Here is a 115343-nt window from a genome sequence, read left to right as displayed (position 1 = left end):
CTGGTGCTGATCCACCCAGACCTTGTTGATCTGGGTCGCATCCGTATTGGCGTAGACCTTGGAAGTATCGTAACCGCTGTAGGATTTCTGGCTTCCGTTCGACTCGGCGTCTCCGCCATGGGCCTTCGAAAACCACGAGGCCTTCGCGTTGGCCCCGCCGGCATCCCAATCGGCCTTCTGCTTGACGTGATCGCCGGTGCTCACGTGCACGTCGGCACCTTCCGCCTTGTTGGTTGGATCGAAGTTGAGCGTCGGCTTGCTGATGATCGCTCCCTTGAAGGTGCCGTCGCCACCATTTCCGACACTTTGACCACCGGTGCTGATCGATTTGAATTCGATCGAGTCCGAGATGCTGATCGCTTTGGGCAACATTTGAGCCTCCCTCTTTGTGTTGGCTTTCGCGCATCATCCATCCCGATCGGGCGGACGCGCGCAGCAAATCTGATCCGCCCACGCGCGATGGCGATAGATGCCAAATCGGACACCATCCGGTTTGGTCGACCTACGTACGAAAGTACGACATTCGTCGTGCAACATCGGAGCTCGAAACATCCGGGAGAGCCCGCAGGGCGAGCTTGCATGCGCAGAGTGTCGACGCTAGCTCGCGATCGGGCTTGTGCGAGCGGCGCGATGTTTCGCTATCCCAGCAGGTGAAGATCCGACAGAAGGTGGGCGGAAAGATCGCCACCCAGCGCGAGATTGCCGTGGCCGCCGTCCCCGCCAAGTCCGGCGATCTGGATCGCACTCTGGTCGATGTGCACGTTGTTGACCTGATCGGCTACGGCCGTCGAATGGGGACCCGCGATTGCGATATTGATGGGTGCATAGATCGCGACGCTGACATCGATCAGGCTGCCGGCAAAATAGCCGTTGCCGCCATTGCCTGCGCCATTCGAACCGGTCGCGATCGTGTCGGAGCCGCCCCACAAGCCGTGGGAGAGAAGGCTTGCATGGCCGCCCGCCGCGGCGTTGCCGTTGCCGCCGTACCCGCCAGTGCCGGCGATCTGAATGATGGATTGATCCACGTAGGCGTCATTTGTCTGAACCGCGTAAACGTTGGAACCATAGCCCGCGACTGCGACGTTGATCGGGTTGTACAGGACGAGGGAAGTATGGACGAGCCCGCCGTAGAACGCGCCATCGCCGCCATTGCCAGCCTCGCTTCCGCCCGTTCGAACGTCGAAGACGCCCGCTCCGTTGCTTGATCCCCAACTGGGGTCGAGCGTGATGACGCTGCCGCCGGCGGCCACGTTTGCATTTCCGCCGCTTCCGCCGACGCCCGCGATCTGAGTGGCCGATTGATCGATGTCGACCGTGTTCGATTGACTTGCGAGCGCAGTGCCGCCCGAGCCCGCCACGGCAATATTGATCGGATGATAGATCACCACGGGAGCGTCCACGATCGCACCCGCGAAATAGCCGCTGCCGCCGTTTCCGGCACTGTTGTTGTCGCCACTGACGATCACGCCGGCGCCCAAGGACGTACTGACGCTCCCCCCCGATACAATGTTGTCATTGCCGCCATGGCCGCCGACGCCGGCCATCTGAAAAGCGGATTGATCGACATTCAAATTGTTGGACTGGTTGGCCAGGGCGACCGAGCCGTATCCCATGCTCACCGAGATGTTGATCGGTTGATAGATCAGCAGGGACGCGTGAATGATCCCTCCGTAAAAGTAGCCATCCCCGCCGTTCCCCGCCGTGTTCGCCCCACTCTCGACCGAAGCAATGCCCGTCCCTGGATGCGATGCGCCGGCAGCAGGCTTCGTGGTCGAAACGTCCAGGCCCGCCGCGGCGTGCTTGCCGGCGTGGCCGCCGGTGTCGACCCCCGATGTGGGATGTTTGGATTGAAGCGGGTCGGACTCATGATGCCGGATGTTCGCGCTCGCGTGGTGGGCTCCAGGACCAGCAAATTGACCCGCAAAAGGGCCTGGACCATGGACCAGGGCGCCACCGCCGACCACGTCAGCTACGAACGAAGCACTCGGCCCAGGGCCCGGTCCGCACTCGGCATCGTACCCATCGTGGTGACGAGAGGCGTGATGCAGCCGGATTCCATCCGACATCCGCGAGAAATCCATCGTAGCCTCCCTCATCGCGATCGCTCCGTGCGATCGGACGGGTTCTGCAATCCGGACACAATGTCATCCCGGGAAGGTCGAATGCCCAGTCGTCAGTTCGGATATGGCGCTTCGTCCGGCACCCGTAACAACGGCTACATCCGTTCGGGTGGGCTACGTCTGTGCAACCTTGCGCGGGCCGATGCTTGAAAGTGCGACCTTGAGGGGATGGCGAAAATGGACGATCGGGCTGATGGAGAGGTTGTCGTAGGGGCCAGTCGCGGTCAATCCGTTCAAAACTGGGAACAAGCTTGGATGGGCGTCCCACCTTCTGCGTCGGCCGCCGCAGAATTGGTGCGGACCTCGTGCCCGCATCTTGCCTGCGGCCAAGATGAATCCACCGCATTGCCGGATTTAAGTCGCATTGCGACCTAGGTCACGGCCAAAGCTCGTGTCCGGGCAGGGGCGCAACACCGGGGGTTCCATGTCCGGTCATTTGCGATTTTGTTTCACCGCTTTTGTACTTGTTGCAGGTCTCTCGACGTCATCAGCGTCTTCGAACCCATTTTCCGGATTCTTCAATGCCGGTCCCGCGACAGCCTCTGTGCCCGCTTCCGCGGAAGTCGCGGAAGTGAAGTGCTTGTCGCGGCCCGGCAGGTCGACCGCCGACGGCCTGCGCTGGGTCTATCGGGTGGAGGGCCGGCGCAGATGCTGGTTCGAGGTCGCCGAAGGGACGGAGACGGTGAAGAAGCTGCTTCGGCAGCGCGCCGCCAGATATCGTGTCGCTACGGCCGAAGAGAGAAAGTCCGCCGTGTCCAAGCGGAAGACGGTGGTGGATGCGCGCGCGGAGCTGCAGCGCTCCGCACCCGAGGATATGTCTCGGCCCAGCCCGTCTGCGCCCGTGCAGGTGGCTGATGCCGGTCCCGTCGTTGCGACCGGGATCGCGACCCGCATGTCGCCGGCCTTCCTTTCCAGGCGCGCCGACCGGCTCACGCCTGACGAAATCGCGTCGCGCCAAGTCGACGTGGATGCACTTTTGGCGGTCGCGCCGGCCACCAGTGACGTGGTTGCCGCTTCGCTCGCCTTTTCCACCGCCGAGGCGGGAGATGGCGGGCAGGGCTGGACCTGGCTTGGCATGCTGCTGATGGCCTTGGGGCTCGTCTCCGTCTTGAGCGCAAGTCGAACCATTCGGTGGGCCATGCTGCAGCATCAGCTGGGGCCATGGTTCGCTCGCCAGAGGCTGCTGCTGGTCAAAGCACGACCGCGCGGGCAGGTACGGCAAAGCGGCCGTTGGGCCTGAACCGCACGACCGACCGGGGAGCGCCCGCCCATGAGTAAGATTTGTTTGCCGTCGTTTGCGCCCTCGATCTGGCTGTGGCGACGCCCGCCTCTGCCGAGACGTCGCGCACAAAAGTCGTGACGATCGCCGATGTTCGCCAGGCCGCCTCTCCGGTGGCCGGCTGCAGGACTATCTGCAGGCAGGACTAGCGCTTCAGGGGCAGACTATCTCGCCTTGGATGGATCGCCAGCGGTCCGCATCAGGCGATCGGCCTTGACCAGCACGCGATCGTCGGCGGCCTGCGGCCGCAATGAGAAGCTGACGGCGACAAAAGCGACGCAGAGCGCTATGCCCACCGCCATGGCGCGCTGAAAGGTCGGTCTGTCAGCATTCTGAAATGAAGGCAGGCTGCTCCTCCTTGCCAGCTGTTCAAATCCAGCCCGGGAAAGCTTTTGCAATTGTTCGACTTCGCGATGCTCGATGGAAAGCGCGCGGCAGTGAGCGGCCATCTCGCGATAGTGTTCTCGTGCTGAACGATCGGTCGCCGTCGCAGCGCGTTCTTCAAACGCTCGGGCTCGGTCGGCAAGCTCTTTTGCCTTTGACATCGGGCACCTCATTCGAAGGTGGACCGCCGGACACCAATTCATTGGTCGGCCGGCGCGTCAATTCGGTTCAACGCTCGCATATGACGTTGGAGGCTGCCGGATGAGCCCGGCCTGCATGGTTCGAGACGCCGCGCTTTGGCGGGCTCCTCACCATGAGGATCCGATACTTCGCCGCAAAAACCGACCTCATCCTGAGGGCCCGCCGCAGGCGGGCGTCTCGAAGGGTGGCCGCGGGCGAGCTATTCGCCAGTTTTTTCGCCGTATGCGATGGCGGTGCCGGCAAGGGGGAGGGAACGCAAATACCGCTGCTGTCGTCGTCCCGACAGCGCCGGGCGTCTGTCTCGCGCTCACCTTGCCCGCCGCCGAAGGGGTTGGGACAGGGACTATGCCCCATCGTGCCGCAATAATTTCACAGTTTGAGGAACCAATACCCGTGCCCGCTGGGGGATCAGCGCATGGGGGAGCCATGACTGACAGCGAGTGGAAGGAGCGCTGGCACGATGTCGAGCGCTTTCGTTTGATGGCGCTCGAAACGACAGACCCGGTGGCGGCGGCTCTGCTTCGCGATATCGTGTTGGACTTGGAAGCGGAGCTGAATGAGTTGGTCGACGTAGAGGCGCAAGGGCTGCCATCGCTTGGAGCAGTGGCGTGAGTGCAGGTCTCGTCGATCGATCCGGCTAGAGCATGATCTGGGCACGAAGGGGTGCGCTAGCGCAAAGTGCGCAGCGGTTTTCCCTCGCGACAAACGCGGAACGCGTTTGCGCGGAGATCATGCTCAAATGACTACGCTAAAGCGCGATGACGATTCATCGTGATCTCATGGAGACGCGCCTGCATCGTTCGCGGAAGTGCCGGGCGCGCAGGCATCTCGTTCGCGACGGCGCATGTTACTTATCGGAAGCTATGAATTTAGCAGACCGTCACAGTACACTCGGTCCGTGCGAAGCGGCAATGCGCCCACAAATCTCGTGCATTAATGGCAATGTCGAAGGGAGAGAGTTCCGCCTTTGGGAGTCCTCTCCGCTGCATCGCTTTGCAGCCTATACGCACAATAGGCCTGAGCCGCGGGGACGAGAGCGTCATCTTTCAACCTCCTCGCGGCGGTCCCAACTCCACGGATTGAACGTAGCCAGACGATTTTCCATCTTAAGAAGCGCTTCGGTAAAACCAGCGATGTCGATCTTCGCCGTACCTGCCAATCGCGAGGCAGTTTCGTTTAAATGATACTCAAACTGAGCAATGACAGCGTCCGTAAGGCGAGCGTTCTGCCCGAGAACGTCAAGACAGGACAAGAGCGAGACGAGGGCGCCAGAGGCATACAAAGACCTAAAATAATCTGCCAATGGCGTACCGGGTAGCATTAGATGGGTACCCATCGCACGCGCGCTAAAGTAACCCTCTAAACCGTGTAAGGGTAGCTCAGCCAAGGCTATTCGGGAGATTGAGCTGCCGCGACCGAGTACGTACTGGCGCCTCTCCTCATTGCGTCGCTTGGCCAGATGCAGTTGTTCGCGAAGTTCGATGGAGAGCTTTTGCTCTATGTCCGCGATGTTTATCCACCGTGGCGCGTCCCCGTTAATGGGTGACCATTTTGCGTCGATTCTACGATCAGCAATCGACGCTCGAAGTTCGCAGATCTCGAACTCTCCTTCTAACAGCCGCTTTGGCATTACAGAAAGGTAGGAGTTTGTAATAAGAGGTTCGTTCGGCAGCTCAGCGCCTTTGAATTGCGCAAACTCCGCGACTTGCTTACATGTCACTGTCTTTGTTGTATCTTTGAGCAGCTGAATCAACGAGGCCATTGAAGCTGATTCCACGGTCCAAAAGCCGCCTAGATCGTGGAGATCCGATACCGATGCTGCCGAGCGTCCGTTGTTGTCCTCCAGCATATACATCGGAAAATGACGAAAAGCTTCGGTCACCTTATCAGTGTGCGAGTACAGAGGGCCCGCAATAAAAGGGAACTGCTCTATGGAATACGCGAGTGTAAACCCCTCCTCTTCTTGCAATCGCTTCACTTCATTTCGCACTTGATCAAGATAGAGTTCGAAAGCGGCCGACGCGATGTTGGATTGATCCGCTTCGCTTTCTAGAGCCGATCGAGCAACGTTTGTCTTCGGTGCATCATTTCCATGGCAGTCTGCAATGGCGAGCAGCCCAGTTCTGCCGGGAAATCCAGGTGACTGAAATTCAACTCTTATGCCCTCCACACAGACGCCAACCGGCGGGGTCGGCTTACCGCGCTGATGATAACTTTCATTATTCTGAAGGAAATTTCTGTCCCGGAAATGTGAGCTATAGAACGTCGCGAATGCGAGTGTAATGCCTCTGATGCGCTTTTCATGAACTTCGATTTGCTCGGGTTTGAATCCGTGCTGCGCCGTCGAAAGATACTTCTCAAGAGCGCTCCTTGGCGAGCGGTATCCAACTAATTGAGGAGGACTACCATCGATTGTTAGTTGAACGTGGCATCTAGGAAAAACGATCCATCTTTGCAAAGTATCCATTACATTGACGCGCTTTGCACTAGCCCGCATTTTCAGGACGATCTTAGTGCCGTGACGCCCAATTTCTCTGGCTTCAGAACAATGTCTATCGAGTAGCCGGATCAAGTATTTCCCATGAACAGATCTCAAGGAGATCTGGCGTCCCTCCGTTTGCTCGTCATGAAACGTTGCAATCTGGACATTGTCCGCGACCATGAACGCAGATAGAACGCCGATGCCAAAGCGGCTTATCGGTGAGAACGTCGGATTCTGCTCTTTAAATTTGGCATCTTGATAGCGTGACGAGCCGACACTCAACAGATGACGCTCGATTATATCCTGCGTCATTCCGGTACCATTATCGGTGATCGTGAGTGTGAGTTCTGCTGAATTCCAATGGATGGATATTCTGCCGTGCGAGAACGAATCAACTTTTTGCAAGTCGCACTGCAAGCGGACAGCGTCGATAGAATTTTGGACTAACTCTCTAATTGCGACCGAACTATCATTGTAGAGAGTATGGCCTGTAAGCAAATCTAGTATTTTGGCTTGATCAATTTGGAATTCGAATGGCCTGGGTATGAACCCCACGGCTTCAACCTGCGAGTCGTCGATCCCTTTCCAAGGGAAATCAAGCCAGTTGGCAGTTTGTGCCTTGGACTTCTGCACGCATCCAAAGGCGTACTTCAACTGCTTGTCTGCATATGCCAAGTAAGATGTTAAACCAAAAAAACCATTCTCATTGTCGTACTTAGCGTAAACCGAGATTGTGTCCGACTGAATGGAAGAGTTTACCTGTCCGCTCTTGTCACTGGCCGGTTTGGGAATAACAGCTTTGACCGCGTTCTGTTTGGCCCATTCGACCTGACTTATAGGATCAGTAGCATTTATCATTCGGAACATCACCGACGGTGCGCGCTGCCTGGTGATTTGAAGAAGGTCTGTCGTTCGAAGTATCACCGCCGCATAGAGAATATTGGCGCTTTCCTCTGACCTTTGACCGTAGGGTTTGAAGATCTTGTATTTCCCCAAATCATCAAGGTCATCAAGATTGTGACTCTCGCAAACTATTGCGAGATCTCTTCGAAAATCAGGGTCGATGTGTGCGAAGAGTCGAGCCAACTCTTCGCGTTGTGCCTTAGCATATCCAAGCGCGTCGCTGGGTGTTCCTTCGATCCAAGCTCTTACCCGTTTCGCATGATTGTATCGAACGAACTCTTGGTAAAAGAATCTCTCGGCCTTGTCCTGACCCAGTGTTTCGACCTTGATTTGATAGTCTTTGCCGTCAGTGCTTGCAAAGAGAACGTTATTGCAAAATTCCTGAAATGCAGCCTTGTCGCGATTGGAGAATTCATCTTCGGTAACAATTAGACCCAGGTCGTGAAAATAGATCGAAAGAACGATAAGAAGCCAATCTGCAGGGGTCATCCTGCTTTTACTTTCCGCCGGGATTATCCACTCAAGATCATCCAGCATCTTCTCGACGTGCGAAAAGTCGTGGACCGTGTACTCGGCGAAGATGTTGCTCCGCCCAAAAAGGTCTAATATCGACTTGACCGTCCTGCGAATCTCATAAAGCTGGATAGGAAATGCTTCGAGCTCGGTCGCTGCCAAAGCCCGCTCCTCAGCGTTCTTTAACTTTTCCAAATGTCCCCCCTTTGGTGATCTAAATTGTGTCTAGCTTTTATACAACCGTGACTGATGTCGGCAACGTTTATCAAAACTAGCGCTCAAGATATTCGATCTCGATCATCGTCTGACGACCTCACAGCACGCGGCCACGGCTTCGCAAGCCGGCACTTCGAGGCAAGCGGCATCAAAGCTAATGCGAGACCAACGGTGCTTTGGTCATTCTCGGGGCTAAAGGCGGGGCGAGATCAGAACACGCAAACCCTCATATTTCATTGGTGGGCCCGGCAGGACTCGAACCTGCAACCAGACCGTTATGAGCGGCCGGCTCTAACCATTGAGCTACAGGCCCCGCCGCGAGGCGGCCGCTTTGGCAGCGGCCGGCAACGGTGCGCGGTTCGTTTACAGGGATGGCGGCGGGGGTGCAATGCCGGTTCCGGCCGACCGAGACGCCGGCGCTGCACCGCCGATCATTTTCGAATTACCGAAATTGCCGATAATGCTCTTATGCCCCTGTTTTGCCCGACGAGTCAAATGTTCCCGCCGGGCTCATTTTGCCCCCTCTAACCCGCTGTGATTGCTGGCGTCTTCTACTGTGCATGGGGTTGTTTTCGCACTTTTTGTTTTGAGGGGGCGTCTCGGCCCCCTCAAACGCCTTGCCGGTGAGTGACAGGCCCCGCAAGCCGCCGCCTAGTCCACCGAAACCCCGGCGAACTCCACCACCTTGCGCCACTTCTCGGTCTCGTCGGTGACCAGCTTGCCGAACTCGGCCGGCGTCATCGGCTTGGGGAGGCCGCCGACCTCGGTGAGGCGGGCGACCAGCTTCGGGTCCTTCAGCGCTTCGCCGACGGCCTTGTTGAGGGTCTCGATCACCTCGGGCGGGGTGCCCTTCGGCGCGGAGATGCCGTAGAAGCCGACCGATTCGAAGCCCGGCACGGTCTCGGCGATCGCGGGCACGTCGGGCACGCTCGGCCAGCGCTGCGGCGAGGTCACGCCCAGCGCGCGGACATTGCCGCCTTTCACCTGCTCCAGCGCGGACGGCAGATTGTCGAAGATCAGCTGCACCTTGTTGGAGATGATGTCGGGGAAGGCGATCGCCGAGCCGCGATAGGGCACGTGCACCATGTCGCACTTGGTCATCACCTTGAACAGCTCGGCCGACATGTGCACCGAGGTGCCGTTGCCGGACGAGGCGAAGGAGATCTTGCCGGGATTGGCCTTGCAATAGTCGACGAACTCCTGGACCGTCTTGGCGGGAAACGCGTTGGAGACGACCAGCATGTTGGTGAGCTGCATGATGCTCGCGACCGGCACGGTGTCGCGCAGGAAGTCGAACGGCAGCTTCTTGTAGAGCGAGGTCGAGATCGCGTTGTTGGGTGCGACGAACAGCAGGGTGTAGCCGTCGGCGGGCGCGTTGATCGCAGCCGCGGCCGCGATGTTGCCGCCGGAGCCGGTGCGGTTCTCGACGATGAATTGCTGGCCGAGATGGTCCGACAGCCACTGCGCCATGATCCGCGCCACGATGTCGACCGGGCCGCCGGCGGAAAAGCCGATCAGCCAGTGCACGGGGCGGTTGGGGTAGTCGGCGGCGGAGGCGCGAGGCGTGAAGGCGAAAAGCGTTGAAAGAACGATGATCCCGAAAACAGAGTTACGCAAAATTCGCAACATGACACCTCCCATTGTTCTATTGTCGTTGGGCACCATGCTTTCACAAAATTCGGCCGCTGCCTACATCATCGCAAGTCGATGTTGACGCGGGCCGATCGGGAACGACCATGAGATTCGCTTTTCCCATCCTCGTCAGTGCGGCGCTGCTCGCATGCCCCGCCGCTGCCCAAACCGGAGGCAAGACCATTCCGATCACGACGATCAGTTTGGGCACCGCGACGCCCGGCGGCGGTTTCCCGCTCTATGGCAATGCCTTCGCGGAGGTGATGAACGCGGCCGATCCGGAAATGTCCATCGCTCCGCGCAACACCAAGGGCAGCAACGAGAACATTCCGCTGCTGGAGAAGGGCGAGCTCGATCTGGCGCTGGTTGCGGGCGAGCCGGCCTATGAAGCCTTTGCCGGCGTCGGCCGCGCGCCGGCGCGGCTCAAGATCCTCACCGCGATCTATTCCAATCCCGGCATGTTCGTGGTGCGGGCGGACAGTCCCTACAAAACCATCCGCGATCTCGTCGGCCAGCCGGTCGCGTTCGGTGCCAGGGGCTCCGGCCTGCCGATCCTGGCGCGCTACGTGCTGGATGGCCTCGGCCTCAAGCAGGACGAGGATTTCAAGGCGATCTATCTCGACCGCGCCGGCGACGGTCCCGCGATGGTCGAGGACGGTCGCGTCGCCGCGCTGTGGGGCGCCGGCATCGGCTGGCCCGGCTTTGCGGCGGTGGCCTCGAGCGCGTCAGGCGCGCGCTTCATCGCCCCGAGTGCGGAAGAGATCGCGCGCATCCGCACCAAGCATGCGTTCCTGAAGCCGCTGACCGTGCCGGCCGGCTCCTACCCGAAGCAGTCCGAGCCGATCGCCTCGCTCGGCTCATGGAGCTTTATCCTCACGCGCGAGGACCTGCCCGACGACGTCGCCTATCGGCTGGCGAAGACGCTGCACGGTGTCGAAGCGACGTTCTGCAAGACGCTCGCGCAGGCCTGCGAGACCACGGCCGCGAACACGGTCGCGGCCGCGCCGAAGGTTGAGCTGATCCATCCGGGGGTGATGAAATATTTCCGCGAGATCGGCGTGGTGAAATGACCGTCGCTCAAGGCGACGGTCATTCCGGGGCGCGCAAAGCGCGAACCCGGAATCTCGAGATTCCGGGCTCGGTGCTTTGCACCGCCCCGGAATGACGATCGCTTTAAGCGATCGTCACTTCTTCACCAGCGCACATGCCGGGTCCGGCGGCCCGAACGCCTTGTCGCCGGAGATCGTCGTGAGGATCTTGTAATAGTCCCACGGATACTTGCTTTCCTCCGGCGTCTTCACCTGCACCAGCCAGAGATCGTGCACCATCAGATTGTCCTCGCGCAAGCGGCCGTTGCGCGCAAAGAAATCCTCGATCGGCTTCTCCCGCATCTTCGCGGCGACCTTGAGCGGATCGTCGGTGCCGGTCTCCTTGATGGCGTTGAGATAGTGCATCACGCTCGAATAGACGCCGGCCTGCCACATCGACGGCATCTTGTTCATCTTGGCGAAATAGCGCTTCGACCATTCGCGCGTCTTGTCGTCCATGTCCCAGTAGAACGACGTCGTCAGCAGAAGGCCTTGCGCGGCCTGCAGACCGAGGCCGTGGATGTCGGTGATCAGCGCCAGCAGCGCCGCCATCTGCTGGCCGCCCTTGAACACGCCGAACTCCGAGCCGGTCTTGATCTCGTTCATGTTGTTGGGGGGACCTGCGGCAATGCCGATGATCTTGGCCTTGGAGGCCTGCGCCTGCAGCACGAAGGAGGACAGGTCGGGCGTTGCCAGCGGCGGCCGCACCGAGCCCAGCACCTTGCCGCCATTGGCGGTGACGACGGCGGAGGCGTCGCGCTCCAGCGAATGGCCGAAGGCGTAGTCGTCGGTGATGAAGAACCAGCTGTCGCCGCCGCGCTTGACCACCGCATCCGCGGTGCCGACCGCGAGCGCGCGGGTGTCGAACACCCACTGGATCGCGTAGGGCGAGCAGAACTTGCCGTGGAAATCCGCGGTGCCGGTGGAATGGGTGATGAACAGCCGCTTCTTCTCGTTGGCGACGTTCTGCACCGCGAGCCCGACCGCGGAGACCGGCACGTCGACGATCAGGTCGACCTGGTCGACGTCGTACCAGCGCCGCGCGATCGTGCCGCCGATGTCGGCCTTGAGCTGGTGGTCGCCGATCACGATGCTGATCGGCTTGCCGAGCACGGTGCCGCCGAAATCGTCGATCGCCATCTGCGCCGCCGTCACCGAGCCCTGGCCGGTCGGCGCGGAGGCGGGGCCGTTCATGTCGGTCAGCACGCCGATCTTGACGACGTTGTCGGAAACCTGCGCCGATGCCGTGCCTGGCAGCAGCGCCGCCGCCAAGAACGTCACGACGAAGGCGGCAGCGACCGGCAGTCCAAATCTGATTGGATTCACGCTTGTCCTCCTCCCCTGATCCGGCTCGTTGGCCGGTGTTGCTTTGTCCCGGGTACGGCCCGGCTGAATTGGTTTCTTTTGCAACTATTCAGGGGCAGGCGTCAATGTCAGGCCGCGAAGCGGATCTGCCCTGCCGGCGAGGGATCGTAGCCGGTCAGCTCCTCGGCGCGCTGCCGCAGCCGCCTTTCGCTCAGGAACCGGATCAAGGCCTGCATGGCGGGGCGGAAATAGCTGCGCTGCCGCATCGCGAGGTCGAAGTTCTCCCAGACCAGCGGCACGAAATCGAGCCCGGCCGAGCGCGCCGCGGCGCGCGTCGCGATGCCGCAATCGGCTTGCCCCGCGCGGACGACCTCGGCGAGATCCGGCCCGGTGAGGGCAGGCGGCTCCATCCGTCGCAAGTCCCGCGTCGAGGCGCCGGCGCCCTTCAGCAGGCCGTCCAGCAGCATCTGCGCCCCTGTGCCCTGTTGCCGCATCGCCATCCTGGCGCCGAGCGCGAGCACGTCGGACAGGCCGCGCAGCCGCTTGGGATTGCCTTGCGGCACCACGAGGCCCTGCTCGCGGCGCACGAACGCGATCAGCACCGCATCGTGCAGGTCCGGGGCGGCCCGCAACGCTTCGACGCTGGCATCGCGAGCGAGATTGCCTTCGGCATCCAGGCTGTGGAAGTGCACTGCTGCGGCCATCACCTCGTCACGTTGCAAGCGCTCGAGCCCGCGTGCGCTGCCCTCGCTCATCGATCCGAGGCCGGAGCCGGACTCGCGCAGGCTCCAATCCAGGAGTTCGTCCTGGCTGCCACCCACGACCGGCGGCGGCTCCGCGGTCCGCATGCCGGCCGGGCGCGCCAGTCCCGACAGCACCCAGAGGTCGAGTTCGTGCCGGGGAAAGAGCCACTTCCCGGTCACCTTGGTGCAGGGGATCGCACCGGTGGTGACGAGTTCGTACAGCTTGCGTTCGCCGAGCCGGAGATAGTCGGCGGCTTCGCTGGTCGTCAGGAATTCCATCCTGCATTCCTATGCAAATTCTTGCTTCTTTTTGACGTTCGACGCAGGTGGAATTCTGCATTTCAATTCGTGTTCGCTGGGAACCATGCCCGATGATCTCGTTGCTTTGCAACACATCAGAGTTCGCGATTTTTGCTTTGGTGAACGATCTGCGGCGCTCGTCTGGTGTGAGCCCCAGCGGTCACCGCGCGATTGCAATCGGCATTCCGTCCGCGCGTTGCCGAGATTTCCCGAGTGCGCCGTTCGCAGCACGATCGCAGTTGCGAGGTGAAGTCGGCCGCCGGTAGTGGCGCGACGTGCGCTCTATCTCCTGTTGTCCGCTCAGGTGCCGCGAGCTGCAAACGCGTCACGAGTGCGGCGCAATCGATCATCATCATGATCGCGCCTTAGCCAATGGGAACCCGATCATGGCCGTCCGCCGCCTGTCCGTTGCATTCGCGCTTTTCTGCGGCCTTGCCGTGGGCGTTGCGGCGTCGTCCGCGGAGGACCGCGGCATAGTCCTCGCCACGACGACGGCGACACAGGAGTCCGGCCTGCTCGATTATCTGCTGCCGATCTTCCGCGAGAAGACCGGCATCGACGTGACGGTGATCGCGCGGCGCGCCGACGAAGTGCTCGACGGGGCGCGAAGGGGCGAGGTCGACGTCGTGCTGATGCATGCGCGACCGCAGGAGGAGAAATTCGTCTCCAATGGTTTCGGCGTGAAGCGCCTCGACGTGATGTACAACGACTATGTGCTGATCGGGCCGAAGAGCGATCCCGCCGCCGTGAAGGGCAAGGACATCGCGACCGCGCTGAAGGCGATCGAGGCCAAGGGCGCGCCGTTCGTGACGCGCGGCGATCGCTCGGGCACTCACGCCGCGGAGCTCGCGCTCTGGATCGTCGCCGGCATCGACATCGCGAGCGCCAAGGGCGCCTGGTATCGCGAGGCCGGGCCCGGCATGACCAAGGCCCTCGATGCCGCACGCGCCGCGAACGCTTATGTGCTGTCGGACCGTGGCAGCTGGATCTCGTTCAGGGATCGCGGCGATCTCGACGTCGTCGTCGAAGGCGACAGGCGGCTGCTCAATCAGTACGGCGTGATGCTGGTGAACCCCGGGATGTTTCCGAACGTGAAGAAGGATCTCGCGCAGACCTTCATCGACTGGCTGACCTCGCCTGAGGGGCAGACGGCGATCGCCGGCTACAAGGTCGACGGTCAGCAGCTGTTCTTCCCCAATTCGGACAGGTCGGGCGGCTGAGACCCGCAGCACCGGCGGTTGCCAAACCGGGCGATGCATGGTCCATCTTGGCGCATGACCCAGCGCCTGCCGTCCCCGCTCACGCCGCTCGACACTGCGCTCGCCGCGTTGCTGCAAGGCATTGAACCTGTCGCGCCGGTGGAGCTGCTGCTGGCGGAAGCGGCCGGCTGCATTGCCGCGGGCCTTCCGCTGCTGGCGGCCTGTCCCTCCCACGACATCGCCGCCGCAGACGGCTGGGCGCTATCCGCCAATGATCTCGTCGGTGCGTCCGCCTATTCGCCGCTGCCTCTGACCAGGGCACCGGCGTGGGTCGATGCGGGTGACGCGATGCCGGAGGGATGCGACTGCGTGCTCGATGCGGATGCAGTCGAGCTGTCGGGCCCGCTGTCTCAGGTGTTGGCAGAGGGGGTCCCGGGGCAGGGCGTCAGGCGCGCCGGCAGCGACGTCGCCGAGCACACGCCCGCCGGCGCCGAGGGACGTCCTGTCGGTGCGGCCGATCTGCTGATCGCGCGCGTCGCGGGGCTGGAAAAACTCAGCGTGCGGCGGCCCCGGCTGCGCATCGTCAATGTGCCGGGCGCGACGGCAACGGCGCAGATGATCGCGGAGATCGCGCGCGCAGTGGGTCTGAATGTGAAGACGCTTGAAGCCGGCGCGCGCGATGAAGCATCGATTGCCGATGGGCTCGATGCATCCGATTGCGATGTGCTGTTAACGGTCGGCGGCAGCGGCGTCGGCCGCCGGGATGCCGTTGTCACCGCGCTGGCCCTGCGCGGCGACGTCATCGCGCGTGGTCTAGCGCTCCAGCCCGGCCGCACCGCTGCGGTCGGCCGATTGGGAAAGGTTCCGGTCGTGGCTTTGCCCGGCTCGCCGGACCATGCGCTCGCGGCCTGGTTCGCGCTCATGCTGCCGCTGATCGACCGGTTATCTGCGCGCCGGCCGCGCCGACAGGTGACCCTGCCGCTGGCGCGCAAGGTCGCATCCAGTGTCGGCATCGCCGAGATCGCTCTGCTGGCGGAGGAACATCGTGCATGGATGCCGCTTGCCGTGGGCGAATGGCCGCTCCAGGCGATTGCCCGTGCCGATGCATGGCTGCTCGTTCCCGCCAGCCACGAGGGATTTGCGGCAGGCACGCCGGTCGATGCCTATCTGATGCGGCAATGACATGGGTTCCGGCATGACGATGAATCCACGATCGCAGGACCGCAGCGCGCTCGAACAGGAGCAATTCCTCAAGATCCTGTCGCGGGAGGATGCGCTGGCACGCTTCGAGGCGGCGCTGTTCCCGCGCACGATCCCGAGCGAAGCGCGCAAGCTCGCCGATGCACTCGGTGCGGCGCTCGCCGAAGACGTCACGGCACCGATCGATGTTCCGCCGTTCGACCGCTCCAATGTCGATGGCTTTGCCGTGCGCTCGGCGGATGTCGTCGCGGCGGGCGAAGGCGCGCCTGTTCGTCTGGCGCTGAACGGCGAGACCATCCATTGCGGCACAGCCCCGACCTTGCAAGTGGCGGCCGGATCAGCAACGGCGATCGCCACCGGCGGTCCGCTGCCGCGCGGTGCCGATGCCGTCGTCATGGTCGAGCACACCCAGCCGGCGGGATCGGACGCGATCGAGGTCCGTCGCGCCACCTCTCCCGGGCAATTCGTGTCCTATGCGGGATCCGACATCGCGCGCGGCGAGGCGCTGCTGCGCGTCGGCACGATCATCGGCTCGCGCGAGATCGGCATGCTGGCGGCCTGCGGCATTGCCGAGGTGAACGTCGCGCGCAAGCCACGCGTTGCCGTGATCTCCACCGGCGACGAACTGGTTCAGCCCGGCCGTCCGCTCACGCCCGCCGCGATCTACGACACCAATGGTGCGATCGTCGCGGCTGCGATCGACGAGAATGGCGGCGAGGCGATCTTTCTTGGCGCCATCCCCGACGATGAAGCCAAGCTCGAAGCCGCCATGCGCAACGCGCTGGCGGATGCCGACATGCTGGTGCTGTCGGGCGGCACCTCGAAAGGCACGGGCGATTTGTCCCATCGCATCATCGGCCGGCTCGGCCAGCCCGGCATCATCGCGCATGGCGTTGCGCTCAAGCCCGGCAAGCCGCTGTGCCTTGCCGTGTGCGACGGCAAGCCGGTGGTGATCCTGCCGGGCTTTCCGACCTCGGCGATGTTCACCTTCCACGACACGATCGTGCCGGTGCTGCGCAGGATGGCCGGACTGCCACCGCGCTCCGATGCCAAGGTGAACGCGACCGTGCCGGTGCGCATTGCCTCCGAGCTCGGCCGCACCGAGTTCGTGATGGTCTCGCTGGTCGAGGGCAGGGGCAGGGACGGCTTGATCGCCTATCCCTCCGGCAAGGGGTCTGGTGCGATCACATCCTTCGCGCAGGCCGACGGCTTCCTGCGCATCGACGCGCTCGCCGACCAGATGCCGGCCGGGACCGAGGCCGAGGTGACGCTGTTCACGCCGCATGTCCGCGTGCCCGATCTCGTCATCGTCGGCAGCCATTGCACGGGCCTCGATCTCGTCACCGCGCAACTCGCGCATGCCGGCCTGACCGTGCGCTCGATCGCAGTCGGCAGCCTCGGCGGGCTTGCCGCCGCGCGGCGCGGCGAATGCGATCTCGCGCCGATCCATCTGTTCGACGACAGAAGCGAGGCCTACAACACGCCTTATCTGGTCGAGGGGCTCGAGCTCGTACCGGGCTGGCGGCGGATGCAGGGCATCGTGTTTCGGAAGGGCGACAAGCGCTTCGAGGGGCTCGGCGCAAAGGACGCCGTTGCGGCGGCACTGGCCGATCGAGCCTGCATCATGGTCAACCGCAATCAGGGCGCCGGCACCCGTATCCTGATCGATCGGCTGCTCGGCGGCGCGCGGCCGGAAGGCTACTGGAACCAGCCGCGTTCGCACAACGCAGTTGCCGCGGCCGTCGCGCAGCACCGTGCCGATTGGGGCATGACCATTGCGCCGGTCGCCCATGCGGTCGGCCTCGGTTTCATTCCGCTCGCGGAAGAGCATTATGACTTCGCGCTGGTGACGGCGCGCAAGGACCGGCCGGCGGTGCGGGCCTTTCTCGATGCACTCGCCTCGAATGAGGCGCGCGCCGCGCTGGAGCGGGCTGGATTTCGGCCCGCGTAGATCGACGACGCGGCGTTCAAGCCGCGCGACAGGGGGACGCGATGGCGCGCCAACGTCTGGCTGAAGGAACGGACTGATACGGGCTGGGTCTATGGCTACGACGCCTGGACTACGCCGCTGGCGGCGTGAGCCTTGATCAGGCCGCGTCATCCAGCGCCGCGAGCCGCTCCGCCTCTGCGATGTCTTCGACCGTATTGGCATTGAAGAAGGGATCGAGCGGCTCAGTCGGCCACGTCACCGTCGCCAGCGGATAGCGCGCGGTCCAGCGGTCGATCTTGCGCAGGTCCTCGACGACCAGGGCGTGGCGCAGTTCCTTGCGCAAGGCGACGCGCCACAAGCCGATCACCGGATGCGACTGGTCGCCGGATGCTGCGACCGCAAGCTGCGCACTCTCTCGCTCTCGCGCCTCATGCAGGCGCGCGACGAGATCGCGCGGCAGGAACGGGCAGTCGCCGGCGGCGCTGAGCACCCATTCGATCTCCGGCTGGTTCGCCGCAGTCCAGTCGAGCGCGGCCAAGATGCCGGCGAGCGGGCCGGGAAAGCCGGGCACGTCGTCGGCGACGACCGTCAAGCCGAACGCGGCGAAGCGTGTGGGATCGCCGTTGGCGTTGAGGATCAGTCCGCTGCACTGGGGCGAAAGCCGTGCGATCACGCGCTCCAGGATGGTGCGCCCACCGATGCTGCGCATCGGCTTGTCGCCGCCGCCCATGCGGCGTGCGAGGCCGCCGGCGAGCAGCACGCCAAGAGTTGGCGGAACACTCGTGGTCGGAACGTTAGTCGTCACCGCCTTCACCCTTGCGCTTGTGCTTGGCCGACTCTTCCTCGACGTAAGCAAGGTTCTGGTCGTAGACGATGCGTTCCTCGCCCGCGAGCGCGATGAAGCGCTTGCCGCGGGTGCGGCCGATCAGCGTCAGCCCGACCTGCCTTGCGAGATCGACGCCCCAGGCGGTGAAGCCGGAGCGCGACACCAGGATCGGGATTCCCATCCGCACGGTCTTGATCACCATCTCCGAGGTGAGGCGTCCCGTGGTGTAGAGGATCTTGTCGGACGCATCGACGCCGTGGCGGTACATCCAGCCCGCGATCTTGTCGACGGCGTTGTGGCGGCCGACATCCTCGGTGTAGCAGAGCGGGGTGCCTTCCTTGCACAGCACGCAGCCGTGGATCGCGCCGGCCTCGAGATAGAGCGAGGGCATGGTGTTGATGGTCTGCGTCATCTGGTAGAGCCAGGAGGTGCGCAGCTCGGCCTTTGGCAGCGCGACGCTCTCGACCGCCTCCAGCAGATCGCCGAAGGCGGTGCCCTGCGCGCAGCCCGAGGTCTGCGTGCGCTTCTTCAGCTTGGTCTCGAAATTGGTGTGGTGCTCGGTGCGCACGACGACGACCTGGAGGTCGTCGTCGTATTCGACCTCGGTCACCGCGTCACTATATTTCAGCATGTTCTGGTTGAGCAGGTAGCCCAGCGCCAGATATTCGGGATAGTCGCCGATCGTCATCATGGTGACGATCTCCTGGGAATTCAGGTAGAGCGTCAGCGGCCGTTCCATCGGCACCTTGATTTCGACCTTGGCGCCGGTCTGGTCGGTCCCGGTCACGCTCTGCGTCAGGCGCGGGTCGTCCGTATCAGGGACGATCAGGGGCACCGGGGCTTTGTCGATCTTCATCATGGTTGCGACGTTAGCATGACATTCGGCTCAAGCCGATATAAGCATGGCGGGGACCAGGTGAAATGCCTCCGTTCGTCATTGCGAGCGGCGCGAAGCAATCCAGAGTGCCGCCGCGGAAGATTCCGGATTGCTTCGCTGCGCTCGCAATGACAGGGAGGGGACGCCGGACGGCGGTTCCACCAAAGACCAGGTCGCGCGGAGACGGAGCTGGAATGAAAGTCATCGGCCTTGCAGGCTGGAGTGGGGCGGGCAAGACCACGCTGTTGACGCGGCTGATCCCGCATTTCAACGCGCAGGGCCTGCGTGTTTCCGTGATCAAGCATGCGCATCACCAGTTCGACGTCGACGTGCCCGGCAAGGATTCCTGGCGCCATCGCGAGGCCGGCGCGGCCGAGGTGCTGGTCTCGTCGGCGAACCGCTGGGCCTTGATGCACGAGCTGCGCGGCGCCGCGGAGCCGCGGCTGCCGGAGCTGCTCGACAAGCTGAGCGCGGTCGATCTGGTCGTGGTCGAGGGCTTCAAGCGCGAGCCGCACCGCAAGATCGAGGTGCATCGCGGCGCCAACGGCAAGCCGCTGCTGTTTCCCGACGATCCCGGAATTGCCGGCATTGTGGCCGACGTGGCCGTTGAAACCCGGCTGCCGACTGTCCATCTCGATGATATCGAGGCTGCCGCGGCGTTGCTGCTGCGCATGGCGATGCCGGTCGAGGAAGCGGTCGCGAAAAGCGCTGCAATGCGCTGACGAGGCACCATGGCGCAACTGTCGGACGATTGTTTTGCTTTCGGCGGACCGATGATGTCGGTCGACGAGGCCGTCGGCCTGATCACGACGCGTGTCAACGCGATTGCCGATCTCGAAACTGCTGCGCTCGTCGATGCGGACGGGCGTGTGCTGGCGCGGGACGTTGCGGCGCCCCTGCCGCTGCCGCCGTTCACCAATTCGGCGGTCGACGGTTATGCCGTGCGCAACGCCGACCTGCCGCAGGGCGAGGCGCGGGCGTTTCCGCTCGACGGCCGCATCCAGGCCGGCGGCCTCGCACAGGTGCCGGTCAAGCCCGGCCACACCGCGCGCATCTTCACGGGCGCGCCGATGCCGCCGGATGCCGAAACCGTCTTCATGCAGGAAGATGTCCGCATCGATGAGGCTGGCAAGATCGTGCTGCCGCCGGGACTGAAACCGGGGGCCAATGTCCGCCCTGCGGGCGAGGACATCCCGCAAGGGTCTATCGCGTTGCGCGCCGGCCAGCGCTTGCTGCCGCAGCACGTTGCGCTCGCTGCTGCGTTCGGCCTGACCAGCCTCGACGTCGTCAGGCGCATCCGCGTCGCGGTGTTCTCGACCGGCGACGAGCTGGCGTCGCCCGGCGCGCCGCGCGCTGCGTCGCAACTGTTCGACTCCAACCGCTTCATGCTGATGGCGATGCTGCGCCGGCTTGGCTGCGAGGTCAGCGACCTCGGTATCCTGCGCGATGAGCAGACCTCGCTCGCCAACGGCTTGAAGCGAGTTGCAGGCGCGCACGACCTGATCCTCACCACCGGCGGCGTCTCGACCGGCGAGGAGGATCACGTCAAGGCGGCGGTCGAGAGCATCGGCTCGCTGGTGCTGTGGCGGATGGCGATCAAGCCGGGCCGGCCGGTGGCGATGGGCATCATCGAGGGCACGCCGCTGATCGGATTGCCCGGCAATCCCGTCGCGAGTTTTGTCACCTTCGTCCATGTGGTGCGGCCGACAGTGCTGGCGCTCGCCGGCAGCCTGCCGGAGCCGCTGACGCCGATCCCGCTGCGCGCAGCCTTCACCTACAAGAAGAAGGCAGGCCGCCGCGAATATGTTCGCGTCTCCCTGCGACGCGGCGAGGATGGTGCGCTGGAGGCGGTCAAGTTCCCGCGCGAGGGGGCCGGGCTGTTGTCCTCGCTGGTCGAGACCGATGGCCTCGTTGAACTCGGGGAGGGCATCACGGGCGTGGAGCCGGGGCAGAGCGTCGGCTTCCTGTCCTATGCCAGCCTGATCTGATGTCTCCGTGCGTTGACGCAGCCGCTCCGCCCCGCCATGGTGCGGCGATGACCAGGACGACACTCGATCTTACCGGGCTGAAATGCCCGCTACCGGCGCTCAAGACGCGCAAGGCGCTTAAACCGCTCAAGGCGGGGGACCAGCTCGAAGTTCACTGCACCGATCCCCTCTCGGTGATCGATATCCCCAATCTGATTCGCGAGACCGGCGACAAGGTCGAGATCACCGAGCGCAACGCGGCGCGCATCGTGTTCCTGGTCGAAAAGAGCGACGCCCCGTAGAAAGGCGAATATTCACGGCAGCGGCGTTTGACTATGCTGCGCCCGTGGGGAATGGCGGAGTTTCGCTGCAATGCGAAAGGCGCCGATTATTGCGGTGGATGATCTCAAACCTAAGACATCGGGAATGACTTTCTCAACATCGAGGGCAGGTGCAGCCGCAAGTCCCGCGGTGGGGCGCGAGCCTGCCGTCAAGCTCGGCAAGACCACGGCGGGGCCGGAGTTCAGCGCGCTGGCGCAGGCCTCCATCTTGATCGTCGACGACGAGCCGGGCATGCGCAATTTTCTGGTGCGCACGCTTGCGCCGCGCTGCAAGCTGGTGGACGAGGCGGCCGATACCGACCAGGCCTCGCGCAAGCTCGATTCCAACCGCTACGACGTCGTCATTCTCGACAACATCATGCCAGGCAAGAATGGCGTCGATTGGCTCGCCGAGCAGCGCGCCGTCGGCTTTTTCGCCGACGCCATCCTGATCACCGCCTATGCCGACCTCGACACCGCGATCCAGGCCCTGCGCGCCGGTGCGGCCGACTTCGTGCTCAAGCCGTTCCGCTCCAACCAGATCCTCAACGCCGTGGCACGCTGCCTCGACCGTGTCCGCCTCCAGCGCGAGAATTACGTCCTGCGCTATGCTTTGCGTGCCTCGTCCGACCGCACCTTCCTGCGCGACAATCTGATCGGGCAGTCGGCAGCGACGCTGCGCGTGCGTGAGACCATCGCACGCGTCGCGGGTCTGCCGACCTCGGTTCTCCTCACCGGCGAATCCGGCACCGGCAAGGAAGTGGCCGCGCGCTCGATCCACTCGCTGTCCGACCGCGCCGACAAGCCCTTCGTGCCCGTGAATTGTGCGGCGATCCCGCCAGAGATGATCGAGGCCGAGCTGTTCGGGCACATCAAGGGTGCCTTCACCGGCGCCGATTCGGGGCGCGAGGGCTTGTTCCTCTATGCGCATGGCGGCACGCTGTTCCTCGACGAGATCGGAGAGCTGCCGCCGCCGATGCAGAGCAAGCTGCTCCGCGTGCTCGAAGACCGACGCGTCCGTCCTGTCGGCTCCGAGCGTGAGGTTCCGGTCGACCTGCGCTTCATCTTCGCAACCAATGCCGAGCTTCAAAAGGAGGTCGAGAAGGGCCGTTTCCGAGCCGATCTGTTCTACCGGCTCAACGTCATGCAGATCCGCCTGCCGCTCCTGAAGGATCGCGGCGATGACGTGCAGGAGCTTGCCACCATCTTCATGAGCAAACTGTCGATACAGCTCGGCATGCCGCCGGTGCCGATCGACGCCTCGGTGCGGGCGGCGCTTGCGAGCTACGAGTGGCCGGGCAACGTGCGCGAGCTGCGCAACTTGATCGAGCGCACGCTGATCCTCGGCGCCTTCCCGGACGATTTCGCCGGTCCCCGCAACGACGGTCAGTCGGCGCCTGCCGACAGTCTCGCGGAGCTCGAGCGCCGTCACATTCTCGGCGTGCTGAAGGAAGTCAATGGCAATCGCGAGGAGGCGGCTCGGCGCCTCGGTATCTCGCGCAAGACCATCGACCGCAAATGCGCGTTGTGGGATGTCTGATGCTGCCGGCCGCAGCGACGAGCTCATGCGGGGACGCTCCGTCCGCTTCCGGCTGCTCGCCATCGCGCTGCTGCCGATGCTGGTCATCCTGCCGCTCCTGCTCGGCGTTGCGATCTATCGCTGGAACGCGAAATTCGATGCGACCCTGATCTCCAAGGTGAACGGCGACCTCACCATCGCCCACCAATATCTCGCCCGCATCCTGGAGAAGACCGGCGTCCAGCTCCGGGCGCTCAGCCTATCGGCCCGCTTCCACGAGGTGCTGGCGTCGGATGCGCGCGGCTCCCTACGAGATCTGCTCGACGAGACCCGCAAGGAAATCGGACTCGATTTCCTGTATCTGACCAACGGTCGCGGCGACGTTCTGGCCTCGTCGCCGCCGCTGCAGCATCAACCGAGAAGTGACTGGCCGATCATCACCTCGGCGCTGTCGGGCCAGGTCCCTGCGACGGGCGTCGACATTTTCGGCAATGACGAGCTCGCCGCAATTTCGCCGGCCCTGGCTGAGCGCGCGCGATTGGATCTCGTGCCGACCCCGAACACGGTGCCGACCGACCGCAGCACGGAGACGCGCGGCATGGTCGTGCATGCGGCGAGTCGGGCGATGCTACCTGATGGCGGCGCAGCCGCGCTGGTCGGCGGCACACTGCTCAACCAGAATCTCGAATTCATCGACACGATCAATGATCTCGTCTATCGCGCGGCGAGCCTGCCGGAGGGCAGCCAGGGCACCGCGACGCTGTTCCTTGACGACGTGCGGATATCGACCAACGTCCGTCTGTTCGAGGGACGGCGCGCGCTCGGCACGCGCGTGTCGGCGGCGGTGCGCTCGGCCGTGCTTGGCGAGGGGCGCACCTGGCTCGACAGCGCTTTCGTGGTCAATGACTGGTACATCTCCGCCTACGAGCCGCTGGTCGACAGTTATGGCAAGCGGGTCGGCATGCTCTATGTCGGCTTTCTGGAGAAGCCGTTCAGCGAAGCCAAATACCAGACATTGGTGATCATCATCGGAGCGTTCATCGCGATCACCGCCGCGACCGTACCGATCTTCCTGCGCTGGGCGAGCTCCATCTTCATGCCGCTGGAGCGCGTCACGGCGACGATCAGCGAGGTAGAGCGCGGGAACCTGTCCGCCCGCACCAAGATGCCGGTGCTGGGTGACGAGATCGGCCGCGTCGCGGTCCATCTCGACAGCCTGCTCGACCAGATTCAGGAGCGCGACCGGCAGCTTCGGGAATGGAATGAGGATCTGAACGTCCGCGTGCGGGAGCGCACCCGGGACCTCGAGCACGCCAATCTCAAGCTCGAGGCAACGACCAAGCAGCTCATCATGTCGGAGAAGCTGGCTGCGATTGGCGAGATCACCGCCGGCGTTGCGCACGAGATCAACAATCCGATCGCGGTGATGCAGGGCAATCTCGACGTCATCCGCAGCGTGTTCGGGGCCGATGCCGACAAGGCGAAGGTCGAGTTTCGCCTGCTCGACGAGCAGATTCACCGCATCAGCCAGATCGTGACCAAGCTGCTGCAGTTCGCGAGGCCGGAGGAATACGCCGGCTATGTCGAGCGCCATGCGCCGGCCAGCGTCATCTCCGACTGTCTGCCTCTGGTGCAGCATCTTCTGAACAAGACCGAGATCGCCGTGGTCAGGGACGACCGCGCCAGCCGGTTCGTGCTGATGAACCGCAGCGAGCTGCAGCAGGTGCTGGTCAATCTCGTCGTCAACGCGATCCATGCCATGCCGGACGGCGGAACCCTGACGCTCCGCTCTTTCGATGTCGAGCGCGACGGCCATCAAGGCGTCGCCATCGAGGTCGCCGACACCGGCATCGGCATGAGCACCGACGTGATCGAAAAGATATTCGACGCCTTCTACACCACGAAACGGCGGCAGGGCACCGGGCTGGGCCTCTCCATCAGCCAGACGCTGATCAAGCGCCAGGGCGGACAGATCTCGGCCGAAAGCCGCGTCGGTTCCGGAAGTATATTCACGGTGTGGCTCCCGGAAGCGACCTGATTGGACATTTTGTCCCAGGATTCAGGACATTCTGTCCGGCGCGGCACATTGCGCTGCGGGAAGTCATTGAATCGTCACGACGCGACTTCTGGCACGCGCGTTGCTCATATCAAGACAGGGTGTTGAGGGGGATGAGGGCGCAATAGCCGTCACGGCAACGCTGCTTGCGGGCGAAGGGACATCATCCGCGATCAGCTGCTTGCTCGGCGCACATGACGCGATGCGCGCCAGACAATTCCACTTCGGCATGAAGTCCGACCTGTCACGCGCGGCCGCCAGGCACGCGCGTGACCGGTCTCAAACCGATGTGCCGGCTAGGCCACGCTTTGGAGGTGATACATATGACGACTGCCGATACCGTTCTTGCACCGGCTGGTGCTTCCGGCTTCCTCGATCGTGAACGCACGATCGCGACCGCCGGCTTCAATCGCTGGCTGGTGCCGCCGGCAGCGCTGTGCATCCATCTCTGCATCGGCATGGCCTACGGCTTCTCGGTGTTCTGGCTGCCGCTGTCGCGCGCCATCGGTATCGGCCAGAGCAAGGCCTGTCCGGACATTTCGTTGTGGCAGGAACTGTTCACCACGACTTGCGACTGGAAGGTCGCGAGCCTCGGGTGGATGTACACGCTGTTCTTCGTTCTGCTCGGCGTCTCCGCCGCGATCTGGGGCGGCTGGCTCGAGCGCGCCGGTCCGCGCAAGGCAGGCGTCGTCGCCGCCTGCTGCTGGGGCGGCGGTCTTCTGATCGGTGCTTTCGGCGTCTACGTCCACCAGCTCTGGATCATGTGGCTCGGCGCCGGCGTGATCGGTGGCGTCGGCCTCGGCCTCGGCTACATCTCGCCGGTGTCGACCTTGATCAAATGGTTTCCGGATCGCCGCGGCATGGCGACCGGCATGGCCATCATGGGATTTGGCGGCGGTGCCATGATCGGCGCGCCTCTGGCCAATCTCCTGATCAACTACTTCAAGACGCCCAATTCCGTCGGCGTCTGGGAGACCTTCGTCACGATGGGCGTGATCTACTTCGTCTTCATGATGATCGGCGCCTTCGCCTATCGCGTGACTCCGGCCGGCTGGCAGCCCGAAGGCTGGACCCCGCCGAGCCAGAAGAAGTCGATGATCACCGAGCACCATGTGCACCTCAACAACGCGCACAAGACGCCGCAGTTCTGGCTGATCTGGTGGGTGCTCTGCTTGAACGTCTCGGCAGGTATCGGCGTGATCGGCATGGCCTCGCCCATGCTCCAGGAGATCTTCGCGGGCAAGCTGATCGGGCATCCGGAGCTGACCTTCAGCCAGCTTTCGGTTGAGCAGAAGGCCGCGATCGCTGCGATCGCTGCGGGCTTCGCCGGTCTGCTGTCATTGTTCAACATCGGCGGCCGGTTCTTCTGGGCATCGATGTCGGACCTCATGGGTCGCAAGAACACCTACTACACGTTCTTCATCCTCGGCATCGTGCTCTATGCGTTGGCGCCGACCTTTGCGGCTATGGGCTCGAAGCTGCTGTTCGTGCTCGGCTTCGGCATCATCCTGTCGATGTATGGCGGGGGTTTCGCGACCGTGCCGGCCTATCTCGCCGACATGTTCGGCACGCAGTTCGTCGGCGCCATTCACGGCCGGCTGCTGACGGCGTGGTCGACCGCAGGCATCATCGGCCCGGTCGTGGTGAACTACATCCGCGAGTTCCAGCTCGCGGCCGGCGTACCGCGTGACCAGCTCTACAACACCACCATGTACATCCTGTGTGCCATGCTGATCGCGGGCCTGGTCTGCAACTACCTGATCAAGCCGGTCGATCCGAAGTGGAACATGAGCGCGGAAGAGGTTGCCAAGCTTCAGGCTGCAAGTGCCAAGACCGCAGCCGGCATCCAGTATGGCTCCTTCGGCATCGGCAAGGGCGGCCTGGATGCGAGGGCCGCGCTGTTCTGGGCCTTCGTCGGTGTTCCGCTGGCATGGGGTGTGTACAAGACGCTCGAAAGCGCGGTGAAGATCTTCTGATCGCAAACCCACATCGTCGCGGGATGCTGCTTGCTCTGCATCCCGCGATGCTCGCCTTTCAAATCAAGAATGGGATCTAGGGGATTCTTATGCTTCGCACCCGTATCTGCCTCGCCGCCATGCTGCTGGCCGCGGGCCTCCACACGGCATCGGCACAGACTGCGACCGCGCCCGCTGCCGCCACGACGACCGAGGCCAAGCCGGGCAAGGTCAAGCTCACCATGCAGAAGCCGAAGGACATGAAGGCCAAGTGGGCGGCCAACAAACCGAAGCTGAAAGCCTGTCGCGCCGACGTGAAGTCGAAGGGACTAACGGGCGACGATCGCTGGTTCTACATCGAAGAGTGCATGAACAAGACTTGAGGCGCCGCCTCATTCGATTCGCGCAAGGGGGGTATGGAGCTCGGTCGGCTCCATGCCCCTTAAATGCTTATCGGAACGTACGAATTTTCTTGGCATCTGGTATGCCAAAGGTTAGACTTGGACGAGTTCTAAAGAAAGGCTACGAGACGCAGTGATGAGCCACGACGTGCAACAGGTCCGCCCGTTCGAACATCCGGGCGAGGGGCGGAAGCGAGCCAAAGCCACGCCCAAGGGTCGGCAGGTCGACCCCACGGCCGCGCACGAGATCGAGCAGCTGCTCGGCGACAGGCCGCGGCGGCGCGATCTTCTGATCGAATATCTGCACCTGATCCAGGACAGATATCACCAGATCTCGGCCGCGCATCTCGCCGCGCTCGCCGACGAGATGAAGCTCGCCTTCGCGGAGGTGTTCGAGACCGCAACGTTCTACGCGCATTTCGACGTGGTGAAGGAGGGCGAGCCCGATATCGCGCCGCTGACGATCCGCGTCTGTGATTCGCTGACCTGCGCGATGCTGGGCGGCGAGAAGCTGCTCGAAGATTTGCAGAGCGCGTCAGGCCCCGGCATCCGCGTCGTGCGCGCGCCCTGTGTCGGCCGTTGCGATACCGCGCCGGCGGCGGAAGTCGGTCACAACTTCGTCGACCACGCCACGGTCGCCAATGTCATGGCAGCCGCGAAGGCCGGCGACACCCACGCGCATCTGCCCAACTATGTCGACTACGACGCCTATGTCGCCGGCGGCGGCTACAAGCTGCTCAATCGGGTGCGCTCCGGCGACCTCTCGAAGGATGATCTGCTGAAGGCGCTCGACGACGCTTCGCTCCGTGGCCTCGGCGGCGCCGGCTTCCCGACGGGACGCAAATGGCGCGCGGTGCTGGGCGAACCCGGACCGCGGCTGATGGCGATCAACGGCGACGAGGGCGAGCCCGGCACGTTCAAGGATCGCGTCTATCTCGAAAGCGATCCGCATCGCTTCATCGAGGGCATGCTGATCGGTGCGCATGTGGTGCAGGCCTCTGACGTCTACATCTACCTGCGCGACGAGTATCCGGCCTCGCGCGAAATTCTCGAACGTGAGATCGCAAAGCTTCCCGCGGGCGGTCCGACGCTGCACATGCGCCGCGGCGCCGGCGCCTATATCTGCGGCGAGGAATCCTCGCTGCTCGAAAGCATCGAGGGCAAGCGCGGCCTGCCCCGGCACAAGCCGCCTTATCCGTTCCAGGTCGGCCTGTTCGGCCTGCCGACGCTGATCAACAACATCGAGACGCTGTGGTGGGTGCGCGACATCGTCGAGAAGGGTGCCGACTGGTGGAAGGGCAATGGCCGCCATGAGCGCCACGGCCTGCGCAGCTTCTCGGTGTCGGGACGTGTGAAGAATCCCGGCATGAAGCTCGCGCCGGCGGGCATCACTGTGCGCGAGCTGATCGACGAATATTGCGGCGGCATGGCCGACGGCCATCAGTTCTATGCGTATCTTCCGGGCGGCGCGTCCGGCGGCATCCTGCCGGCATCGATGGACGACATCCCGCTCGATTTCGGCACGCTGGAGAAATACGGCTGCTTCATCGGCTCGGCTGCGATCGTGATCCTGTCGCAGAAGGACAGCGTGCGCGCGGCGGCACTCAACCTGATGAAGTTCTTCGAGGACGAGAGCTGCGGCCAATGCACGCCGTGCCGCGTCGGAACCCAGAAGGCGGCACTGCTGATGCAGAAGCCGGTCTGGAACCGTGCTTTGCTGGAAGAATTGAGCCAGGCGATGCGCGATGCCTCGATCTGCGGGCTCGGACAGGCGGCGTCGAATCCGCTGACCTCCGTGATCAAATATTTCCCTGATGAGTTCCAGGAAGCGGCCGAATGACGAAGATTACGTTCGAGCTCGACGGCAAGCAGGTCGAGGCCAAGCCCGGCGAAACGATCTGGCAGGTGGCGCAGCGCCAGGGCCGCGAGATCCCGCACCTGTGCTATTCGCCCGCGCCCGACTATCGCCCCGACGGCAATTGCCGCGCCTGCATGGTCGAGATCGAGGGCGAGCGCGTGCTCGCCGCATCCTGCAAGCGCACGCCATCGGTCGGCATGAAGGTGAAGACCGAGAGTGCCCGCGCCGTCGCCGCGCAGAAGATGGTGATGGAGCTGCTGGTCGCAGATCAGCCGGCGCGCGAGACCTCGCACGATCCGGATTCGAAGTTCTGGCACTGGGCCGAAACTACCGGCGTCACCGAGAGCCGCTTCCCCGCCGCCGAGCGCTCGGCGACCGACGCCAGCCATCCGGCGATGCGCGTCAACCTCGACGCCTGCATCCAGTGCGGCCTGTGCGTGCGCGCCTGCCGCGAGGTTCAGGTCAACGACGTCATCGGCATGGCCTACCGCAATCACGGCGCCAAGATCGTGTTCGACTTCGACGATCCCATGGGCGAGTCCACCTGCGTCGCCTGCGGCGAATGCGTGCAGGCCTGCCCGACCGGCGCGTTGATGCCGGCCGTGATGCTCGACGACAAGCAGACCCGCGTCACCTATGCCGACAGAAAGGTGGATTCGCTCTGCCCGTTCTGCGGCGTCGGCTGCCAGGTGACCTACGAGGTCAAGGACGAGAAGGTGATCTATGCCGAGGGCCGCGACGGCCCCGCCAATCACAATCGCCTCTGCGTCAAGGGCCGCTTCGGCTTCGACTACATCCACCATCCGCACCGCCTGACCAAGCCGCTGGTGCGGCTGCCGAATGCGAAGAAGGATGCCAACGACCAGGTCGATCCGGCCAATCCCTTCACGCATTTCCGTGAAGCGAGCTGGGACGAAGCGCTCGATATCGCGGCCAAGGGCCTCGTCAAGATCCGCGAGGAGAAGGGCGTGAAGGCGCTCGCGGGCTTCGGCTCGGCGAAGGGATCGAACGAAGAGGCCTACCTGTTCCAGAAGCTGGTGCGCACCGGCTTCGGCTCCAACAATGTCGACCATTGCACCCGGCTGTGCCACGCCTCCTCGGTGGCGGCGCTGTTCGAAGGCCTGAGCTCGGGCGCGGTGTCGGCGCCGTTCTCAGCGGCGATGGATGCCGAAGTCATCGTCGTGATCGGCGCCAACCCGACCGTGAACCATCCGGTCGCCGCGACCTTCATCAAGAACGCGGTCAAGCAGAATGGCGCAAAGCTGTTCGTCATGGACCCGCGCCGCCAGTCGCTGTCGCGCCATGCGACCAAGCATCTTCAGTTCAAGCCCGGCTCCGACGTCGCCATGCTGAACGCGATGATCAACACGATCATCACCGAAGGGCTGACCGACGACCAGTATATCGCCGGCTACACCGAAGGCTTCGAGGACCTCAAGGAGAAGATCAAGGAGTTCACGCCGGAGAAGATGGAGCCGATCTGCGGCGTCCCGGCGCAGACGCTCCGCGAAGTTGCGCGGACCTATGCCCGCGCGAAATCGTCGATCATCTTCTGGGGCATGGGCATCAGCCAGCACGTCCACGGCACCGACAATGCGCGCTGCCTGATCGCGCTGGCGCTGATCACCGGCCAAGTCGGCCGTCCCGGCACCGGCCTGCATCCGCTGCGCGGCCAGAACAACGTGCAGGGTGCCTCCGACGCCGGCCTGATCCCGATGTTCCTGCCGGACTATCAGCCGGTCGGACGCGACGACATGCGTGGCGCTTTCGAGAAGCTCTGGCAGCAGGATCTCGATCCCGTCCGCGGCCTGACCGTGGTCGAGATCATGAACGCGATCCATGCCGGCGAGATCAAGGGCATGTATATCGAGGGCGAGAACCCCGCGATGTCCGATCCCGATCTCCAGCATGCGCGCCACGCGCTGGCGATGCTCGATCATCTCGTGGTGCAGGATCTCTTCGTCACCGAGACCGCCTTCCACGCCGACGTCATCCTGCCGGCCTCGGCCTTCGCGGAGAAGGAAGGCTCCTTCACCAACACCGATCGCCGCGTGCAGCTCGCGCGCCAGGTGATCAAGCCGCCGGGTGATGCGCGGCAGGATCTCTGGATCATCCAGGAGATCGGCAAGCGCATGGGCCTGCCCTGGAACTATGCCGGTCCCGGCGACGTCTTCACCGAGATGGCGCAGCTGATGCCGTCGCTGAAGAACATCACCTGGGAGCGGCTCGTGCGCGAAGGTGCGGTCACCTATCCCGTGGACGATCCGGACAAGCCCGGCAACGAGATCATCTTCACCACGGGCTTCCCGACCGCGAGCGGCCGCGGCAAGATCGTGCCGGCCAAGGTCATCCCGCCGGATGAATTGCCGGACGCCGAATATCCGATGGTGCTGTCGACCGGCCGCGTGCTCGAGCATTGGCACACCGGGTCGATGACCCGCCGCGCCCAGGTGCTCGATCAGATCGAGCCGGAGGCGGTCGCCTTCATGTCGCCGAAGGACATGCGCAGGAAGAAGCTCGCGCCCGGCGACTTCATTCGCCTGGAGACCCGCCGCGGCGCCGTCGAGGTCAAGGTCCGCTCCGACCGCGACGTGCCGGAGAACATGGTATTCATGCCGTTCTGCTACGCGGAAGCGGCGGCGAACCTGTTGACCAATCCGGCGCTCGATCCGTTCGGCAAGATCCCGGAGTTCAAGTTCTGCGCGGCGAGAGCCGAGCGCGTCGAGATGCGCGACGCGGCGGAGTAGGGTGCTGCCGTCGTTTGACGGCATTGTGTCGCCAACCCACAGCTGTCGTCCCGGCGAACGCCGGGACCCATGCCGCGTGATCTCGCTGTCTTGGACAGTCTAGGTACCGAACAACCGGTCTCCGCCAAACTCCTCCCTGTGGTTATGGGTCCGGCGTTCGCCGGGACGACACTGAGGACATGGCGCGCATACGGGCCCGCGTCCTCATTGCGAGCCAACGGGTCCGCGCGGAGCGCGGCCCGATGACAGGCTCCGCGAAGCAATCCAGACTGTTTCCGCGGCGGGGTTCTGGATTGCTTCGTCGCTTCGCTCCTCGCAATGACGGTGCTACACATCGCGCATGTCCAAAGTCACTCCCGCCACGCGCGCGCTCGCGAGCGCCGGTGTAGCCTTTACAGTTCATACCTACGACTACGATCCCGACGCCGAGAGCATCGGCCTCCAGGCCGCCGCCGCGCTCGGCGAGGATCCGGGGCGCGTCTTGAAGACGCTGATGGCGCTGGTCGATGGCAGACCGGTCTGCGTGGTCGTTCCGTCCGACCAGGAAGTCTCGATGAAGAAGCTCGCCGCTGCGGCGGGCGGCAAGTCGGCGCAGATGATGAAGCCGCCTGAGGCTGAACGCGTCACCGGCTACAAGGTTGGCGGCATCAGTCCGTTCGGGCAGCGCAAGCCGGTGCGCACCGTGATCGAGCAGAGCGCGTTCGCGCATGATCAGGTCTATGTCAACGGCGGCCAGCGCGGATTGCAGGTGCGGCTTAGGCCGGCCGACGTGCGGGATGTGTTGAAGGCGGTCGCCGCCGACGTGGTCGCCTGAGCGCAGCGCCTACTGCTTCTGCAACAGCTTCAGCCGGCAGCGCAGCGCCTCGCGGATATGCGCCCGCGCAAGCTGCTCGGCCTTGTCGCCGTCGCGCGCGGCGATCGCATCGATGATGGACCGGTGCTCGCCGTGGCTGGTCGAGGGGCGGCCGGATACGGTGAAAGTGGTCGGGCCGAGCAGGGCGATCCAGTCCTGCAATTCGCGGGAGGCGTTGTCGAGATAGCGGTTGCGCGCGGCCCGGCAGATGGCCTCGTGGAAACTGCGATTGAGCCTTGCCATCTCGGCTGCGTCGGCCGCGGGTGTTTCGACAAAGGCCTGCTCGATATCCCTCAGCGCATCGATCTCGGGCGTCGAGGCGTGCTCGGCGGCGAGGCGCGCGGCGGCGCCTTCCATGATCTCGCGCATGGCGTAGAGCTCGAGCACCTCGGAGATGTCGAGGTTGCGCACGATCAGCCCGCGGCCGCCGGCGGGCTCGACGAAGCCGCGTGCCGCGAGCCGGCCCAGGGCTTCGCGGACCGGGGTGCGGCTGACCCTCAGCCGCCGCGCGACCTCCTCCTCGCGCAGCCGGTCGCCGGCGCGGTAGCTGCCGGCCTGGAGCGCCTCGCAGAGCGAGCGGAACACGGCTTCGCCCAGCGCGACGCCGGCACTGCGCGCGATCGATCCGCCTGCCTTTGCCGGGCGTCTGGCCATGCGTCCTCGGGGCGCAAAGCGCATCCTGCCCATGCAGAGATGCCGCTTGCGACAGCTCTGTATATCTTTGTATACAAAAGTACGCAATGGCGGCCCGGTTCTGTTGTGGCCGCTGGCGGGCAGAATTTCTCTAACCTCGTCGCATCGGGCAGACGGCATGGGCAGCAAATACGACGTGCTGGTGATCGGCGGCGGCAATGCGGCGCTGTGCGCGGCGATCGCGGCGCGGCGCGGTGGCGCCTCGGTCCTGGTGCTCGAAGGCGCGCCAAAATTCTATCGCGGCGGCAATACCCGCCATACCCGCAACATGCGTTGCGCCCATGACGCCGCCACCGAAATCCTGACCGGCCCCTACACCGAAGACGAGTTCTGGGAGGACCTGCTGCGCGTCACCGGCGGGCAGACCGACGAGGTGCTCGCCCGTCACATGATCCGGGAGTCCAAGGACATCTTGAACTGGATCGTGGAGCAGGGCGTGCGCTGGCAGCCCTCGCTCGGCGGCACGCTGAGCCTCGGTCGCACCAACTCGTTCTTCCTCGGCGGTGGCCGCGCAATGCTCAACGCGCTCTATCTCACTGCCGAGACGCTCGGCGTCGAGGTCGAATACGACGCCGAGGTCACCGACCTCGTGATCGAGGACGGCATGTTCCTCGCCGCGCGCCTCAAGCGGCCGATCAAGGGCGAGACCGAGATCCGCGCCACCACGCTGGTCGCCGCTGCGGGCGGGTTCGAGGCCAACATCGAATGGCTGAAGCAATATTGGGGTGAGGCCGCCGACAATTTCCTGATCCGCGGTACGCCCTATAATCGCGGCTCGATCCTGAAGATGCTGCTCGACAAAGGCGTGCAGGAGGTCGGCGATCCCACCCAGTGCCATGCGGTTGCGATCGACGCCCGCGCGCCGAAATTCGACGGCGGCATCATCACGCGCCACGACTCCGTCGTGTTCGGCATCGTCGTCAACAAGCATGCGCAGCGCTTCTATGACGAGGGCGAGGACATCTGGCCGAAGCGTTACGCGATCTGGGGTCGGCTGGTCGCGGCGCAGCCCGACCAGATCGCCTACATCATCTTCGACTCGACCGTCGTCACGAGCTTCATGCCGACGCTGTTTCCGCCGATCGCCGGGCAAACGGTGGCGGAGCTTGCGGGCAAGCTGGAGCTCGATCCGGCGGCGCTGGAAAAGACCATCACAGAGTTCAACGCAGCTGTGCGGCCCGGAACCTTCGACCACACCATCCTCGATGACTGCCGAACCGAAGGCATCACGCCGCCGAAGACCCATTGGGCGCGGCGGATCGAGACGCCTCCTTATCTCGCCTATCCGGTGCGGCCCGGCATCACCTTCACCTATCTCGGCACACGCGTAACCAAGGAGGCGCGGATGCTGATGGCGGACGGCAAGCCGTCGGCCAACATGTTCGCGGCCGGCGAGATCATGGCCGGCAATGTGCTCGGCAAGGGCTATGCGGCCGGCATGGGCATGACCATCGGCAGCGTGTTCGGACGGATCGCAGGACGGGAAGCGGCGAAACATGCACGGAACTAGGATTCTGGACGAAGCCGACCGTCTGATGACGGTCTGCAATTCCTGCCGTTACTGCGAGGGTCTGTGCGCGGTATTCCCGGCTATGGAGATGCGCCGCGCCTTCTCCGACGGCGACCTCAATTATCTCGCTAACCTCTGCCATGCCTGCGGCGCCTGCTATGTCGATTGCCAGTTCTCGCCGCCGCATGAATTCAACGTCAATGTTCCCAAGACGCTCGCGGTCGCGCGCGCGGAGTCCTATGCAGCCTATGCCTGGCCGGGCGCGCTGTCCGGCGCCTTCGCACGTAATGGTCTCGTCATCAGCATCGTTGCTGCGCTGAGCATGGCGGCCTTCATCCTCGGCTTCGCCGTCTTGAACGACCGCAGCGTGCTGTTCGGCGTACACACCGGACCCGGCGCGTTCTACCGGCTGATGCCGCATAATGCGATGGCCGCGCTGTTCAGCGCCGCATTCCTTTATGCGGTCCTTGCGCTCGTCATGAGCGTGCGCGCCTTCTGGCGCGACATCGGTCCGCCGATCGGCAGCCGCGCCGACGGCGGATCGATCTTTCAGGCGATCCGCGATGCCGGCGAACTGCGCTATCTCCATGGCGGCGGCGTCGGCTGCTACAACGAGGACGACAAGCCGACCGACCGGCGCAAGCTCTATCACCACCTGACCTTCTACGGCTTCCTGCTGTGCTTTGCCGCGACCTCGGTCGCAACGCTGTATCACTATCTGCTCGGCCGCGAGGCGCCGTATCCGTGGTGGGACCTGCCTGTCGTGCTCGGAACGCTCGGCGGCATCGGCCTGATCATCGGGCCGGTCGGGCTGTTCATGGCCAAGCTGCGGCGCGATCCGGCGCTGCTCGATGAGATCAGCTACGGCATGGATGTCGGCTTCATCGCCATGCTGTTCCTGACCGGCCTCACCGGCATGGCGCTTCTGGTCCTGCGCGAGACCGCCGCGATGGGGCCGCTGCTGGCGCTGCATCTCGGCGCGGTGTTCGCGCTGTTCATTACCATGCCCTACGGCAAGTTCGTCCACGGCATCTATCGTTTCGCGGCGCTGGTGCGTTACGCGCAGGAGCGGCGCAGCGAAGCCGGGTCTTGAGGGGCGTGCGGCGCTGACGTATCTCTTGGCCGTTCGCGCAGTGCGCGAATCGCCCGGGGAGCCCGCGCTCATGTACATGTTTCTGCCTTTTCTGCTGGCGCTTGCAGGCTGCGCCGCTGTCTGGCGTTCGCGCGCGGGACTGAGCTATGCGCTCTGGAGTGCAACGATCGTCGTCACGATCGCATGGTTCTTCCACCACGCGACCGATCCGCTGAAACTGTCGTTCTGACGGTGTCGAAATGGGCACTACCGCGATGAGCGAGCAACGAGCCGTCAGCGCGATCCTGAATACGCTTGGGCTGCTCGGGATCTCGGCAATCCTGGTGGTCGCGTTCACCTATCAGCTTGCGCTCGGCGAATTGCCCTGTCCGCTTTGCTTGCTGCAACGGGCGGGGTTCATTGCGACCGGCATGGGCTTCCTGTTCAACATGCGCTTTGGTGAGAGGCCGTCGCACTACGCGATGATCCTCGTGGCAAGCCTCGTCACCGGATTCATCTCGATCCGGCAGGTGTCGCTGCATCTCGCGCCCGGCGATCCCGGATACGGCTCGACGCTGTTCGGGCTGCACTTCTATACCTGGGCGCTCCTCGCGGCGGTCGGCATCGTCGGCTATGTTGCGCTTGTCTTCATGCTGAAGGATGTGGCCGGCAAGCGAGACGGCGACGCTCCCCTCAAGGGGCCCGCATCGAACGCGGCTTTCGCGATCTTCGCCTTGCTGGTTGCCGCAAATCTGTTGTCCACCGTGCTGGAGTGCGGGGCGGGTCAATGCGACGACAACCCGGTCCGCTATCTCCTGCTCAAGTGAGGTCGGGCCACGCCGTCGCACCGCGCATCCGCCGGTGCGACGGAAGTGGCCTGGACCTCACGCAACCTCGCGCTCCGGCGCGGACGCCTGCTCGCGGGCCATCGTCGTTGCGGTGACATAGTCGGTCTTGCCGGTGCCGAGCAGCGGCACCTTGTCGACCACCATGATCGCCGCGGGCACGGTCAGCTCCGAGGCGCCGATCGCCTTGGCCTGGCCCTGCATCGCGCTGCGCTCGGCATTCTTCTCCGTCGTCAGCAGCACGATGCGCTCGCCCTTGCGCTGGTCCGGGATCGACACGGCGACCGAAGCGGCCTGCGGCCACAGTGCCGTCGCGATGCTCTCGACCGCCGACAGCGAGACCATTTCGCCTGCGATCTTGGCAAAGCGCTTGGCGCGGCCCTTGATGGTGATGAAGCCGGCTGCGTCGATTGCGACGATGTCGCCGGTGTCGTGCCAACCTTCGGCGAGCGGCTCGAGTACGCCGGGATTTTCGGCCCGCAGATATCCGAGCATCACGTTCGGACCGCGCACCGACAGGCGTCCGCCTTCCTCGATGCCGGGGACCGGATCGAGCCTGCTTTCCATCAGCGGCGACAGGCGACCGACGGTGCCGGGGCGGTTGGCCATCGGCGTGTTCATCGCCAGCACCGGCGCCGTCTCGGTGACGCCATAACCTTCGAGGATGCGGATGCCGTAGCGCTCCATGAACACCTGGCGGGTGCGATCCTTGACCGCCTCGGCGCCGGCGATCACCAGACGCAGGGTACGGAAGTCGTAGGCATGCGCCGAGCGCGCATAGCCGGTGAGGAACGTGTCGGTGCCGAACAGGATGGTGGCGCCGGTCTGGTAGATCAGCTCGGGCACGATCCGGTAGTGCAGCGGCGAGGGGTACATGTAGATCGGAATGCCCGCGAGCATCGGCATCATCATTCCGCCGGTCAGCCCGAAGGAGTGGAACACCGGCAGCACGTTGAACACCTTGTCATTGGCGTTGGCGTCGACCCGCGCCAGCGCCTGCGCCGCGTTGGCGAGGATGTTGCGGTGGGACAGCACCACGCCCTTGGGCGTGCCTTCCGAGCCCGATGTGAACAGCACCACGGCCGGATCGTTGGCCTGGCGGACGACGCGCGGCGCGGTGCCGGCGAGCAGGCCCTTGATCTTGTCGCCCACCCCGATCGAGGCGCGGACGTCTTCGAGATAGACGACACGGGCTTCTGCGGAGATCGCCGCCATCAGCTTGTCGAGCTTGCCCTTCTCGATGAAGGCCTTCGACGTCAGCACGGTCTTGACCTGCGCGGCCTTCATCGCGGCGAGGACGTTGACCGGGCCCGCCGAGAAGTTGAGCATCGCCGGCACACGGCCGATGCTTTGCAGCGCCATGAAGACGACGGCGACGCCGGCCGAGTTGGGCAGCAGCACGCCGACATTCTCGCCGGCGATCGTGCCGGCCTCGAGCTTGCGGCTCAAGACCTGCGCGCCGAGGATCAGCTTGCGATAGGTCAGCTTGGTGCCGAGCGCGTCCTCGATGATGACCTTGCCGGTGTCGCGGTCGCGGTAGGCGTGTCCGAGCGCTTCGAACAGGGTGTGATCGAGCATGGCGTTCTTCACCAAGGCGTCGATCATCACGTCCTGAAGCGCGCTGCCGGCGGCATTGCGGCGTGCCTTGCCCTTCAGCGACGGATCGACCGGCAGCTTGACCGGCGGCAGGATGGTGACCGTCACCCGCGGAAACCACGAGCGCTTGATCTGGCTGCTGTTGAGATAGCTGAGATGCGAGCGCTGCGCGCCTTCGATGCGGACCGGCACGACCACGGCGTCGGCCTTGTCTGCGATCATCGCGGTGCCGTCATAGACCTTCATCAGCGAGCCGGAGACGGTGATGCGTCCTTCCGGGAAGATCACGACCGGTTCGCCGGCGGCAACCAGCCTGATCAGGTCGCGTGCGGCCAGCGGCTTGGTCGGGTCCATGGTGTAATGCTTGACCACGCGCAGGAACGGCTTGGCCCACCAGGCCTTGGAGATGCCGGTATCCACCGCGAAGCTCGCGTCGATCGGCAGCACCGCGTGCAGCAGCGGGCCGTCGATCAGGCTGACATGGTTGGGCGCGATCAGCATGCGGGTGCCGGCAGGCGGCAGGTTCTCGAGGCCGCGCACCTCGGTGCGGAACAGGGCGCGGAACAGCAGTCCGCCGAAATCACGCACGCCTTCCTTGCCCCACTTCGTCAGCACGAACCAGACCGCGCCGAAGCTGGCGACGCCGAGGCCGAAGAAGATCCAGCCGACATGCAATCCGCCGGCCTGAAGCAGCGCGACGAACAGCGAGCCGACCACCATGAAGGCGGCCTGGAGCACATTGCCCGCGGCGATGATGCGGGCGCGCTCGGACGGCGCCGACCAGGCCTGGACCGCGGCAAAAGACGGCACGACGAACAATCCGCCGCCGAATGCGAACGCGACGAAGTCGACCAGCATGCGCAGGCCAGCGAATGAGGTCGCGAAATCGACCGCGGTGATGTCCTGCCCCTTGGTGGTCACGCCGATCGCCCATGCGAGATCGAGGCCAGCAAACCCCATGATGATGGCGCCGATCGGCACCAGCGCGAGGTTCGGGCGAACGTGGCTGAGGCTGGCGGCGAACAGCGAGCCGATGGCAATGCCGATCGCGAAGATCGCAAGACACAGCGTTACCACGCCCTCGGTGCCACCCACGACGTCCTTGATCAGTGCCGGCAGCAGCGACAGCACGATGGCGCCGACCAGCCAGAACCAGGACACGATCACGGTGCCGTCCCACAGCCGATGGTCGGCGTGCAAGGTCTTGAGCAGGCTGAGCGTCGAGGTCCAGGGGTTGGCGTTGACGGCCAGATCAGGCGCGGACGGCGTGGTCGCCGGAATCCGGGCGGCGAAGGCCCAGGACAACAGGGCCAGCACGACGACGGCCGATGCGACCCAGCCCATATGCGCGGAGCCGGCCACGAACTGGCCGCCGGCGACGGTGCCGAGCAGGATGGCCATGAAGGTCGCGCCTTCGACCAGCGCGTTGCCCGTGGCAAGCTCGCCGAGCTCGAGCTGGTCGGGCAGCATGGCGTATTTCACCGGGCCGAACAGGGCGGCGATGATGCCGAACAGCGCGAGCGCTGCGAATAGCAGCGGCACCGAATGCAGGAAGAACCCGGCGGCGGCAAAGCAAGCGGCGAAGATCTCCGCGAATTTGAGCCGCCTTGCGACGACCGATTTGATGTATTTGTCGGCGAGCTGGCCGCCGAGACCGGACAGGATGAAATAGGGGAAGATGAAGACGGCGCCTGCCACCGTCACCAGGGCATCGCCGTGGCCGGTCGCGGCACTGTAAAGCAGGATGATGACGAGTGCGTTCTTGAGCACGTTGTCATTGAGCGCCGAGAAGAATTGCGCCCAGAACAGCGGCGCAAAGCGGCGTGACGACATCAATTCCCTGATCATGACCAGTCCTGTTTTGAAAAAGGCAGCCTGAGATTGTTACGTTGTCTGTGAAGCGTCACGACCGGAAGGGTAGGGGACGAACGATGGCAGAGTGACGACGGTTGCCGGTCTGCACTGGTCCCTCGATCCCTCCGATCCTGTTGGTCTCAAAGTGGTCTCGTTAGGTTCGCAAATATCCGGTTGCGGCAAGGTCCGGGCGGAAAAGCCGCCCCTGTCGGGATATCGCGCCCGGCGGTAAGGAAAAGCTGAACCGCATTGCCGAGGGCCCGATGTCGGCTGCGAATGCCGGGACATGGTGAGCCCTTTGTTGCAACCGTCTCTTGCATTCGAGCCGATCCGAACGTGACGGCTGTCCGCCTCACGTGAGATGGGACAGGCGGCGAAAGGGCGAGAGGCGACCGAGCAGGCTGAACCGGCGGCCCTCGTGACGGGCCCGGGCGCGGTTCGCCCGCCACATCCGGAACGTGGCGCGGCGCTCGGTGAGCACGCCGGCAATGTCGCAGGCATTCGCGATGCGATCGACCGGGGCCATGACGAACCGCAGCAGGGCGCGGCCAAATCCGCTCACAAGGGCTGCGGCGTCATCGACGAAGGTGGAGGCGATATCAACAGCGAGGGTTTGCATTTTGCAGGTCTCCGGGTTAATTTGAACAATGTTCACATGAGTAGCTTGAAAATGAACAATGTTCAAGAAGAATCGTTGCGAGACCAGAAAAAAAGTCGGAGGCGGCTCCAGATCCTGGAGATCGCCCGCCGCATCATCGCGACTAAGGGTTTGAGATCATTGAAGGTTCGTGACGTTGCGGAGGCCGCCGGCTGTTCGGTCGGCAGCGTCTATAACGAGTTCGGCGACTTCGACGGGGTGATCCTGACCGTCAATCGGGAGACCGTTCAGGCGCTCACGGTGCGGCTTCGCGGAGTTCCGGCACAGGATCCCGTCCGCCAGCTCTACGGGCTTGCCGCGACCTATCTCGAATTCTTCGCCGAGCACGCCAATTTGCTGCGCTCGCTGTTCGAGCATCGGATGGAGGACGACCGGCCCTATCCGGACGACATCCTTCAGATGGTGATGGACGCCTTCGCGCTGATGCATCCGCCGCTGGTGCGGCTGCTCCCGGATGCGGATGACGTGAAGATCGCGCTGCTGTCGCGCACGCTGTTTTCCGCCGTGCACGGGATCATCTCGCTGGGCCTCGAAGAGCGCATGGTCGCCGTGCCGCCGCAGATGCTGCGCCAGCAGGTCGACCAGTTCGTCGACGTGCATCTCACAGGGCTCGGGATCGCGCCGGTCGGTGCACGGTCATCTTGATGAACGGTCTCCGCCGGCGCCGTTGCGCTGCCGCTACCAGGCGTATCGCAGGCTCGCGGTGCCGGCATAAGTGGTGCTGCGGGCCGCGAACTCGCCGTCGAACTTGGTCGACAGGGTAACGCCGTTCGAGAACTTCAGCTCGGCCCCGGCAGATGCGAGCGCGGCGTCCTTCGCCGGCGTCGCGCCATTGACGATGAAGCTCGCGCCGGGCAGCGCCTGGAACGCGGCGACAAGCGTCGGATCGCTCACCCAATCATGCGCCCAGGCCGCGCGACCGCGCAAGGTGAGGACCGAATTCGGCGAGACCAGCATCGCACGATCGAAGCGCGCGCCGAGTTCGCCGCGCGTGTCGGAGGCGGTGCGTCCCTGATAGGTCAGGCCGAAACCGCTGCCGGCCGGATCAGTCTCGGTATAAGTCGGCGTGCGAAACGCCTGCGCCTGCACCGCCGCGTATGGCGTGACGCCGCCGACTGGGGTCGCGAAGCGGTAGCCGCCCTCGATGCGGCCGCCGACGGTTTGTGCGTCGAACTTCGCGGTGAGCTGGTTGCCGAACGGTGCGAGGCGATCCGTCGACATCCAATGATTGGCCACAGCAAGCGAGGCGGCGAAATAGACCGGGCCCGAACGCACCGCGGTGTAGACGCCGACCTGTAACGCATCGCTCTTGCCGCCGCCGATCGCCTGCGCGAGGTCCCATCTGGTGCCGCCGCCCGAGAGCGCGAAGCCGACGAGCGCATCGCGGCTGAAATGATAGTCGGCACCGGCCGCGACGCCGCCTGTGCGCGCGCTCAGATCATGGCTGCCGATCACGACGGGATCGCCGCTGGTGCGGTTGGTGCCGCCGAACGCCGTGCCCCAGGCCGTCCAGCGCTCGGCAAAGGCCGCTGCTTTCGCAGGCGGCGCACCCAGAACCTTGTTGTAGGCGAGGGCGATATCCGCAGGCAGCGCGGCACGTTCGGGGCTGAAGCCGAGCGCCGTGTCGCCCGCGCCTGTACCCGGGCCGCCGCGTCCGCTCACGAACGGATCGAGCATGAGGCCGAGGAACTGGCCGGTGAATTGGAAGGCGCCCTGCTGCGCGCCGGTCGCAGCTTCGCCCGAGAGCTGGTCCAGATTGTAACGGAGCTGTGCATCGCTCTGGCCCGCGAACGAGGACATGAAAGGCAAATTGGGGCCGAATGCGCTCAGCGCGCCGGCCACGGCCTTCTGGTTCTGCGTCTGGGCGACGGTAGAGAAGGCGGCCGTGTTGTAGTTGAGTGTCAGGAAGACGGAGAACCCGTCATAGCTGAGGGCGGAGGAGAAGAACTGCGGATTATATCCGCTGATCGTCACGCCGGTGAACGTCCCGGTCAGGCCGTTCACCGCGCTGAGGATGGTATATTGCGTCGAGGGGGCGTAGGCGCCCGCAAGCGTGGTGACAGCGACGGTGCCGCCGTTCAGCGTCGCGGTCACGGCGGCAATCTTGTCGGATTGTCCGGCCGCGTTGACGGAGACTGCGTAGGTCGAGCCGGCGTTGAACGTGGTATTGCCGTAGCTCGCGAGCACGCCGAAATTACCGGGTGCGACCCTGCCGCCCGACAACACGGTGAGATCACCGATGGCGCCGTTGCCGCCGAGGGTGCCGCCGCTGACCGTGATCGCAACGTTTGCCATCGCGCCGTCGAGGATGAGGTTGCCGGCCTGGACATTCATGGTCGCCGTGTCCGACGTCGAGCCTGTCAGCGTCCAGGTGGAGCTGCCGGTCTTCTCCAGGACCTCGAATTCCCGAAACTGGTTGCCCGCGCCGAACGTATCGAGGTTGAACACGCCGTTGGCCGTGCCGCCGAATCGCAGCGTATCCGTTCCGTTGCCGCCCAGGACCCACCCCGTGATGCTCGATCCGGAGCGCAGCTCGAAGACATCGTTGCCGTCCTTGAGATCCACGGCCGTGCTGCCGCTGGTCTGGATCGTGCCTGTGTTGATAACGATGTCCTGACTGGCCGAACCGATGATTGCCGTGCCCGAAGCGCTCGAGATCGTGCCGGCGTTGTTGATGATGTTGCCGTCGGCCGCGCCGCTGAGATCGACGGCCGCGACATTGCCGGCATGGACAAAGCCGCCCGACAGGATGTTCACCTGATTGTTCGCCGCGCCGGCACCGATGCTGATGCCGATGGCAATGGGAGCGGCGCTTCCGACTGTACCGGCGATCTCGACGATGTTGTTGTTCGAATTGGCGAGACCAAGTCCCGCCCCTCCGATGGCCGATGATCCAACCGCGGCACCTGCGTCCACCGTTATGGTATTGTTGCCGCCGCCCGTCACCGTGATGCCGTCGCTGTTGACGGACATGATCGACGCGTTGTCGAAGACCCTGATCGCGCTATTGGATGCCGCTTCGAACACAACGCCCGCAAAGGTGGGGTCGTTCAGAGAGGTCAAGGTGCCGTCGCCGATGTTGACGGTGACACCGCTGACCACGGGCGCCGTCTTGACGAGGGTATTGGCCGCGCCGGTGCATGTGATCGAATCGCCTGACTGGAGCGCCGTCTGCGTACCGCTTCCCGTGATCACGCACGCCGCCTCTGCGGGCGCGGCGAACCATGGCAGGGTGCTACCCACGCCAAAAGCGCCGATCGCGGTGCTCAAGAGAAATGCGTGTCGCCGATACGCCTTCGCGCGACGGATCTCCGGCGGCGCAAGCAAACCATTCCAAAGCACCTGCAAACTCCTCTTGCGGCACGGTCCGAGCAGATTCGGGCCGCAACCTTGGCTGGGTGCTATGCTTAGCGGGGGAGGTCCCGGCCATCGTGGACCGGCGCGCAAGGTTGTATGGCGAAATGCGAAAGGCGCAGCCTTTTTGGCGCAATGTGGCTGCGGCGTCACAGAACTGCGCCGTCTCGCCCGCCGCTAACGGATGTCCGCAATTGGATGCCGCGGGTCGAGATGGCGCGGGCGGCTGTCAGCCGCGCGCCACGACGGCTTCGCGCGGCCGGGCTGGAACGACGACGACGTCCGGTCTGCCGCCCTCGGCCTGAACCCGGTTGCGACCCTTTTCCTTGGCGCGATAGCAGGCGGCGTCCGCGCGCCGCATCGCGTCCTCGAGCGTGATGTCGCGGTCGGCGATGCAGGTGACGCCGATGCTGGCGGTCACCGTAAAGCACCGCTCGTCCCAGGCGAAGCTGAACAGTTCGAGCGACCTGCGCAGCCGTTCCGCGATGTCGGCGGCCTTCGAGAGCGGACACTGCGGCAGGATCAGGCCGAATTCGTCGCCGCCGAGCCGCGCCACAAGATCATGTGGCCGCCGGTCCTGCTGCAGCAGGCGCGAGACCTGGCAGAGCAGGCGGTCGCCCGCGAGATGACCAGAGGTGTCGTTGACGCTCTTGAACTGGTCGAGATCGAGCAGGATCAGGCCCAGCGGGCCCGCCGCAACATCCTCCAGCTCGCGTTCCAGGCGCGCCTCGAACGCGCGGCGGTTGGACAGGCCGGTCAGCCAGTCATGCGACGCCTGCCACGCCAGGCGCTCCTTCTCGGCATGCAAGGCATCCTCGAAGGCCTGTCGCTGCAGCACCAATCGTCGCGTGTGCCAGATCAGGAGCAAGATCAGCGTCGCGGCGGTGACGATGTTGATGCAAGTCAGCGTCACCTTGATGGCGCGGGAGCCTTCGCTGAGGACGGTGGAGAACCGTTTGGCATGCACCGTGAACTGAGCGTTGAGCTCCGAGAGCCGCGAGGACAGGAATTGCAGGCGATCGCGGTCCTGAACAGGGCCCTTCTCCAGCTCGGACCGGATCACCTCGCCGAAGACGCTCAACTCCAGCAGCATGGGGTCTGTCGCAGCCCACTCGCGGATCGCTTCCTGAAGAAAGCTGACGCGATTGAAGTGGCGAAACAGCCAGATCAATCCCGGAACGTCGTCGGGATGGTTGCCGCCTTGCAGAAAGCCGATGCGCGCGCTCTCGATGTCGACCGGATCTCGCTCGAGCGCCCACCTCGCGAACTCGTCGCCAATCGGAACGGCGAGGGATGTCTGGTATTGCGCGAACTGGCTCGATTCGCCCGAGTGCAGATAGCGATTGAGGAAATAGACGGCGTTCTTCTGCGATCGCGACCACATCGCTTCGCCCGCGACATAGGCGCGGACGGATGACATCACCTCGAGGCTGAATCCTGCGATCGTCGCCTGAAGCAGGACGACCGTCACGAAAGGCGAGACGAGCTTGATGACATGAAGGAAACTGCGTCCCTTCACTGCACGCGCGGCTCTACGAAACACCCGGAGTTCCCCAATGCGTCAACGACCCAAGCGGAGCGGTCCGCCTGCAACGCAAAGTAGAGGCGAAGGTTGCTTAACTCGACCTGAAAAGCACAGGGCTTGCATCTCAGGGTGAAAGCGCCATGAAGCGGATGAATACTGTTCGTCGCAAATGCCGTGTTGTTGGAGGTGAAAGCCTCATCCACGCGCCGGTATCTCGCATTCGTCCTGCGCGGTTTACCTGATCGAGAGAAATCGGCTGATGGCGCGGCTAGACCAGCACGGGCTTGCGCACGCGGCCGGCGTCGCCGAACACGCGCAGGTATCGTTCGATCTCAGAGGGCAGGCCGGTCGCCTTCTCCGGGTTGTCCGAGAGCTTGACGGCCGGCTGTCCATCGACCGAGGACACCTTGCAGACCAGCGAGATCGGATCGAGATTGAACGAGCCGTCCGGCGTACAGCCGACGAAGTCATTGGTGAGATTGGTGCCCCAGCCGAAGGAGAGCCGCACCCGGCCGGCAAAGTGGTGATAGGTCTCTTCGATCGAGCCGACGTCCATCGCATCGGAAAAGACGAGCAGCTTGTCCCTGGGGTTGCGGCCCTTCTTCTCCCACCAGGCGATGATCTCCTCGCCGGCCTGGATCGGCGGCGCGCTGTCGGGGCGGAAGCCGGTCCAGTCGGCGACCCATTCCGGGGCATCGCGCAGGAAGGCTTTCGTGCCGAAGGCATCGGGCAGTGCGATCAGGAGGTTGCCGCCATAGGTCTGGCGCCATTGGTCGAGGATGCGGTAGGGCGCCCAGCGCAATTCTTCGTCGTCCCTGGCAAGCGCGGCGGCGACCATCGGCAGCTCATGCGCGTTGGTGCCGATGGCCTCGAGATCGTTGTCCATCGCGAGCAGCACGTTGGAGGTGCCGATGAAGGACGATCCCAAGCCTTCCTTCACCGCCTCCACGCACCAGCGCTGCCAGAGAAAGCCGTGGCGGCGGCGGGTGCCGAAGTCGGAGAGCCGCAAACTCTCCAGCTTGCGCAGCCGCTCCACCTTGGTCCACAGCTTGGCCTTGGCGCGGGCGTAGAGCACGTCGAGCTCGAAGCGGCCGCGCCCCTTCATCGCCGCTCGCGAGCGCAGCTCGTTGAGGATGGCGAGCGCCGGAATTTCCCACATCGTGGTGTGGGTCCACGGCCCGTGGAAATGCAGCTCGTACTGGCCGTCGACCTTGCGCAGCTCGTACTCGGGCAGGCGGAATTCGGCGAGCCACCGGATGAAGTCCGCCGAGAACATGTGGGTCTTGCCGTAGAACGTGTTACCGGCCAGCCAGATCAGCTCTTTCTTGGAGAAGCGGATGGTGCGGGCGTGATCAAGCTGGGCGCGCAACTCGCCCTCGTCGATGATCTCGGCAAGCCGCACATGGCGCGAGCGGTTGATGACCGAGAAGGTCACCTGCTGATCCGGGTAGTCCTCCCGAATCATCTGCAACATCAATAGCTTGTAGAAGTCGGTATCCAGCAGGCTGCGGATGATGGGATCCAGCCGCCAGCTGTGATTGTAGGTCCGGCTCGCAATGTCGGTCACTGTCATGAGCCAATTCTAGCGTGGCTCACCCTGCGCAACCAGTGGGTCTGGCGAAGGGCAGGGCATCACCTTGCCCCGGGGGAGTTTACCCTGAATCCTCGTTCAACCGCCCGCGGCCGTCGCAGCGATAGTCTCGAGCTGGCTCCTGATCCAGCGATGGGCCGGGTCCTTCTGGTAGCGCTGGTGCCAGACCATGAACATCGGCAGCTCGGCCAGCGTTCGCGTGCGGGACGCCAGCGGAATCCGCGTTTGCGCAAAGCCGCGCATCACGCCGGCCGCCAGCAGGCTCGGCATGCTCGCCAGCATCTGCGAGCCATGCAGGAACGATGGCACGCCGGAGAAGCTCGGCACGGAGATGGCAATGTCGCGGTGGAAGCCGTTGGCCGCCAGCCGGCGGTCGAAGTCGAGCCGCTCGTTGTCGGTGTAGACGACCGTGATGTGGCGCGCCGCCAGATACGCGCCGCGGCCCGCCGGAGCCGTGCGCGCCCGGGAATCGTAGTAGCAGACGTAATGGTCCCTCAGCAGGCGCTTCTGCACGATGTCGATGCCGGACGGCGGCAACGGCGTGATCAGGACGTCGCAGCGGTTCTCGCGCAGCATCGCGGGCGATGGCGATTGCGAGGGGATCACGCGCAGGCTCAGGCTCTTCACCTGCACGGCGACGTGGTCGAAGAAGCGCGGCAGCAGCAGATCACGCTGGAAATCATTGGCGGCAATCGTCAGCGAAAGCTGTGCGCGCGCCGGCTCGAAGCTGATGCCGCCGGCAAAGCTGCGCATCTCGTCGATCAGTGCGCGCGCTTTCGCGGCCAGCGCCTGGGCATGCGCGGTGGCGACGATGCCGCGGCCGGATTTCGCGAACAGCGGGTCGCCCGCGATCCGCCGCAGCTTGTTGAGCCCATGGCTGACCGCCGATTGCGTCAGGCCGAGCCGCGTCGCGGCTGCCGTCACCGAGCCTTCCTCGAGGACGGCGAGGAACAGTTCGAGGGCGTGGCCGTCGAGGGCCAAATGATCGATTTCCTTCATGGAATTCATTATAATCAATCTATTTATCTTGAGAATAGACCGGCCCATGATCTCCCGATAAGCCGCGCGTCCCCGAGCGGACGCCAGAAGGGAGAGACAACGCCGATGAATGCCCAGGCTCGAATTCCAGCCTTGCAGGATCCTCGCCTCAACCGCCCCGAGCCGTTCTCGCCGCCGCTCGGCGACGGCGGCTTCTTCCAGCGCGACCGTTCCATGCATCCGCCGGCGCATGCGCCCGGCTACAAGTCATCGGTGCTGCGCTCGCCGCGCCAGGCGTTGCTGTCGCTGGAGAACTCGATCTCGGAGATCACGGGACCGGTGTTCGGCCACAACGATCTCGGGCCGCTCGACAACGACCTGATCCGCAACTACGCCAAGGACGGCGATCCGGTCGGCGAGCGCATCATCGTCCACGGCCGCGTGCTCGATGAAACCGGCCGCGGCGTGCCGAACACGCTGGTCGAGTTCTGGCAGGCCAATGCCGGCGGCCGCTACCGGCACAAGAAGGACACGTATCTGGCGCCGATCGATCCGAATTTCGGCGGCTGCGGCCGGGCGCTGACCGACGATACCGGCTACTACTATTTCCGCACGGTGAAGCCGGGGCCCTATCCGTGGCGCAACTACGTCAACAGCTGGCGGCCCGCCCACATCCATTTCTCGGTGTTCGGCTCTGGCTTTGCGCAACGGCTGATCACGCAGATGTACTTCGAGGGCGATCCGCTGATCCCGGTCTGTCCGATCCTGACGACGATCCCGGACAAGGACGCGCTCGACCGCCTCGTGGCGCCGCTCGACCTCAATGCCTCCACGCCGTTCGACTCGCTCGCCTACCGCTTCGACATCGTCCTGCGCGGCCAGCGCTCGACCTATTTCGAAAACCGCCCCGAAGGCAACTGAGGCCAGGAAACCAGTCATGCCGCAGCCGCTCAACTACCTCAAGGAAACCGCTTCGCAGACCGCCGGGCCTTACGTTCATATCGGCCTGATCCCGGCCATGGCGGGCTTCGACATTTTCGAGAAGAACTTCTCCAACGTGCTGGTGACGCCGAACACCAGCGGCGAACGCATCACGCTGGAAGGCAAGGTGCTCGACGGCACCGGCTCACCGTTGCGCGACGTGTTGCTGGAGATATGGCAGGCCAATGCGAGCGGCCGCTACAATCATCCGGCCGATCGCTCGGCTGCGGCTCTGGAAGAGGATTTCCGCGGCTGGGGCCGCGCGGGCTCGGACTTCGACAGCGGCCTCGTCACCTTCGAGACCATCAAGCCGGGCGCCATTACCGACAAAGCGGGGCGCAAATGCGCGCCGCACGTCAATGTCTGGATCGTTGCGCGCGGCATCAACATCGGTCTCAACACGCGCCTCTACTTCTCGGATGAGGAGGCCGCCAACGCCGCCGATCCGGTGCTCAACCTGGTCGAGCCGCCGGTGCGCCGCAAGACGCTGGTCGCCACCCGCAGCGCGCGCGACGGCAAGGTCGTGTATTCCTTCACGATCAATCTTCAGGGGCTGGAGGAGACGGTGTTCTTCGACGTGTGACGATTGGCGATCGTCTCGCCAAATCATTGCACCTGGTCGCCTCGATCGATCGTGCCGCGAACGCCGAATTGTTGCGGCTGCTGACGCATCTCTCGCGATCCCGGCCGCTCGGCCGGCTCGCGCCCGATTCTCGGCTTCAGGTCCGCCAGATCAATGAAGACATCGGCTTGCCGGCGCAGTTCGTCGGCGACCATGGGCGGCTGGCTGGCAAGCGAGGAGATGACCGTCACGCGAACGCCGCGACGTTGCACGGCTTCCACCAGGGAACGAAAACCCCCGTCTCCCGAGAACAACACGATCTGATCGACGTGCTCGGCAAGTTCCATCGCTTTTACTGCGAGGTCGACATCCATGCTGCCCTTCACCTTGCGACGGCCGGTGGTGGCGTCCACGAACTCCCTGGTGAGCTTGGTGACGACGGTATACCCGTTATAGTCGAGCCAGTCGATCAACGGGCGGATTGACGAATATTCCTGATCCTCGATGATGGTCGTGTAGTAGAAGGCCCGCAGCAGCGCACCTCGGCTCCGGAATTCACCGAGCAGGCGCCTGTAATCGACATCGAAACCGAGTGCCTTGGCGGTGGCATAGAAATTGGCGCCATCGATAAAGAGTGCGATCGTCTCGATCGAAGACATTATGCACGAATCCCCAGTTCCGCACGAAGGCCGGCCGGTGCAGCCGCCAGGGTGCGGTATATCGGCCGGAAAACACTGAAGGCGGCGATGGCCTGCTGAAAAAGCGGCGCAGACGACCGGACAGGGATGGCCGTCTTGCGCCAAGGTTAGGGAGGATCCATGCCACCAGCGCCAGGGCGCCGAATGCAGCCACGCTAAGGCGTGCGCATTTCTCGAACAATTGTACGGAGGTAAGGGGACTCTATCCAAAGGGTAGGACCCCATATACGAAGGTAAGTGGCGACGAGCGCCGTCGCGGTTCGCAGCGTAGGCCTCAACCACAGGCGCCCTTGGTCCTTCGTCTGATGCGTCAACCTTCGTCGCCGTGGAGCTGCGTGCGAAAGGCGCGCGGCGACAGCCCGGTGGCTGCGGCATAGACCCGGCTGAAATAAGCGGGGTCCTCGAAGCCGAGAGCATAGGCGATCGTCGAGACCGGCAGGTTGGTGTAGACGAGATTGCGCCGCGCCTCGCGGATCAGCCGGTTGAGGATCAGATGCGAGGCAGTGTCGCCGGTCGCAACCCGCGTGATCCGGTTGAGGTGTGTCGGCGTGATCGACAGGGCCTTGGCGTAGTCCGCGACGCTCCAGCGCTCCAGATGATGCTGCTCCAGCAGCGCTTCGAAGCGGCGAAACAGTCCACTCTCCGCCGTGCCGTTGCCGCCGCTCTCGCTGGTGAGCGCGCGGGCCACCAGCCCGATCATGGCCGCGGACAATGCGCGCAGCACATGCGCGCGGCCGAAATCGCGCGCGGCATGCTCGACGAAGATCTGCTTCATGATGGCGCGGATCTGCGGCGTGCCGCGCACCACGGCCGAGCGCGACAGCGCGCCGCGCAGGCCTTCGGCGACGAGCAGCGCTTCGTCGAGGATTTCCGCGGCAATCGTCAGCACCCAGCCTTGCGTGCCGGGCACGAAGCGGAAGCCGTGGACGTGGCCGACCGGCACGTTGACGATCTGCATCGGCTTCAAGGGCACCACGCGTCCGTCCAGCGTCGCCTCGCCGCCGCCGCGCTCGATCAGCAGCACCTGGTGCAGCCGTGCATGCCGGTGCACGGCCAGCGTCCAGTCGTGCAGCACCGAGCGGGACGCGATGGTCTCGCAATGCACGACATCCGGCAGATCGCCGGACTCGCCGAAGAGATTGTAGACCCGGATTGCCGGGGCAGGGGCTGCGGTTCTCATGTTCGAATAGTACAAGACAAAGACAAAACCCTCCATCGGCTTGCGCGGCGGAACCTGCAAAAAAGTGCCGACGGGAGGACGCGAATGAAGGTTCAGGTCTGCATCATCGGCGGCGGCCCATCCGGCCTGCTGTTGTCCCAGCTTCTGCATCTCAAGGGCATCGACACGGTCGTGCTCGAGAAGTACAGCCGCGACCACGTGCTGGCCCGGATCCGCGCCGGCGTACTCGAGCACGGCTTCGCCAGGCTGATGCGCGAGGCGCAATGCGGCGAGCGGATGGATCGCGAGGGCGAGATCCACAACGGTTTCGAGATCGCCCATGACGGCGTTCTCTCCCACATCGACCTGCACCGGCATTCCGGCGGCAATTCGGTGCTGGTCTACGGCCAGACCGAGCTGACGCGCGATCTCTACGAGGCGCGCGACCGTCTCGGCGGCAAGGTCGTGCACAACGCCGAGGACGTGACGCCGCACGATCTCACCTCGGACAGGCCGTTTGTGACGTATCGTTTGAACGGGGAGATTATCCGGGTCGATTGTGACTACATCGTCGGCGCCGACGGCTTTCACGGCGTCAGCCGCAAGTCGATCCCGAAGGACGTGCTGCGCGAATACGAGAAGGTCTACCCGTTCGGCTGGCTCGGCGTTCTGTCGCGCACGAAGCCGGTGTCGCCCGAGCTGATCTATGCCAAGCACGAGCGCGGCTTTGCGCTCTGCTCGCTGCGCTCACAAGTGTTGAGCCGCTACTATATCCAGGTGCCGCTGACCGAGAAGGTGGAGGACTGGAGCGACGATGCGTTCTGGGCCGAGCTGAAGCGCCGCCTGCCGGACGAGGTCGCCGGCCGCCTGATCACCGGCCCCTCGATCGAGAAGAGCATCGCCCCCCTGCGCAGCTTCGTCGCAGAGCCGATGAGCTACGGCCGCCTGTTCCTCGCCGGCGATGCCGCCCACATCGTGCCGCCGACCGGTGCACGCGGGCTCAACAGCGCCGCATCGGACATCTATTATCTCTACCATGCGATGCTTGGGCATTATCAGCATGGGGACGATTCCGGCCTTGCCGGCTATTCGGCCAAGGCGCTCGCCCGCATCTGGAAGGCGCAGCGCTTCTCCTGGTGGATGACGATGCTGCTGCACCGGTTTCCCGACCGGCTCGAATACGAGGACCGGCTGCAGCAGACGGAGCTGGAATATTTGCTCTCGTCGGAGACGGCGCAGCGCCTGCTTGCGGAGAACTATGTGGGGCTGCCGTTCTAGAGGCGCGCGCTCTTACCCTCCCCTCTAGGGGAGGGTAAGAACCACTACTTTCCCTCCAACGTATTGACCGGCGTCCAGTCCGGCGGCGGTGGATTTGCGCTGAGCGATTTGGCGCGCTTGGCAAACAACGCCGACGCTGGGTCGGTTTTCGCCATCATCTCGAACGCATCGGCCGCCTTCGCAAATTCCCGCGCCCGCCAGCAGGCGAGTCCTTCGGCATAGGCCGCCGCGACCTTCGTCTGCTCGGTGCTCTCCGCGCCGCTCTCGGCCAGCGGCTCGAACACCCTGATCGCCTCGCCGCGCCCCTGCACCCTGATCGCATCGAGCTCGCGCCAGGCGAAAGTGTCACCGGTCTGAGCCATCGTCGTTTCCGACGCCATGATCGCGGTGCCGTAATATTTGTTGGCGCCCTCCAGCCGCGAGGCGACGTTCACGGTGTCGCTCATCACGGTGTAGTTGAAGCGGCGGCGGGAGCCGATATTGCCGACCACGGCTTCGCCGCTGTTGAGCCCGATGCGGTGCGACAGGCCGTGGCCGGCGAAGACGGGATTGCTTGCATTGAGTTCCGCCAGCTTCTCATGGCACTTCAGCGCGGCGCGAACCGCATTGCGCGCGTGTGCCGGATCGTCGGCGGGAGCGCCGAACATGGCGACGATGGAATCGCCGACATATTTGTCGACGTAGCCGCCATGGCCTTCGATGATGTCGGTCATGGCCGACAGATATTCGTTCATCAGCGTCACCAGCTCGCCCGGCGTCATGGTTTCAGCGACGGAGGAGAAGCCGCTGAGGTCGGAGAAGAACATGGTGACGTTGCGCATCTCGCCGCCGAGCGCCGGCATCTTGCCGGACGCGACCATGGTGTCGATCACTTCGGGAGCGAGATAGAAGGCAAAGCTCCTGCGCAGGAAACGCTCGTCGCGGTCGGCCAGCACGAAGCGGTAGCCGATCATCATCGCGAGCGCGGCCAGGCCCGCGAGCACGGGCTCGGTCAAGGGCAGCGCCAGTGCATGCACGAACGCGCCGACGGCAGCGGCCGCGTAAGCCGCGCTGAGGGCGAGCCAGGCGATCACGGCGCCGCTCGGTGCGAGCACGCCGGCCGCGCAGGCGACGATCGCTGCAAACGCGATCGTGAGAATGGTCCGCAGTGGAAAGCCGAGCTCGGTCACCGCGTCGCGCTCGATCAGGTTTCGGACGGCGGCGGCGTGCACGAATACGCCGGCGACATCGCTGCGAGCCTTTGCCGGACTTGCCGGCGCGGGCAGGGCGCACCGCGCCGCCGGCGTCCCGTCATGTCCGCCGGACAGGCGCATCGAGGTGAGCTTGCGGTCCTCGAAATTCAGCACCGTGCCGAGCAGCACGACCTTGCCGTCGAAGGCGCGGCGGAAGAAGTCGCGGTCGCCCTTTTCGACACAGGCACGCAGGTCGGCGAAGGAGAAGGTCGGGACGTCGCGCCCCAGTCCTCGAAAGTTGAGCGTCAGCGTGTTCGGCACCGAGCCTGGGATCGTGTAGCCGGACAACTCCGTTGCGCCCGATGATGCGATCTCAGGCCTTGTACCGAGTGCGCGCGCAGCGAGCTCGACCGCCATCGCGGGGACGGGTTTGCCCGCCACGGAGAAACTCAGTGGCATTCGCCGGATCACGTCGTCGGCATCGGTATGGACGTTGAGGGCGCGGATATTGTTTCGGACCGCCAGTTGCTGTGCGCGGTAGGGCACGTCCGGATGGTCGTTGCTGAGGATTTCGCCGAGCACGAGCTTGCCGGCGTCGGAGATCTGCCGCAGGGCAATCAGATAGTCCCGGTCGAATCCCTTCATGCGGGTGCCGAGCGGCGCCTCGCCAAAAGGAATTTCGGACTGCTCGATCGAACTCGGGAAGATGACGTCGAAGCCGATCACCTTGGCGCCGCCCTCGGTGATGCTTCCTAGCACCCGGCCGATCTCGCGCGTCCAGGTCAGCGTCGGCGAGCCCTTGAAGGGTGGTGTGTCGTAGGTCTCCCCATCGATTGCCACGACGACGACCGGCGAGGTCGCGGGATCGCGGTGGTCGCCGATGAGCTTGCCGCGCATGGCGGTGAGGATGTCGAGCGACAGGCCCTGCAGGGCATACAGCGGCGGGGATGTGAAGATCGCGCCCGCGAGGAGCGCAATCACCATCGCCGCACCGATGTCCCGCCCCCCGATCCGCCGCATCGCGCCGTCGCGGGTCGCCTATTCGAGCCGCAGCAGGCGGCCGACGAGCGGCGTCGGCGACGAGGTGGCGCCGGCGTCGACCTGGAAGGCGTAGCGCTTGGCGCCGAGGATGGCGAGATAGCTGCCGCCTGGGGTCAGCGACTTCCCGGCCTTGGCAAAATCATAGAACCTGCCGTGGACCATGGTGTCGCTCTTGAGCGGCACGCTGATCGTGGGCTCCTTGCCGTCGGTGCGCTCGATCACCAGCGTGCTGCCGCTCTTGGCCTGGACCAGCGGCGCGACGCCATAGATGGTGGGCAGCTTTGCCGGCGCGCCCTTGGCGTCCGACCGCACCGTGCGGAAGGTGGTCGCGGCACTCTGGTTCGCCTCGCGCTCCGATAGTCTTGCTGCGTTGGTGTCGCAGGGCACCTTTTCCCGCTTCACCTCGCCAAGCTGCACGGTGCTCTGCTCGGCGCCGACCAGGACAACGCCTTCGCTGATCGTCTCGCGCTGGCAGGATTTGAGGTAGCTGAGCGTGATGCTGGCCTTGGGCCCGAGCTTGATGATCTTGCCCGGCGCCACATAGTCCATGAACGCAATGCCGTCGACCTTGCCCTGGACGTCTTCGACGATTGCGGCAGGAGTCTGCGCCAAAGCGGGGGCCGCAACACAGAACGCGCCGACAAAGGCGCCGATCAGGCTTTTCATGGGAATTCTCATCCAATTCGACGATGCTCTACCGGTGCCCGTCCTGGTTCGATGCTTAGCAGCGGGGCGCCCAGGCAAGTGTGACCAGAATCACTCTTGGTTATTGGTGCACTTTATCCCGGATAGGTTCAATGTGAACGGGATCTGCGCCCAGGCGGGACTGCCGGCCTGGCGGCGGCTAATGGGGCAGGCCCGCGAGCTGGCGCGGCGCGACCCCGAGCGTCTGTGAGGGGTATTCGCCGAACATGGCCTGGTAGTAGTGGGCGAAGCGGCCAAGCTCGAAGAAGCCCTGCTGCATGGCGACGCTCGCGACTGTCGTCGTGCCGGGTGCGCTCTCGCGCAGAATCGAGTGGGTCACGCACAGGCGCTTGTGCCGCAGGAACGTGACCGGCCCAATGCCGAACACCTCCCGAAATGCGCGATGCAGCGTTCGCCGCGAGACACCAAGCGCGTCGCAAATCTCCGAGATGTGCACCGGGCGCGTGCCGGTTTCCGCCAGATGGTCCTCGACCTTGTGGATCACCCGCCTTGCCGAGGGCAACCATCCGCCATCGTCGGGCGGCAGCGACGAAATGATGTTGGCCGCCATGCACTCCACGATGGATCGCTTCCAGAAGTCGGCGGTCGACGGTGTAAGACCGTCCTTGCTGTGCAGATGCGACATGATCCGGACCAGACGCCGCGAGGCGATCGCGCCACTCGCAGGATCCGCTCGGAAATGTCCGCGGCTGCGCCAGGTGTCGGGGTCGCTCAACCTCGCTTCGCCGCCGAACAGGGACGTCACGTCGTTGAGTTCGAGGCGCATGGCCGCGTAAGCGGATGCGCCGTGGAAGACGCCGTCATGCTCGACCAGCGGCGGAATCACAAGCACGTCGTTGAGCTGCATGTCGAACGACCAGTGGGCGACGCGCTCTTCGGCCGCGAGCAGCATCCCGATGATCAGCTTGTCGTCGCTGGAGATGCGCTGCGTGCGCATGCCGACGTTGAAAGTGCCGATGCTGAGCGAGAAATCGCCGATGCCAATGTGCGACAATGTTCCGCGCAATCGCCCGCGTCCGAGCTGCATGACATCGACATGCGAGCCGTGAACGGCCTGATGAAGGCCTTCGAAGCTGTCGAGCTGACGCGAATCAACCAGCAGGAATTGCCCCATGACCGAACTCTGTTCCTGAAGCGCGACTATTCTGCGGCGGCCGGCAACGAAGCACCACCGGAACGAGAGGTGCGTGCGACGAAACTGACTTCGCGTTTTGAGACAAAGCATCGTAAACTTGACGCGAGAGAGTCGCTGCACAACGCTGCGGATCGAGGAATTTGCGGCATGGGTCGTTAAGCCTGACCGGCCAGTCCGGCGTAGTGGCACAAACTGCACATCACAGCCGCCCAATCTTCGGATACCGTTTACAACCTTGGCGATACTGGCCGGAGGCGCTCCGCGGATTCGGAGCGCAGGCGGCAGCGGTTTGCCGCTTGGTCGAAAAAGTGCGCGCGAAAGGGGAAGAGACGTTGACGCAGTGCGGCGTCCTCGTCTCCAGCCTCGAGCGCCGGGAAGCTTGGCGGCTTCAGGGGACAGTCCGTCGGCATCGGTCCGCAGATCGGATTCATGATCCCGATGTCGGACGGCTACCAGGGGTATCTCAATGTCAGGGGATACAAGGACCTGGAGGTCGAAAACCGTCCGAAAAGCTGGTCGACGTGGGTTACCTTCTCGGTCTCGCAGGCCGCGCCCGCGGCGGCCCCGTCGAAACCGATCGTTCGAAAATACTAGGGGAGGCGTCACGGAGCTCCGATGACCGGAGACCGGACCAGCAAGCGCAGGCTTCGCATCGGCTTTCAGACATCGATCATCACGGTGTTCGTGGCCGTCGTGCTGCTCGTGGGTTTGACGTTGGTCTATCTTAGCTTCGAACGCGTGACAGTGATCACGCGGGCCGCAGCCAGCGGCTTCATCGAGAAGGTGGCCCAGCTCGGCGCCGATCATGTCGATGAGCAGTTCAAGTACGTCCGCGACAATCTCGAGATCCTGTCCGGCCTGCCATCGATACAGGAGGCCGAGATTGCCGACAATCCGCGGCTGTACGGTCTGATGGCCGCGATGTTGCGGAACAACCCGCAGCTCTTCAATCTCTATGTCGGTTACGAGGACGGCTCCTTCATCGAGATGGACGTCATCGACCGTGCCGATTCGACCTTCAGGGCGGGCCTGAACGTCGATGAGCATGCGTTTTTCCGGCTGGTCGTGATCTCGCGCACGGCTGGGGCCAAACCTGTCACGCAGTTTCTGTCGGAGAACCTCATCCAGGTTGCAGAGGTCGCGGGCCCCGCAGCTTACGACCCGCGGCAACGGCCCTGGTATGTCGAGGCCTTCAAGAACGACAAGACGCTGCTGACCGGTCCCTATGTCTTCTATGCCACGGGCGAGCCCGGCTACACGCTGCGATCGCCGTTGAGGGAAGGGCGCCGCGGCGTCGTCGCCGGCGACGTGCTTCTGAACCGGTTCGAGGAGATGCTGGCGCAGCAGAAGCTCGGGCAATCCGGCCTGGCTTTCCTGTTCAACGAATCCGGTCGCATCGTCGCTCACCCCGACATGAGCCGCTTGATGGCGGAGATACCGGAACGGCAGGATGATCTGCCGCAGATCAGCGCGCTCAGGCTGCCCGCGATTGCGCCGATCATCACCTCCTGGCGGCAGGGTGGGCCGGCGCAACAGTTCTTTGAGGATGCGTCGGGTCGAACCTATGTCGCCGCAGTGCATCGGCTTGCGACCACCGGGTCCGCCAATGTCTCCATTGCGATGGTCGCGCCGCTCGACGAATTCTACTCGCGGATCGTCGGTGAACGCCGCACGCTGTTTGCCCTTGCGCTTGCGTTCGTGGGTGCGACGCTGCCATTCGCGTTCTGGCTGGGATCGCTGATGGCGCGGCCGCTGCAGAAGCTCGTCGCTCAGACCGACGAGATCCAGCGCTTTCAGATCGCCGAGCGGCCGCGAATTCATTCTGTCATTGCCGAGATCGAAGAGCTCGGCCGCTCGGTGTTCACCATGCGCAACGTGGTGCGGAGTTTCGCGAGCTTCATTCCTCGCCAGGTCGTGCGGCAGTTGATCGAAACCGGTTCCTCGCTCGGCCTCGGCGGAGCCAGGCGCGAGGTCACGGTACTGTTCACCGATGTCGCCGACTTCACCGCCAAGACCGAGAGAGCCGACCCTTCAAACATGATGGTCTACACATCGCGCTACTTCGCAGCGCTGTCGGACGAGATCATGCGGCATCAGGGCACGGTCGACAAATATATCGGCGATGCCGTGATGGCGTTCTGGAACGCGCCGGCGGATGATCCCAACCATACCGTCAATGCGTGTCGCGCCATCCTGGCATGCCTTGCGGCGAACGAGGCGCTCAACAAGGAATTTCGGCGCGAGGGCTGGCCACCTTACGACACCCGCTTCGGCTTGCATGTCGGCGATGCCGTCGTCGGCAATATCGGGTCGAGCGACCGGATGAACTACACGGCGCTCGGCGCGACCATCAACCTGGCGTCACGGCTGGAGGGCTTGAACAAGAACTACGGTACGCGCGTTCTGGTCAGCGCCGCTGTCCGTGCACGTGCCGGTCATGCGTTCCTGTTTCGAAGTGTCGACAGCATCAGGCCCAAGGGGTTTGCCGATGCGATCGAGGTGAGCGAGCTGCGTGGTGAGCTTGCGCAGGCGGGCGAGGCCGACATCGCGATGTGCCGGCGCTGGGACGAGGTTTTCGCGTCGATCGCACGGGAGGGCGCGGCCGAGACGACCCTGGTTCAGCTCTCCAGCTTCATGCTCGATTATCCCAGAGATGGCATCGCGCAACATCATGCGCAGCAGTTTCGCAACGCGGCCCAGAACAAAGGGCAGGCGGCATGAACGCTCGTCGCGTCAGCCGGCGGCAATTGCTGCGCCGGGCGGCGATGCTGGCTGTAGCCCCGACGCTGGCCGCGCCGGCGCTGGCCCAAGCCCGCGCAAAGGTCCGGCTCGGCTACCTCCACGTTGTCGCCGTGGATGGCCACATCTGGACCGGGCTTGATCGGGGTTCGTTCGACAAGCAGGGGATCGACTTCGAATTGCTGGAGTTCAACACCGGGCCGGAAGTGTTCGAGGCGATGGCGAAAGGCCAGATCGACATGCTATCGGCGGGCGGGGTCATCTCGAGCTATCTGGCGCGCGGCGCCGGGCGCGGCTTTCTCATCAACGACATCGAGATCGCCACCGCTCAGCTCTGGGTCAGGCCGGCTCTCGGGGTGGACGGCTTCGCCGCACTCAGGGGCAAGCGCATCGCAACGACCAGGCAGACGACGGCGCACATCTTCCTGGATCGCGCGTTGCGTGCCAATTCCATCAATCCGTCGGAGGTCGAGATCGTCAACAGCAGCATGTCGGCTGCGGTCAAGGCGTTCATCGCCGGCGACGTCCCGGCTGTGGCACTCTGGGTGCCGTTCAACATCACCGTGCGCAACGCCGTGCCCGACGCGGTCAAGCTAGTGGATGCGTCGGCATTCTATCCGCAATCCGCCGTCCTCGGCGGCTGGGCGGCCCGCGCCGGCTATGCTGCGGAGAACAGGAATATCCTCGGGCGGGTCATTCGTGCCTGGACGGACGCCAACGACCACATGGTGCGCAGCCCTGCGGCCGCCGCTGAGGCTCTCCAGAAGAAGCACTACAGCCAGGCCGCGGTCGCGGACATTGTCGAGGCGTTCAAGGCGCAGAAGCTGTTTTCGTCGCGGGAATGGAAGCGACTATACATCGACGGGACCGTGCTGAAGTGGCTCCAGCAGGTCAGCGATTTCTTCATGGCTGACGCGGGCATCACCGATGCCGTGCGCGCGCCTGATTACTTCGACACCCAGCTCTATCTGGAGATCGTGCAGTAGCCCGCTTCGTTCACGCCCTCGTCTGGCAAAAATGCGGTGCATCGGACGAATGCCGGGAAGGGCGCGGCAATCGGCTCGGGTCACGCGGCCGGGCAGGCCGTTTCCTGGCGGCCCTCGGCTGCCTCTCTCATGGGGGCCGCGGACGCCACGGTTCTCTGAAGCAGGGCCGCACCTTGCCCGGCGGCGATCTCCACGACTTCGTCCCAGCGCGACAGAAAAGCCTCGACGCAGGCCGGGTCGAACTGCCGGCCCTGGTTCTCGATCAGATAGTTGCGCGCCACCTCGAGCGGCATCGGCTCTTTATATGGACGCCGCGTCGTCAGGGCGTCGAAGACGTCGGCAACTGCGACGACCCGCGCGGGGACCGGGATCTCGTCCGCCTTGAGCCCGTTCGGATAGCCCGCGCCGTCCCAGCGCTCGTGATGACCTGCGGCAATCTGTGCGCCGAGCTGGATCAGCTCGCAATTGGAGTCGGCCAAGATCCGCTCGCCGATCGTGGCATGCGTCCGGATCACCGCCATTTCCCCGTCGGTCAGCTTGCCGGGCTTGAGCAGGATGTCGTCGGGAATGGCGACCTTGCCGACGTCGTGCAGGGGCGCGGCGAGATAGATGTCGCGGCAGAGCCGGGGCGGCAGGCCGAGCTGCTCGGCGATGATGCGGCTGTACCTGGCGACCCGCAGCGTGTGCTCGCCGGTATCATTGTCGCGGTATTCGACCGCGAGCGCGAGCCGCAGGATGATCTCCTCCTCGCGCTCGCCGAGCTTTCGTGTTGCTGCTGCGACTTCGCTTGCCAGGTGTGCAGCGCGGTCGTTGAGCTTGCGCACGGCTGCACCAAGATGAATCAAATTCCGGAGGCGCACCGTCATCTCGACGCTTTGTGGCTGCTTCGGCAAGAAATCGGTTGCACCAGCCTGCAGCGCTTCCATCTTGACGTCATCGGTCTGTCGCGAGGTGATCATGGCGATCGGGATGTCGGCGCAGCCGGGGAAGCTGCGGAAGACGCGGATGAAGCTGATGCCGTCCATGTGTGGCATCTCGTAGTCGACCAGCACGAGGTCGAAGACGCGCTGCCGGGCGCAGGCCAACGCCTCCACGGGGTCGAGGAAGGTGGTGGCCTCGACCAGACCTTCGGCCTCGATGTGACGTTTGAGGAAGTTGAGGACGGAGCGGCTGTCGTCAACCAGGAGCGCTTGGGTCAGCATCGGCGGCCGGGGCTCTCTTCGCTGGCAGAGGCATGAAGCCAGGGGATAACCCGGGCAAATTTAACGCGAAGCAAATGCGCGGTACCAGGCGATGCGCGCTGCGGATATGCGCGCCTCGCATGAGATTTCATCAGGCTATGCACGTTTGGTGCAGTCACGCGAAGTCCTGGGGAATGTGACCCGTAGTTGTACGGAGAACTACGTTAGGGGTTTGCTCATCCGATTCACGTCAAACGTGTATCGGAATTTTGCAAAGGCGGGGCAGCGATGGCGCTCAATCCCACGGAGCCGAAGTGGTCGTTGCGGTTGCCCGCCGATTGTAGCATCGCGGCCATTCGTAGCGTCTATGATCTCATTCGCGAGGCGTTCGGACGCCAAGAGCGGCTCGAGATCGACTGTTCGAGCGTCGACAAGGCCGATGTGACCTCGATCCAGCTGCTGCTGTCGACCGCCAGGACGGGCGAGGCCCAGGGCCGCCCGGTGGTCCTGACCTCCTTCTCTCAATCTCTGCGCAACACCCTTCGCCGCGCCGGCTTCGCCAGCGAGGCGATGATCGATCAGCACTTCCCGCAAAAGAAAGATGGCACCTGATGGCCACGATTCTCACGGTCGACGATTCCCCCAGCATCCGGCAAATGATCAAGGTCGTGCTCGAGCCGGCCGGTCACAGCGTGATCGAGGCCGGTGACGGCGCCCAGGGGCTCGCCAAGGCGCAGGCCGGCAAGCTCGATCTCGTCATCACCGACCTCAACATGCCCGTCATGAATGGACTCGAGCTGATCCGGGCGCTGCGCAAGCTGCCCAGCGCGGTCGGCATGCCCATCGTGTTCCTGACCACCGAATCCAACGACGCGGTGAAGCAGGAAGCCAAATCCGCCGGCGCCACCGGCTGGATCACCAAACCGTTCAAGCCCGAGCAGTTGCTCGCCGTCGTCGGCAAGCTGGTGCGCGCATGAGCGCGACGGACCCGACCGAGGTCTTTCGCCAGGAAGCCAGCGAGCTGTTCGAGGTCCTGGAAGGGGCTCTGCTCGATCTCGGCCTGCGTCCCGACGACCGCGAGCTGGTCGATTCCGCCTTTCGCGCCCTGCACACGATCAAGGGCTCGGGCGCCATGTTCGGCTTCGACAAGGTCGCCTCCTTCACCCACGAATTCGAGACCGCGTTCGACCGTGTCCGCAAGGGCGAGATCAAGCCGACCCAGGAGCTGATCTCGGTCGCGCTCGCCGCCAAGGACTATATCCGCGCGCTGATCGAGGATCCGCAGTCGACCGACGACATCATCGGCGAAGCCATCCTCGACGACCTCAAGCGCTTCGTCTCGTCCGACCAGCCCGTTGTGCCGGTCGCCGAGATCGCCGAGGCGCCGCCGGTGGCCCCAGCCGAGAGCAAACAGGCCGGCTGGCATCTCTATCTGGAATTCGAATCCCACATCCTGCGCAACGGCTCGAACCCGCTCGACCTGCTTGAGGATCTCTGCAAGCTCGGCCCCTGCTTCGTCGTGCCGATCACCGACGGCATTCCGTTCCTGGACGAGATGGAGCCGGAAGACTGCTATCTGAAGTGGGACGTCAAGCTGCACGCGGCCTGCGACAAGGACGCGATCGACGACGTCTTCATGTTCGTCCAGGACGAGATGAAGCTGACGCTCTCGCCTTTGCAGGAAGTCGAAGCGCCCGCCCCGGTGCCGCTGTTCCAGCTCCACGACGAGGAGCCGGCCCCGGTGGCCGAAATGCCTGCGCCGGTGGCAGCGGCTGCCGCCGCGCCGGTCGTCGCGCAGCCCATCGCAAGCGCCGAGGCCAAATCCGAGCCCAAGTCTGACCCGAAGTCTGACCCGAAGCCCGACGCGGCGCCTGTCCGCCGCGAGGAGGCCAAGCAGGACCGCGGCATCGCCACCGTCCGCGTCCAGGCCGAGCGCCTCGACGAGCTGATGGACCGGGTCGGCGAGCTCGTCATTGCGCAGGCGCGGCTGACGCAGCTCGCCTCCGCCGGCTCCGATCTCTCGATCAAGATGATCGCCGAGGAAATCGAGCGGCTCGCCTCGTCCTTGCGCGACACCACGATGGGCGCGCGCATGGTGCCGATCGGCTCGCTGTTCGGCCGCTTCCGCCGCCTGGTGCACGATCTGTCGCGGGATCTGTCGAAGCCGGTCGAATTCGTCACCTCGGGCGAGGACACCGAGCTCGACAAGACCATGATCGAGTGCCTCGCCGATCCCCTGGTGCACCTGATCCGCAACGCCATCGACCACGGCATCGAGGACACCGCAGCCCGCGCCGCCAACGGCAAGACCGAGCAGGGCCGGATCGAGCTCGCCGCCGTCCATTCCGGCGCGCAGGTGCTCGTCACCGTCAAGGACAATGGCGGCGGTCTCAACACCGCGCGCATCCGCGCGAAGGCGGAAGAGCAGGGGCTGATTGCGGCCGGCGCCGTGCTCACCGATCACGAGATCCATCAGTTCCTGTTCCACCCGGGCTTCTCGACCGCGCAGACCATCTCGGCGCTGTCGGGCCGCGGCGTCGGCATGGACGTGGTCAAGCGCACCATCGAGAACATGCGCGGCTCGATCGACCTGTCGACGAGGCCGGGTCAGGGCACCACCGTGACGCTGCGCCTGCCGCTGACGCTCGCGATCATCGAGGGCCTGCTGATCCGCGTCGGCGAGGGCCGCTACATCATTCCGCTGTCGGCGGTGGAGGAATGCGTCGAGCTGACGGCCGAGGACGAGCGATCGCGCGGCCGCAACTTCCTCAACGTGCGCGGCAACCTCGTGCCGTTCCTGCGACTGCGCGAGATCATGTCCTCGTCGGGCTCGCCCGACCGGCACCAGAAGACGATCATCATCTCGACCGGCGAGACCCGCGTCGGCCTCGTCGCCGACCAGATCATCGGCAACCACCAGACCGTGATCAAGTCGCTCTCCAAGCTGCACTCGGACGTCACGATCTTTTCCGGCGCGACGATCCTCGGCGACGGCACGGCGGCGCTGATCCTCGACGTTGCCCAGCTCGTCACGCTGGCACAGTCGAAGGTCGAGAAGCAGCATATCAGCGAGGCGGCGTGATGAACGACGTGCAGACCGGCGAACGGCAGGCCGACGCGATGCAGGTCGTGATGATCGGCCTCGGCGAGGAGAAGTTCGCGCTCGATGCGGGCCTCGTGCGCGAGATCATCGATCCCGTGCCCGTGACCAGGGTGGCGGGCGCGCGGGCCTTCGTTCCCAGCGTGATCAACGTGCGCGGCAACGTCATTCCGCTTGCGGACCTGCGCATTCGCTTCGGCATGCCGCAGCTCGACAACTCGGCCGACACGCGCATCGTCGTGATCGAGCTCGAGCTCGACGGCGAGCCGGTTCTGGTCGGCGTCACCGCGGACAAGGTCTACGAGGTCACGGAGATATCGCAGACCGACGTGCAGCAGACGCCGCGCGTCGGCATGCACTGGAAGCCGGAGTTCATTCGCTTCATCGCGAAATGGCGCGAAGAGTTCGTCATCGTTCCCAACATGGAACGCATCCTGAATTGAAATGAAGTCTCGGGCGAGACTGGGGTAGGGGCTGGAAATGAGATTCACCGTTAAGGCAAAGCTTGCCAGTGCGTTCGGTGTGGTCCTGTTGCTCTCGATGGCGGCGGGCGGCCTCGCTTATGTGAAGCTGAGCGAGATGATCGTCACTGCGGACAGCCTGGTGTCGCGCGCCGGCCGGATGGAGCGTGCCGCCGAGATCGAGAAGGGCATTCTCCTCCAGGTTCGCGCCGAGAAGAACCTCATCGTGGCTCCCGAGAGCGAATCGGAGCGCTTCCTCGCCGAGATCGCCAAGCAGCGCGAAACGCTCCTGAAGCTGAAGGAGGAAATCCACGCGGCGGCCTCGCCCGAAGGCAAGAAGCTGCTCGAGACTTTCGGCGCCGCCTATGCGCGCATGAATGCGGTTCAGGACGAAGCCCTCAAGACCGCGCGGACCGACAAGGCGAAAGCCGCCGAGCGCTCCATGACCGACGTTCGCAAAGCGGTTGGCGAGGCGATGGAGACCGCCAACGCCTACATCTCCAACGTCAAGAAGAACATGGCCGATCAGGCGGCCCGGGCCCACGAGGACGGCAACCGCGCCCAGTTCCTGCTGATATCGGCGGTGCTGGCTTCGCTCGTCATCGGCCTGATCGCCGCGATCTGGATTTCCTTGAGCATCGCCCGCGGTCTCGGCCGTGCCGTCGGCCTTGCCGGCGCGGTCGCCGACGGCGATCTCAGCCAGTCGATCAAGGTCACAAGCAATGACGAGATCGGCGATCTCGTCACCTCGCTGAATGCGATGGTCGAGAAGCTCAAGCAGATCGTCGCCGAGGCGCTCACGGCCGCGCAGAACGTTTCCGCCGGCAGCCAGGAGCTCTCGGCCAGCGCCGAGCAGCTCTCGCAGGGCGCGACAGAGCAGGCCTCGTCCGCCGAGGAAGCCTCCTCCTCGATGGAAGAGATGGCATCGAACGTCAAGCAGAACGCCGACAACGCCAATCAGACCGAGAAGATCGCCGCGCAATCGGCCAAGGATGCGGAGGCCAGCGGCGTCGCCGTGGGCCGCGCCGTCGAGGCGATGCGTACCATCGCCGAGAAGATCACGATCGTGCAGGAGATCGCCCGCCAGACCGACCTGCTCGCGCTCAATGCCGCGGTCGAAGCCGCCCGCGCCGGCGAGCACGGCAAGGGCTTTGCGGTGGTCGCCTCCGAAGTCCGCAAGCTTGCCGAGCGCAGCCAGGCGGCCGCGGCGGACATCGGGACGCTGTCGACGGAGAGCGTGAAGGTCGCCCAGGAAGCCGGCCAGATGCTGTCCAAGCTCGTGCCCGACATCAAGAAAACCGCCGAACTGGTCCAGGAGATCACCGCGGCCTGCCGCGAGCAGGACGTCGGCTCGGCCCAGATCAACCAGGCGATCCAGCAGCTCGACAAGGTCGGCCAGCAGAACGCCAGTGCCTCCGAGCAGGTGTCTTCTACTTCGGAAGAGCTCGCTTCGCAGGCCGAACAGCTCCAGTCCACCATCTCTTTCTTCCGCATCGAGCATGCCGGGCGTGGCGAGAGCGCCGGGCCCGCACCGATCGATCGTGCCGTGACCCAGCTCCGCGCCAAGGCCGCGCACATGGCGGCGGCGGACCGGGGCGCGAAGAAGCCCGCGCCCGCCCGCAAGCCGGCGCGCGCGATGAAAGTCGCCGGTGGCGGCGGCTTCGCCTTCGATATGCATGACGGCGAAGACGACCGCGACGCCGAATTTCAACGCTGATCGAGCGGTCCGGCCCTCGCGCCGGACCGTACTCATTTCCAAACTTTCGGGACCCCTGGATTGCATCATGGCCGCAACCTCGCAATATCTGACGCTCGGGCTCGCCGGCGAGACGTTCGGCATCAGCATCCGCAACGTCCGCGAAATTCTCGATATGCGGCCGATCTCGCGGCTTCCGCATGCGCCGAACTTCCTGCTCGGCATGATCGACGTACGCGGCAGCGGCTATCCGATCGTCGACCTCAGGACCAAGCTGGGCCTGCCGAGCGTGGTGGCCACCGAAGCGACCCGCATCATCATCCTCGACGTGCCGATGAAGGACCGTCTGGTCGGCGTCGGCTTCGTCGCCGATTGCGTGTTCGAGGTCACTGACATCGACGAGCAGGCGATCGAGCCGATTCCCGAGGTCGGCGGAAAATGGCAGTCCGACTATGCCGCCGGCATCGGCCGGAAAGGCGAGAAATTCGTCGTCATCTTCGATCTCGCCAAGCTGATGGCGCACGACGAGATTCCGGAGGGACGCAACGCGGCCGCGGATTCATCCCGCGCCGCCTGAGTCCTGCAAGAGTGAAGCGTGGTCAAGCGCAAGCACCCCAATTGGAAATTCGAACCAACGAGACTGACATGAGATTCACCGTCAAAGCCAAGCTTGCCAGCGCGTTCGGCGTCGTCATTCTTCTGTTCATCGTAGCGGGCGCTGTAAGCTACATGAAGTTGGCCGACATGGCCGCGACCGCGGAGTCCATGGTGCTTCGCGCCAAGCGGATGGAAAAAGCAGCCGAGGTCGAAAAGATCATCTGGCAGCAGGTCAGGGCGGAAAAGAACGCAATTCTGGGGACGCCAAACGAAGCCGATGAATTCGCGGCGAACGCGGCCAAGCTCCGCGAGGAAGCCACGAGGATCAGGGACGAAGTCTATGCACTCGCCAGCGAAGGCGGCAAGAAGCTGCTCGACAACTTCGCGAGTGCCTATGCCAGGATGAACGCCTATCAGGAAGAGACGATCAGGCTGGCAAAGACGGACAAGACCAAGGCAACGGAGCGCTCGATGGGTGACGGGCGCAAGGTGGTCGCAGACGCGACGGAGGCGATGGGAGCCTATGTCGCGAATTCCAAGCGGCAAATGGCCGAGCAGGCCGCTCAGTCCAGCGAGGAGAGCCGCCGCGCGCAGTTGATTCTCATCGTGCTGGTCGTCGTCTCGCTCATCGTTGCCGCGATTGGCGCAGTCTGGATCTCGATCAATATCAGCCGGTCCCTCGCCAAGGCCGTCGGGCTGGCGGATGCGGTCGCGATCGGTGATCTCAGCCACAAGATCGATGCGTCCAGCAACGACGAGATCGGCGATCTCGTCAAATCCCTGAACGCGATGACCGTCAACCTCAATCAGACCGCGGCCATCGCCAATGAGATCTCGCAGGGCAATCTGATGGTCGAAGCCAAGCCGCTGTCGGACAAGGACACGCTCGGCCTTGCGCTCGAACGCATGGTGGAGAAGCTCCGGCAGGTCGTGTCGGAGGCCCTGACCGCGGCGCAGAACGTTTCCGCCGGCAGCCAGGAGCTCTCGGCCAGCGCCGAGCAGCTCTCGCAGGGCGCGACCGAGCAGGCCTCGTCCGCCGAGGAAGCCTCCTCCTCGATGGAGGAGATGGCCTCGAACGTGAAGCAGAACGCCGACAACGCCAACCAGACCGAGAAGATCGCCGCGCAGTCGGCCAAGGACGCCGAGGCCAGCGGCGCCGCGGTTGGCCGCGCCGTCAACGCGATGCAGACAATCGCCGAGAAGATCACCATCGTGCAGGAGATCGCGCGGCAGACCGACCTGCTGGCGCTCAACGCCGCGGTCGAGGCCGCCCGCGCCGGCGAGCACGGCAAGGGGTTTGCGGTGGTCGCATCCGAAGTCCGCAAACTTGCCGAACGCAGCCAGGCCGCCGCGGCGGAGATCGGCACGCTCTCTGCGGAGACCGTGAAGGTGGCGCAGGAGGCCGGCTCCATGCTCGCCAAGCTTGTTCCGGACATCAAGAAGACCGCCGAACTCGTCGAGGAGATCACGGCCGCCTGTCGCGAGCAGGACGTCGGCTCGGCCCAGATCAACCAGGCGATCCAGCAGCTCGACAAGGTCGGCCAGCAGAACGCCAGCGCCTCCGAGCAGGTGTCCTCGACCTCGGAAGAGCTCGCCTCGCAGGCCGAGCAACTTCAGTCGACGATCGCCTATTTCCGCATCGAACAGGCGAAGAGAAGCCCTGCGGCCGCGCCGATCGACCGTGCGGTCAACCAGTTGCGCGCCAAGGCCGCCACCATGGCGGCCGTCGAGCGCCCGGCCAGGAAGCCTCAAGACAAGCCGGCGCGCGGCGTGAAGGTTGCCGGTGGTGGCGGCTTTGCCTTCGACATGAACGATGGCGGGGACGATCGGGACGCCGATTTCCAGCGCTAGGATTTGCGGGGATCGGCCCGTCCGTCACGGGTGGGCCGATCCGTTTTTCAGTGCCTGTGCGAGAGCGTGGATTCAAGATGGTCCGTATGGCCCGATATGCGATGCAGGCGGCCGTCCCGGGCCCGGGCAGGCAGCCATGATGCCTGCCGTGCAGGATACGGCCGTGCATCTGTCGGACCGTCACTTCCGCACCATCGCCGAATTGATCGAAGGCCAGGTCGGCATCAAGCTGCCGCCCGGCAAGCGGCTGATGCTGGAGGGGCGGCTGCACAAGCGCGTGCGCGCGCTGAACTATTCGGATCTGAACGAGTATGTCGAGAACCTGTTCGAGGCGGATCATTTCGATACCGAGCTGACCCATCTCATCGATGTCGTGACCACCAACAAGACCGACTTCTTCCGCGAGCCGCAGCACTTCACCTTCATGCGGGACATCGCGATTCCCGCTCTGCTCAAGTCGCACGGGCGCAGGAACGCGAACCTGAAGATCTGGAGCTCGGCGAGCTCCACCGGCATGGAAGCGTACACCACGGCGATGGTGCTGGACGACATGACGCGGAACGGCTCGCGGTTCGAGTACCGCATCCTCGGGACCGACATCTCGACCGCGGTGCTGCGCCTTGCCAAGGCCGCGATCTACACCCGCGACGTGCTCGCGCCCGTGCCGGAAAACTTCGTGAAGCGATATTTCCTGTCGTCACGGGACAGGTCGCGCGGCGAGGTGCGGGTGGTGCCGGAGTTGCGGCGCATGACGCATTTCATGCGGATGAACCTGATGGATTCGTCCTATCCGGTCGACCGGGACGTCGACATCATCTTCTGCCGCAACGTCCTGATCTATTTCGAGCGCGAGACCCAGCGCAAGGTGATCGAGCAATTGTGCAGCCACCTGCGTCCGGGCGGCTATCTGCTGGTCGGGCATTCGGAATCGATGATTCACAGTGCCGTGCCGGGTTTGAAGCAAGTCCAGCCAACCATTTTCAAGGTCTAGCCGGAGCGCAACCAGAATGCCGAGGGGGAAAGTTCGCGTACTGATCGTGGACGATTCGGCGTCGGTTCGCCAAATCCTTCAGACGATCCTGAACGACGATCCGGACATCGAGGTGATGGGAACAGCCTCGGACCCGTTCGCGGCGGCGCGTCGGCTCCAGAACGAGATTCCCGACGTCATCATCCTCGACATCGAGATGCCGCGGATGGACGGCATGACCTTCCTGCGCAAGATCATGGCGCAACACCCGATCCCGGTGATCATCTGCTCCTCGCTGACCGAGGAAGGCTCGAACGTGATGTTCGAGGCGTTCGAGGCCGGCGCCGTCGACATCGTGCCCAAGCCGAGGATCGATACGAGACAGGCGCTGCTCGAATGCTCGACGCGGCTGCGCGAGGCGGTCAAGTCGGCGGCGCGCGCTCGGGTGCGGCCGCGCGCGGAGCGGCGCGCGATCGAGAAGAAGTTGACGGCCGACGCCATCATCCCGCCGCCGGTGCAGGGCAGGGTCCGGCCGACGACGGAACGCATCGTGTGCATCGGTGCTTCGACCGGCGGCACCGAAGCGCTCAACGACGTCCTCGAGATGCTGCCGCCGCACTGTCCCCCGCTTCTCATCGTCCAGCACATGCCGGCGGGTTTCACCGCGGCCTTCGCCAGGCGTCTCGACGGCGTCTGCCAGATCCGGGTCAAGGAAGCCGAGGACGGCGAGCCGGTGCTGCCGGGCTGTGCGTATATCGCCCCGGGTGCCCGTCACATGCTGCTCCATCGCATCGGCCTGCGCTACCAGATCGCAATCAAGGACGGGCCGCCGGTGTCGCGGCATCGTCCGTCGGCCGACGTGCTGTTCCGCTCGGCGGCCCAGCACGCGGGTGCCAACGCGCTCGGCGTGATCATGACCGGCATGGGCGATGACGGCGCGCGCGGAATGCTGGAGATGCGCAAGCTCGGCGCCTCGACGCGGGCGCAGGACGAGGAGAGCTGCGTGGTGTTCGGCATGCCCAAGGAAGCCATTGCCCATGGCGGTGTCGAGAAGGTCGTCTCGCTGCACCATATCCCGCGCGAGATCATGCTCTGGTATCAGGCCGGGCACGCGGCGGTGGCAGGTTGATCGCCATGTCCGCCATTCCGGCCAACTCGATTACCGAGACGATTGCTGCGGTCGAGGACGTCTCGTCGCGCATCGAGGACGTCTTCTCGCGCGTCGGTCGCGAGCTCGGGCGTGGCCACATCATCTTCAAGGAGCTGAGCCAGGGTCTTGCGACGCTCTCGGAGGAACTGTCCGGCGCCGAGATCGAGGGCGCCGCGACCGCCTTGCAGGAGATCGCCGCCCGGCTCGGCGAGCTCGCGCAGGCATTGCCGGCGGAGAGCGCCCTGCTGGAGATTATCGGCAAGAGCACCGCGGAGGCCTCTTCGCTGCTCAAGCCGCTGTTCAAGCACATCCAGATGATCACCATCATCGCGCGCAGCGCGCGGATCGAGGCGGCTTCGCTCGATGGCGACCGCGAGGGCTTTCTGGCCTTCACGCAGGAGGCCTATGATCTCGGCAAGGCCGTGCAACGCTCGATCGAGAGCTGCGCGCGGGATCAGCAGCGCCTGTCCGAAGCGGTCGCTACCGCCTCCGGCCGGCAGAAGGAGTTCGAGAGCCGCTATCGGGCCCAATTGGTAACGGAGAGCGCCGAACTCGGCGCCGCCTATTCCGGATTGCGCGACCAGCGCAGCAAGAGCAGCGATCTCGCCGACTTTGCGAGCTCCAGCACAGGGAAGATCGCCGAGGCGGTCGGCGGCGCGATCATATCGTTGCAGGCCGGCGACAGCACGCGCCAGCGCCTCGAGCACGTCTGTCACGGCCTCGGCCTTGCGTCAGGCTCCACCCCAAGCCTCGTTCCGGATCCAGTGGCGAGCGACGATGGCGCGCGCGCGATCTGCCGGTTGCAGGCGGCCCAGCTCAGGGATGCCCAGCGCGAGTTCGGCGGCGACATCGGCCAGATCGTTCGCGCGCTGACTGCCATCCTGCACGATGCGGGCAGCGTCGTCGGCCACGGCCGCGCGCTGTTCGGCGGAGAGGATGGCGGTTCGTCGTCGTTCCTCGCGCACATCAAGCAGACACTGGCGCAGGCCTCGACCCTGATCACGACCTGCGAGGGCGCCGGCCGCTCGGTCGACGAGGCGCTCGCGCTCGTCGAGGACACGCTGACGAAGTTTCGCCAGGCGATCGCGGGGCTTGCCGAGGCGACCGTCGACATCACCCTGATCGGGATGAATGCCGGCCTCAAGGCAAGCCATCTCGGCAGCCGCGGCAGCGCCTTCGTCGTGATCGCCAACGAACTCAAGACGACCGCCGACCAGGTCTCGGTCGGCGCAGGGCGCCTGAAGCCCGTGCTCGACGGCATCGAGCGCTCGGCCGGGGAGCTGAAGGAGCTGCGCGTGCAGGGCGATCCGGCGCATCTCGCCAGGCTCGAGCCGCAGATCCTCCAGGCTCTGCGCGAGGTCGAGGCGGGCAATGAACGGCTTGGCAAGCTGATGAGCCGGCTCGTCGACGAAGGTGCGGAATTCGAGGGCCTAATGAATTCGGCTCAAGGCCTGATGGGCGAGCTCGGCGCAGGCTCCGCGGCATTACCCGCGGTCGCCGCGCGGCTCGAGACGGCGAGTGCCGGCGCGCAGCGACCGCAACCGCGCGCGCAGGACGAGGCGATGCTCGACGAGCTGTTCGCACGTTACACGATGGAGCGCGAGCGGGACGTGCACCGGGAATTCCTGCAGACGCTCGGGCTCGCGTCGATCGCAGCCACGCGCCGCGTCGAGGCGGTCGAGACCGCAGAGGACGGCATAGAATTGTTCTGACGCCGCCGCCGGGCTCGCCGCGCGCGCCGGCGGCAATTTGACAGGTTGGCTTTGTAGGACGTTAACCGTGGCGGAATGCTCACGGCATCGGTCATTGTCGCGCCCCAGAGTTGGCTGCAAATACGGGTGAACTTTTGCGACGGATGGTTCTCATGCTGAGAGACGGCAAATATGCTGCCTGGTTCAGGACCCCGCATGGCCAGGGCACCGGCGTCGTGCACCTGGCCGAGGGGCGGATCTCGGGCAGCGACAGCTTCTTCACGTATGGCGGTTCCTACCAGGTCGATCAGCAGCGTTTCACTGCGGTCCTGACCACGAAACGATATGCCGAAGGCCCACCGACCGTGTTCGGTCCCGACGAGGTCGAGGTCGAGCTTTCGGGCGTTTGCAGCGGGGCGATGGCGACCTGCTCGGGAAAGGCCAGGCAAGCGCCGGACGTGACGTTCGAGGCGACGCTGATCTACAGCCGGGAAGACACGCCGGCCGCCGACGCCCGATGCGCGGTCGTGAAGCTCAACGCCGACAAGTTGCCCAGGGGCGGGGATAGCCGCGCGCGGCCGAGACCCCCGTTCGTGCCGAGGACTCCCGCCTCTTAGCGATGCATTGACGCTGCTGCCGCGAAAACATGGCGCGACCGCGCCGCGGCAACCGTGCCTTTAGGGGTGAAAGCTAGGTTGAGGCTCATAACAAGGGACGGACAGGGACATGCCTCAAATCTGGATGACATATGACGAACTCGCGACACTCTGCGGCTGCAGCGCCGCCGAGGCCAGGATGCAGGCGCTGCATCTGTCGCTCGATCGCCGCAAGAGCCGCGATGGAAACACCCGCGTCAAGCTGAACCTTGCCTTGATGGCCCGGTTCTTCGAGACCATTCGCGAGGCCGAATTCGACCTCGATGATGCGATCAAGGCGCTGCGCGGTGCGCATCAGCAGATGTCGGGGGTTCTCGCGGCCGATCGGTCGAGTGTGCGGCGCGGAGTGGCGTAAGCCCGTCGCGTCGACGGGCTCCTCGAAACAGGTCATCCCGGCGGTGAGCTGCGCGGGCAGATGGCGACGTAAGCCATCAGCCCTGGGACGGAGGTCTGGGCAGGAACGCCAGGATCGTCTGGGCGAGCAGGACGCCGACGGTGCCGCCGGCCGCCTTTTGCAGCACATCGATGAGCCGCGGATCGCGATCCGGCGTCACCGCCTGCAAGACTTCGAGCCCGATCGCAACGGCGACCACGAGGGCGCAGGCCAGCTTGAGACGCCCCGGCAGCAGGAAGGACAGAAGAAAGCCCAGCAGCCCGTAGGCGCTGAAGCGCTCGATGACGACGACCCAATAGGCCTCCGCATGGCCCATGAGCGCCGGCCTGCCCGCGAGCTTGGCCAGCGTGGCATAGACGATGAGCGCGAGGCAGATGCCCGCGGCTGCAATGAAGTGATTGCGGCGCATGGGCGCGAGCATAGCGGGTCGGCCAGCCGGCCGCTTTCGAAAGCGGAGAACATCGTTAAGGTCCTCACACTCCGGAACTGCGATTTCGTTCGGGAGGCTCGCGGCGGCGAAGTCGGACCGGCGCAACTCCACCTCGGTCAATTCGTAGAGATGTCGCTGCCCAAATTTCTTGTCATCGAGCCGGACGCGACGCTGCGCACCCGGCTGTTCGCAGGGATCGGCGCTCAACGCCGGTTGTAGGACCAGCCCTTGTCGATGTCGGTCGGGTAGCGAGCCGCGAAATAGGGATTCTTGAGGCAGTTTCGCGCGGGATCATAGATCCAGTCGGCGCATTCCCGGAAATTCAGGAATCTGCAATCGAACCCAAAGGCGCACCACGGCGCGCCGTTCGGAAATCCGAACCGCACGGGGACCTGCGCCGACGCCACTGAAGGCAGCGCCAGGAGCAAAGCTACGGCGAGTGCGCGGGACAGCATGGTGCATTCCTCCAACAAACCATCGGGCGGACGTCAAAGACGGTCGAGCAACCGTTCTCCACCGGAAAGGGACGACATTCAATCTTCGTCGCGGGCTAGCTTAACATCCAGGCGCGGAGAGATCGAGAGCGTTGAAGGCGTCGAGCCGCGTCGATTGGCGGCATCCATTCATCGACTGGTGAGGAGGTCGCGCACGGACACGAATTGTCGCGCACGGCCGGCGCACCGGACGCTAGTTTTTCTTGGTGCCCTTGGATTTCAGCGACAGGCCGAGGCGCAAGGCCATGCGCTTGATCGCATCGGGCGAGCGCCCAAGAAGCTTCGCCGCCTGTTCCAGCGAAGTCGAAGACTTGGCCAACTCCATCAATCGGCGGTCTTCCTTGAAAGACCAGGGCCTGCGCGCCATGACCGAAACCATCCTCTCGTCCATAACGACAAAACCGCCAAGCGGACCCATGTTCGCTCGACGGCTTTGCTTGGGTGGGGCCGGACTTGGGGAGTCCGGTGCGAGAGATGGATATGCGATCCGTCGGCATTCGCAACAAACAACGCGGATTAAGCTAACTGCTCAACCTTACCTGGACAAAATCGCTCGCATCGCTCCGTAGAACCACGGAGTTTCGCTAACCAAAACCGATCGCACGCTCTGATCGCCGGTGACCGAGGGATGTTCTGCCACCATGCCGGTTGTCGCGGAGCTGGCGAATGGATGTCGGAAAGTCCGCCCTTGAAAATCCTCGCGGGGCCGCTAGCCGAGTTCACGTTGGTCGTTGCCGCCGCGGCGCGCGACGGTGCCGGGTGAGATCTCGTCGAGCAGATCGCAGCTGCGCTTCACCACAATGGTCTGGATGAACTCAGCCTGGCCTGCGATCGAACGATCAACGTAGCTCTTCATCGCGACGCCGGGACGGTCCTTCTCGAACAGCGCACGAAGGCCCGCGGTCTCGCCGATGCATTGCTGCGCGAAGAGATGGCGGGATCGCGGGTCGGACTGGCCACGTCAGCTTGACGAAGTCGGCGTCGCTCGCACTCGGTCTCTGTTTCGGAGAGCCGCACGCCTGGCCGAGCGCGGCGGCTTCGAATGAGAAGAGATCCAGTGGCGCCGCATGCAGGCGGCAGCGATCTGGACGGGGCAGCATTGCGCGGCTCTCAAACAAGTCGTCACGAGATCGTCGAATTCGTTCGGCTATGGTGGCACACGGGCCCACGAAAAAAATCAGAACAAATCAGAAGACCGAGATGCTTCAGAAAGCGCGAGCGGCACTCCCCCTCACGAAAATCAGAGAACGCGCATTCGAAGGCGCATTTTTCAGCGTTGCGCTGATCGCGATGGCGGGCTGGGTATACTTCATCACGCTGTTGCTGGTGCGATTGTTCCTTTGGTTCTTCAGTTGAAAGGCGCGGGCAGATCACTTCGCGTGCACGGTGCTGCCCAAAATTTCTCTGACGTGACATGAAAATCGGCGGCGCTCATCATGATCTGGACACAACTCGAAGATGAGAATGCCGCATCACGAAAACGAGACGCACGGTAACTGGGAAGAATTCCGAATGATGCTAGTCGTGATCCTGGTCTCGGTCCTCGCAGGCTTTGCGGCCGGCTATGCCATGCGTGCGCGGCGCTCCGACGGGCGCGCGGAGCGTCATGCGTTCCGACGTCCTTACAGTCCCGCCTCGTCCCGGCAGAACAATTCACTGGCAAGGGCGCGACGTGCATTCTGAGGGTTTACAACCGATGCGACAGGGGCGAATATCGCGGCAGAGGAGCGGGTCATGACGGGGGCACGGGTGGACGCCATGGCTGGCCCGACGAACAATGCGCCGCGTCGGTATTTCGTCGATGCGGGAGGCCGGCGCGTCCTGATCGGCCTGACGCCCGAGGAGACCTTCGAGTTCGAGCGGCTTGACGGCCAGCAGGGGCTCGGCCGGGTGCAGACCGCGTCCGGCGGTTCCGATTTGTGGGCAGATGCCGGCGAGCAACGCCGGCTCGAGCTCTACGAGAAGCATGAGGGCGCCTGGAAGGCCTGGATGGCTCAAAGCCGGGCGGAGCGGCGCGAAGGATTCAAGCTTTATTAACCATCCCGGACCCATTTTCTGGTCTGGCGCTTCGAACCGGAAAATGCACGCATGTTTCAGCTCTTCCTGCGAGCCCGCACCCACAACTTCCTGAAGGACCGTTTCGGGGGCGAGCAGACGTTCCGCGCGCGCTCGCCCGAGCGCGACGCCGAAACCGATCGCGCGCGGATCGAAGCCATCATGATCGCGATCGACGACGCCCTGCACGCGGCGGAGCGGGAACAGTCAGGTCTGAATCGCCGGGTTGAAGACGTGCTGGCGCGCGCGGCCGTGACCTTCGGCAACGGCGACGACGAATATCTCGAGCGCGAGGCGCTCGACAACCATCACCAGGATCTGTTCGACAAGGAGATCCTCAACGGCCAGCGGCGGCTCAAGGAGCTCGGCGCCTCGATCGCTCATTTCAAATTCCTGAAGGCGGCGATGCTGAGTCGCTTCCCGGAATATCGGCCTCCGGCAAGCTCCGCTAACTGACGGCGCACCGCGACGTGGCGGCTAGATCGCGAGCATGCTGTTGCCCTGAATGGACAGCAGCGTCAGATTTCCGGTGGCATATGCACCGGTATCGATGTTGGCGCGATTTTCCAGCAACTCGGCCTGACGCACCGGCGTGTGACCGTGCACGACATATTTGCCGAAGCGCCGCTTGCTCTGGAGGAATTCGTCCCTGATCCACAACAGGTCGGACTCGCGTTGTTCGGACAGCGGAATTCCCGGACGCACGCCTGCGTGGACAAAGAAGAAGTCGCCGCATGTGAAGGTCGGCCGCAATTGGCGCAGGAACGCGATGTGCTCCGGCGGCATCGCGGACGTGAGCTCGCGCACGAGATCGAGCTGCTCGTCTCTGCCAAGGCCAGGCGTGGCCGACACGCCGTACGACATCACAGTCTGGAGTCCGCCGAACTTGAACCATTCGGTGGCGCGGGCGGGATCCTCCAGCACCGAGGTGAAATAGGCTTCGTGATTGCCCTTGAGGAAGACCGTGTTGCGGCGGCGGCTGCGCCCGATCAGGAGATCGAGGGTGCGGCGCGAATCCGGACCGCGATCGATGTAGTCGCCGAGGAAGACCTCGATTGCGCGGTATGGCCGGCTGTTCGCCATGTCCGCATCGATGACGGCGAACATCTGCTCGAGCAGATGTGCACAGCCGTGAATGTCGCTGATCGCATAGATGCGCACACCGTTCGGTAGCTTCGGCCGGGGCGAATTTCGGGGCGCAGTCGTGGACATGGGGTCCAACTCTTTCAGAGAGCTTCGCCCGAGATGTCAATATGCTATCGACGAAATCCGGGCGCCACGAGCCGCTTTTTTCTTCACCCTGATGGTGAGGGCTCGTTTGCGCGCCTTGCCGATCGCCCGCCCATTCCGCGGATCGTCGATCCCTGCGCGCCCGGCCGGGCTAGCCGAAGCTTCCTCTGTCGAATGATGGTGCGGCCTTGCCGCGATAGGCCTGCGTTCGCACGCGAAGCAGAAACGCGCCGCAGAAATAGCCAAGCTGGAGCACGCCAGCGAAGACGAGAATCGTCACGACAGTGTGAGCCGAATCATGTCCCTGCCAGGCCGAGCCGGCGCCGATGATGGCCGCACCGAGAATGATGGCAGGAGGCAGGATGAAGATTCGGAATCGGCCTCCCAGCAACGATCCGATCAGCAGACTGAAGACAACAACGGTACTCACGACACAACTCCCTGAATTGGCCACGAGTGTTAATGAGCGCGAGCTAACAACGGATTAAGCGGCATGGTTGAACAGCCGTTCAAATGCGCGCGTGATGCTATACCAAAATGATGCGATTTGACGGAAAACGCGGCGTGTTGCCCGCATAATTGTCACGTGTGTGACAGGAGTTTGAGCATACTCTTATTGATGCGCTGCGTTGCGCAAAAATCGGTTTGATTTTTTCGGTGCACTGCCGCAATGTCGCTTTGTTTAGTTAAGATATACTTCGGCGCACGTCGAAAATTTGGATGGTTGGTTCGCAGTCACCGATTGCGAATGTGGGGCGAGGCAGCGAGGTTCGGATGGCTGTAGCAACTTATGGTTCGGAAAACTATTATTCGGCTATATCGAACCGCCGCGGTGCCCTCCAAAGACCCCTCCAGATTGCGCTGATCGCGGGCGACTTCGTCGCCGTACTGTTCAGCTATTTCGCGGCCAGCGGTCTCTATCGCCTCCTTGTGTCCGAGCAGGACTCGTCCGTCGGCGCCGGTCTCGTCGTCAGTGCCGTGTTCGTGACGATTGCATATTTCCAGGGCGTCTACGATCACCATCGTCTGCTCCATACGGTCTGGCAGCTCCGCAAGGCACTCGCGGTCTGGTTGATCTCGCTGACCATTCTCGCGGTCGAAGCGTTCCTGCTCAAATCGTCTGCCGAATTGTCGCGCGGAACCACGCTGCTGTTCGCCGCGACCGGCGGCGTCGCCCTGGGCGGGCTCCGCGTATTGTGGCGCGTGGCCTTGAACTCGAGCTATGCCAAGGGCCGCCTGGTCGACCGCAAGGTGGTGCTGCTCAGCCTCAAGCCGCTCGATTTCACCTCGACCCGCTTCAAGGATCTGCGCAAGCACGGCTTCAATGTCGTGCGGCATTTCGTGCTCGAGCCCTCCGAGGAGGAAGCGGGCTGGGATCGCGAGATTCGCGACATCATTCGCCAGGCCCGCACGGCGGATGTGGAAGAATATCTTCTGGTCATCGACTGGGACGAGATGCCGCTTCTCCAGAAGCTGAGCCAGCATCTGCGCGTGGTGCCTCAGCCGATCCGCCTTCTGCCCGATTTCCCGATCGCCGATCTGGTCTCGCGCCCGTTCCAGCCGGTTAGCGGCACGGTTGCGATCGAGATCCAGCGCGCGCCGCTCAGCGTGTTCGAGCAGGCGCAGAAGCGCTGCCTCGACATCGGTCTTGCCTCGTTCGCGCTGCTGTTGCTGGCGCCGCTCCTGGTGACCGCCGCGATCATGATCAAGCTCGATTCCAAGGGGAGCGTGATCTTCAAGCAGTCTCGTCGCGGCTTCAACGGCAAGCCGTTCGACATCTGGAAGTTCCGTTCCATGACGGTGGCGGAGAACGGTCACACCGTGACGCAGGCGAAACGGACTGACGCACGGGTCACGCGCGTCGGCCGCGTGCTGCGGCGGACCAGCATCGACGAATTGCCGCAGCTCTGGAACGTTCTGCGCGGGGAGATGTCGCTGGTCGGGCCGCGCCCGCACGCACTGGCACACGACAATTATTACGACCAGCTGATCAGCAATTACGTGTACCGGCACCACATGAAGCCCGGCCTGACCGGTTGGGCCCAGGTCAACGGCTTCCGCGGCGAGACGCCGACCATCGACCTGATGGAAAAGCGCGTCGAGTACGACGTCTGGTACGTCAGCAACTGGAGCATCTGGCTCGACATCCGGATCATCCTGAAGACCGCGCTGGCGCTGGTCCATCAGGAAGCCTACTGAGCCGGGCTGCATCGGGCGCGCGTTTGTCGTGCGTCGGATATGCTTGACGTGCGGCCTGCATCTTGCAGCACACAACGCGTTGCTGCCCATCCGGCCATCTGGTCCACCGAAACGCCGAGGTTTGCAGATTGAGCCATCGCCTCGCCAAGTTCGTCGTCTTGCCGTTGCTGCTCGCCTGCGCGATCGGCTTGTCCTGCTCTGATGCGATCGCGTTGGAATGGGGGGTCGGCGGTCCGCCGCAAAAGCGCATGAATCTGGAGCCCGTCTTTCAGCTGATGAAGGAGCGAGGGCTTACGCAATACAGGACTGGCCTCAATCTCACGCAGGACACCGAATCGGTCGAAGCGCCGATGTTCCGGCAAACCATCGCGCTGGCCAGAAAATATTCAATCACGCTTCATCCTCTCATCAACTTTCCCTTCCGGTACGGCGACCGCACCGACAAGGGGCGGTACCCCAAGGGAGACCGGGACGCCCTCTACAGGCAGGGCTACGATCGCACTTATGCGTTCGTCCGGCAGTTCGCAGAAGATGTCCGCGATTGGGAGTTGGAGAACGAGCTCAACCTGCTTGCTCTCGATTCCGACGGGAAGAAGCTTTTCGGGCGCGGGATGACTGCGGCAGACTTCGAAATGCCGATCATGGAAGACTGGGCCCAGGTGCTGCACGGCGCCTCCGACGCGATCGATCAGATCAATCGCGAAACCGGAAGCCATTTGCGCAAGGTGCTGAACACGACGTCGACAATGCTGGGATTTCTGGACTTCATGGAGTCCCGCGGCGTCAAGTACGACGTGATATCCTACCACTATTACGAGGTGGCGGGGCAGAATCCGCATCGACACTGGAACGGGCGAAACCCGCCCTTCGATCTCTTCAAGAAGCTGGCGTCCTATCACCGCCCGGTGACGTTCAACGAAGTCAACTGCGCCGAGATCTACAAGCCGGCCTATGGAAATCAGCCCGGCGATCCGCTGACGGAGCAATGCCTCCGATCGCTGCGCGATACCTTCCAGTATCTCAAGAACCAGAAAGACGTCGAGATCGAAAGCGTCATGGTCTACGAGCTGTTCGACGAGCCGCAGAAGAAGCCTCCGGAGAACAGGTTCGGGCTCCTGTACGAGATCGACAGGCCCAAGGTTGCGCTCTTCCTTCTTTCGGAATTTGCCGGCGGCCGTCTGTCAGCCGAGGAATTGACGGAGTTGAGAACCAGGGGGCTATAGCTTCAGGTCTCCGTATGAAAAAGAAGAACCAGCAATGTCTCTACTTGGATCTGACCGCGTCAAGGCCGAGAAATCAGCCAGCATTTTGGGTTTCAATGGACTGCGTGGTCTTTCGGTCATCCTGGTCTATCTCAATCACAAATGCGGACTGCAGTTCTACTCTGGCAGCGTTGGCGTCTGGATATTCTTCATCCTGAGCGGCTTTCTGATCATCGGGGAGCTGAATAGGCAGCGAGGCAAGGTCGAGACGGCTGCGTCCCGCTCCGCTGCGGAAATCGTCACCTTCTGGGTCAAGCGGGCGACGCGCATCTTTCCCGCCTATTATGCGCTTCTCGCCATCCTGTTCCTGACCCGGTCGTATTTTCAGCACGCGGGACCCGACCTCGGCTTCCGATATCACTTCGTGTACTTGTCAAATTACTGGATCGGCAGCGTCATCGGCGGGACCGCGGGCCCCTTCGGCGTGCTCTGGACGCTCTCGGTCGAGCAGCAGTTTTACGTGATCGCGCCGTTCCTCTTCATCCTGCTTCCTCTGGAACGCCATTTCGTAACCTGCATGTGCGTCGTCGCCCTCGGGTTGGTCGGCCATTTCCTCATGTATTCGTCGGGCTTCAATCACACGGCCATCCACACCCTGTCGCCCTGGAACTTCAGCCTCATCGCGTTCGGTGGCGCGATCACGATCCTGCACCTCCAGAGGCGGGAATGGGCACCGTATGGCAACGCGACGTTCGCTTCTCTCCTCATTGTCGGGTTCGCGCTGTGCTCGAACGGCGTGATTTACGATGCACCCTCGCATTTCGCCCCTGCAATCGACATTGCGATCGGGCTTTGCCTGGTCGCTCTGATCTGGTGGGTTCGCGCCAACCAGGAAAGCGTCTTTGTTCAGGCGCTGGAGTGGAAGCCACTCGAGCATCTCGGCAAGATCAGCTACGGCTTCTATCTCGTTCATAACTTCATCCCGAACCCGCTCGGCAGGGCGCTCACGCTCTATGGAGGGATGTCGGTGCCCAACGGCGTGAAGATCACCGCGGGCGCTGCCATCGGCTTCGCGATCTCCTACGCTGTGGCGCATCTGTCCTGGAAGTACTTCGAATCGCCGATCCTTCGCAGCCGTCGAGGGCTGACCAAGCTCTTCGTGCAATACCTGCCCGAAAATCCCTCGCAGGGCGTGCCGCGAACCGAGCTGAAATAGGCGGCGCGTCTGCGCCGCGCCGATTTGTCCCGGACATCGGCATCTCCACCGATGTCCATTGCCGGGCTCAGTGGCTCAGTGGATCGCCGTCGGCGTCGGCTGGATAGCAGCGATGGCGTATCCGCAGGCCTTTCTCCGCGACGAAATGCGCGAACAGGTCCCGATCGGCATCCGGCGCGCTGCAGGTGCGTTCGAGCAGCGCGACGCGCGCTTCCGTGCCCGCCGCCTGATAGAGCGTGGCCGCACTGGGGAACAGGCGGGCCTGGAAGATGTCGGCAAAGTCCTGGACAGCGTGATCCCTGAGCTCGGGCGAGGCCGCGTTGAAGACGCGAAGAGCCAGCGGCGCGCGGATGAGCTGAAGCCAGGCCTCGTGCGGCGCGAAGCGATAGGAGAGAGCCAGCAACTCGGCCGTTCGCGGCCCAAAGCCGGCTTGGCGGATTTCGGCCCAGTAACTGCCGAACCAGCCCAGTCCTTCGGTCGGTGCGCATGCCAGCAAGGCGCGGCTCGTGGACGCGACGGCGTCTGCGTCGGCGTCGATCTGCTTCAGGTCGCCCGCACGGGTCGATTCATCGGCGATTGCGAGCTGGAGCAGCAGCAGCTCGCGCAGCGTCCTGGCAAGGCACAATCGCCGCGCGGATGACAAATTGTCCGCAACGATCCATCTCAGCCGGTCCGGATCGTAGCGCTCGCCGCGCGCAACACGGCTCGCGATCTGCGGAACCGAGGGATTGGTCACATCGGGGCCAACGGTTGCGATCCAGGTCAGCGCGACCGCGGCAAGCGCAACGGTCGAGCCGCGCAGAATCCAGCGAAGCGCCGAGTTCTCTGCCTGCGTCGCTGGCGCGGTGGCGCTAGGCTCCCTCGACATAATAGCTGTTGTAGTGCGAGCCCTTATACGCCTCGATCCGCTTGAGCATCTTCGGATTGGCGCGATTGAGCACGGCGCCCAGAAGCTTCTTCTGAATGCCCTCGGAGCTCGCCATCGACTCCTGGAGCGCGTTGCGGCTCGTGCGGCCCCACTCGATGACGTAAACCATCGCATCGACGAGATGGCTGACGGCCTTGGCGTCCGCCACCGGCATCACGGGTGCCAGGTCGATGATCACGTATTCGTAGTCCTCGCGCACCACCGCGAGCAGGTCGGCCATCGACTTCGAGGCAATCACGTCCGCCGAGTTCACCATGCGCGATGCGACCACGGAGGGCAGGAAGTCGAGTCCGCTCTCCTTGCTGCGCTGGATGTGATAGCCGAACGCGCGCGGATCCTTGAGTGCCTCCACGAGGCCGGTCTTGGAATGGGGAGCCAGCGCCCGCGTCAGCGAGCGGGTGTGCAGGTCGCCGTCGATCAGCAGCGTACGGTGGCCGGTCAGCGCGGTGAGATGACCGAAATTGGCGGCGACCGTGGTTTTTCCTTCCTTCGGCAAGGACGACAGGATGCCGATCACCTTGACCTCGCGCGAGAGGCGCGCGACGTCGATCGACACCTTGATGTTCCGCAGCGTCTCCGCAAACCGCGAGAACGGGTGCTCGACGACGTAGCTGGATATGTTCGGTTCCGGATTCTCTGCCGTAGCCCTGGCCGGCCGAATGTCGGGGAGGACTCCAAGGCATTTCACCCCGAGTTGATCCTCGACGTCGGTTGGAGATCGCAGCACGTCGCTCAGCAGCTCCTTCGTGAAGGCGGCACCGAAGCCGAAACAGAGACCGCCGAGCAGGCCGCCTGCCAGCGCCAGCAGCGTCTTGGGCGAACTCTTCTTGTCGGGTTTGACCGCCGTGCCGATGATGCGCGCTTCGCTGATCGGGAAGCTCTGGTTCTGCGTCGCGTTCTGCAGCTTCTCGAGGAAGTTGTTGTAGAGATTGCGATAGGTGTCCGCCGCGCTCTCGAGATCGCGCAGCTTGACCTGCGCCTGACTGGTGCTGCTGGCCTGCGAGACGAGGTTCTTGAGGTTTTCCTCGAGCGAGGTCTCACGGCTCTTGGCGATCTCGTACTCGCTGCGATAGGCGTCAGCGATACGGCGTACTTCGTCAGCGATCGCCTTGCGCAGCTCGTCCATGCGGTTGGACAGGTTGATGGCCGCCTGGTGGGTCTTGCCGTAGCGGGTCGACCAATCGGCATATTGGGCCGCGAGATCGAGATATTGGGCGCGCAGGCGAGTGATGACCGTGTTGTTGAGGGCGTCCGTCACCGTCGGCTGGACCAGATCCTTGTCGAGCAGCGCCTCGATGCGGTCGAGACGGGCCTTGGCCTCCGCCGTTGCAGCGCGCGCGGTGACGAGCTGCGAGTTGGCGTCGGCAAGCTGTTGCTCGCTCATCAGACCCCGGCTGGTACCGACGATGTTGTTCTCGGCCTTGAACGTCTGCACGGCGCGATCGCTCGCCGTCGCCTGCTCGCGCAGCTCGGCGCTGCGCTGCTGGAGCCACTCGCCGGCGCGCTTGGTCGACTGATACTTCGCCTCCAGGGCGCCCACGATGTAGGCGTCCGCGATTGCGTTCGCGATCTGCGCGGCCTTGTTGGGATCGATCGAGCGGAAGTTCATCGAGAGGACATAGGTGGTCAGCACGCGCTCGACCTTGAGATTCTTCTGGAGCAGCTCGACCGCGCCCCGCTCGACCCGCTCCTTGCTGGGAGGACCATCCGATCCGAACAGCGATATGATCTTGCCGATCACCAGCCGAAGCAATCCGGGATCGGAGCCGTTGAATTCCGCATCTTCGGTCAGCTTCAGGCGCCGGACGATCGACAGGAGCAGGTCGTCGGACTGGAGAATCTCGACCTGGCTGTCGACAAATCCCGGGTCGATCAGCGCATTGGACGTTCCGCTGTCCTTGTCGAGCACCTGGGTCTGGCGGGTGTCCATCAGGATGCGCGCATTTGCCGTGTACATCGGCGTCGCAAGGATCAGGTAGACGAGAACGAGCGCGAGCGTCCCGGCCACGATGGCCGCGATCAGAGGCCATTGGCGACGCACGATGTCCAGGGCACGCTCGGCGCTGAGCGTCGTGCCACCGACCTCGATGGCATATCTCGGACGTTGCGGAAACTGATCTCGTGGCTGAAACATTTCTGGGAATCTTGAAGTTGTCACTCGGGGAGGGGAACGGGCTTGAACGGGTCGGCGAGCTCGGTCTTCCATTCACCCGACATCAGCCCGGCGCTCGCGCTCGAGCCTGCCGGCAGGTTGGTGGTCGTCGGCGGAGCCGCGTTCCCCGGAACGGGCGCCATCGCGGCGTCCTGATCCTGGAAATATCCTTTGAGCACGGATCCGTCGTGGAGCTTTGTAACGAATTCGCTGATCCTGCGTGCCACGTCGGGCTTGGTCGCGACGCAACGCTCTTCCGCCCGATGAAGCCCGGTGCCGATGGCGACGCGATCGGCCTGGCTGGCCTCGCGCAACATGTCCTTGACCGGGTCGAGCGCGGCGATGTCGGTCACCAGCAATCCGGTCAGTCGGCCCGAAAGCTTGTCCCTGTCGTTCTTCGACTGTCGCAGCAGAACCGACGGGTCCGAGACGAAAGCATTGACCGCCGCCTGCGGGGCGCGTTCGCCGCGATCGACGCATTGCGCCTGCGCCGGCGTGTCGAGCGTTGCAGATAGCACGACGACGATGGCAGCGGCGATCCATGAGGCCACGGCACCACCGCGCAACAAGCTATCGAGTTTGAGGAGTATCGCGCTCATATCTCGTTGCGAATGATTGGTGGCGTATCGATTTAGGCCGTAGGTCCTTGATGACCCAAAACTATGTCAAATTCTTGTGCGGCGCAAAATATAAACCAATACGGATCGAATTGCCATCCTCACGGGCTCCGCATCGCCATTCAGCACAAGCGAAGTTCCTGCTGCGATCAGGCGCAGATTCGGCGAATGATTGCACATGTTCGCATGCCTGAAGCACAACGATTAGGCAAGCGCCACGCCAAGACACATAAAGACAAAAGGCGCGAGGACGGTCCAGCGGACCATCTCCTCGCGCCTGTCGCAACCCGCGATAGGGGAAACGGGTAGAGTGAACTTGCACCCGGCCTATTCGGCGGTCCGCAGCATCGCAAGACGCGTGGCGCGAAGGCGCTCGCCATGCTCGCCGATCGCAACCCAGAAGCGAGGATTGCCGCCGGACTGCATCGAGATCCATTCGTACTCGGCCGCGTTCCAGGGGCGCACCGAAGCGGACAGATTGTCGAGAACGAAATCGCCGTCGGCGAGCCGTGCGACCAGCACGAGATGGCCCTGGCCGCCGTTGGTCAGAACAACTGCAAGTCGCAGCGACGATTTGGGCCAGCCCATCTCGATCAGCTGGTGACGCTTGGTGACTGCGTAGTCGTTGCAGTCGCCGGCGGCCGGCGCAACCGTCCAGCGTGCCACCATCGGGTGAGTCGATTTCTGCGTCGGCGTGATGGACGCGTTGACCGAACTGTTCACCTCGCGCAGCATGCTCATCGCGCGCTCGCCCGAGGGCAGGCTCCGCTCGGCGGTGTCGGCCGCACATTCAGTGTCATAGTTCATGCAGAACTTGACGAATTGCAGTGGCGCGAGCGCATTGTCGTACTCGCGGATGAACGCGCTCTTCGCCTGATTGTGCGAACCCTCGTTCAACGTATCGGCCTTGGCCGCCGCACCGGTCGACGCGATCCCGATCGCGACCAGCGATTTGATAATCCAGCTCATGACATCCCCGTCTCAAGTTTTTTTCTTGATGCAAAGGGTATCTCACAAACGATTTAGGCTTTGGTTCCGCGGACATTTACAATTGTAACGAAACCGGTCGGTCTTTGGACCGGCCGGAGAAGGTTGGTTAATGCGCCGCCAACGCAGCGGATCCGACCGTCAACGCGACGGGCTTACGGAGGTCAGAACCGAGGTGGAGGTGGCCGCAAAAAGCGTCTGCGCCGCTGCGCCGGGGCCGCTTTGATTCAAGACAGTGGGATTGGTCGAGGTTGCCGCGCCACCGCGCGCCTCCGCGGCGGTCGAACCTGCTCCACCGCCCGCCGTCGTCTCACCGGTCGGATCGGCACCGTTCGTCGCTTCGGTCGGAATATCGCCCGTGATGCTGGTGAACGATTGAATCAGGTCAGGATTCTCTGTCTTGAGAACCGCCTCCTGGATCAGCTGGGCAACGCCTGGTTGCGAAAGGACGCAGACCGAGGCGGCGGTGCCGAGGCCGGCGCCGATGGCGCGGCTTTGATCCGCGCTGCTGGCCTTCGCCAGTGAGACAACGCCCTCGACGGTCTCGGGACGTGCGGTCATGAGGTCGCGGACCGCCGAGGCGAGACCGCCCTGGCCATCCTTGAACTGATCGAGCAGGGCTCCAGGGTTGGCCAGAAAGTCGGTGGCGCGCTCCGCCGAGACGATCCCGGTGTTGGCAACGCAGCCCGTGCTGACGCCCGTTGCGCCGAATGCCGACGGCGTTCCAGCCAACAACGCCAGTCCTGCGACGATCAGAGTGAAGTGCCCAGCCAATTTCAAATTCATTGCCAGCCCATTTCCTTAACTTATAATTTAATGTAGCTCGATTTGCGCAGATTTGCCACGCTCTTTTCGCATCTGTGACGGTAGCGATTGCGCGAGGCCGCATCCGACGATGGCGGCGAAAAACACGCCGTAGCCGGGAATCTGCAGCGAAAAATCGATAAAGCTGTGTGACACTCCCAAGATGGCGACGCTCGCGCCGACGACGGGTATGTAGCGATCGCGTTTTCGCCGCAAGCTTCCGGTAAACAAATGGTAAAAATACCAGATGCAGACGAGCGCGATCACCACAAAGGCCGGAATGCCCAATTCGACGGCAATTTCCAATGGCGTGCTGTGAGCGCGATCCCAGATGCCGAGACTGCCGAGCTCTGCCGGTCTGATGGCGGGAAAAACCGCCTCGAAATTGCCTAGCCCGACACCGAGCAACTGATGATCGGGGATCATCCCCGACGAGGCCCGATACGCCGCAAGCCGCTGCGCATCGATCAGTCCGTGTTCGACGATTCGTCCGGCGACGATGCCGCCGACGAGCTGCAAGAGCACGAGCCCCGCTGCCGCCGAGCCGCCAAGAACCAGCCATTTCCGCGATCTGCCGAGTTCGAGCGGTAAGAGGTAAAGAACGATGGCCAGCACGAACGCCCCTACGGACAGCAGAAGACCCGCTCGCGATCCGGTCATGGCGAGCGCGATCGTGCAGATCGCGAAGCCAGCTCCAAGTGCGACCGGCGTGGCGAAGATTTGCTCCAGCCGCTGTTGCCAATTCGGTTGTGCCGGCGGCCCGCCTTCGTGACGGCGGTGCATGGTGCGCAGAAGCGGCACCAGAAACAGCAGTGCGCAAGTGCCCCAGAACGTTGCCGCCGTATTTCGGTTGACGAAGGTGCCTGTGGCAAAGCCCAGATAGGCCTCTTTCTGTCTGAACAGGACCATGTCAGGTGCGATCAGCTCCGCCAGAATTCCGTAGAGTGCATACAGGCAGCCCGCCAGCGCCAGTATTCGGAGTAGTGAACGCGCGGCTCGCGCATCGCTTGCAAGAATCACGGCGCGGACGAATGCAAGCGACAGCAGCAGGACCGATCCGAACGCCAGCCAGGGACCGCGCGCGGTGACCGAGAGGCGCTCAGGCAGCGCAAGACCGAAAAATCGCCGTGGCAATTCCCAGATGGCTGCGGATTGTGCAGAAGGGCCGCTCCCCATTTGTAACATGACGATGACGCCCACCATTGCGACGGCCGCTGCCGTCGGAATGAGCAGCATGGCGTTGCGACGGCTCACGGCCGAAAGATCGGCGCTCAGCAGGCTGCAAACGAGCAGAAAATTCCAGAAGCAAATCCACGCGAGGTCGAGCGATCCGAGCGGAAGTGGCGCCAGCACAAACACGGCTGCGGCGAAAAATCGCGATATCGCGCCCAAAGGCCCCTCTGTCTCAGCTCAGCAGCGACGGAACTATCAGAACTGCGCGCGCGATCAAGTGAACGCGCGCCGACGTGTTGGCCGTCATTCGCATTGATCGCAGGGAACGCCATGGATGGTCGCCCGCGCAGCCCTGATCTGTTCCAGACGCAATGCCTGTTGCCTCACGAAAGCTGAAGTTTATGCGCACGTCGCGGATCCGAGGCAAAGTTGCGGGCCGGCTTCTTGCTGCCGCATCTGTCGTGCAGTGTTACGCACCGGAGATGGGCGACCCGCGGCTCTTTTCGGTTGAACAAATCACCGGCTGGAGGCAGTATATTGCACCGCAGCATTTCGTCTTGGTCGAATCGTAGAGCGTCTTTCAAGTGCTAGCTCATCAAACTAAGGCGCACTACGTTCCACTGGACAGCGTGCGGGGCCTCGCCGCCGTCTGCGTAGTCGTCCATCACTTCGTCGGATCGGACCCGCTTGGCGCTACGCTTCCCCATCGCGCCTGGATCGACGTCGCGTTTTTTCACAATTCCTGGCTCTGCGTCGATTTGTTTTTCGTGCTGAGCGGCATCGTGATTTCGATGAGCTATGTTCAGTCGGAATTCAGCGAGTTCGACTTCCGAACGTTCACCTTGCGTCGTATCGCGCGCATCTATCCGCTGCACATCGTGATGCTGTTCGCGTTCCTGGCGTTTCGCCTGATGCGGCTGTCGCTGACCGAAGTCGGCCTGCTGCATTTCTCGACCAACGAAACGGCGGATCTCCAGGTCAACAACGTGTATTCGTTCGGCGTGAATGTGTTCTTGCTCCATGCCATGGGCTTGCTCGACTATCTGAGCTGGAACGGCCCGAGCTGGAGCATCAGCGCCGAGTTCTACACCTATATCGTGTTTGCGGGCGTCGTCGTCGTGGCGCAGCGCCTTGGCTACGTCAAGCTGGTCTATGTTCTCAGCGCTCTGCTGGCGGTCGTCGGGGCGGCCGTCATCGTCTTCGTGCTCAAGAATGAGACGCTCGATTTCCAGATCAACGGCTTCACCAGGTGCTTTCTGGGCTTCTTCGTCGGCGTGCTCACGCTCCGCCTCGTCTCCGGGAAAGGCCGTTCGGTGAGCCCCTTCGTTCAGTCGGCGTGCCAGATCGGCGCCGCCGTCGTCTCAATCGTGCTGGTCTGCATCGTCAATCTCGACGAGCGGCTCAGCTTTTGCGCGCCGGTCGTTTTCGGCGCGCTGCTGGGCTCGCTGATGGCGTTCCCCGAGCGGCTCCTGCCAAAGCTGCTGTCGGCCCGCCCCCTGGTCTGGCTCGGCAAGCGCTCCTATTCGATCTACATGACCCATGCGCTGGTACTCGTGCTCATCCAGTACTTCGCACGCGGCGTGGGGACGGGGCGCCTGCAGATGGTGGATAACGTGCTTCCGGGGTTGGTGGCGTCGCTGCTGCTCGCCTTGTTCGTGGTGGGCGTGCTCGTTCTTTCCAACGTCACTTACCACTGGGTCGAAATGCCGGGATCGCGGTTCGTCCTTCGGCTGTTCAGCCGCCCGGCCGTTCCCTCTGTTGCCGCGGCGGAGTGAGGCGCGATGTCCAGCAATTCTTCGGCTCTCCCGAGCTCGGACTGGCGCATCGTCGATCCGGTGCGGATGCCCCTGCATCATCAGCAGGAGGGCAGCGCGTTCTTCAGTCTCGAGGCGATTGCGCTCCTCCTTTATTTTTATCGCGACGCGCTCGCAGGCGCGCTGCGCTATTATCTGGCGGTCCTCAAGATCAGCCCGCTGTGGTTCCTGCCCGACATTTTTGCGCTGGTCTGCATTTTCGCGTTCGTGCAGCGCTACATCCTGATGGGACGAAGCCTCGTCGCGATTCTCACGTTGTTCTACATCTGCTTTGCGCTTTACCTCGGATACGTGTTCCTGGGCTATTTCAGCGGCATGATGTCGTCGTTCAAGATGATCGCGCCGGTGTTCGTCGGCTTCTGCTTCTGCGGGCGCAATTTCGGCGATTATGATCGACTGCTGCGCTGGCTTCACCCGATCTTCTATCTCACGATCGTCGGGATCATATTATCCTCGCGCATGCAGATGCCGTGGGTGGGATACGCCTACGAGAGTTTCGGAACGACGCGGCAGGCGACGCGGCTGTGGTGGTCGGCTTCGGAGACGCGTCTGGCGGGACTGGCCGCCGACAGCACGATGGCCGCATTCTTCGTGTTCATTTCATTCGTGGTCAGCTCGGTGCGCCGGAGCTTGCTGTGGTGCCTGTTCTGGACGCCGATCGGCCTCTACGCCATCAAGCTGACCACCAACAAGACGTCGCTCGGCGTGATGGTGATCTATGTCGTCTGCCTCATCATCGTTCGCCTCGTTCCGGAGCGCGAGAAATTTCCCATGCTGCGGCGAATGGCGCTGCTTTCGTTCCTGTCGATCCTCGTGCCGGCGGTGCTGATCGCCCTGTTCTCCGGCAACGGGCTGATCAGCATGTCGCGCGGCTTGTTCAGCCTGCAGGACCGCGTCAACAACAGCTGGCAATTGCCGTTCGTCTACATGGCCGATCTCATGCCGGTCGGCTTCTTCGTCGGCTGCGGCCTCGGTTGTTTCAACTATCCGCAGCTGCTGTTCTCGAACAAGCTCAGCTATTACGTCCCGGTGGATAATTTCTACCTCGGCACCTATCTGATGTTCGGGCCGATCTTCGTGGTCTTCATGGCCCTGGTCATCCTCGCGGTCGCAAGGACCAGGGACATCTACAAGCTGTCCTTTACCGTCGCGATGAATCTCTTCACCATCACGGTCCTGGCCTATGGTCCGGCCAGCGGCTTGATCATGCTGGGTGTGGCCTTCAGCGAAGTCTTCGCGCGAGAGAAGGGTGACAGCAAAGCTGCCTCGAATGCAGCGCCGCTGGTGCCGGACGTCGACGATCTCGTCTCGCGGCCGGCGTGATTGCCATGCTGCTGCATGCAATGAGCTGCGGAGCGCGGCGCGGGCCTTGGTCCGGCACTTTCTTCCATCTTGATATCGGATCATGGCAGTGAGCGGAGACGGCAGGAACTTCATAGAGGCGATTCAGGGGCTGCGCGGCATCGCGGCGCTCAGCGTGCTGATCGTGCATCTCCAGGACATGCCGCTTCTGGCGGGTTTCCTACCTCCAATCTGGCCGTGGCTTGAAGCGACGGTCAACTTGGGTGGGCACGGGGTCGAACTGTTCTTCATGATCAGCGGCTTCCTGATTCCGGCGAGCCTGATGCGTCACCGCAGTGTCGGGAAGTTCTTTCTCGATCGCGCTCTGCGGATCCTCCCCGTATTCGTGATCCTGCACCTGATCCTGTTCACGGCGGGCCCCCTGGTTGGCTACAAGTTCTTCAAGGGGATCGATCTGCCGACATATCTGAAGCTGTTCTTCGTCAATCTCACGTTCCTGCCGGATGCACTGGGATTGCCGATCGGCCAGCAGAACGCCTGGACCCTGTCTTACGAATGGGCGTTCTACATCCTGTTCGCCGTGATCTTCGTGATGGTGGTGCAGCGGAGGAACTGGCTCCTGGCGGCGCCGTTCATCCTGCTCGGTCTTGCCGGAATCGCGTTTCGGCCGATCGCTGCTTTCTTTTTGGTCGGACTGCTGTTCAGTCTCGTCGATCTGCGGATTCGTGTCGTCGGCTGGCCCGGATTGCTGGCGGGCGTCCTTTGCGGAATTGCGATGTATGTGTCGATCGAATATGTGCATCCGCTGGTCGCGCTGCTTCCAGGTGCGCTGCTGTTTGGAATGGTCCTTGCGCCGGACTCCGGCATTGCCGTCGCCTTGAGCGGCAAATTCCTGCAGTTCCTCGGAAAGATCAGCTACAGCCTCTATTTGGTCCATCCTTTTGCGCTATTCCCGTTGCAGGTCATCGGCGTGAAGCTGGCTGCATATGGCGTCAGTCTCTGGCTCCTCTGGGCCGGGTTTGCAGGTGTTGGCCTGATTGCTGCACTGATAGCAGGTACGGTCAGCTACGAACTGATCGAGGTGAGGTTCCGCCGTTTGCTCGATCCGGCGCTGCGGGGCTTGTTCTTCGGAGTGCGCCGGGAGGCCCGCTATGTCGCCTGAGCGTGTCCCTTCGCGATCGTTTCAGCCGGATCACGTACGGGTGACATCATGATCATCAAGAATCTGCTCTCGATGTCGAGCGTGAACATCGTGAAGTCGGCTGTTCAGTTCCTCATCACGCTGCTGATTACGTATTTCGTGACGCCCACGGAATTCGGGCTCGTCGCTTTCTCGCTGCCGTTCATCGCATTCATCTCCATGCTGACCGATCTGGGGCTGTCGAGCGCGATGATCCAGAGAACGTCGCTCACGAAGGAGGAAGCCGGTGCGGCGACGACCCTGATGGTGGCGATCGGGATCGGCTGCGCGCTGGTGCTGGCCGCGGCGTCGAAGCCCCTGGGAGCCGCCGTCGACATGCAGGGGCTTCCGGCTGTGCTGGCCGCTCTCTCGGGCTCGGTCGTCTTGTCCATCTCGGCGATGGGCCCGCGCGCGGTTCTGGAGCGGTCCTTGCGATACCAGACGATCGCCATGATCGAGGCTGGGGCGGCGCTGGTTGCCGCGGTCGTCGGCGTGGTGGGCGCCCTGTTGGGGTGGGGGATCTGGGCGCTGATCGCGTATTACGTCCTGATGCAGGCGGTGCGTGCTGTCGCGTTCTATGTGAACACCAGACGCCACATTCACCTGTCCTTCAAATGGCGCGGCGTCGCCCTGATGCTGTCATTCGGCGGCTGGGTGCTGGCTTCGAACGTCCTCAACTTTGCCGCGAGAAATGTCGGGAATCTCATGATCGGCGCCAAGCTGGGCGCGGCGGCGGTCGGCCTGTTCGGTCTCGCTTTCCAGTTCATGACGCTACCGCTGATGATCCTGTCATGGCCTGGTGGCGGAGTGCTCATGGCGACCTTGAGCCGCATGAACGGGGAGCGCGAGCGGGAACGGCGCAAGGCGGCGATTTGCGCGGTGCTCGGCATGACGGCGATGATCACGTTCCCGACGATGATCTACCTGACATTCGGGCTCAAATATCCCGTTGCGACGTTCCTCTCGCCGCATTGGCAGGAGGTGTTGCCGTTGATCGCCATCCTCGCGCCCGCCGGCGCGGCACAGTCGATTGCGGCCTATGCCGGGCCGATTCTGCTGGCCCACGACAAGGCCCGGCTCCAGTTCTGGGTGAGCACCGCCAACAGCGCCAGCATGATTCTGGCGTTTCTCGTCGCGTTGCCGTTCGGGCTCACGGCCGTCGCCGTCGTGTATCTGGTCGTATCGGTTCTTGTTTGCGCCCTCATGCTGATGATTGGAGCCCGCAATTGCTCGGTCTCCTATGCTTCGTTGTTCGGTGCGCTCATGCCCGCTACGGTCGCCACGTCGCTCGGCGCATTGTGCGCGCTCGTTGCGACCAAGGGTGATGTCGCAACCCTGTCGCATTGGCTGATCGCGACAGCCGTCTATGCGCTGATCGTGCTTGGCAGCTATGTGGTATTCAGGCGCCGAATCTGGAGCAGCGTGCAGTCGTTGCTGGGTGGGTCGGCTCAGCCGATTCAGGCGAACCTGCCCACGGCAAGTTGATAGAGATTGGTGGATGTCTTCAGAAGCGGGAACAGGTGCCAGACCCCAGGCGGGGATTCCGTGGCGCGAGGACTTGATGGCGAATACCGGCAAGTCCGGTGTTGGTGCGGCCCTCATCGCCTTGCTCACGAGTCCCGGCTTCGCCGTGATCACGACCTGGCGCATTGCCAAGATGCTGCGCTTCCAGACTCGGTGGGGCCATCAGATCACCTGGCTGCTCGTGCGCGCGCTGATGCGTCGCGGCTGCTACATCTCGGTTCTCGCGGAAATCGGTCCGGGGCTGATCTTGCCGCATCCGACCGGAGTTGTAGTCGGTGAGGGCGCGCGGATCGGCCGTTCCGTGATGCTGTATCACAATGTCACGCTCGGTCGGCGCGCCTGGGATGAGCCGGGCTGCCCGACCATCGGCGACAATGCCGTCATCTATACCGGTGCCGTGATCGTTGGCCCGACCTCGATCGGCGAGGGAGCAAATGTCGCCGCCAACGCGGTGGTGACGCGTGATGTTCCGCCGCACTCCGTCGCCGCAGGAGCGCCTGCGCGGATCGTGCGCGCGGACGCGCCGGGCCGGTTGCGCGCCTAAAGAGCGAGTGCAGCCGCCTCGGTTCCGCCGTCGGCAATTGCACATATTCTGGCCGCAACTTGGCGCGCTTCGAATCGGCCTTGGCGAGAATCCGGTCACAATTCTGATTGCTGGCTATGTATAGTTGTGTCGGGAAACGACTAATCATGTACCGAGGGCCAGCCAATGTCGTCGATCATCACAGATTTTTCGCAAGTCTATCCCTATCTCGACGGTTCGAAATTCAAAGACACCATCGTCGTGCAGTATCGGGGAGACGGGGACGTCCGATACAGATGTGACGTCCTCGTGGACATCTGCCGGGGCAAGCGGGTCCTGCATGTCGGATGCTGTGACCATCTGCCGCTCATCAAGCGAAAGATCGACAACCGGGATTGGCTGCATGGCCTGATCACGGAGTGTTCCGAATACACGATCGGCGTCGATATCGATGCGGATGCGGTGCGGGAGGCATCGCGAATTTCCGGGCTCGACAACATGGTCGCCGGCGACGTGACGTCGGCTCAGAAGATCGACGCGATATCCGGTCGGAAGTTCGACATCGCCGTGTTCGGCGAAGTCGTCGAGCACATTCCGAACCCGGTCGCGTTCCTGTCGCGCTTCAGGGAAAATTACGGCGACGTCGTCGATCACATCGTGATCACCGTCCCGAACGCCTTCAGGGGCGGCAACATCAAGGGCATCTTGAAGAACGTCGAGACGATCAACAGCGATCACCGGTTCTTCTTCACGCCCTATACGATCGCCAAGGTCGCGATCGACGCCGGCTATGCGCCGGTCGAGGTAAAGATGGCGACTTTCATGCGCGCCGGAAAGCTGAAGTCGATGCTGCTGCGGCAGCTCCCGCTGCTGGCCGAAGACATCATCTTCATCGGTGCGGCCACACCGTCGCGGCCGCACTGACGTCGTTTCACCTGTCGTCTCGGAACTCTCGCTGGCAGGCAGGCCTGCCAGCGAGTCTCACGCGTCAGACGAACAGGAAGTTGCCGTGATCGAGCGTCGTCGAATTCACATTCTTCAGCAGGATGGAATCGGCCGACGTGAGCTGGACCAGCGTGTCCGAACCCGATTGCGAAATCTGGAGGTGGCTGTAGTCGGCCACCAGCGATTTCAGGATTTCGATCGTGTCGTGGTTGGATGCGGTTCCGGCGTGGAAGCTCTTGATCTGGTCGTTGCCGCCGTCGAACATGACGGTGGTCGTGCCAGGAGCCGTGGAGAAGATGTCGTTGCCGCCGCCGCCGGCCAGTGTCAGCCCCGCGGTCACGGCCGTGACCGCGTGGGTGCCGTCGGTGTTGAGCACGTCGATCGTCAGCAGCGAGCCGCTGCTGTTGTAGCTGTCGTGTTCGACGGCCCCCGGCAGGCCGGAAACCTTGAACTTGAAGACGTCAGTCGTTCCGTCGACGTTGTTGAGGGTTTCGGTCGTCTTGACCCCGGTCGAGTCGTAGACGTCGGTGACCTTGCTGCCGTCCGGCTTGATGACTTGCGTGTAGTCGAGCGTGCCGTCCGCGTGCGAACGGGTAATCGACGTCATCTTGCCCGAAGCATCGATGTGCTGCTGCTCCGTGACGTAGCTCTTGCCGGTGATGCCGTAGATCGTGTTGTCGTGCGAGCCGTCGGCGTTGTTGGCGTAGACCGCGGTCTTGACCCCGGACGAATACACCGTCGTCGAGTTCGAGCCGTCCTTGTTCAGCACATAGTCGCTGGTCAGGCTGCCGCTGCTGTCGAACAGCTTCGTCTCCTTGGTGCCGTCGGCATTGACGACATAAATCGACGAGTTCAGCCCGTTCACGTAGTTCGTCGTCGTCACGTCGCCGCCGGCGGTCTTGACGACATGTTGGGTGACGTCTCCGGACGAATTGTAGATGTCCGTCGTGGTCGATCCGTCGGTGCCGTTGAGCACCTCGCTCGTCTTGTGGCCGGTGCTGTCGTAGAGGTCGGTGACCTTGCTGCCGTCGCTGTTGATCACCTGCTTGTAGGCAAGCGTGTCGTCGGCATGAAGCCGGGTCAGGGTCGTCAGCGTGCCGGCCGCGGTGAGGTGCTGGATCTCGGTCGTATAGCTCTGGCCTGTGATGTTGTAGAAGGTGTTGTCATGGCTGCCGTCGGCATTGGTGACGTAGAGTTTCGTCTTGACACCGGCTGAATAGACCGTGTTGGAGGACGAGCCGTCCTTGTTCTGCACGAGGTCGCTGGCGATCTTGCCGCTGGAATCGTACAGCTTGGTGTCCTTCGACCCGTCGACGTTGACCACATAGACCGACGCCAGCAGCGTGCCATTGTAGTTCGTGGTGGTGGTGCCGGAGCTCGTCTTGACGATCTCCTGCTTCAGCAACCCGGACGACGGGTCATAAGTGTCCGTCGTCGTCGCCGACGTGGTCACGGTGACGACCGAAATCTTGTGGCCCGTGGAGTCGTACTGGGTCGTGACCTTGCTGCCGTCGCTGTTCACCACCTGGCTGTAGGCCATCGTGCCGTCGGCATGCGTGCGGCTGACCAGCAGCAGCTTCCCGCTCGGATCGATGTGGTCGTGCTCGGTCGTGTAGGATTGGCCGGTGATGTTGTAATAGTAGTTGTCGCGGCTGCCATCGGCATTGGTGACGTAGACCTTGGTCTTGACACCCGCCGTGTAGAGTGTGTTCGAGGACGAGCCGTCCTTGTTCTGAACCAGGTCGCTCGCGATGATACCGTTGGAGTCGTAAAGCTTCGAGTCCTTCGAGCCGTCGGCGTTCACCACGTAGACCGATACGAGCAACGAGCCGTTGTAGTTCGTCGTTGTCACGTTGCCGGAGGTCGTCTTCACGACCGTCTGCTTGAGTGCACCGGTGGTCGTGTAGAAATCGGTCGTCGTGGCCGTCGACGTTATGGTGACGGTCGAGGTCTTGTGGCCCGTGGAATCGTACTGGGTCGTGACCTTGCTGCCGTCGCCGTTGAATACCTGGCTGTAGGCCATCGTACCGTCCGCGTGCGTTCGGACGACCGACAGCAGCTTGCCGCTTGCATCGAGATGATCGTGCTCGCTGGTATAGGACTGGCCGGTGATGTTGTAATAGTAGTTGTCGCGGCTGCCGTCGGCGTTGGTGACATAGGTCTTGGTTTTGACGCCCGCCGCATAGAGCGTATTCGACGACGAGCCGTCGGCGTTCTGGACCAGGTCGCTCGCGATGATGCCCTTGGAGTCGTACAGTTTCGAATCCTTCGACCCGTCGGCATTGACCACGTAGACGGACACCAGCAGCGACCCATTGTAGTTCGTAGTGGTCACGTTGCCGGAGCTCGTCTGCTCGACCGTCTGCTTGAGCGCGCCGGCCGTGGTGTAGAAGTCGGTCGTGGTCGCCGTCGCCGTGACGGTGATCACCGAGATCTTGTGACCCGTGGAGTCGTACTGGGTCGTGACCTTGCTGCCGTCGCTGTTGAAGACCTGGCTGTAGGCCATGGAACCGTCGGCATGTGTCCGGACGACGGACAGCAGCCTTCCGCTCGCATCGAGGTGGTCGTGCTCGCTGGTGTAGGACTGGCCGGTGATGTTGTAGTAGTAGTTGTCGTGGGTGCGGTCGGCATTGGTGACATAGACCTTGGTCTTGACGCCGGCCGAATAGAGCGTGTTCGAGGACGAGCCGTCTTTGTTCTGGACGAGGTCCGCGATCAGGTTGCCGTTCGTATCGTAGGTCTTGGTGTCCTTGTCGCCGATCGGCGAGACCGTGACGTCACGTATCATCTTGCCGCCGCTATAGGCGATGTTCTCCGACGAACCGTCGGTATTGAACGTGACCTTGCTCGTGATGACGCCGTCCGTGAAGTTGGAGGTGCTGGTCGAGACAAGCCTTGCGGAGGAGTCGTAGACCCTGGTCACGCTCCAGGTGTCGGTCGAATTGGTGATGGAGAACTGGTAGCCGCCCTGGATGGCCGCCAGCGCATTCGTATAGTGCGAGATCATGTACTCCATGGTCGCGATCGAGGCGACCGGAAGCACGTGCGTGTCGGTGAGCGTGATGGTCTGAAGCGAATCCGAGGCGTTCAGCTCGGACATCTGCGACACGATGTCCTCAGCGGTTCCGCTGACATCGGTCACGGCAGGCGGCGTCGTGCCGCCTCCTGTCGGAGCGTCGATCTCGATGATCAGGGGATGATCCGAAATCGGAACCACGACCTGGCTGACATCGGTGTAGGTAGCGATCGGGGTGCTGCCCTTCAGCGGGTCGTAAACGCTGATCAGATGATGGACGCTGCCCAAATTGACGGTGACCGACGTGGTCGGGTTCGAGATCTCGGTGTCGGTGGCGTCGTTCCAGACCTTGGGTTCCGCCCAGACCACGAGCTCATAGGCGCCGTTGCTCTTGCCGAGAACCATGCTGTTCCCGCTCGCGGGCAGACCGTCGAGCGTGTAGTTCAGCGAAGCGGTTGGCGTTTGGCCGCCCTTGCCGTCGTCAGCCAGGATCGTCGTCAGATTGTGGACCGCGGTCGCCGCGAGCTTCGGGGTTCCGTCGCTGTTGAACAGGCCCCAGTGCGATTCGGAATTCGTGGGATCGTTGGTCCCCGAGGCGTCGAGCAACTGATAGAGATAGGTGGCGCTGACGCCGTCCTTGTAGGCGTCGACCAATGTGTTCAGGATCGATTTCGCCTGCACGTTCTCGCTGGCGCCGACATACGGCGTGTCGCTCTTCGTGGTGTAGCCCGTCTCCGTGATCACGACCGGCTTGCCGCCCGTGACCGACGTGGCGTTGCCGAGCAGTTGCTCGAGGGCGGCTTCGGGTGTCAGGCTGGTGCTGACATAGGCGTGGGAGTTGGCGTAGTCGGTCGACCCCGACATGTCGCCGAGATTGGCGTAGTCGGCCAGGTCGTTGTAGCCGATCGACAGATTGTAGACGGGAATGTTCTTGAGTGCGGCATCGGCCTTGATGGCAGCGTAATAGACCGCCTGGAACTGGGCCGCGGCCGCGATGCTCGAGCTCCCATTATATGTGAACTCCTGGATGTTGACCTCGTTCAGGCCTTCCAGTGCGATGACGCTGCCGGGGTTCTCGGCCGCGAACTCCTTTACGGCGTCGAGGTAGTCCTGAAGTGCGGCTGAGCCACCGGCCGGAACGCCCGATGGAACCACAAGGTCGAACTTGTATCCATCGTGTGCGAGGCCCTCGACAATCGGCTCCGCCTCGGGGCTGATTGCGAGTCCACCGCGCAGTTTCGTCACCCCGAGATATTTGAGATTGTCTTCGACGAGGGCGAGGTTGTCGTAAGCCCCCCACGAATACCCAACATGAACATTGACGCCGATGGAACTGATAAAGGTGCTCGCTGACAGGATCGTTTGATCTGGTGATGCGGTGGTCATCGGAATTTCAGAGCCCTTTCTGGAACGCGAGAGTTCGTTGCCGCCTGCGTCCGTCGTATCGGCCAATCTCTGTTTTTCGAGTTGGGGAGATCGGTAAAAATGGAAGCACCCCGGAGTTTTTCTCACCGAGACTTCCTGCGCGACGCCCTCAGCGCACGAATCTGCCTGCACTTTGAGTCATCTCTGAAAACCATGCCAATGTGCTTGCAGCATGACGTCGCGATGGCGATGCAACGACGATGTTCGTGCGATGTTGTGCCGATGCCTAATCGAAGCGCATTTGCTACTCGTGCAGGCAGATTTGTTTCCAATGTCTTGCGTTGAGCGCGGCTAAGCCTCTGCTTGGAATCGATCTAGTCGCCTGGAAACAAAGGTCGTAGAAACACGGGCCTCACTTCGAATGTGACACTTGGTCCCGCGCCGAAGCTGAAGAAGCCTTCCGAATCGTCACGCGACATCGAAAGTCAGCACGCTCGTGCCACGGAACTTTCTGCCCGAGCATTGTTCTTCTCTTCTGCCGTCGTGGTGGTCGTGTCGGCGTCGACGAATCTTTCGTCTGGCTTCCGAACGAGGCAGAGGTGATCTTCACCGCGTTGAGACTGGAGGTCGTTCGGACGAACGACATCGGCCAGACAGGAGCGCGGCGTCGCGTCGGGGCGATTGTCGGCGATATGCAACCGGGAGTTGCTTGAGCGATCCGGGTGGCAAGCTCGCCGCGACCGCGCGGCTGCGGCCGCGGGACGCACGATGTCCGGGCGTGCCGCCGTGCCGGGCGGAGTGTCGCAGATCCGCAACGTCAATATGTTAGGCGCGCAACGCTATGGCGGGCAAACCGCTGGCACGGCACGAAATTTGCCGCTAAGCACTGGTTAAAGTCTCGTTGATCGAACGGAGTAGAAGGCCATTCCCATGAAGGATTCCGCCTCGGGCGCCCCGAATGTCATGTTTCTGGTTGAGGTCGTGAACTGCAATGACGGGATTGCATCCTATTGCGAGACCCTGGCAACCGGATTGCACGCTCGCGGCGTACAGATTCACCTGGTCTCCGGCATCGTGCGGTCGGACGAGAAATCAGAGTACAAGCGTCAGAAGCTGGCAGCGGCCGTCAAGCAGTGGCACGTCGTTCCCGGTCTCCGCAAGCTGCCCTCGCTGTCGATCTTCATGCGGCTCTTGAAGTTGATCCGGGAGAACGACATCACTGTGATCAACGTCCACGGACTGGGCATGCTGATGTGGGGCAGGTTGCTCTCGCTGCTCACCGGGGCCCGCTGTGTTGCGACGTATCATCCCTCGGTGCTGGGGAACATCGAGAAGGTGCAGAATGCGCCGCAATCGACGTTCAGCCCGGTCCAGATCCTGTTCTTCAATCTGTTCTTTCCGCACACCCTCATCCTGATGTCGGAGGAATCGCTCCGGCATCTGCGCCGCTACGTGCTGTTCGGCAAGAACCGCATCGCCAAGGTGTACGGTGGCGTCGATACGGTGCATTTCCGTCCGCCGTCCGATGCCGAGCGCCGCGATGCGCGTGCGAAGTTCGGCGTCGCGGAGGGTGAGTTCATGTGTCTGCTGGCGGCGCGTCTCGCCTGGGTGAAGGGCCACGACCTTCTCATCAAGGCGGCGCGCAAGATCCGCGACAGCGCCAGTCCTTCGCCGATCGACATCAAATGCTATTTCGTCGGCAGCGGCGGAGCCGAGCGCGAGAAGGAGATCAAGTCGTTTGCCTTCGCCGACGAGAAAGACAAGGACACATTCAAGTTCCTCGGGTTCATGGGCGACGTCCGCGAAATTCTCTGGGCCGCCGACGTGTTCGCGCTTCCGAGCCGGTTCGAGGGATTCCCGCTCGGGGTCGCCGAGGCCATGGCAACGGGACTGGTTCCGGTGCGAACCCCGGCCGGAGGCGCTTCAGACCAGATCATCCAGGGGCAGACCGGCTTCATCGTGCCGTTCGAGGACGTCGATGCGCTCGTCGGCGCGCTCGAGAAAGTGGCCGATCCTGCGATGCGCGCCGCGCTGTCGCGCAATGCCCTGGCGCGCGCCCAGCAACATTTCGGTGTCGGTCCGATGGTGGACGAGACCCTCAAGATCTACGGCTTGACCGGCGATTCCAGCGGCGATCCGCTGGCCCACGCGGTCAAGGCCTGATTTAGCTACGCGCCGACGCCAGCAGATCGCCTCGCCACGTCACCAGGACGACGGCGAGGCCGGCAAAGGCGATCTTCCCCGCAAGCCAGGCCAGGGAATCCGACGGAGCTGCGGCGAGCGTCGCGATCGCCGCAGCGGCGACGGTTGCTTCCACGATCAGCAGCGTCCGCGGTGCGGCCCGGAACCGGATCAGCGGACCGCTTGCGAAAAGGATGACGAGTGCCGTGGCCAGCGCCGCGCTCGCGATTTGTCCCGCGACCGATATGTGCAGCAACGCGCCGATCGAGGATGCCGCCGAGACCAGCAGCAGCTGGCACGCGGCGATGACCACCAGCCTTGTGGCCGATTTGGTCAGATGCGGCACGATCGCGAGCGTGGCCTGAAGGTGGGTGTGGAGGAAGTAAAAGACCGCCGCGACCGGCGCAGCGTTCAGAAAATCGACCAGCAGGTCGGACGGGACGAACAGGTGCGCCGCGTCGGGCAGAAGGCCGATCAGCCCGCCCAGCATCACGATCGTCGCACAGAGGATGAAGTCGAGCATGCGGGAGGTGGCTTTGCGCGCTTCGCCGTCGACGCTTCGCTCGAACTGGACGACGACATTGGGATAGCTGACGGTGTGAATGGCGGCCACCAGAACGGAGAACGGACGCTGCAATAGATCGATCGCCATCGAAAACCCGGCGGCCCCCGTTGACGTGCGGCCGAGCGTGGCGATCACGATCAAGCGCAACGTGACGGGGACGGAGAGATGTATGACGGAGGCGGCCGCGGCCATGATGCCGTAGCGGCAGAAATTGCCCCAATCCGTCAGCATGGCGTGTCGCGAGGTCCGCCGTAACGAGGTGCGATGCACGATCAGGCTCGCCAGAAGCACCGCGCCGTAACCCGCAGCGACGCCGCACAGCGTCGCGGCCGCCGTGCCGTAGAGCAGCGCGGCCGCGACCGCACCGACCAGAAGCACGCTGGCGCGCAGTATCAGGAGGATGGATGCAGTGGCCAGCCGATCGGACACGCGCACGATCATGAAAAACAGATCGGTGGCGCCTTGCAGTACGGCCATCGCCAGCGCGAGCGCGACGACGCTTGGCGCGAACGGGCTCACCAGCCCCGCCACGCCGCCGATGAGTAGCAGAACCAGCGCACTGAGCAGGCCCGCGGTGAACAGCGAGAATCGCAGCCGCGCCGCCTCTTCTCCGGACGCGGCGGCCAGGAAACGCACGCCGGCCAGCTGCAGCCATTCGAACACGAAGACGCAGAACAGCTGGCTCGTGGCCAGCGCCAGCGAAAACGAGGTGTACTGGGCCGGGGAGAGGATATGGCTGACGGCAAAGATCAGAATGATCGCGGACGCACTCTGGTAGATATAGCTGCCGAATGCGAGCAGGCTGATCATGTCTGACGACGCGTGAGAGAGAACATGGCGGGATGATCGAGGGGCGGCATCTGCGTCCGCCTCCGCTACGTACGTGGCATGCCGCGGCTGCGCATGAGCTGGTCGAAGACGTTGCGATAACCGCTGACCACGTCGTCAAAGGTCCATTTGACGATACCGGACTTCAATCGTCCGCTCATCTCGAGAATCTGCTGGGGGGCGTCGAGGATTGCCAGGATGCTCTTGGCGATCGAGGCCGGATCGGGAGACGTCAACCAGCCGGTGAGGCCGGGCATGATCGCCTCCTGGATGCCGCCGAAGGGGGTGCCGAGCACCGGCTTGCAGGCGGCTTGGGCATCGGCGATCACAAGGGGGCATGGATCTTCCCAGACCGAAGGTACGACCACGACGTTCACCTGTTCGTAGAATTGCTTCGGCTGCACGAAGCCCAGAAACTCCATTCGTGCATTGGGAGCAAGCGCCTTGATGTGCTCGCGCTGGCTCTCGGATGCGTGGCCCGCGATGACGAGCCGGATGCGATCCGGCGGCAGCATCGCGATGGCGCGAACGAGATTGTAGATGCCTTTCTCTTCCGTCAGTCGTCCGATGAAGCCGAATGTGATGCTGCCGTCGGCCATGCTCGCCTGGTCGTCGCTCCCGACGTCGGCCGTCGAAGCATTTCGAAGGACGACTTTCAGCGGTGTCTGTGTGAACAGACCGAGGCGGGTGTGGATGTCGAGAATGCGCTGGCTGACGCCCACGACGGCGTCCAGATGTCGCGTCGCCCCGCGGCGGCGAAAGGTCAGGAGCTGGCAGCTCATGCAGCTCGCCTCGCAGATATGTCCGTCCGAGAAGCGCGAGCAGCGGGGGCAGGTGAGATAGTAGTCGTGAAGCGTGTGCAGGACGGGAACGCCCATTTCCGCCGCGGTTCGCCACACCGCCGTCGTCAAGCCGGAGAGATTGTGGGAGTGCAGGAGGTCGGGCTTGAAGGCCTTGATCCGCGCCGCAACGATCGCCGACATCTGCTGCCAGTCCTCGATCGCGTGCCAGATGCCGCGCACGGGCGCGCTGTGCTGTCTGGCGAAAGGAAAATAGATGTTGTGCACGGGTGCCGAATACACGTCGATGCCGTTACAGCTCTCCATCTGCTGGTTCGGCGTCGATGCGGCACGTATCACTTCCACGCTGTCGTTCTGACTGACCAGGGTCTCGGCGAGGCGGCGGGCGTAAATTTCCGCGCCACCGACCACCTTCGGAGCCAACGGCGTCGGATAGAGGGATGACGTGATAAGGATTTTCATCGAAATGGTCTGTCCAGCTATCCTGCCAATGGCTTTGCTGAAATCTCCGTTTCGGCCTATTGCCGGTTGGTCCGATTGTTATTCAAATAGACGTCCAAATATTGTCCTGTCACTGAATCGGCCGAAAACCTCTCGGCAAATCCCGCCAGCGGCGGCCGGGCGAGCTTCCAGTGTGACCTCTCGTTGACGGCCTTCAGCATCAATTCTCCCAGTCGCTTATGATCGTTGGGCTCGTAGGAGCCGATCAAGTTGGAAAACCCCGCGATTTCGGGAATCCCTCCCGCCGTGGAACAAATAGTTGCCCGGCCTGCGTTGATGCTTTCGATCAATGTCCGCGGCAGCGGCTCCGGCCAGACTGAACTCACCAGGCAGACGTCAATGCCCGCATAGAATTCGGCTGACTTGGCGAAGCCGAGCCATTCGACATTCCTTCCGCTGCGGCCTTTCAACCCCCGCACGTAATCCTCGAGCCCCTTTCCGGCAATTTTCAGCTGCCATCCGTTGTCGGGGAGCTGCTCGGCTGCCCTTAGAACTACTTCTATACCTTTTTCGGCCTCGATCCGACCGATGAACCCGAATATCAGATCATTCGAGTCCGAAGGCGGCGATGGCACCACGGAGCCCGGATCGGCGATGTTGAAGATGACGCGGCCATCGGTGCGCGGAAAATATTTCAGCTTCGTGTGCTGATCGAGCACGAACTGGCTGTTCGAGACCACCGCATCGACCATGCGCGAAGCCAGCAGATAGGGAGACGTCATGGTCGCGCAGAGGGTGCAGCGCTGCGCACATGTGGTGTCCCCGCGAAACAGTGTCGAACGTTTGCAGAGCAGGGAGTAGTCGCGCAAGGTGTGCACGATCCTGATGTTGCGCTGCTTGGCCTGCGACCACAACGAGACCGAAAATCCGGTGAGGTTGTTGGTGTGGACGACGTCGGGTTTCTCGAGATCGAGAATTTCGGCGAAACGCGCCGCGGACCTGCGATTCCACGTGTCCTTGAGATGCCATTTCAGCCGCTGGACCGAAGATGGCTTCCTGTCGTTGCCGAACGGCCAGTAGTCGTTGTCCAGCGGCAACCGGTACACGCGGACGCCCTTTGCTTCGTCGACCGTGCGATCCGGCTTGTTCTGAAGGCAGACCACCGCAACCTGGTGGCCACGCTGAACGAGCGCTTCTGCAAGCAGCGACACGGACACTTCGGCGCCGCCAATGATTTCGGGCGGATAGAGCGTGTTGACGATCAGTATCTTCAAGGGGAGCCCTTCACCAGCCAGCCGCAGCGTCAGTTCGATCGCCGGATCTCGAAATCCGGCACGGCCGAGCCCTTGACGCTGACGAGCAACGGCGTCGTCGACAACGCCATCCAGGCGCCGGCGGCAGAGGCCGGCGCTTGCTGACATACATAGCCGATCTCGGCATTTGATTCCGCATTTCTTAGTCGAACCTCGAAGCGCTTCGACGGATTCTCCGACCAAAGCGCCACTTTCGTTTCGGATCCGCTCTCACTGCGGATCTGCACGACGCCCGGCACCGGCGCGGTTCGCGCCGCCTTCAGGCTCGTGCGGATGAAGGCCCAGCTCTCGCGAACGGAACACACGGCGGGCTTCGGTGAATTGTCGAAATGATAGATGCCGAAATTGTCCTCGAGGTCGCCGGGCTTCGTCCCGCTGTCCTTCAATTCGTACAGCCAGATTCCCTTCAGCCAGGGACCAGCGGTCGACGCCCAGAGGATGATCTGCGCCATGTTGTCGGCGGCGAGCTGCTCGGTCACGCCGCATTTCGCGTTCGGGGTGGGCCAGCCGGTCTCGGTCAGATAGATGGGATAGTCGGGATTGCCGGTCGCCTGTGCGACGCGTTGATGAAGATTTTGCAGCCGCTCGATCGCCTCAGCCGCAGTGCGCCCGGCCGGTGATAAGCAGTGGTTGTAGATGTGGATGGACATGCCGTCCGCGACGCGGAGCAGGTCGGTCTTCAAGAGCGCGTCGGTCCATTTCCAGCCCGGATCGTCGCCGAGCGCGCCGACCACGAAAGGCGCGGACGGGACCGCCTGCTTGACCGCCGGCTGCACCAGACGGGCAAGCGTCACGTAGTTTTCGACGGTGAACAGCGGCTCAGCGCGCGCCCTGAGATTGTACTCGTTCCACAATTCGAAGATCGGCTGCCGGTTAGCGACCGCCTGCGCGGCCGCCGCGGCATAGGTGACGAACCTCTGGCGCGCTTCGTCCGTCGTTGGCGGATCGGAGTTCGGGACGAGGTGATGACCGGTCCCGAGAATGAGCAGCGGGATTCCGACGCCGGATCTGATCTGGGTCTCGAGGCGGCCGTTCAGGGCATTGAAGCCGAGCTGCTTGCCCGGCAGCTCGAAATCCGACCAGGGGAAGTCGTCCCGGAACGAGGTGAAGCCGAGCTCCTTCATCTGCTTGACGGCCGTCGCAGGCACATAGCCGCGGGCGCTGGTCACGCCGCCGAGGCCCTGGTGCGTGCCAATCCCCAGCAGGAAACGCTGATCGAGTGGCTGCGCATTCTGCGCGTTCGCAGGATAGACGAGGCCGGCCGCGGCGCAGAGCCCACACATCAGCATCCGGAAACGACGATACGCGCGTCTCCTCTTTTGCTCCGTCACGCTGGTATCCACTCCTGCTCGCGTCAACCCGACAAGGCTAGTCCTCTTCTGTGGCCCCAATTGGGTGAGGTGCCTTGTCTGCGCGCTCGTCATTGAGCGCGTCGAGTTGGGCTATTTGGAGTTCACGACCACCGAGCTGATGTTGTCCGCATTCACGCTTGCGGCGTTCAACGGGTTCATGAGCTTGACGAATTCGGTCGACGGCGATTCCGCCACCGAGATCACGTCATGATCGCGCATCCTGAACGTATCCGCCTGGAACCAGCCGTCTGGCTTGCTCATGTCGAACTTGTAGACGGCGGGAACCGTTTTCGTCGGGAACTGGGACACGTCGATTCCGATGCGCTCCAGAAGCGGCTTCGGCTCGAACCGGTACACATAGATGGACTTGGAGTCCGCGCGAAGGCCGTCGAGGCCGCCGGCCTTCGCGATGGCTTCCGCCAGTGACATATTGTCGTTCTCGAACGAGAAACGACGGTTGTTGGTGCCGCCGATCGACCCCGGAGATGGCGTCGAGCCGAAGACCATGTAGACGCGCGGAATGCGGGTCAGGAAGACGACGTCGCCGGGCGCGAGCAGGACGTCTTCGCTGGGGTGGTGCACCACCGTCGACATCGACTCGTTGTAGGTGCGGCCCTCCCGCTTGATCGTGATCGTGCTCTCGTAGGAGGGATATTTCGGGCCGCCGGCGCGTGCGATCGCGCCCATCAGGCGGATGCCGCCGGGATCGACGGGAAAGCGCTGCGGCGAATTGACTTCGCCGAGCACGCTGATCTGGTTGCCGCGCTGCTCGGCGACGCTGACGACCGCTTGCGGGTCGATGGCGCGGTCCTTGAGGCGCTCGCGGATGATATTCGACACGGCCCGCGGCGTCAGCCCGGCCACCTTGACCGATCCCGCATAGGGAATGTTGATGTTGCCGGACTGGTCGACCTGCTGGCGCGGAATGTCCACGAAGTTGCCCGGCCGCACGCCCGCTTCGCGCGGAATGAACAGGCCGCCTGCCTGCGCTTCGTAGACGGTCACGGTGACGATGTCGCCGATGCCGATCGTGACGTCGCGATAATTGCCGCCCGGAAGGCGCGAGAAGATCATTCCGGAGGTGTCGGTGAACGAATTGGTCGCCTGGAGGATCGCCGGATTGGCCGGCATCAGCGCATAGGCGAGCGGCGCGCTCGGCTCGGTGACGAGCGCGGCATTTGTTTGCGTTGCGACGGCATCCGGAGCGTCTAAGGGAATGAAGCCCGCGCAACCCGCCAAGGAGACGCTGATCGCAGACACGGCCAGGATTCGGCTAATCCCGAAATCAAAATCAAAACGTTCGGTCTTAGCCACCGCCATTCCCTCGCACTCATCTAAAATCGAAATCACCGTACCAATCCTTGAGCGGCAGAGTCACTGCCGCGTGTTCGATTCTATGGTAAAGCAGTTATGGCTGTGACCTTATTGCAACGCGAGAACGTCGCTGGCGCTCAATAGCGCTGTTCAAAATTTGTGCGTCACGACCTTTTTCATATGCAGCTCGCAAATTCGACATGGGGGTGTCAGACCGATGTCACGATTGAGGCGGCAAGCGATCTTGTGAGGGGCAGCGCAACCCGTCGCGCGAAGCGAGAGCATCATTGTCGGACGTGCTCCTGTAACTCCAAGTATTGAAATCGTGTTCACGGTTACTCGGCGTTGTGGTCCTGTCGATGGATTGCAAAGGCGTAAGCGCCAGCGGACATCCTGCGACGCCTGGATCGATGTTTCTGCCGCGGGATTCCGCCTCCGTTAACGCTCCGATCCGGAAGCGGGCGTCGTGCCGGCGCCTGTAAGGTCTTCCTAATCCTGATCCGCCTAATTGTCGGGCAAACAACAGGGAAGGCGAAGATAATGTTGCAGACCGGATCGCTGCTGTTCGCAGCCGGCTTTCTCACCTGCGCGGCGATCGTCGCATCCGCAATTGCGTGGTCGTTCTCGGACAATCGGGTGACCGACGGCGAGTTCGCGCCGGGCGATGTGCGGCGAACGGCCTGATCGGCCTATGATCGCAGATTGTTCGGCAAGTCGGACTGCAACTTTGCTTGCTGCTGCCCGGATTTGCTTTCGCGCACATGCAGGACATCGGCATAGACCTGACTCAAGGTGCGGTGCGTCTGCTCGATATCGTAGAGGCGGGAGAAGCGCTCATATCCGGCCCGGCCGACCGCGGTCAAGTCCAGCCTGGTTGCGCGTTGGAAACCTTCAACCAGCTTGTCGGCCGAGACCTCGTCGCAGAGCACGCCCGTCGCATTGTCTTCGACGATTTCCGGCAGGGCGCCGATCCGGAAGGCGATGATCGGCTTGGCCGCCCGCATCGCCTCGATCGCGACCAGGCCGAACGCCTCCCAGCGTGATGGAATCGCGACCATGTCGGCCTGGTCGAGCTCGGCCTCGATCTGGTTGCGGTTCATCCAGCCCAGCAGCGAGACGTTGGCCGGCAGGTCGCTCCGGTGGAATTTGCTGACGACCGAAGCGCCGATGAGGCGCACATCGAGCGTGTCTCCGAGCGCGCGGGCCGCCTCGATGAGGAGGTCGTATCCCTTCTGGCGGTCGAGGCGCCCGATGAAGAGCACCTTGATCTTCTCCGACCGCCACGGCGCTGCGCCTTTATCGAGCACGGGCCGCTGTTTGGAGATGCCGTTGTGCACAAGAGCCAGGCGATTTGCCGCGATTCCGACCTGCATGGCATCGGTGCGCTCGCTTTCCGAGATGCACACGATGCGATGGGTGAGCTTCGACAGCACGAGTTCGGTGAACTTCGTGACCTCGCGGCTGAGGCGGCCGGTCTCGCGGCCGAAGGCCCATCCGTGCGGGCAATAGACGATGCGCGAACGTCGATAGGTCAGCCAGAGCACCGGGCGCACCACGAGTCCTGCGAACGACGAGTGGAGATGGATGATGTCGGGCCGAAGCTGCCGGACCGCGCGAATCGTCGCAAACAGCATGCTGAACAGGCCGACCGCGTTGCGGCCGTCGCGCGAAAACGTGGTGACGGCATCATCCTCGATGTTCACCAGATCGCTGCGATGGTCGGACGGAACGACATAACTGACGTTGCCGCGCCCGAAGCTCGCGCACTGGTGCGGATGAAGCTCGTTGAGATAGGTCGCGATGCCGCCTCTGACCGTCTCGGCGACATGCAGAACTTTCAGGCCGCTGGACAACGGTCATTCCTTCCTTGTCTTGCAGACGCCAGATCTTTCAAACACACGTCTAACGCCTCTACGCAGCAATATTTGGGCCGCATCATCGTGCCGGGCGGCCGGACACGGCTTGGGAAGCCGGTTTGGCGAGGAATTCGAGCATCGCTGCGGCGGATTTGGCCCAGGAATATGTCGCCAGCCGGAGCCGCTGCTTCTCTTGTTCCTCTGGCGAGATCCTGCCGAGTGCAATTCTTTCGCGCATCCGCGCCGACAGCTCGTCCGCGTTGAGCGGATCGAAATAGGCGGCGGCGTCGCCGCAGGTCTCGCGCAAGGCAGCGGCGGAACTTGCGATGACCGGACAGGCGAAGAACATCGCCTCCAGCGGAGGCACGCCGAATCCCTCATAGAGGCTCGGAAACACGAAGGCTGCAGCCCGGGAGAACAGTGCTGCGATCTCCTCGTCCTTGAGCCGCCCGGCAATGACGACGCCGGTCTTCGACTGCGCGGCAGCGCCGCCGAAGACCTTGCTGTTGTCGCCGCCGACCACGACCAGCGGAAAATCGGCGCGGCCAAGCTGCTCGGCGGCGCGAATCGCGGTGTCGACATTCTTGTTCTTCGTCATCGACCCGACGAAGAGGAAGAACTGGTGGGGCGCAAGATGCAGCTTGTCGATGATCGAGAGATCGGGCTCGACGGTCGCGAAGTGCTCTGCACTGTTCGGAATGACGGGGATCGACGCGGGATCCAGCGACAATACTTCGGCAAGTTCGTTGCGCGAAAACGCGGAAACTGTTGCGATCGTTGCGGTGCGCGCCAACAAATGGCCGAGCGTCCGATGCAAGGCGAGGTAGCGCCAGCTGAAGAAGTCCGGACGCCTGAAAACCTGCGCGTCGTGAATCACGACCAGATGATCGCGGTGGAGCACGGGCCCCGAATTGGCAAGGCTGACAAGACGCGTCCCGACGGCCGCGCGGGCCAGATCGATCTGGTCCCACGCGTGGCCCTGCAACGATCCGACCTGCTTGATGGTGATGCGGCGAAGACCGGCAAGCGTCTGCGCATTCGGCGGCGCGAGGACCTGCCACTCTGCATCCAGCAGTTGCTGCGGGGCCTCTCCGCTCGCGAGCAAACGGTCCATCGCCTTGACGATTTCGGCGGCGTAGCGCTGCACGCCCGTAAGCGATTGTGACAGGAACCTGCCGTTGATGGAAAGTTTCAAAGCCGATCTTTTTCTTTGCGGAGTCTTGCTGGCGTCTTACGCGAACGTTGCCTCAAGACTAAGCATCCGCGCCGAACTCTGTTCTATCACGTGTAGCACATCTGGCGCTACGTTCGAACATCTTCGCAGGCGGATAGCATGCGAGGATGCATGACGCCATCATGTTTCCTACACATTTCGATGCGCTTACATGGATGCGCTTGGTTTGATGATTGTCGTGATTGTCCAAACCTTGCCTCTCCTGTCATGGTCTGGCATTGCTTCGCGGAATGAACGAGATGACAACTTTGCGGCCAGTGATCGTTACCGGTGCTGCCGGCTTTATCGGAATGCATGTCTGTGAACGGCTGTTGGCGCGCGGCGAGCAAGTCGTCGGCATCGATGCGCTCACTCCGTATTACGATCCGGCGCTCAAGCGCGCGCGCCTCCAAACGCTCGAGCGCCGTCCGGGCTTCAGCTTCCACGGGATCGACCTCGCAGATTTCGCCGCGGTGACGCGCGTTTTCGACGAGGTCTCGCCCGACCGCGTCGTGCATCTGGCGGCGCAGCCGGGGGTGCGTGCCTCGATCGACGATCCCATCACCAGCATCCGCGCCAATTGCGACGGCTTCGTCACGGTGCTGGAGGCCGGCCGGCGCCATGGTCTGGCGCATCTCGTCTACGCCTCGTCGAGCTCGGTATATGGCGCCAACCGCACCTTGCCGTATTCGACCGAGCATTCGGTGAACCATCCGGTCAGCCTTTATGCAGCAAGCAAGAAGGCCAACGAGCTGATGGCGCACACGTACGCGCATGTTCACAAGCTCCCGGTGACGGGCTTGCGCTTCTTCACCGTCTATGGCCCATGGGGCCGGCCCGACATGGCCGCCTGGCTGTTCACGCGCGCCATCTTTGCCAATGAGCCGATCAGGATTTTCAATAATGGCGATATGTGGCGCGACTTCACCTATGTCGACGACATCGTCGAAGGCGTGATCCGCACGCTCGACCGGCCCGCCACGCCGAATCCCGCGTGGAACGCCGAGCGGCCGGAAAATTCGTCGAGCTATGCGCCGTATCGCGTCTACAACATCGGCAACAACAGGTCGGTCAACCTGATGGAGTTCGTCGAGACGCTGGAGAAGATCATCGGCAAGCCCGCGATCCGCCAATTGCTGCCAATGCAGGCCGGCGACGTCCTGGAGACGCGCGCCGATATTTCCGCGCTCCAGCGCGACGTCGGTTTCTCGCCGTCGACGTCAATTGCGGACGGCCTTGGCCGTTTCGTCGAATGGTATCGAGAGTACCACGGCGTGTGATCCACGCGCGGCGGTCCACGCGAGCCCTGTGCGATCGCCTTGTCACGCAAAGCGGCTAAGGTTTGTTCGGTTCGCGCAGCAACTTGCCCTAATGTTAGGCGTGCGGTCGAATAGAGAAATGATCTAGGGTGTTCGGTGGAACATCCGTCTTCAACGGAAAGAGCTTTTTCATGCGAATCGCGATGATCGGCACGGGTTATGTCGGACTGGTGTCCGGAGCCTGCTTTGCGGATTTTGGCCACGACGTCATCTGCGTCGACAAGGACGAGAAGAAGATCGCGGCGCTTCATC

95 protein-coding genes, 1 tRNA gene and 2 pseudogenes (1 of these 98 running past the window's edge) are annotated in these 115343 nt (G+C 63.4%); 56 read left to right on the top strand and 42 right to left on the bottom strand.

Annotated elements, in window-relative coordinates; genetic code table 11:
- Both GPL20_RS14765 and GPL20_RS14760 read right to left on the bottom strand, forming a co-directional pair.
- On the bottom strand, positions 1-372 hold the 5' portion of the coding sequence (locus tag GPL20_RS14765) for a hypothetical protein (RefSeq protein WP_157330195.1). It extends 87 nt beyond the left edge of the window; 372 of the gene's 459 nt are visible here — the first part of the coding sequence; the start codon lies at positions 370-372; the stop codon falls past the left edge of the window.
- 266 nt (positions 373-638) lie between these two features.
- Positions 639-2081 carry a hypothetical protein gene (locus tag GPL20_RS14760; RefSeq protein ID WP_246250516.1) on the bottom strand — a complete coding sequence of 481 codons (1443 nt, stop codon included), beginning with the start codon at positions 2079-2081 and terminating at the stop codon, positions 639-641.
- A 463-nt stretch (positions 2082-2544) separates the two neighbouring features.
- Between GPL20_RS14760 and GPL20_RS14755 the strand changes: the two genes are divergently transcribed.
- On the top strand, positions 2545-3360 hold the full coding sequence (locus GPL20_RS14755; protein WP_157330193.1) for a hypothetical protein: 816 nt from the start codon (positions 2545-2547) through the stop codon (positions 3358-3360).
- A gap of 203 nt (positions 3361-3563) precedes the next feature.
- Here GPL20_RS14755 and GPL20_RS14750 read toward each other — a convergent pair whose 3' ends face one another.
- Positions 3564-3944 (bottom strand): hypothetical protein, encoded by a 381-nt coding sequence (locus GPL20_RS14750; protein ID WP_157330192.1) that lies wholly within the window; start codon positions 3942-3944, stop codon positions 3564-3566.
- A 466-nt stretch (positions 3945-4410) separates the two neighbouring features.
- Here GPL20_RS14750 and GPL20_RS14745 point away from each other — a divergent pair, with 466 nt between their 5' ends.
- Both GPL20_RS14745 and GPL20_RS39550 read left to right on the top strand, forming a co-directional pair.
- Positions 4411-4596, top strand: a complete 186-nt coding sequence (locus GPL20_RS14745; protein WP_157330191.1) for a hypothetical protein — start codon at positions 4411-4413, stop codon at positions 4594-4596.
- A 177-nt stretch (positions 4597-4773) separates the two neighbouring features.
- Positions 4774-4851: pseudogene (locus tag GPL20_RS39550) on the top strand (DUF3833 family protein); the annotation flags it as partial.
- A gap of 172 nt (positions 4852-5023) precedes the next feature.
- On the opposite strand, the gene GPL20_RS14740 reads toward GPL20_RS39550, so the two are convergent.
- From GPL20_RS14740 to GPL20_RS14730, 3 genes are all read right to left on the bottom strand, one after another.
- Positions 5024-8077 carry an HD domain-containing protein gene (locus GPL20_RS14740; RefSeq protein WP_157330190.1) on the bottom strand — a complete coding sequence of 1018 codons (3054 nt, stop codon included), beginning with the start codon at positions 8075-8077 and terminating at the stop codon, positions 5024-5026.
- Between the two features lie 258 nt (positions 8078-8335).
- Positions 8336-8411 (bottom strand) — tRNA-Ile (locus GPL20_RS14735).
- Between the two features lie 338 nt (positions 8412-8749).
- Positions 8750-9727, bottom strand: coding sequence for a Bug family tripartite tricarboxylate transporter substrate binding protein (locus GPL20_RS14730; RefSeq protein ID WP_167533031.1), 978 nt, complete (start codon positions 9725-9727; stop codon positions 8750-8752).
- 107 nt (positions 9728-9834) lie between these two features.
- Between GPL20_RS14730 and GPL20_RS14725 the strand changes: the two genes are divergently transcribed.
- Positions 9835-10800, top strand: coding sequence for a TAXI family TRAP transporter solute-binding subunit (locus GPL20_RS14725; RefSeq protein ID WP_157330188.1), 966 nt, complete (start codon positions 9835-9837; stop codon positions 10798-10800).
- Positions 10801-10914: 114 nt separating this feature from the next.
- Here the strand turns inward: GPL20_RS14725 and GPL20_RS14720 are convergent, their stop codons facing one another.
- Together GPL20_RS14720 and GPL20_RS14715 are read right to left on the bottom strand one after the other, a co-directional pair.
- A complete protein-coding gene (locus GPL20_RS14720) occupies positions 10915-12144 on the bottom strand; it encodes an ABC transporter substrate-binding protein (protein WP_347340034.1) in 1230 nt (409 codons plus the stop codon).
- Between the two features lie 107 nt (positions 12145-12251).
- Complete coding sequence (locus GPL20_RS14715) at positions 12252-13145, bottom strand: substrate-binding domain-containing protein (protein ID WP_157330187.1); 894 nt, start codon at positions 13143-13145, stop codon at positions 12252-12254.
- Between the two features lie 407 nt (positions 13146-13552).
- On the opposite strand from GPL20_RS14715, the gene GPL20_RS14710 reads away from it, so the two are divergent.
- Genes GPL20_RS14710 through GPL20_RS14700 form a run of 3 tightly spaced genes read left to right on the top strand, consistent with a single transcriptional unit; the run spans position 13553 to position 17516 of the window.
- Positions 13553-14386, top strand: coding sequence for an ABC transporter substrate-binding protein (locus GPL20_RS14710; protein WP_157330186.1), 834 nt, complete (start codon positions 13553-13555; stop codon positions 14384-14386).
- 54 nt (positions 14387-14440) lie between these two features.
- A complete protein-coding gene (locus GPL20_RS14705; protein WP_157330185.1) occupies positions 14441-15547 on the top strand; it encodes a molybdopterin-binding protein in 1107 nt (368 codons plus the stop codon).
- A gap of 13 nt (positions 15548-15560) precedes the next feature.
- The gene (locus GPL20_RS14700; protein WP_167533030.1) at positions 15561-17516 is read left to right on the top strand and encodes a molybdopterin biosynthesis protein; all 1956 of its coding nucleotides are present in this window, start codon (positions 15561-15563) and stop codon (positions 17514-17516) included.
- Positions 17517-17652: 136 nt separating this feature from the next.
- On the opposite strand, the gene mobA is transcribed toward GPL20_RS14700, so the two are convergent.
- Together mobA and fdhD are read right to left on the bottom strand one after the other, a co-directional pair.
- On the bottom strand, positions 17653-18300 hold the full coding sequence (mobA, locus tag GPL20_RS14695) for a molybdenum cofactor guanylyltransferase MobA (protein WP_309143250.1): 648 nt from the start codon (positions 18298-18300) through the stop codon (positions 17653-17655).
- Positions 18290-19180, bottom strand: a complete 891-nt coding sequence (gene fdhD / locus GPL20_RS14690; RefSeq protein WP_157330182.1) for a formate dehydrogenase accessory sulfurtransferase FdhD — start codon at positions 19178-19180, stop codon at positions 18290-18292. Before fdhD ends, mobA begins: the two co-directional genes overlap by 11 nt.
- Before the next feature lie 212 nt (positions 19181-19392).
- On the opposite strand from fdhD, the gene mobB reads away from it, so the two are divergent.
- From mobB to ybaK, 10 genes are all read left to right on the top strand, one after another.
- Entirely contained in the window at positions 19393-19920 is a 528-nt protein-coding gene (gene mobB, locus GPL20_RS14685; RefSeq protein ID WP_157330181.1) for a molybdopterin-guanine dinucleotide biosynthesis protein B, read from the top strand.
- 9 nt (positions 19921-19929) lie between these two features.
- Positions 19930-21186, top strand: coding sequence for a molybdopterin molybdotransferase MoeA (locus tag GPL20_RS14680; protein WP_157330180.1), 1257 nt, complete (start codon positions 19930-19932; stop codon positions 21184-21186).
- A 47-nt stretch (positions 21187-21233) separates the two neighbouring features.
- Positions 21234-21467: a sulfurtransferase TusA family protein gene (locus GPL20_RS14675; RefSeq protein WP_157330179.1), complete on the top strand. Its 234-nt coding sequence runs from the start codon at positions 21234-21236 to the stop codon at positions 21465-21467.
- A gap of 124 nt (positions 21468-21591) precedes the next feature.
- Entirely contained in the window at positions 21592-23025 is a 1434-nt protein-coding gene (locus GPL20_RS14670) for a sigma-54-dependent transcriptional regulator (RefSeq protein WP_157330178.1), read from the top strand.
- The gene (locus GPL20_RS14665; protein WP_157330177.1) at positions 23018-25042 is read left to right on the top strand and encodes a sensor histidine kinase; all 2025 of its coding nucleotides are present in this window, start codon (positions 23018-23020) and stop codon (positions 25040-25042) included. The genes GPL20_RS14670 and GPL20_RS14665 overlap by 8 nt, the downstream gene beginning before the upstream one ends.
- Positions 25043-25383: 341 nt before the next feature.
- Positions 25384-27036: an OFA family MFS transporter gene (locus GPL20_RS14660; RefSeq protein WP_157330176.1), complete on the top strand. Its 1653-nt coding sequence runs from the start codon at positions 25384-25386 to the stop codon at positions 27034-27036.
- Positions 27037-27125: 89 nt separating this feature from the next.
- Entirely contained in the window at positions 27126-27398 is a 273-nt protein-coding gene (locus tag GPL20_RS14655; RefSeq protein WP_157330175.1) for a hypothetical protein, read from the top strand.
- A 154-nt stretch (positions 27399-27552) separates the two neighbouring features.
- Positions 27553-29256 carry an NADH-ubiquinone oxidoreductase-F iron-sulfur binding region domain-containing protein gene (locus GPL20_RS14650; RefSeq protein WP_157330174.1) on the top strand — a complete coding sequence of 568 codons (1704 nt, stop codon included), beginning with the start codon at positions 27553-27555 and terminating at the stop codon, positions 29254-29256.
- Positions 29253-32021, top strand: a complete 2769-nt coding sequence (gene fdhF, locus GPL20_RS14645) for a formate dehydrogenase subunit alpha (RefSeq protein WP_157330173.1) — start codon at positions 29253-29255, stop codon at positions 32019-32021. The genes GPL20_RS14650 and fdhF overlap by 4 nt, the downstream gene beginning before the upstream one ends.
- A 340-nt stretch (positions 32022-32361) precedes the next feature.
- The gene (ybaK, locus tag GPL20_RS14640; RefSeq protein WP_157330172.1) at positions 32362-32835 is read left to right on the top strand and encodes a Cys-tRNA(Pro) deacylase; all 474 of its coding nucleotides are present in this window, start codon (positions 32362-32364) and stop codon (positions 32833-32835) included.
- Between the two features lie 9 nt (positions 32836-32844).
- Here the strand turns inward: ybaK and GPL20_RS14635 are convergent, their stop codons facing one another.
- Positions 32845-33528, bottom strand: coding sequence for a GntR family transcriptional regulator (locus GPL20_RS14635; RefSeq protein WP_157330171.1), 684 nt, complete (start codon positions 33526-33528; stop codon positions 32845-32847).
- Between the two features lie 157 nt (positions 33529-33685).
- On the opposite strand from GPL20_RS14635, the gene tcuA reads away from it, so the two are divergent.
- The 4 genes from tcuA to GPL20_RS14620 all read left to right on the top strand — a co-directional run bounded on the left by tcuA (position 33686) and on the right by GPL20_RS14620 (position 36976).
- Positions 33686-35077, top strand: coding sequence for an FAD-dependent tricarballylate dehydrogenase TcuA (gene tcuA / locus GPL20_RS14630; protein WP_157330170.1), 1392 nt, complete (start codon positions 33686-33688; stop codon positions 35075-35077).
- The gene (tcuB, locus tag GPL20_RS14625) at positions 35064-36170 is read left to right on the top strand and encodes a tricarballylate utilization 4Fe-4S protein TcuB (RefSeq protein WP_157330169.1); all 1107 of its coding nucleotides are present in this window, start codon (positions 35064-35066) and stop codon (positions 36168-36170) included. The genes tcuA and tcuB overlap by 14 nt, the downstream gene beginning before the upstream one ends.
- 70 nt (positions 36171-36240) lie before the next feature.
- Positions 36241-36399, top strand: coding sequence for a DUF5993 family protein (locus tag GPL20_RS38840; RefSeq protein WP_167533029.1), 159 nt, complete (start codon positions 36241-36243; stop codon positions 36397-36399).
- Between the two features lie 25 nt (positions 36400-36424).
- Positions 36425-36976 (top strand): disulfide bond formation protein B, encoded by a 552-nt coding sequence (locus GPL20_RS14620; RefSeq protein ID WP_246250513.1) that lies wholly within the window; start codon positions 36425-36427, stop codon positions 36974-36976.
- Between the two features lie 57 nt (positions 36977-37033).
- Here the strand turns inward: GPL20_RS14620 and GPL20_RS14615 are convergent, their stop codons facing one another.
- Complete coding sequence (locus GPL20_RS14615) at positions 37034-40438, bottom strand: acyl-[ACP]--phospholipid O-acyltransferase (RefSeq protein ID WP_157330167.1); 3405 nt, start codon at positions 40436-40438, stop codon at positions 37034-37036.
- A gap of 676 nt (positions 40439-41114) precedes the next feature.
- On the opposite strand from GPL20_RS14615, the gene GPL20_RS38830 reads away from it, so the two are divergent.
- Positions 41115-41747, top strand: coding sequence for a TetR/AcrR family transcriptional regulator (locus tag GPL20_RS38830; RefSeq protein WP_205751169.1), 633 nt, complete (start codon positions 41115-41117; stop codon positions 41745-41747).
- Positions 41748-41780: 33 nt separating this feature from the next.
- Here GPL20_RS38830 and GPL20_RS14605 read toward each other — a convergent pair whose 3' ends face one another.
- The 4 genes from GPL20_RS14605 to GPL20_RS14590 all read right to left on the bottom strand — a co-directional run bounded on the left by GPL20_RS14605 (position 41781) and on the right by GPL20_RS14590 (position 48580).
- On the bottom strand, positions 41781-44297 hold the full coding sequence (locus GPL20_RS14605) for an autotransporter outer membrane beta-barrel domain-containing protein (protein WP_254126432.1): 2517 nt from the start codon (positions 44295-44297) through the stop codon (positions 41781-41783).
- A 388-nt stretch (positions 44298-44685) separates the two neighbouring features.
- Positions 44686-45999, bottom strand: a complete 1314-nt coding sequence (locus tag GPL20_RS14600) for a GGDEF domain-containing protein (RefSeq protein ID WP_254126430.1) — start codon at positions 45997-45999, stop codon at positions 44686-44688.
- A 250-nt stretch (positions 46000-46249) separates the two neighbouring features.
- On the bottom strand, positions 46250-47554 hold the full coding sequence (gene pncB, locus GPL20_RS14595) for a nicotinate phosphoribosyltransferase (protein WP_157330165.1): 1305 nt from the start codon (positions 47552-47554) through the stop codon (positions 46250-46252).
- A gap of 96 nt (positions 47555-47650) precedes the next feature.
- Positions 47651-48580, bottom strand: a complete 930-nt coding sequence (locus GPL20_RS14590; RefSeq protein WP_167533028.1) for a LysR family transcriptional regulator — start codon at positions 48578-48580, stop codon at positions 47651-47653.
- 96 nt (positions 48581-48676) lie between these two features.
- Between GPL20_RS14590 and pcaH the strand changes: the two genes are divergently transcribed.
- Together pcaH and pcaG are read left to right on the top strand one after the other, a co-directional pair.
- A complete protein-coding gene (pcaH, locus tag GPL20_RS14585; protein WP_157330163.1) occupies positions 48677-49471 on the top strand; it encodes a protocatechuate 3,4-dioxygenase subunit beta in 795 nt (264 codons plus the stop codon).
- A gap of 16 nt (positions 49472-49487) precedes the next feature.
- Positions 49488-50114 (top strand): protocatechuate 3,4-dioxygenase subunit alpha, encoded by a 627-nt coding sequence (pcaG, locus tag GPL20_RS14580; RefSeq protein WP_157330162.1) that lies wholly within the window; start codon positions 49488-49490, stop codon positions 50112-50114.
- 23 nt (positions 50115-50137) lie between these two features.
- Here the strand turns inward: pcaG and GPL20_RS14575 are convergent, their stop codons facing one another.
- A complete protein-coding gene (locus GPL20_RS14575; RefSeq protein ID WP_157330161.1) occupies positions 50138-50752 on the bottom strand; it encodes a LabA-like NYN domain-containing protein in 615 nt (204 codons plus the stop codon).
- Positions 50753-51101: 349 nt separating this feature from the next.
- Positions 51102-52007 carry a helix-turn-helix domain-containing protein gene (locus tag GPL20_RS14570; RefSeq protein ID WP_157330160.1) on the bottom strand — a complete coding sequence of 302 codons (906 nt, stop codon included), beginning with the start codon at positions 52005-52007 and terminating at the stop codon, positions 51102-51104.
- A 48-nt stretch (positions 52008-52055) separates the two neighbouring features.
- Between GPL20_RS14570 and pobA the strand changes: the two genes are divergently transcribed.
- Positions 52056-53228 carry a 4-hydroxybenzoate 3-monooxygenase gene (gene pobA, locus GPL20_RS14565; protein ID WP_157330159.1) on the top strand — a complete coding sequence of 391 codons (1173 nt, stop codon included), beginning with the start codon at positions 52056-52058 and terminating at the stop codon, positions 53226-53228.
- Positions 53229-53272: 44 nt separating this feature from the next.
- Here pobA and GPL20_RS14560 read toward each other — a convergent pair whose 3' ends face one another.
- From GPL20_RS14560 to GPL20_RS14550, 3 genes are all read right to left on the bottom strand, one after another.
- A complete protein-coding gene (locus GPL20_RS14560) occupies positions 53273-55420 on the bottom strand; it encodes an adenylate/guanylate cyclase domain-containing protein (RefSeq protein WP_157330158.1) in 2148 nt (715 codons plus the stop codon).
- A gap of 18 nt (positions 55421-55438) precedes the next feature.
- Positions 55439-56107 carry a hypothetical protein gene (locus tag GPL20_RS14555; protein ID WP_167533027.1) on the bottom strand — a complete coding sequence of 223 codons (669 nt, stop codon included), beginning with the start codon at positions 56105-56107 and terminating at the stop codon, positions 55439-55441.
- 178 nt (positions 56108-56285) lie between these two features.
- The gene (locus GPL20_RS14550; RefSeq protein ID WP_157330260.1) at positions 56286-57260 is read right to left on the bottom strand and encodes a helix-turn-helix domain-containing protein; all 975 of its coding nucleotides are present in this window, start codon (positions 57258-57260) and stop codon (positions 56286-56288) included.
- A gap of 402 nt (positions 57261-57662) precedes the next feature.
- Between GPL20_RS14550 and GPL20_RS14545 the strand changes: the two are divergent.
- The 3 genes and pseudogenes from GPL20_RS14545 to GPL20_RS14535 form a co-directional block, all read left to right on the top strand.
- Positions 57663-57875, top strand: a pseudogene (locus tag GPL20_RS14545) (phenol degradation protein meta); the annotation flags it as partial.
- Positions 57876-57896: 21 nt separating this feature from the next.
- A complete protein-coding gene (locus GPL20_RS14540) occupies positions 57897-60002 on the top strand; it encodes an adenylate/guanylate cyclase domain-containing protein (RefSeq protein ID WP_157330156.1) in 2106 nt (701 codons plus the stop codon).
- Positions 59999-61006 carry an ABC transporter substrate-binding protein gene (locus tag GPL20_RS14535; RefSeq protein ID WP_157330155.1) on the top strand — a complete coding sequence of 336 codons (1008 nt, stop codon included), beginning with the start codon at positions 59999-60001 and terminating at the stop codon, positions 61004-61006. Before GPL20_RS14540 ends, GPL20_RS14535 begins: the two co-directional genes overlap by 4 nt.
- An 80-nt stretch (positions 61007-61086) precedes the next feature.
- Here GPL20_RS14535 and GPL20_RS14530 read toward each other — a convergent pair whose 3' ends face one another.
- Positions 61087-62208, bottom strand: coding sequence for an HD domain-containing phosphohydrolase (locus tag GPL20_RS14530; protein WP_157330154.1), 1122 nt, complete (start codon positions 62206-62208; stop codon positions 61087-61089).
- A gap of 267 nt (positions 62209-62475) precedes the next feature.
- On the opposite strand from GPL20_RS14530, the gene GPL20_RS14525 reads away from it, so the two are divergent.
- The 12 genes from GPL20_RS14525 (at position 62476) to GPL20_RS38825 (ending at position 74714) form a co-directional block, all read left to right on the top strand.
- A complete protein-coding gene (locus GPL20_RS14525) occupies positions 62476-62799 on the top strand; it encodes an STAS domain-containing protein (RefSeq protein WP_157330153.1) in 324 nt (107 codons plus the stop codon).
- Complete coding sequence (locus GPL20_RS14520; RefSeq protein ID WP_018644022.1) at positions 62799-63164, top strand: response regulator; 366 nt, start codon at positions 62799-62801, stop codon at positions 63162-63164. Before GPL20_RS14525 ends, GPL20_RS14520 begins: the two co-directional genes overlap by 1 nt.
- Complete coding sequence (locus tag GPL20_RS14515) at positions 63161-65269, top strand: chemotaxis protein CheA (protein WP_157330152.1); 2109 nt, start codon at positions 63161-63163, stop codon at positions 65267-65269. Before GPL20_RS14520 ends, GPL20_RS14515 begins: the two co-directional genes overlap by 4 nt.
- Positions 65269-65730 carry a chemotaxis protein CheW gene (locus tag GPL20_RS14510; protein ID WP_157330151.1) on the top strand — a complete coding sequence of 154 codons (462 nt, stop codon included), beginning with the start codon at positions 65269-65271 and terminating at the stop codon, positions 65728-65730. Before GPL20_RS14515 ends, GPL20_RS14510 begins: the two co-directional genes overlap by 1 nt.
- 37 nt (positions 65731-65767) lie before the next feature.
- Positions 65768-67465, top strand: a complete 1698-nt coding sequence (locus GPL20_RS14505; RefSeq protein ID WP_157330150.1) for a methyl-accepting chemotaxis protein — start codon at positions 65768-65770, stop codon at positions 67463-67465.
- A 67-nt stretch (positions 67466-67532) separates the two neighbouring features.
- Entirely contained in the window at positions 67533-68021 is a 489-nt protein-coding gene (locus GPL20_RS14500) for a chemotaxis protein CheW (protein ID WP_157330149.1), read from the top strand.
- 68 nt (positions 68022-68089) lie between these two features.
- Positions 68090-69892 (top strand): methyl-accepting chemotaxis protein, encoded by a 1803-nt coding sequence (locus GPL20_RS14495; RefSeq protein ID WP_157330148.1) that lies wholly within the window; start codon positions 68090-68092, stop codon positions 69890-69892.
- A gap of 136 nt (positions 69893-70028) precedes the next feature.
- Positions 70029-70883 (top strand): CheR family methyltransferase, encoded by an 855-nt coding sequence (locus tag GPL20_RS14490; RefSeq protein ID WP_157330147.1) that lies wholly within the window; start codon positions 70029-70031, stop codon positions 70881-70883.
- Positions 70884-70899: 16 nt separating this feature from the next.
- The gene (locus GPL20_RS14485) at positions 70900-71991 is read left to right on the top strand and encodes a protein-glutamate methylesterase/protein-glutamine glutaminase (RefSeq protein WP_157330146.1); all 1092 of its coding nucleotides are present in this window, start codon (positions 70900-70902) and stop codon (positions 71989-71991) included.
- Positions 71992-71996: 5 nt separating this feature from the next.
- Positions 71997-73724 carry a chemotaxis protein gene (locus tag GPL20_RS14480; protein WP_157330145.1) on the top strand — a complete coding sequence of 576 codons (1728 nt, stop codon included), beginning with the start codon at positions 71997-71999 and terminating at the stop codon, positions 73722-73724.
- A 152-nt stretch (positions 73725-73876) separates the two neighbouring features.
- Positions 73877-74320, top strand: coding sequence for a hypothetical protein (locus GPL20_RS14475; RefSeq protein ID WP_157330144.1), 444 nt, complete (start codon positions 73877-73879; stop codon positions 74318-74320).
- Positions 74321-74429: 109 nt separating this feature from the next.
- Complete coding sequence (locus GPL20_RS38825) at positions 74430-74714, top strand: hypothetical protein (protein WP_167533026.1); 285 nt, start codon at positions 74430-74432, stop codon at positions 74712-74714.
- A gap of 76 nt (positions 74715-74790) precedes the next feature.
- On the opposite strand, the gene GPL20_RS40155 is transcribed toward GPL20_RS38825, so the two are convergent.
- The 4 genes from GPL20_RS40155 to GPL20_RS39170 all read right to left on the bottom strand — a co-directional run bounded on the left by GPL20_RS40155 (position 74791) and on the right by GPL20_RS39170 (position 76533).
- On the bottom strand, positions 74791-75162 hold the full coding sequence (locus GPL20_RS40155) for a VanZ family protein (RefSeq protein WP_157330259.1): 372 nt from the start codon (positions 75160-75162) through the stop codon (positions 74791-74793).
- A gap of 224 nt (positions 75163-75386) precedes the next feature.
- On the bottom strand, positions 75387-75638 hold the full coding sequence (locus GPL20_RS38820; RefSeq protein WP_167533025.1) for a hypothetical protein: 252 nt from the start codon (positions 75636-75638) through the stop codon (positions 75387-75389).
- Between the two features lie 232 nt (positions 75639-75870).
- The gene (locus tag GPL20_RS14455) at positions 75871-76095 is read right to left on the bottom strand and encodes a hypothetical protein (RefSeq protein WP_157330142.1); all 225 of its coding nucleotides are present in this window, start codon (positions 76093-76095) and stop codon (positions 75871-75873) included.
- Between the two features lie 291 nt (positions 76096-76386).
- Entirely contained in the window at positions 76387-76533 is a 147-nt protein-coding gene (locus GPL20_RS39170) for a hypothetical protein (protein WP_205751165.1), read from the bottom strand.
- A gap of 344 nt (positions 76534-76877) precedes the next feature.
- On the opposite strand from GPL20_RS39170, the gene GPL20_RS38815 reads away from it, so the two are divergent.
- From GPL20_RS38815 to GPL20_RS14435, 3 genes are all read left to right on the top strand, one after another.
- Positions 76878-77033 (top strand): hypothetical protein, encoded by a 156-nt coding sequence (locus tag GPL20_RS38815; protein WP_167533024.1) that lies wholly within the window; start codon positions 76878-76880, stop codon positions 77031-77033.
- A 378-nt stretch (positions 77034-77411) separates the two neighbouring features.
- The gene (locus tag GPL20_RS14440; RefSeq protein ID WP_157330141.1) at positions 77412-77714 is read left to right on the top strand and encodes a hypothetical protein; all 303 of its coding nucleotides are present in this window, start codon (positions 77412-77414) and stop codon (positions 77712-77714) included.
- A gap of 51 nt (positions 77715-77765) precedes the next feature.
- Entirely contained in the window at positions 77766-78188 is a 423-nt protein-coding gene (locus tag GPL20_RS14435; protein ID WP_157330140.1) for a hypothetical protein, read from the top strand.
- Positions 78189-78209: 21 nt separating this feature from the next.
- Here GPL20_RS14435 and GPL20_RS14430 read toward each other — a convergent pair whose 3' ends face one another.
- Both GPL20_RS14430 and GPL20_RS14425 read right to left on the bottom strand, forming a co-directional pair.
- Positions 78210-78944, bottom strand: coding sequence for a metallophosphoesterase family protein (locus GPL20_RS14430; protein ID WP_157330139.1), 735 nt, complete (start codon positions 78942-78944; stop codon positions 78210-78212).
- A gap of 169 nt (positions 78945-79113) precedes the next feature.
- A complete protein-coding gene (locus tag GPL20_RS14425; RefSeq protein WP_254126275.1) occupies positions 79114-79392 on the bottom strand; it encodes a hypothetical protein in 279 nt (92 codons plus the stop codon).
- 344 nt (positions 79393-79736) lie between these two features.
- Between GPL20_RS14425 and GPL20_RS14420 the strand changes: the two genes are divergently transcribed.
- From GPL20_RS14420 to GPL20_RS14410, 3 genes are all read left to right on the top strand, one after another.
- Entirely contained in the window at positions 79737-81161 is a 1425-nt protein-coding gene (locus GPL20_RS14420) for an undecaprenyl-phosphate glucose phosphotransferase (RefSeq protein WP_157330138.1), read from the top strand.
- Between the two features lie 128 nt (positions 81162-81289).
- The gene (locus tag GPL20_RS14415) at positions 81290-82384 is read left to right on the top strand and encodes a glycoside hydrolase family protein (RefSeq protein ID WP_167533023.1); all 1095 of its coding nucleotides are present in this window, start codon (positions 81290-81292) and stop codon (positions 82382-82384) included.
- Positions 82385-82418: 34 nt separating this feature from the next.
- The gene (locus GPL20_RS14410; protein ID WP_157330137.1) at positions 82419-83579 is read left to right on the top strand and encodes an acyltransferase family protein; all 1161 of its coding nucleotides are present in this window, start codon (positions 82419-82421) and stop codon (positions 83577-83579) included.
- A gap of 67 nt (positions 83580-83646) precedes the next feature.
- On the opposite strand, the gene GPL20_RS14405 is transcribed toward GPL20_RS14410, so the two are convergent.
- From GPL20_RS14405 to GPL20_RS14380, 6 genes are all read right to left on the bottom strand, one after another.
- On the bottom strand, positions 83647-84447 hold the full coding sequence (locus tag GPL20_RS14405) for a hypothetical protein (RefSeq protein WP_157330136.1): 801 nt from the start codon (positions 84445-84447) through the stop codon (positions 83647-83649).
- Positions 84431-86641 carry a GNVR domain-containing protein gene (locus GPL20_RS14400; protein ID WP_167533022.1) on the bottom strand — a complete coding sequence of 737 codons (2211 nt, stop codon included), beginning with the start codon at positions 86639-86641 and terminating at the stop codon, positions 84431-84433. The genes GPL20_RS14405 and GPL20_RS14400 overlap by 17 nt, the downstream gene beginning before the upstream one ends.
- Before the next feature lie 20 nt (positions 86642-86661).
- Positions 86662-87210: a hypothetical protein gene (locus GPL20_RS14395; protein ID WP_347340033.1), complete on the bottom strand. Its 549-nt coding sequence runs from the start codon at positions 87208-87210 to the stop codon at positions 86662-86664.
- A 393-nt stretch (positions 87211-87603) separates the two neighbouring features.
- Positions 87604-88245 (bottom strand): transglutaminase-like cysteine peptidase, encoded by a 642-nt coding sequence (locus GPL20_RS14390; RefSeq protein WP_157330133.1) that lies wholly within the window; start codon positions 88243-88245, stop codon positions 87604-87606.
- Between the two features lie 159 nt (positions 88246-88404).
- Entirely contained in the window at positions 88405-89049 is a 645-nt protein-coding gene (locus tag GPL20_RS14385; RefSeq protein WP_246250499.1) for a hypothetical protein, read from the bottom strand.
- A gap of 27 nt (positions 89050-89076) precedes the next feature.
- Positions 89077-90459 carry an O-antigen ligase family protein gene (locus tag GPL20_RS14380; protein WP_157330132.1) on the bottom strand — a complete coding sequence of 461 codons (1383 nt, stop codon included), beginning with the start codon at positions 90457-90459 and terminating at the stop codon, positions 89077-89079.
- 365 nt (positions 90460-90824) lie between these two features.
- Here GPL20_RS14380 and GPL20_RS14375 point away from each other — a divergent pair, with 365 nt between their 5' ends.
- The 6 genes from GPL20_RS14375 to GPL20_RS14350 all read left to right on the top strand — a co-directional run bounded on the left by GPL20_RS14375 (position 90825) and on the right by GPL20_RS14350 (position 97507).
- Positions 90825-92015 (top strand): acyltransferase family protein, encoded by a 1191-nt coding sequence (locus tag GPL20_RS14375; RefSeq protein WP_347340032.1) that lies wholly within the window; start codon positions 90825-90827, stop codon positions 92013-92015.
- Between the two features lie 6 nt (positions 92016-92021).
- Complete coding sequence (locus tag GPL20_RS14370; RefSeq protein ID WP_157330131.1) at positions 92022-93377, top strand: hypothetical protein; 1356 nt, start codon at positions 92022-92024, stop codon at positions 93375-93377.
- A gap of 82 nt (positions 93378-93459) precedes the next feature.
- Positions 93460-94518: an acyltransferase family protein gene (locus tag GPL20_RS14365; protein ID WP_157330130.1), complete on the top strand. Its 1059-nt coding sequence runs from the start codon at positions 93460-93462 to the stop codon at positions 94516-94518.
- A gap of 48 nt (positions 94519-94566) precedes the next feature.
- Positions 94567-96021, top strand: coding sequence for a lipopolysaccharide biosynthesis protein (locus tag GPL20_RS14360; RefSeq protein WP_157330129.1), 1455 nt, complete (start codon positions 94567-94569; stop codon positions 96019-96021).
- A 76-nt stretch (positions 96022-96097) separates the two neighbouring features.
- The gene (locus tag GPL20_RS14355) at positions 96098-96604 is read left to right on the top strand and encodes a serine O-acetyltransferase (RefSeq protein WP_246250483.1); all 507 of its coding nucleotides are present in this window, start codon (positions 96098-96100) and stop codon (positions 96602-96604) included.
- Between the two features lie 165 nt (positions 96605-96769).
- Positions 96770-97507: a class I SAM-dependent methyltransferase gene (locus tag GPL20_RS14350; protein ID WP_157330127.1), complete on the top strand. Its 738-nt coding sequence runs from the start codon at positions 96770-96772 to the stop codon at positions 97505-97507.
- A gap of 64 nt (positions 97508-97571) precedes the next feature.
- Here GPL20_RS14350 and GPL20_RS14345 read toward each other — a convergent pair whose 3' ends face one another.
- Positions 97572-101930: an RHS repeat protein gene (locus GPL20_RS14345; RefSeq protein ID WP_157330126.1), complete on the bottom strand. Its 4359-nt coding sequence runs from the start codon at positions 101928-101930 to the stop codon at positions 97572-97574.
- A 909-nt stretch (positions 101931-102839) separates the two neighbouring features.
- On the opposite strand from GPL20_RS14345, the gene GPL20_RS14340 reads away from it, so the two are divergent.
- The gene (locus GPL20_RS14340; protein WP_157330125.1) at positions 102840-104072 is read left to right on the top strand and encodes a glycosyltransferase family 4 protein; all 1233 of its coding nucleotides are present in this window, start codon (positions 102840-102842) and stop codon (positions 104070-104072) included.
- A gap of 1 nt (position 104073) precedes the next feature.
- Here the strand turns inward: GPL20_RS14340 and GPL20_RS14335 are convergent, their stop codons facing one another.
- The 5 genes from GPL20_RS14335 to GPL20_RS14315 all read right to left on the bottom strand — a co-directional run bounded on the left by GPL20_RS14335 (position 104074) and on the right by GPL20_RS14315 (position 110649).
- On the bottom strand, positions 104074-105465 hold the full coding sequence (locus tag GPL20_RS14335) for a polysaccharide biosynthesis protein (protein WP_157330124.1): 1392 nt from the start codon (positions 105463-105465) through the stop codon (positions 104074-104076).
- 65 nt (positions 105466-105530) lie between these two features.
- On the bottom strand, positions 105531-106745 hold the full coding sequence (locus GPL20_RS14330; protein WP_157330123.1) for a glycosyltransferase family 4 protein: 1215 nt from the start codon (positions 106743-106745) through the stop codon (positions 105531-105533).
- Positions 106746-106801: 56 nt separating this feature from the next.
- On the bottom strand, positions 106802-108145 hold the full coding sequence (locus GPL20_RS14325; RefSeq protein WP_246250481.1) for a glycosyltransferase family 4 protein: 1344 nt from the start codon (positions 108143-108145) through the stop codon (positions 106802-106804).
- Positions 108028-109320, bottom strand: a complete 1293-nt coding sequence (locus tag GPL20_RS14320; protein WP_167533040.1) for a glycoside hydrolase 5 family protein — start codon at positions 109318-109320, stop codon at positions 108028-108030. Before GPL20_RS14320 ends, GPL20_RS14325 begins: the two co-directional genes overlap by 118 nt.
- A 159-nt stretch (positions 109321-109479) precedes the next feature.
- Positions 109480-110649 (bottom strand): polysaccharide biosynthesis/export family protein, encoded by a 1170-nt coding sequence (locus tag GPL20_RS14315; protein WP_254126271.1) that lies wholly within the window; start codon positions 110647-110649, stop codon positions 109480-109482.
- A gap of 594 nt (positions 110650-111243) precedes the next feature.
- Between GPL20_RS14315 and GPL20_RS38810 the strand changes: the two genes are divergently transcribed.
- Positions 111244-111387, top strand: coding sequence for a hypothetical protein (locus tag GPL20_RS38810; protein WP_167533021.1), 144 nt, complete (start codon positions 111244-111246; stop codon positions 111385-111387).
- A 5-nt stretch (positions 111388-111392) separates the two neighbouring features.
- Here GPL20_RS38810 and GPL20_RS14310 read toward each other — a convergent pair whose 3' ends face one another.
- Positions 111393-112556, bottom strand: a complete 1164-nt coding sequence (locus GPL20_RS14310) for a glycosyltransferase (RefSeq protein ID WP_157330119.1) — start codon at positions 112554-112556, stop codon at positions 111393-111395.
- An 82-nt stretch (positions 112557-112638) separates the two neighbouring features.
- The gene (locus GPL20_RS14305; RefSeq protein WP_167533020.1) at positions 112639-113754 is read right to left on the bottom strand and encodes a glycosyltransferase family 4 protein; all 1116 of its coding nucleotides are present in this window, start codon (positions 113752-113754) and stop codon (positions 112639-112641) included.
- A gap of 278 nt (positions 113755-114032) precedes the next feature.
- Between GPL20_RS14305 and GPL20_RS14300 the strand changes: the two genes are divergently transcribed.
- Together GPL20_RS14300 and GPL20_RS39950 are read left to right on the top strand one after the other, a co-directional pair.
- Positions 114033-115052 (top strand): NAD-dependent epimerase, encoded by a 1020-nt coding sequence (locus GPL20_RS14300; protein WP_157330118.1) that lies wholly within the window; start codon positions 114033-114035, stop codon positions 115050-115052.
- 170 nt (positions 115053-115222) lie between these two features.
- A partial coding sequence (locus tag GPL20_RS39950) for a hypothetical protein (protein WP_157330117.1) occupies positions 115223-115343 on the top strand: 121 nt, incomplete at its 3' end.

The sequence above is a fragment of the Bradyrhizobium cajani genome, assembly GCF_009759665.1.
GTDB classification, from domain to species: Bacteria; Pseudomonadota; Alphaproteobacteria; order Rhizobiales; family Xanthobacteraceae; genus Bradyrhizobium; species Bradyrhizobium cajani.
Note: the sequence above shows the minus strand (reverse complement) of the source record. Positions and strands in the feature narration are given on the sequence as shown.

Coding starts and splice junctions, on each gene's coding strand:
- fdhF (WP_157330173.1), top strand. CDS start 29,253: ATGACGAAGATTACGTTCGAGCTCGACGGCAAGCAGGTCGAGGCCAAG.
- GPL20_RS38830 (WP_205751169.1), top strand. CDS start 41,115: ATGAACAATGTTCAAGAAGAATCGTTGCGAGACCAGAAAAAAAGTCGG.
- GPL20_RS14615 (WP_157330167.1), bottom strand. CDS start 40,438: ATGATCAGGGAATTGATGTCGTCACGCCGCTTTGCGCCGCTGTTCTGG.
- GPL20_RS14455 (WP_157330142.1), bottom strand. CDS start 76,095: ATGGGTCCGCTTGGCGGTTTTGTCGTTATGGACGAGAGGATGGTTTCG.
- GPL20_RS14495 (WP_157330148.1), top strand. CDS start 68,090: ATGAGATTCACCGTCAAAGCCAAGCTTGCCAGCGCGTTCGGCGTCGTC.
- GPL20_RS14430 (WP_157330139.1), bottom strand. CDS start 78,944: ATGTCCACGACTGCGCCCCGAAATTCGCCCCGGCCGAAGCTACCGAAC.
- GPL20_RS14760 (WP_246250516.1), bottom strand. CDS start 2,081: ATGGATTTCTCGCGGATGTCGGATGGAATCCGGCTGCATCACGCCTCT.
- GPL20_RS38810 (WP_167533021.1), top strand. CDS start 111,244: ATGTTGCAGACCGGATCGCTGCTGTTCGCAGCCGGCTTTCTCACCTGC.
- GPL20_RS14350 (WP_157330127.1), top strand. CDS start 96,770: ATGTCGTCGATCATCACAGATTTTTCGCAAGTCTATCCCTATCTCGAC.
- GPL20_RS14525 (WP_157330153.1), top strand. CDS start 62,476: ATGGCGCTCAATCCCACGGAGCCGAAGTGGTCGTTGCGGTTGCCCGCC.
- GPL20_RS38815 (WP_167533024.1), top strand. CDS start 76,878: ATGCTTCAGAAAGCGCGAGCGGCACTCCCCCTCACGAAAATCAGAGAA.
- GPL20_RS14710 (WP_157330186.1), top strand. CDS start 13,553: ATGGCCGTCCGCCGCCTGTCCGTTGCATTCGCGCTTTTCTGCGGCCTT.
- GPL20_RS14655 (WP_157330175.1), top strand. CDS start 27,126: ATGCTTCGCACCCGTATCTGCCTCGCCGCCATGCTGCTGGCCGCGGGC.
- GPL20_RS14700 (WP_167533030.1), top strand. CDS start 15,561: ATGACGATGAATCCACGATCGCAGGACCGCAGCGCGCTCGAACAGGAG.
- GPL20_RS14560 (WP_157330158.1), bottom strand. CDS start 55,420: ATGCGGCGGATCGGGGGGCGGGACATCGGTGCGGCGATGGTGATTGCG.
- GPL20_RS40155 (WP_157330259.1), bottom strand. CDS start 75,162: ATGCGCCGCAATCACTTCATTGCAGCCGCGGGCATCTGCCTCGCGCTC.
- GPL20_RS14435 (WP_157330140.1), top strand. CDS start 77,766: ATGTTTCAGCTCTTCCTGCGAGCCCGCACCCACAACTTCCTGAAGGAC.
- GPL20_RS39170 (WP_205751165.1), bottom strand. CDS start 76,533: ATGAAGAGCTACGTTGATCGTTCGATCGCAGGCCAGGCTGAGTTCATC.
- GPL20_RS14680 (WP_157330180.1), top strand. CDS start 19,930: ATGGCGCAACTGTCGGACGATTGTTTTGCTTTCGGCGGACCGATGATG.
- GPL20_RS14335 (WP_157330124.1), bottom strand. CDS start 105,465: ATGATCAGCCTGCTCGCATTCGGCAGCTATATCTACCAGAGTGCGTCC.
- GPL20_RS14530 (WP_157330154.1), bottom strand. CDS start 62,208: ATGCTGACCCAAGCGCTCCTGGTTGACGACAGCCGCTCCGTCCTCAAC.
- GPL20_RS14555 (WP_167533027.1), bottom strand. CDS start 56,107: ATGAAAAGCCTGATCGGCGCCTTTGTCGGCGCGTTCTGTGTTGCGGCC.
- GPL20_RS14675 (WP_157330179.1), top strand. CDS start 21,234: ATGACCAGGACGACACTCGATCTTACCGGGCTGAAATGCCCGCTACCG.
- GPL20_RS14570 (WP_157330160.1), bottom strand. CDS start 52,007: ATGGAGGGTTTTGTCTTTGTCTTGTACTATTCGAACATGAGAACCGCA.
- GPL20_RS38825 (WP_167533026.1), top strand. CDS start 74,430: ATGCCTCAAATCTGGATGACATATGACGAACTCGCGACACTCTGCGGC.
- ybaK (WP_157330172.1), top strand. CDS start 32,362: ATGTCCAAAGTCACTCCCGCCACGCGCGCGCTCGCGAGCGCCGGTGTA.
- GPL20_RS14540 (WP_157330156.1), top strand. CDS start 57,897: ATGACCGGAGACCGGACCAGCAAGCGCAGGCTTCGCATCGGCTTTCAG.
- GPL20_RS14360 (WP_157330129.1), top strand. CDS start 94,567: ATGATCATCAAGAATCTGCTCTCGATGTCGAGCGTGAACATCGTGAAG.
- GPL20_RS14650 (WP_157330174.1), top strand. CDS start 27,553: ATGAGCCACGACGTGCAACAGGTCCGCCCGTTCGAACATCCGGGCGAG.
- GPL20_RS14475 (WP_157330144.1), top strand. CDS start 73,877: ATGCTGAGAGACGGCAAATATGCTGCCTGGTTCAGGACCCCGCATGGC.
- GPL20_RS14340 (WP_157330125.1), top strand. CDS start 102,840: ATGAAGGATTCCGCCTCGGGCGCCCCGAATGTCATGTTTCTGGTTGAG.
- GPL20_RS14385 (WP_246250499.1), bottom strand. CDS start 89,049: ATGAATTTGAAATTGGCTGGGCACTTCACTCTGATCGTCGCAGGACTG.
- GPL20_RS14365 (WP_157330130.1), top strand. CDS start 93,460: ATGGCAGTGAGCGGAGACGGCAGGAACTTCATAGAGGCGATTCAGGGG.
- GPL20_RS14535 (WP_157330155.1), top strand. CDS start 59,999: ATGAACGCTCGTCGCGTCAGCCGGCGGCAATTGCTGCGCCGGGCGGCG.
- GPL20_RS14635 (WP_157330171.1), bottom strand. CDS start 33,528: ATGGCCAGACGCCCGGCAAAGGCAGGCGGATCGATCGCGCGCAGTGCC.
- GPL20_RS14440 (WP_157330141.1), top strand. CDS start 77,412: ATGACGGGGGCACGGGTGGACGCCATGGCTGGCCCGACGAACAATGCG.
- GPL20_RS14755 (WP_157330193.1), top strand. CDS start 2,545: ATGTCCGGTCATTTGCGATTTTGTTTCACCGCTTTTGTACTTGTTGCA.
- GPL20_RS14355 (WP_246250483.1), top strand. CDS start 96,098: ATGGCGAATACCGGCAAGTCCGGTGTTGGTGCGGCCCTCATCGCCTTG.
- mobB (WP_157330181.1), top strand. CDS start 19,393: ATGAAAGTCATCGGCCTTGCAGGCTGGAGTGGGGCGGGCAAGACCACG.
- GPL20_RS38840 (WP_167533029.1), top strand. CDS start 36,241: ATGTACATGTTTCTGCCTTTTCTGCTGGCGCTTGCAGGCTGCGCCGCT.
- GPL20_RS14330 (WP_157330123.1), bottom strand. CDS start 106,745: ATGAAAATCCTTATCACGTCATCCCTCTATCCGACGCCGTTGGCTCCG.
- pobA (WP_157330159.1), top strand. CDS start 52,056: ATGAAGGTTCAGGTCTGCATCATCGGCGGCGGCCCATCCGGCCTGCTG.
- GPL20_RS14705 (WP_157330185.1), top strand. CDS start 14,441: ATGACCCAGCGCCTGCCGTCCCCGCTCACGCCGCTCGACACTGCGCTC.
- GPL20_RS14320 (WP_167533040.1), bottom strand. CDS start 109,320: ATGTGTGGGCTCTGCGCCGCGGCCGGCCTCGTCTATCCTGCGAACGCG.
- GPL20_RS14590 (WP_167533028.1), bottom strand. CDS start 48,580: ATGAATTCCATGAAGGAAATCGATCATTTGGCCCTCGACGGCCACGCC.
- GPL20_RS14575 (WP_157330161.1), bottom strand. CDS start 50,752: ATGTCTTCGATCGAGACGATCGCACTCTTTATCGATGGCGCCAATTTC.
- GPL20_RS14620 (WP_246250513.1), top strand. CDS start 36,425: ATGAGCGAGCAACGAGCCGTCAGCGCGATCCTGAATACGCTTGGGCTG.
- pcaH (WP_157330163.1), top strand. CDS start 48,677: ATGAATGCCCAGGCTCGAATTCCAGCCTTGCAGGATCCTCGCCTCAAC.
- GPL20_RS14510 (WP_157330151.1), top strand. CDS start 65,269: ATGAACGACGTGCAGACCGGCGAACGGCAGGCCGACGCGATGCAGGTC.
- tcuA (WP_157330170.1), top strand. CDS start 33,686: ATGGGCAGCAAATACGACGTGCTGGTGATCGGCGGCGGCAATGCGGCG.
- pncB (WP_157330165.1), bottom strand. CDS start 47,554: ATGACAGTGACCGACATTGCGAGCCGGACCTACAATCACAGCTGGCGG.
- GPL20_RS14420 (WP_157330138.1), top strand. CDS start 79,737: ATGGCTGTAGCAACTTATGGTTCGGAAAACTATTATTCGGCTATATCG.
- GPL20_RS14550 (WP_157330260.1), bottom strand. CDS start 57,260: ATGGGGCAATTCCTGCTGGTTGATTCGCGTCAGCTCGACAGCTTCGAA.
- GPL20_RS38820 (WP_167533025.1), bottom strand. CDS start 75,638: ATGCTGTCCCGCGCACTCGCCGTAGCTTTGCTCCTGGCGCTGCCTTCA.
- GPL20_RS14345 (WP_157330126.1), bottom strand. CDS start 101,930: ATGACCACCGCATCACCAGATCAAACGATCCTGTCAGCGAGCACCTTT.
- GPL20_RS14410 (WP_157330137.1), top strand. CDS start 82,419: ATGTCTCTACTTGGATCTGACCGCGTCAAGGCCGAGAAATCAGCCAGC.
- pcaG (WP_157330162.1), top strand. CDS start 49,488: ATGCCGCAGCCGCTCAACTACCTCAAGGAAACCGCTTCGCAGACCGCC.
- tcuB (WP_157330169.1), top strand. CDS start 35,064: ATGCACGGAACTAGGATTCTGGACGAAGCCGACCGTCTGATGACGGTC.
- GPL20_RS14490 (WP_157330147.1), top strand. CDS start 70,029: ATGATGCCTGCCGTGCAGGATACGGCCGTGCATCTGTCGGACCGTCAC.
- fdhD (WP_157330182.1), bottom strand. CDS start 19,180: ATGATGAAGATCGACAAAGCCCCGGTGCCCCTGATCGTCCCTGATACG.
- GPL20_RS14505 (WP_157330150.1), top strand. CDS start 65,768: ATGAGATTCACCGTTAAGGCAAAGCTTGCCAGTGCGTTCGGTGTGGTC.
- GPL20_RS14725 (WP_157330188.1), top strand. CDS start 9,835: ATGAGATTCGCTTTTCCCATCCTCGTCAGTGCGGCGCTGCTCGCATGC.
- GPL20_RS14730 (WP_167533031.1), bottom strand. CDS start 9,727: ATGTTGCGAATTTTGCGTAACTCTGTTTTCGGGATCATCGTTCTTTCA.
- GPL20_RS14325 (WP_246250481.1), bottom strand. CDS start 108,145: ATGTCAGCAAGCGCCGGCCTCTGCCGCCGGCGCCTGGATGGCGTTGTC.
- GPL20_RS14670 (WP_157330178.1), top strand. CDS start 21,592: ATGACTTTCTCAACATCGAGGGCAGGTGCAGCCGCAAGTCCCGCGGTG.
- GPL20_RS14515 (WP_157330152.1), top strand. CDS start 63,161: ATGAGCGCGACGGACCCGACCGAGGTCTTTCGCCAGGAAGCCAGCGAG.
- GPL20_RS14520 (WP_018644022.1), top strand. CDS start 62,799: ATGGCCACGATTCTCACGGTCGACGATTCCCCCAGCATCCGGCAAATG.
- GPL20_RS14660 (WP_157330176.1), top strand. CDS start 25,384: ATGACGACTGCCGATACCGTTCTTGCACCGGCTGGTGCTTCCGGCTTC.
- GPL20_RS14405 (WP_157330136.1), bottom strand. CDS start 84,447: ATGTCGAGGGAGCCTAGCGCCACCGCGCCAGCGACGCAGGCAGAGAAC.
- GPL20_RS14750 (WP_157330192.1), bottom strand. CDS start 3,944: ATGTCAAAGGCAAAAGAGCTTGCCGACCGAGCCCGAGCGTTTGAAGAA.
- GPL20_RS14480 (WP_157330145.1), top strand. CDS start 71,997: ATGTCCGCCATTCCGGCCAACTCGATTACCGAGACGATTGCTGCGGTC.
- GPL20_RS14390 (WP_157330133.1), bottom strand. CDS start 88,245: ATGAGCTGGATTATCAAATCGCTGGTCGCGATCGGGATCGCGTCGACC.
- GPL20_RS14500 (WP_157330149.1), top strand. CDS start 67,533: ATGGCCGCAACCTCGCAATATCTGACGCTCGGGCTCGCCGGCGAGACG.
- GPL20_RS14485 (WP_157330146.1), top strand. CDS start 70,900: ATGCCGAGGGGGAAAGTTCGCGTACTGATCGTGGACGATTCGGCGTCG.
- GPL20_RS14715 (WP_157330187.1), bottom strand. CDS start 13,145: ATGGAATTCCTGACGACCAGCGAAGCCGCCGACTATCTCCGGCTCGGC.
- GPL20_RS14370 (WP_157330131.1), top strand. CDS start 92,022: ATGTCCAGCAATTCTTCGGCTCTCCCGAGCTCGGACTGGCGCATCGTC.
- GPL20_RS14400 (WP_167533022.1), bottom strand. CDS start 86,641: ATGTTTCAGCCACGAGATCAGTTTCCGCAACGTCCGAGATATGCCATC.
- GPL20_RS14300 (WP_157330118.1), top strand. CDS start 114,033: ATGACAACTTTGCGGCCAGTGATCGTTACCGGTGCTGCCGGCTTTATC.
- GPL20_RS14665 (WP_157330177.1), top strand. CDS start 23,018: ATGTCTGATGCTGCCGGCCGCAGCGACGAGCTCATGCGGGGACGCTCC.
- GPL20_RS14745 (WP_157330191.1), top strand. CDS start 4,411: ATGACTGACAGCGAGTGGAAGGAGCGCTGGCACGATGTCGAGCGCTTT.